This window comes from Thermomonospora cellulosilytica (genome assembly GCF_014138835.1).
Lineage (GTDB): Bacteria > Actinomycetota > Actinomycetes > Streptosporangiales > Streptosporangiaceae > Thermomonospora > Thermomonospora amylolytica.
This window is the reverse complement of the sequence record NZ_JACJII010000001.1, coordinates 1,521,411-1,634,489: the sequence shown is the minus strand read 5'-3', so window position 1 is coordinate 1,634,489 and position 113,079 is coordinate 1,521,411. Positions and strand designations below refer to the sequence as shown.

Here is a 113,079-nt window from a genome sequence, read left to right as displayed (position 1 = left end):
CGCCTGCCGGTAGGCCTCGTAGCTCTGCTCGTCCGGCAGCCGGGCGGCCAGCCGCTCGACGTTCTCGCCCACCTCCTGGTTCCGCCGCCAGCACAGCCCGACGACCCCCACGCCCGGGGTCGGCCGGATGCTCCGGGTGGCCGGGGCCGAGCCGAGCCGGTAGGTGGCGACCCGGATGAGCTCGCCCCGCACCGGGTGCTGCAGGGTGCGCTTCCTGCGCCACACGTGCAGCGCCGGGTCGCTGATGGGCACGCCGGCCGCCGCCGCGAGCGAGACGAGCTGGCCGAAGGCGGTCAGAATCTGCCGCCGCATCGCCACCCGCCGGCCCAGCGTCGCCCGCTGCGCGTAGGTCTCCAGCGGCGACAGCGCGCCGAACACCCCCGCCACGACGATCAGACCGATGACCAGCGCCGCCGTTCCGTTTCCGGAAGAGCTCCACAGCGACTCGGAGGGGAATTCGTACTGTTTGCTCGCCAGTACGACGGTGGCCAGCAGGATCACACTCCGGTCGATGCCGCGCGCCACGTTCGAACGCATCGCCTGCACTCCAATCCGGGTCTTACGGGCAGGCGGAGGGCGTGTTTCAATGTAGCCGACATCACTCCCGAGGACAGCATAGAGCCACCGAATCATGACGTTACGGTCAGCCACAAGCCGCCGAAATGTCATCCCTAACGAAGATTGGCCGATGCCCATGTCCGGACCGGCGGGCGCCTTTTGCGTCGGCGCGGACTTCTGCCAGGAACTGGCCGGCGCGACCGACACCGACTTCAGCCGCACCTACCGGGGGAGCCCGCCGAGCAGGATCATCTGCCGTGGTGACGGACTCTCCCTGCTGGCGGACATGTCGCCGCTCACGGTGGGACACCTGCTGGTGGTCTCCGACGATCATTACCTCAGTTTCGGCGAGGTGATCGCCGATCATGGCCGGCGGGTCACGGACGTCCTCGACCTGATCATCGAGCAGTATCTCGGGACGTTCGGCGAACCGCTCATGATGGAACACGGCTCGTCACCGGTGATGGACGGATCGGCATGCATAACACATGCGCATATTCACCTGCTCCCGCTGCGGCTGGACGATGTGCACCGGGCCATGACCAGGGACGGTCTGGCCGCCACCGAACTGTCCGGCATGATCGATCTGCGCGCTCTCGGGGAACGGCGGCTGCCGTATTTCCTCTGCGCTGACAGGCACCGGCACCGGGTGTATGGTGTGGCGCACCGGATGCGCCGCCAGTACCTGCGTTCCATCGCCGGAGAACTGCTCGGCATCCCTGATCCGGAATGGGATTACGCCGTGGTGATCCGTAAAGAGCTGCTGGAAGTGACCCTGGCCAAAACCGCCGGATGGCGCATCGCCCGGCGTTGAGCCACCGTTCCCCCGCAGAGAGGCGAACCCGAGATGTCCACGAACGGACCGGTCTCCGACGAACCGACCCGGCTGGCCGCCATCGTCACGCCCATGTTCGCCGGCCAGTCCGGCGCGTCCTACCGCCTCTCCGACGGGGCGACCGCACAGCTGCTGGCCGGCGCCGACGCACAGGACGACTGCGCCGTGTTCCGCCTGGACGGCTCCCAGGAGCTGGTGCTGGGATCCGACTACGTGCGGGGCGCCAAGTTCGGCCTCTACGAGCTCGGCTACCTCGACGACTACGACGTCGGCTACTACCTGGCCATGGCCAACTTCAGCGACGTGGCCGCGATGGGCGCCCAGCCGATCGCCCTGCTGTCGGTCATCCGGTATCCGAAGGCGATGCCCGACGAGGACTTCGCCCAGGTCCTGCGGGGCATCAACGACGCCTGCGATCAGGTCGGCGCCCCCAACGTCGGCGGCGACATCGGCACCGCCGAGCGCCTGATCCTGTCGGCGTCGGCGGTGGGGGTGGTGGAGGCCGGACGGTCACTACGGCGTGACGGCGCCCGCCCCGGTGATCGGCTGTGCATCACCGGGCCGACCGGGATCGCCGCCGCCGCCCAGCGTTATTTCGGCAGGTTGGACACCGCCGGCACCCGGATGGACGAGACCGACGAACAGATCCTGCTGAACGCCTGGAAGCGCCCCCGGGCACGGGTCGCCGAAGGCCGCCTGCTGAGCACCGGCGGGGTGGTGACGAGCTGCCAGGACTCCTCCGACGGGCTCAAGGCGGGCATCGAGACCATCGCGTCCCGCAGCGGCGTGGGCTTCGTGGTCGAGGAGGAGGCACTGCCGGTGGTGGACGCGGTGGCGCAGGTCGCCAAGCTCGCCGACATCGATCTCATCCCGCTGCTGCTCGGCGACTCGGTGGACTTCCAGCTCGTCTTCACCGTTCCCGCCGAGCACGTCCCGGCGCTGCGCGAGTCCTTCGATGAGGCCGGGCTGGACTTCCACGACATAGGAGTCGCCACCGAGGCCCCCGACCTGCTGCTGCGCACCGGCGACGGCACCACGCGGGAGCTTCCGGGCGCCGCCTGGCGGCACGCCACCTGAGCCCGCCGCCGGTCCGCACCACCAGAGACCGGGTGCGGGCCCGGCATCCGGTGGCCCGGCCCGTTCCCGGTGCGCCGCCCGGCCCCCGCGTTGCCGCTGCCGCCACCATGGAGGCGACGGCGTACGACCACCCGGAGGCCGGGCCGTGTCGTCCCGCTCAGCGGGGGCGGTCCAGCGCGCCTTCCTTGATCTGCCGGGCCAGCATCCCGAACGCCGCCCGCCGCACGGTCAGCCGCCCGCCCTCCGGGTCCTTGGAGTCCCGGATCCCCACACCATCAGGGAATCCGGCCAGCTCAACACACGCCTCGTCATTCGCGCTGCCGCTGCGGGAACTCTTGCGCCAACGGATCGTCATGAGTACTCCTCCATGAGCTGTTCGATCAGGATCCGGGACATGTCCTCGGATGACGCCTTTGCACCGATCAACTCAAAATCTACGGCCATCTCCCTGACCTCTGCCGGGTCCTGGACCAGGCGCCCGCCCCGGAACGCTCCGATGTAGGCGACATCCCTGTTGTCCAGGCTCATCACCTGAAACGGGCCGTTGAGACCGAAGTGCTCTCCAGTGGACCGGGGAATGACTCGGACCATCACGTTCGACCCCTCGGACAGCTCCAAGAGCTGTTGGAGCTGGGCCCTCATCACCTTCGGCCCGCCGACCGGACGGTCCAGCACGTCCTGGTCGAGCAGAACCACCAGCACCGGTGGCTCCTTGCGGCCGAAGAGAGCGGCCTGCCGAGCCGTGCGCATGGCCAAGGCCCGCTCCAGGTTCCTGTTGTCCCGAGCTGTGGACAGGAGCGCCCTGGCGTACTCCTCCGTCTGGAACGGAACAGGGATGACCTGCCCCTGGTACATCCGGATGACCCTGGCCTGCGCCTCGAACTCGGTGTACTGACGGAACCAGTCCGGGTCGTGTGCGGTACGCGCGAAGTAGAGCAGCAGTTCGAAGAGGCGCGGGGTGCCGTACTTCTGGTCGAGCGCCCTGGCCTGGTCCTCGTGCAGCTTGAGCCGCCCGGCCTCGATGTTGCAAACAGTGGAGCGGGCGGCATTGATGATCTTTCCGCACTGGGCCAGCGAAAGCCCGTGCTTCTCCCGTTCGAACCGCAGGGCGTAGGCCAGAAAGTGCCAGAGGGATGTCTTGGGGTCCAGAGGGTCCCTGACTCGCATCATCGCGCCTCCGATGTTTCCGCTTTTCACGTATACATCACAGGCTAGATCCAGCGAGTCAGGATCACTGTGGAAATGCAAAAACATAAGGGAGTCTCCCATGAGTCTCACCCCCGACCACCTGGCGATCGACCTGCTCGCCTCCCCCGCCGCCGCCGGCCTGGCCCGCACCCTGCTGGAACCCCGGCTGAACAAATGGGGCGCATCGCACATTCTGGACGACGCCTTTCTGGTGTCCTCAGAATTGATCAACAATGCCGTCAACGAGACCCCCGGAGCGCAGATCAGGTTCCGCCTCGGCCGCGACGCCCCGTACGTCAGCATCGCCGTCTGGGATTCCAGCCCCCGCACCCCCCAGGTCCGCCCGCTCCAGAACGTCACTCTGGAAACCCTCGACCTGTCCCCCGAGTCCTGGGACGACAACGGCGGCTGGGGCCTTGCCCTCGTCATCAGCCTGTCGGCCGAATGCGGCTGCACCCGGGACCCCAGGGGCGGCAAGTGGGTCTGGGCCCGCCTCAAGTTCTGACCGGACGCCCCGCGCCCCGGCCCCCGCCTCGCCGTTCAGTTCACCGCCGGGCGCCGCTCGGCGGCGGGCACCTCGTACAGCAGATGCCACGGCTCGTACGGCCGCCGCCGGCAGGTGATCGCCAGCCGCACCGGCCCGGCCTGCTCCCGCCGCCAGCTCTCCGGGCTCTGCGTCAGCCCCGGCGGCTCGGTCCGCACCAGCGAGAACGACATCCAGTTGCGCCCGTCCACAAGCGACACCTCATGCGGCCTGGACGACCGCTCGTCCACCACGTGAACGCTGTCGCCGGTGTTGAACCGCCACGGCCCCCACACGTGATCACTGCCCGGATGCTCCCGCCCCACCTCATCGCAGATCCGGACGGTCACCTCGTCGAGCCCGTCCAGGCCGGGCGGCCCCACCAGTTCGACCAGCAGCCTCCCGTGCCGATCGACGCCGTTCAGCCCCTCCTGCACCGTGCACCGGAACTTCGGCACCAACTCCGAATGCCGCCGCTCCCGCTCGATCCGCGTCATCGCGGCAGCCGTCCGCCACGCCCCGGACGCGGCCAGCGCAGAGAATGCCCCCACCGCCACATTCAGCACATCCGGCACGCCCATGCCGCCGCACCGTAGCAACCCGTACCGGCCGAGTCAGCCGAATCCGGCAACGCCCACCGGCACCCCGGCCGCCCGCCTCCACAGCCGGGCCGCACCTCACCCGGCCCGACCGCCCTCCGCCGACCAGCCCTCCGCCTCGGCCCGCCGCAACCGCTCCGAGAACACGGCATGCGCCTGCCGATACTCGGCCTCCCGATCCGCCTTGTAGAACGGCGGCACATACCCTTCTGGCGGCGGCACGCTCCCCGGGTCCTCCAGGTGGTCTTGCAGGCGCTTGTAGTCCTCCTTCGTCTGGCGTGAGCCGTAGGAGTTCCAGTTCTCCGCGATCTTGGCTCCCGTGGCGTCGAACCACATCGCGGACTCGTATCCGAACAACTGCGGGTAGCGAGATCGGTAGATCGTGACGAGCTGATCGGCCGAGAGCCCGAGCCACACGGCCACGAGCGCATCGATCTCCACCAGCGCGGCCCGGCGTTCACGCTCCGTCCGCAGCGGCGTGGCGCCGTCCCAGGCCGGGCCGACCGCCCCCAGCGCGGGCATGCCGGGCCAGGACACCGCCCACTGCTCCCGCCGCCAGTCGTGACCGTAAAGCTCCTCCCACAGATCCGCGTACGCACTGGTCAGGCAGTTGAGCCGCAACGTGCGCAGCAGAAGCGGGACTTCCAGCGGATGCCCGGACTCAGGCGCGGGCATGGACTTGGTGTTCGTGGTCTGAAGGTCAGTCGTCCCAGTGATCCGGAGCAGGTAATCCACCGGCAGAGCCGCCCAAAAGCCCGCCACCAGCGCGGTACCACGGTTGTCGGGAAGCGCCAGCGAGTGCACAGAGTGAACATGTGCGGGTCCCGGAGGATAGATCGCAGGAAACAGACTCCGGTCGGTGTCATCGGGAATCATCCGACGCCAGAACACCCGATAGAACTCAGTGTACGGGCGACTCGCCTCACGAGCTAGCAGTACATGAACTTGATCATCAGGTACCTCGTGCACCGGGATTCCAAGCTCAACCGCGAGATCATCGCGTGCACGCTCGACCGCCGACGATGACAGCAGAGCATCAAGCCTCCGATAGTCAACCCAGAGGTCCTGCTCCTCACGATATGCCCTCCAGTCGGTATCCCTCGCGTACTCAGACCTGGGGAGGGCGTCCTCGGCCAACTGCATGAGATCTTGAGGGCGTCCCTTCGTTCCCGTGTCCGGAGGCTGCTTGAAAAACGGTGTCGCCACTCCGATCTGAGGGCCTTTGAGGATGACCTCCGACCAACTCTCAGGGTCACTGAGACGCCAGCGGATCAAACCTTCCTTCTTGGCATTCGCCTCATCGTAGCCACGGCTTATCCGTGGATCGAAGTCACTGAGGCGATGACGGATCGAGCCGAGGACTTCGATCGCCTCTTGCTCTGTGTTGCTGATCGGATAGAGAAGCTTGGCCTCATCCGGTGCCACATCCTCGCCGGTCAGCCTACGCCACTCACCGAGCACCTCTTCGTCGACCATAATGACTCGCGCCGCATGAGGGCGTTCATCCCAGTGTCCCTTGTACTTCACGCCGGGCGGATCTCCTGACCCGTCATGCGACAGGGACCTCATAATCACTGATGGATCGAAAAGCCAACTGAGATGCGCGAATCGCACCTTTTGCGGAACACTGTAGACATGCAGCCCAAAATGTGAGCTCCGATTGACCGGCGGCGGGAAGAAGCGATTTCCCGAGTTGACGAAGTCTCCATGGACGCGCAGGCGCCTGTAGGCGGCGGCCCGCAGACGACGTTCTTTGTCCCCGACGAAGTGGGTGTCCGGATGGAGCAGGCCCGCAGTTCCATGCGTCCCGAGCGCAGCCCACACGCGAACCATGAAAGCACGGTAAAGGTCCGGCTGGGTTCCTTCCAGCAGAGGATAGACGACTGGAGAGACAAGAAGCTTCGAGACCGCACTGTGGACGGTGAGCTGTTCCAGCACGAACCGACGGCTCGGCGCATGTCCAAGCAACCGAGCCCTGCGATCGTTCCATACGGAGACGGATGGCTTTTCTGCGAGCACGAACCAGGGATCCAGTTCCGCGAGGATCGGGGCCTCCTCCCAGCGGGGCCGGACCCACGGTGGGTTGCCGACCTGGAGGTCGAAGCCGCCGCGCTGGAAGACATGCGCGAAGTCCAGTTCCCAGTGGAAGAAGCCCTGCCTTTCGGCGATGTCCTTGACCGTGGCCAGCCAGGGGAAGCGCTCCTCCAGACGGAACTCGTTGTCCATGCCCATCCAGGCGGCCAACTCGTTCTCGTGCCTGCTCAGGTCCTCCAGCGAGTCGAACTCGGGGAACAGCGAGTCCTCGGGGATGTCGGCGACGCCCAGCAGCGCCTCGGCGAAGTCGAGCCAGTCGCCGAACTCCATGAGCGGGATCACCGGACGGCGTTCCACCCGCCGGGGCTTCGGCCGTCGCCGGGGACGGGACCTCGGTGCGGGGATCTGCTCCTGGACCGGCTCGTCACCGAGGAGCGACAACGTCTCCCACGACTGCGGGAGGCCGGCCGGGTCCGGTTCGGGGGCCTCCGGCTCCTCCTCCTCGACCTGCGGAAGGTCGTACAGGCTGCCCGAGAACTTGTCGCGGAGCCGCTGGTGGATCTCGTCGTCGCCGGTCAGCAGATCGACCTTGTCCAGCGGCCAGAACCACAGGGCGCACCAGGCGTCCATCAGCGTCTTCAACCGCCAGTAGGGGGTGCCCGGCGACGTCAGGTCGGCCTTGATCTCGTCGCGTTCCTTGGCCTCGCGGGGCTGCGGCAGGTCCTCCGCGCCCCACACGTCGATACGGCGGCTGATCTCCCGTTCCGACAACTCCAGCCGCTTGACCACCAGGTCCCACAGGTACTCGGCACGACGGGCCAGACCCTGCAGGCGCTGGACCTGACTGGCCTTCTCGTCCTTGGCCTTCTTGTCGCGCGGAGCCACGAGGATCTTCTTGCGCCAGTCGGCGAGGGCCTTGGCCTGGTCGGGGGCGAGGTTCCTGGCCTCCTTCTCACCGGCGACCGCGCCCCAGCCCGCGGCGGGCAGCAGGAAGTGGTGGACGTGCCCCTCGGGGATGTCGCCGTCGCGGAACGGGTGGTCGTCGGGAGCCGAGTCCAGCCACACCTTCTTCCTGAGCCTGTCCGGGGCGTACAGGCGGCGGCCCGCTCCGATCAACGAGTTGCCCCGGCGCAGGTGCAGGCCGAACCACGGGGCCTGGAGGCCGGGGTACATGACGTTCAGCCACAGCGACACCTCCGCCAGCTCCACGGCGGTCTCGTTCAGGTCGACGCCGTAGGAGTTGTGCAGCGCGATGTACGCCTTGACCTTCTGCAGTTCGTCGGCGTACCGCTCCGGCTCCAGCCGCACACCCAGCTCACGCTGACGACGCTTGAGATACTCGGCGGCGACCTGGTTGATGGCCTCGTTGAGGAACGCGCCCGATCCCAGGGCGGGCTCGCAGATCGTCCAGCGCAGGATCTCGTTCGCCGGAGTGGTCGTGCCGTTCTGGTCCAGGCGTTCCCGCAGCGCCAACTGCACCGTGACCTGGGTCAGGGACTCGGGGGTGTAGTACGACGCACTCGTCTGGCGGTCGCGGCCGGCGAGGCGGTAGACGAACGCGCCGGGCTGGTAGACGACCCGCTCGTCGGTCTTCATCCCGTTCTCGTCCTCACGGCGGACGAACACCGAGTCGTCGTAGTCGTCCACCTTCGACTCCGGGATCATCCAGGAGCCGTCCTTCGGGTCGCCGTTCTTGGCGACCTCGTACAGCTTCTCGTCGGCGATGAAGCCCGTGTACGACATCAGCCCCTCGTACACGGCGCCGAGCTGGTTGATGCCGAGCTGCGCGTAGGAGATGAAGCCGCCGCGTTCCTTGCGCTTGCCCTTGGCGAGCATGAGCAGGCGCAGCACCCGGTACAGGGCCTCGTTGCGCAGACGGGTGTCGATGCGGGGCGAGGCCGGGTCGTCGGAGTCCAGCACGATCTCGCCGATCAGCGACGTGCGGGACGGGTCGAACAGGTCCGCCTTGAGGGGTTCGAAGCGCAGGCCCTCGCCCTCCGACTCGCCCGCCGCCACGCCCTCGCGCGGGTTGTGGCCCTCGTTGACCATGCGGAACAGCAGGTCCAGCGACTCGTACAGGTGGAAGCCGCGGCGGGACTCCTCCGACACCAGGTCGCGGACGATCAGATCCCCGATGCGGGCCATGCTGTAGCCCTTGACGTACGCCTCGTCGTCGGCGGGCAGGATCTTCAGCTCCGGGCGGGCCTCGGCGTACAGCAGGAACAGGATCCGGTACAGGTAGCGCAGCGACTGGCGGCCCAGCTCGCGGGCCAGGGCGGCGGGTTCGTCCACCTGGCTCGGGCGGAAGCCCTGCTCGCGGATGCGGTCCAGGACCTCGTTGGCGATGATCTCGACGGACTCGCGCAAGCCGTCGCGCAGGTCCTTGGACACCCCCACCGCGTGCTGGCGGGAGCCGGACAGCAGCTCGGCCAGCCGTTCGGTGCCGCCCTCCTCCGGCGGCAGCAGCGAGTCCGCCCCGAACAGGGCCGCGATGGTGTCCAGCTCGCCGGGCACGGCGTTGCTCCGGCCCAGTGCCACGTCCAGGCTGACCGCCAGATACCGGCCCTCGCCCCAGGCCGCCCGGTCGGCGAGAATGATCACGCCGCCGGCCAGGATCAGCACGTAGCGGGGCGGGTCGTCGCCGCCCAGCAGCCAGGTGGCGAGCCTGTCGCCGGTCTCGATGCGGTCCCGGCCATCCAGCTCGACCGACTCCAGCAGCCGGCCCGCCTGTTCGGGGTCGAGGGCGGCGTCCACGTCGGGTGCCCAGCCGCACTCGACGGCGACGACCATGGGGCGATCGTGCGGCTCGGCGTACGCGACGGGGACCTCGTACGGACGGCCGGCGCGTTCGACCGTCAGGGTGCGGGGCTCGGCGGCGTACCCCAGAGCGCGCAGCACGTCACCGTGCAGTTCGTGCAGGGCCTTGCGCCACTGCTCGGCGTCCTTGGGCTGCTCGCCCGCGCGGACGGCCTCCAACCGGTCGGCGAAGTAGGCGCGGTCCTTGAAGTACGGCCTGCGGAGGGCGCGCAGGCCGCTTCGGGGGGTGGCCCTGCCCTCCTTCTCCTGTTCGGTCCAGCGGGCGAACAGACCGTCCTTGCTGCGCTTGAGTTCCCGGGGCAGCACCTCGGCCAGGTAGTGCGCCGAGAAGTAGTCACCGCGGTTGACCAGAGAGTCGTAGCTCACGCGTCCCCCTCGAGCACGGCCAGGATCCGCAGTAGCGGCTCCCCGGTGGTCTCCAGACTCTGCAGCAGGCGTTCCTGCTCGGCGACCGTGTCGCCGACCTCCCTGCGTCTGCGCTGAGCGTGCCGGTCGTCCCCGAGGCCGTCGAGCGTCTGCTGCTCCCATCGCCGCACCCGGTCACGGTGCTCGCGAAGCGGGGCGGTGACCCGTTCGGCGTACTCGTCGCGCCGCCGGTCCAGATGGGCGCGGGCGGCGTTCACCGCCGGGACGATCAGCTCCCGCAGTCCGTCGACGTCGGGCCGGCGGAGGGTGTTGATCATGTCCGGACCGACCCTCGTCTCCGCCAGCACCTCGGTCATGTCGCGGATCTGCGGGTTGCCGGGCAGGCCGGTGACGGCCATCCACTCCACCACGGTCGGCTGGCCGAGGGCGTTGGAGTAGATGCCCTGGATCAGGAACGTCGGGTCCATCGGCCGGGCGACGGTGATCACCGGAGCCTGCTGCCGGACCAACTGGATCTGTACCTTGTCGACCAGCCACTCCACCATCGGATGCAGGTCCGACAGGTAGGCGATGTCGGGCCACATGGTCTTGGTCCGACGGGCCTCGTCCAGCTTCCGCCGGGCCAGATCACGGTCGAAGGTGACCTTCATCCGTTCGGTGATCCGGTGCCGGCGCAGGTAGGAGGCGGGCAGCGCGGACAGCCGGTGCACCAGGTCGGGCGGCGGCTCGAACGCCAGCATCGCCCCGTCGTCGTCGATCCGCAGGTCCGGTGCGACGGTGCGCAGCGCCTCCCGGACGAACGCCTCGGTGTCGCGGAACAGCGTGGGCACCCTGGCGCGCGGCGGATCCTCGATCACCTGCTCGTTCGCCACCGTCTCGAACAGGGCGGCGAGGGGGTTGGCCGGCGGGGTCTCGTCCAGGGACTGCTCGACGGTCTTGCCGTCCAGCAGGGCCTGGATCAGCCGGTCCTCCTCCTTCTTGGCGTTGAACTCGCCGGTCACGGGCTCGGCGGTGCCCAGGTTGCGGTGCGCCTCCTCCTCCCGCTTGAGCAGTTTCTCGGCGACCGTGGTGTCGTCCTTGGCGCCCTCGACCGCCGAGGTGAGGATCAGCGCGCGGAACTGGGGCGGATGCTCCTGCCCGTACCGGTCGATCCGGCCGTTGCGCTGCTCGATCCGGATCAGGCTCCACGGCAGGTCGTAGTGGATCAGGTGGTGGCACTGGCGGTGCAGGTTGACGCCCTCGGAGGCGACGTCCCCGGTGAACAGCAGCCGGACCTTGCTGTCGGACAGGGAGAACTCCTCCACGATCTCCTGCTGCCGTTGGTCGGAGCAGCCGCCGTGCATCAGCCGCACCTGGTCGGCGGTCAGGCCCAGCTCGCCGGGAACGGTCTCGGCCAGCCACTCCAGGGTGGGGATGCTCTCGGAGAACACCACGGCCCGGGTCGCGCGGCCCCTGCCGACGCCGATCTGCCTGAGCTGGTCGATGAGGGTGCGGCGCTTGGTGGACTCGTCGTCGCCGATGTCCTCGGCGAGCTTGCGCAGGGTCACCAGGGCGTCGATCTCCCGCGGGTCGGTGGCGTTGTCCAGCCGCCTGCCGGCGGTGGAGGCGAGCGCCTTGTGGGAGGACAGGAACGCCTTGAGCAGGGTGTAGGGGAACAGGTGACGGTCCCTGCCGCCCGCCGGGGAGTTGTCGGGATCGGCCAGCCAGACCTCGGTGAGCTCCTGGAAGATCCGCTCCTCCTTGGCGTTCGCGGCGCAGCGGATCGGGACGGACGGGCCGCGGTCCGGCCAGCGCCCGCCGATCTGGTCGCGGACCTCCCGGCTGTTCTTGGTGCGGCGGATGTACAGATGCCTGATCTGCTCGGCGGAGTAGTCCTTCGGGTTCGCGATGGCGGCCGGGTCGAGCAGGCTGATGAGCTGGGCGAACGACTCGGCGTTGCCGTTGTGGGGGGTGGCCGAGGCCAGCAGCAGCGCGTCGGTGCGCGGGGCGAGGGTCCGGGCGAGCCGGTTGCGGAGGCTGCCCTCGTTGATGAGGTTGTGGGACTCGTCGATGACCACCGCGTCCCAGTGCATGTTCTCCAGGTGCTGGCCGTACTTGCCCTGGTTCTTGAGGGTGTCGACGGAGATGATGATCCGCTTGTAGTACAGGAACGGGTTGCGGCCGGCAGGAATGTCGCGCTGGATCCGTTCGATGCCCACCGAGTCCAGACGCACCAGCGGGATCGCGAACCGGGTCCACAGCTCGTGCTGGAACTGCTCGAGCACCTGCTGGGGGGTGACGACGCAGATCCGCTCGCCCCGGCCCCGGCGGATCAGCTCGGCCAGGATCAGCCCGATCTCCAGCGTCTTGCCCAGCCCCACCACATCGGCCAGCAGGATCCGAGGACGCAGGCCGCGCAGCGCCAGCTCCGCCGGGCGCTGCTGGTAGGTGAGCGGGTCGAGCAGGAACCGGTCGGCCAGGGCCAGGCCGTGTTCGGTCCGCGGCAGCGGGGTGCGGCGCAGAACCGACTCCAGGAACAGCCGGCTCTTGGCGAACGCCGGGGTGGTGTCGGCGACCAGCTCGGTGTCCTCGGGACGGAGCTGCTTCACCGTGTCGATCCCGGTGAAGAACACCGCGTCCTCGTCCCGGACGAAGTCCGAGACGCCCACCGCCTTGATCATGTACCCGTCGCGTTCGGTGGGCGTGCAGGTGCGCACCATCCACTCGGCGTCACGGACCTCGATCCGCGCACCGGGCGCGAACGGCGTGGTCGTCACTGGGCGGGCTCCTCGCTGTCGATCGGGGACGTACCGGCTAGAGCCGGGCGGCGCGCTGGTAGGCGGTGCACAGCCGCAGGGCCAGATCCTGCACCGTCCGGCCGGGCGGCCGGGCGTCGCGGCGGCGCACCCGGGCCGGTCTGGGGAGCTCGACGTCCACGGGCGGGTCGGTGGGCAACTCGACATAGGTCTGGGTGGCCAAGTGGACGCGGGCATCGTGCGGAGTCAGCCCATCGGTGCGCAGGACCCTGCGGAATTCCTCGGCCGCCTCCGGCAGGGTCGGGCGGGCCCGGGGGTCGTGCTCCACCATCGCGCGGATCACCGGCTCCAGCGTGGCCGGTACCCCGCGCAGGTCGGGGGCCGTGTTCGGGTCGGTGATGGCGAAGATCAGGGCGGGCAGTTGCGGGCGCTCGTACGGGAAGTGGTGAGCCAGTGCGAAGATCAGCGTCGCGCCGAGGGCGTAGACGTCGGCGGCGGGCGTCAGGTCCCTGGGGTCGCTGATCTGCTCCGGCGCGGCCGTCATGGGAGTGCCGATGAACTGGCCGGTCCGGGTCAGCTCGTGGCCGGCCTCCACCAGCGCGGCCAGGCCGAAGTCGATCACCTTGGGACCGTCGGCACCGAGCAGCACGTTGGCCGGCTTGAGGTCGCGGTGCAGCAGCCCGGCGGCGTGGATCGCCCGCAGCGCCTCGGCCAGCAGGTCGCCCAGCGCGGCCCCCAGATGCGCCGGGAGTGGCCCATGCCCGTTGACGTACTCCCGCAGCGTCAACCCGCGCACGTATTCCATCGCCAGCCACGGCTCCGGCTCGCCCGGGTCGGCGGCGGCCACCAGCGCGGCCACCCGCGGGCCCTGCACCATGTGCATGGCGGCGATCTCCCGGTCGAACCGCTCCCGTAGTTCGCCGTCCGCGGCGTTGCCCTGTCCGCTGATGACCTTCACGGCGACCGGCTGCCCCTCGGGGGTCACCCCGAAGTAGACCACGCCCATGCCGCCCTCGCCGAGCCTGCCGTGCAGCGCGATGCCGCCCACCGAACGCGGATCCGACGGCTTGAGGGGTTCCATGGCCACCTGCCCTGTCCCGACGGAGCTCACCGCACTGCCCGAACCGAGCAGCCAGGATAGGCCCAACCCCGGCCCCATCACCCCGATCATCACGGAACCGACCACTTCCGGCCGCCCAGCGAACACACTCTCGGCGCCCGTCAATCTCGCACACTGGACAGCTATGGTCAACAGCGTTAACACAAGCTATTCTCCGGTCCACCCACGAGCCGTCCCCCTGCCTCCTCCCACCCCCCGGGAAGGATGTGAATTGTCCGCACTCACCTGGGCTCTGACCATTCCGCAGCCCGCCGCATGGGCCATCGCCAATGGGCATCAGGACGTCTACAGCCGCACCGCCGACACCGACCACCGCGGCTGGATCGCGCTCTGCGCCGGGGTGGACATCAGCCCCGATCTGCTGGCCCAGGCCGTGAACCTGACCGGCTGGACCGCCGAGGAGATCGTCGACGCCTGCCCGGAACGCAACGCGATCGTCGCCGTCGCCCGCCTGACCGAGGTCTGCGACCGTTACACCGCCTGCGACTGCGGTCCCTGGGTCGACCGGCGGCTCCTGCACTGGCGGCTGGCCGACGTCACTCCGCTGCCCGAGCCGATCCCGGCGCCCCGCATGCTCGGGCTCTGGCAGATGTCGTACGAGCTGTCCGAACGGGTGCAGGACGGCTGGACCCGCGCCCGGGGAACCGCCACGGCGGCCCGTCCGGACGAAGAAGAGCCCAAGGACTCACGGACACTTCGGGACGAACTGCTGCCGCTCCCGGACGCGGCGGCCGGTTACCGGCGGGTCCTGCTGTTGGGGACCACCGGAGCGGGCAAGACCACGGTCGTCCGGCAGCTCCTGGGCACCGACCCCCGCAGCGAACGGTTCCCGTCGACCTCCACGGCCAAGACCACCGTCGCCGACACCGAGGTGGTACTGACAGGCGAGCAGGAGTTCCGCGCCGCCGTCACGTTCGCCGACCGCGAGGAGATCGCTGTGCATCTCCGCGACAACGTGTGGGAGGCGGCCAAGGCCGTCTACGAGGCGCGGCCGGACGACGTGGTGTACGACAAGCTGCTGGACCACGTCAGCCAGCGGTACCGGTTCAGCTACCTGCTCGGCCGCCCGGCGCTGTCCGCCCCAGAGCGGGTCGACGACCTCGACGACGATCTGGACCTCCTCGACGATGAACCCGCCGAGGAGACCCCGGCGAACGGCACCAGCGATCCGCGGACGGCCGACATGCTGCACGAGGCGGTCAAGGCCATCCGCCACCTGGTCAACTTCGAAATGATCAGCCTGCAGGGCGAGATCACCACGGACGGCGACGACCGGTCCCGCGAGGAGATCGTCGAGGACGAGCTGGAGAACCGGATCCGGCGTTCCCCCGTCTCCGGTCGCATCGTCGCCGCCATGCTGGCCGAGATCGAGGCGCGGTTCGAACGGCTGCCCACCGGGCGGCTGCACCGCGACGCCGACGGCTGGCCGGTGAGCTGGAGCTGGTCGTGCCCCGACCGGGCCGAGTTCCTGCACACGGTCAACCAATTCTCCAGCAACCACACCGAGCGCTTCGGAACCCTGCTGACCCCGCTGGTCAACGGCATCCGGGTGGCCGGCCCGTTCCGCCCGCGGTGGGCCGAGAGCACCCCGCGACTGGTGCTCATCGACGGCGAAGGCATGGGTCACATCCACGACTCGGCCACCGAGGTCTCCACCCGGCTGCGCAAACGGCTCGACGAGGTCGACGCGATCGTGCTGGTCGACAACGCGCAGCAGCCGATGCAGGCCGCCCCCGTCGCAGTGATGCGCACCGCCGCCACCACCGGCAACGGCGACAAGCTGTTCTTCCTGTTCACCCACTTCGACCTGGTGCACGGCGACAACCTGCGCACCGCCAAGGACCGCGCGCGGCATGTGCTGAACTCGGCGGAGAACGTGCTGAACGCCATCCGCCAGGACCTCGGCATCGCCGAACGGGTGCTGCGGAACCGGCTGGACACCGCGCGCTACTTCGTCGGCGGGATCGACAAACGGCTCGACCCTGCCGGAGACGGGCCATCCCGGCAGGCCGTCCAGCAGTTCGACAAGCTGGTCCGGGCACTCATGGCGGACGCGGTCGAAGTGGAGGTCGGTCCGGCACGGCCGGTCTACAAAAGGGAACGGGTGACCGAGGCCGCCGTCGAGGCGGCCAGGTCATTCCACCGCCAGTGGCGGGGCGTCCTCGGCCTGTCCTATGAACCCGGAGTGCCCAAGCGGCACTGGGCCTCCATCAAGGCGCTCACCCGGCGGCTGGCGGAGGGCATGGACGAATACCAGGACCTGCGCCCCGCCGCCAGCCTGCGTACCTGTCTGGAGAACGCGCTCTACCGGATGATCCAGGACCCGGCGCGGTGGACCGGTGCCGAACCCGACGCCAAAGAACAGCAGGTCGTCTTCGGCACCGTCTCCCGGGCGGTGACCACCCGCCTGATCACGACGATCGACCGACTGATCACCGAGGAACCGCGGCCGGACTGGCAGCAGGCCTACGAACAGCACGGCAAGGGCTCCACGTTCCGCCGGGCCCGCATCCTCGACGAGGACGTCTACACGCCGGCGGTGCCGTATCCGGGGGCCGGGGACCCCTACGACAACGCGTTCACCCGTGCGATCCACGCGGCCTTCGCGGAGGCCGCGGCCGAACACGATTTCCTTCTTGACTGATCATGGAATCCCGGCAGAAAGAAAGTATCTCGTTCCTCGACGGCGCCGAACTCGGCCGCTGGGGCGCCGACCCGGTACTCCGCCCGGACGGCGGCGAGGAGGCGTTCCGCCGCTGGGTGGAGGCCGTCGTCGCCGCCGCCCCGGCGAGCGTCCTGTCCACCGTCCGCTCCGACCGTCCCGCGCCAGGCTGGGCCAAGGTGATGTTCCTGGACGCCTCCCCCACCCACGAGACCTACCTGGATCCCGTCTACCGCCGCACCCTTGCCCCGCCGCCCCCCGCCGCCACCGTGCCGGCCGCTCCCGTGGCCACAGCCGGCACGACGCGTCCCACGACCCCGCGGCTCCCTCAGCCCAGCGGCTTCCAGAGCGCCCGAGACCAGGTCCCGCATCGCCTCCCGCGTTCGGCCGATCAGCAGGGCGTCCCGGACAAGACCGGGCACTCCGCACGACCAGCCGAGGCGCAGAACATGGCACCGGCCGGGGACGGCGAGGCACGGGCCGCGCCGGAGGACGCGGCGACCGGTTGGTACAAGATCGAACGGCCGGGACCGTTGCCCAGGGAGGCGATGTTCAGCGGACTGCTGGGGCGGGTCGTGCGGGAGATCCACCCTTACACCGAGGGCGACCCGGTGGGCGTCCTGGCGACCCTGCTCTCCGCGTTCTCCGCCGCCGTGGGACACCGGCCACATGTCAGCATCGGCTCGTCGCGGCACCCGCTGCTGATCTGGACGATGCTGATCGGGCGGACGTCCCTGGGGCGCAAGGGCACCGCCACCAGCGCGGCGATGGACATCGTGGAGCGGATCTCGGTGGACTTCACCGAACGGCACCTGCTGTACGGATCGCCGTCCTCGGGCGCAGGGCTGGTCGGCAAACTGGAGGCCATGGCCCGCGAGGCCGGCTGGTACGACGACGAGCCGGACGCCGACTCCGAACCAGAACTGCTGCCCGGCTTCCCTGCGTTGATGATCGAGGAGGAGTGGGCCAAGGTGATGCGGCGTTCCCGCATCGACGACGCCCTCGGGCAGAACCTCCGCACCGCCTGGCAGGGCAACACCCTGTCGGTCATCGTGAAACGGAAGTCCGACTGCGCCACCGTCAAGGACTCCCACCTGGCGATCGTCGGGCACATCACGCCCGACGAGTTCCGCGCCAACCTGTCGGCGGCGGACGTGGCGGGCGGGACGTTCAACCGCTTTCTGCCGGTCTTCGTCCAGCGATGCCAGTCGCTGCCGCTGGCCGACGAGATGCCCGAACGACTCGCGGACGGACTGGCGGAAGAGCTGCGGGCGGCGGTGGCCCGAGCGCGGAGATGCGGACGGATCGGGCTGGACGACGAGGCCCGCGAGTACTGGCGGGACGAGCTGTACGACCGGCTGACCGCGCTGTCCACCGGCTCGGAGCTGATCGAGGCGTTCGCCGGCCGCGCCCTGCCCTACACCCGGCGGCTGGCGGCCCTGTACGCCCTGGCGGACGGGCGTTCCACGATCTCGGCCCTCGATCTGCGGAGTGCCGAGTCGTTCATCCGGTACGTGATCGCCTCCGTGGAGCACATCATGGCCGCCGGCACGTTCTCGCCGCCCCGCAAGGCCCGTCCCTCCGCCGCCGACCCGCACATCACCCACAAGATCCTGGAAGCGCTCATCGCCGCCCACCCTTCTGCCCTGTCCCGTTCCGATCTACTCGCCAAGATCAAGAACATCGGCTCAACGGCCGACCTGGAGAACTCCCTGGCCGCCCTGGGCGACGACCTCCAAACGACCGTCTCCCGCCTACGAGGCGGGCGGCCGTCGCGCCTCTATCGCCTCACCGACGCCGCGGCCGCCCGCCTGCATCGCCACTGACGTTCGGAAGCGGGCCGGGGTGTCAGCGGGTGGCGGTGAAGGCGTCGAGGGTGCTGAGGCGGTGGCGGGTCGCCTGGGTGAAGGTGGTGGCCAGGGCGTCGTTCAGGTGGGTGAGCTTGTCCTCGGGGAGGCGGAGGCTGCGGGCCAGGCGGGTTGCTCCGGCGCCGCCGTGCCAGGCGATGAGGAGGGTGCCGCCGGGGCGGAGGACGCGGTGCAGTTCGCGGAGGCCGGCGTTCAGGTCGGGCCAGATGGCGACGTTGTTGACCGAGACGACGACGTCGGCGCTCTGGTCGGGCAGGCCGGTGTCCGCCGCGGTGCCGGTCCTCAGGTCGACCCGGCCGGCGGCGACGGCGGCGCGGTTGAGTTTCGCGGCGGCGGCGCGCATCTCCCCGGAGGGGTCCACGCCCAGGATGCGGGCCGCCCGGGTGCGTTCGGCCAGCAGCCTGACCAGGGCGCCGGGGCCGTAGCCGACCTCCAGGACGTCCTGGCCCGGCCTGATGTCGAGCAGCCCGAGAACCTCCTGCTGGTCCCGCCGGTTGGTGCGCCGCATGATCACGCCGGCGAGCCGGCCGAGCAGCCCCTCCGGCCGCGCGAACGGCGACGACACCGGCTGGTCGAAAGCCCACGAACGTTCCTGTGTGTCCATGTCTGCAGAGTGCATCGGCCGGAGACGGGTCAGGTGCCGTGGGAGTTGAGGAAGGCGAGCAGGTCCTCGCACAACTGCCGCTTGTGGGTGTCGGCGAGGCCGTGCGGGGCGCCGGAATAGGTCTTCAGCTCGGCGTCCGGAACCAGTTCGGCCGAGGCCCTGCCGCCGACCTCGTACGGGACGATCTGGTCGTCGTCGCCGTGGACGATCAGGGTGGGGACGTCGAAACGGGGCAGGTCCTGCCGGAAGTCGGTGGCCGAGAACGCGGCGATCGAGTCGTAGGCGTTCTTGTGCCCGGACTGCATGCCCTGGAGCCAGAAGAAGTCGCGCGTGCCCTGGGACACCTCGGCGCCCGGCCGGTTGTTGCCGAAGAACGGGCCGTCGGCCAGGTCGCGGTAGAGCTGGGCCCGGTCGGCGATGGAGTCGTTCCTTAACCCGTCGAACACCTCGATCGGGACGCCGCCGGGGTTGTCGTCGGTCTTGAGCATGAACGGCGGGACGGCGCTGACCAGGCCGGCCTGCGCGACGCGGCCGGTGCCGTGGCGGGCGATGTAGCGGGCGACCTCGCCGCCGCCCGTGGAGAACCCGATCAGGGCGGCCTCCGACAGGCCGAGGGCGTCGATGACGGCGGCCAGGTCGTCGGCGTAGTGGTCCATGTCGTTGCCGTCCCAGACCTGGGCGGAACGCCCGTGGCCGCGCCGGTCGTGCGCGACGCACCGGTAGCCGTTGCCGGCCAGGAAGAGCATCTGCGCCTCCCAGCTGTCGGAGTTGAGCGGCCATCCGTGGCTGAGGACGACGGGACGTCCGGCTCCCCAGTCCTTGTAGAAGATCTCGGTGCCGTCGGGCGCGGTGACGTAGGGCATGGTCTGAGTCCTTTCGCTTCGGTCCCCGCCCCCTGCCCTGACCTGCCGGGACGAACCCTCGGACGACCCGTCCCCGGACGACCGCGCCCGGCTGGGAGGCGTTCACCGCCCGGCGTCTGGGGGCCGGTGCACGCCGACGTTCCGCGCGGACGCCCGTCAGGTGACGTCGAAGCCGCCGTTGTCGGCGGCCAGTGCGCTGAACTCGGCCAGGTCCCGGACGTTGCCGACGAGGCCGTCGGAGACCTCGTCCACGAACGACAGGTAGTCCGAGACCATCAGCTCGCCGTGCGGGCCGCCGAGCAGGCGGGCGATCGCGCGGCACTCCTCGGGGGTGACGTGCCAGCCGTCGTTGGACTCGAACTTGTGCATCTGGACCGGGCAGTCCGGGCCCGCCTGGTGCACGGCGAGGCGCAGGACCTCGCGGACGTCGATCATTTCGTGGCCTGGGATGTCGAACGCCCTCCCGGCGCCCGCGCAGCTGAACGAGTAGCCCATGGGGCGATCGTCGTGGGGGCGGGGGCCCGGCGGCCAGGGATCCGGGTCCCGGATGGGGCCGGGACCCGGAGGTGATTTGCCCCCGTCTGGGGTGATGTTGTATCCGTCCCCGGTTGTGATCGTTCGTGCCGTACGTGCGCTCATCGACGCCTACGACAGGTCTGCGGGCATGTCCCGGGGCACCGCCTGGGACGATCCCGCCCTCGCCGCCGTGCTGCGCGCCCCCGCCCGGGAACGGCTCCGGCGGGGCCTGGCGCTGCTGGCCGAGTCCAAGGGGCTCCCCGAGCTGCGCGCCCTGCGCGTGAACAGGCTCGCAAAAGCGCTCACGGGCCGGCTCGGCGAGCTCGCCGCCCTCTCCTCCGGGCAGGACCCCGACGCGATGCTGCTGCTGGGAGCGACCCGGATCCAGTACGCCTGGGAGATCCGCGGCGGCGCCTACGCCCAGGACGTGAAGCGGCAACGCTTCGAACGCTTCTGGGCCGAACTCCAGCACGCCGAGGCCCCCTTGCGGCGGGCCGCCGAACTCCTCCCCGCCGACCCGGTGCCCTGGAACGAGCTCCAGTGGTACGCCATGGGCGTCCAGGCGGGCCGGGACGAGCTCGACCGCCTGTGGAACGAGCTCCTGTGGCGCTGGCCCGCCCTCTACTCCGGCCACTTCACCCGCGTTCAGGCCATCTCCGCCAAGTGGTACGGCTCCGACGAGGAGGCCGCCGCGTTCGCCGAGGAACTGGTCGACCGCGCCAAGCCCGGCGACCCGGTGGCGGCCGTCGCCACCACGGCCCACTTCGAGATCGCCGCCCGCAGGACCGACAACGTGGTCGAACGCGAGGCCGCCCTCCGCGCCCACTTCGGCGACCCCTCGGTGGCCCGCCTCATCACCCGCGCCGCCGACCTGTGGCTCCAGTCCCCCGTCCCCCACCCCCGGACCCCGGAGGCCCACCACCTGTTCGGCGCCGCCTTCCACTTCGCCGGCGACGAGGAACGCGCCCGCCACCACCTGAGCCGGACCGACAACCGAATGCCCGACCGCCTCCCCTGGGGCGTCACCGCCCTCGCCCCGGCCCGCTACTACGCCAAAACCCGCACCGCCCTGGGCGTGTGACCCGGCGACCGCGTCCGCCGCGGCATGAGGCCCGATCACCCCTTTGCTGAGGCCCGGCGGCCGGGGATCGCGGTTCCGGGTCCGCCGGGACGGTTCGGGCGGGGCCGAAACGAGAGCGGGTCAGGATCGGGGCATGGCGAAGATGTCCTGGGTCGTTCTGGAGGATCCGGCGTTCGGCGTGCCGCAGTGCCCGCCGGGACGTTCCGGTGTGGCGTGGTTGCGGGGGAGCGTCGCGCGGTTCAGCGAGGGGGCGGTGCACGCGCGGCGGCGCGCCTGCCCGGGGCGGGACCTCGCCCACCGGCTCGCCGCGGCGGCGGTGCGGCGATGACCTCCACCGCACCGGGGCGGGCGACGGGTTTCGCGGCGCTGCACCGGGCCGGGGATCCGCTGGTGCTGCCGAACGCGTGGGACGCGGCGTCCGCGGCGGCCCTGCTGGCGGCGGGGTTCCCGGCGATCGGGACCACGAGCCTGGGGGTGGCCGCGGGCGGGGGGCTGCCGGACGCGGCCCGTTCGGCCGCCGGCCCGACCCGGTCGCTGGCCCGTCTGCTGCGGCGGCTGCCCTGCCCGGTCACGGTCGACATCGAGGACGGCTTCAGCGACGACCCCGACGCCGTCGCCGCGTACACCGCCTCCCTGGAGGTCGACGGCGTCAACATCGAGGACTGCACGCGGGGACGGCTGATCTCCCCCCGGGCGCACGCGGCCAAGATCACCGCGATCAAGTCACGATGCCCGGAGGTGTTCGTGAACGCCCGCGTCGACACGTTCTGGACGGGACGGAACGCGACCGTCCCCGAGACCGTCGAGCGTGCGCTGCGCTACGTCGCGGCGGGGGCCGACGGGGTGTTCGTGCCCGGCCGCCTCACCTCGGCGCAGATCCGCGAGATCACCTCGGCGGTGCCCGTTCCCGTGAACGTGCTGGCCTCCCCCGACCACACCGTGCCGGAACTGGCCCGGCTGGGCGTCCGCCGCGTCAGCTGCGGGTCGCTGCTGTTCCGCGCCGCGCTGGACCGCGCCGTGGAGGTCGCCTCGGCCGTCCGCGACGGCGCCCCCGCCCCGCCCGCGACCTCCTACGGCGACGTGCAGGACCTCGCCTCACCCTTCCTCGAGTGAGTCTTCGAGTGAGGCGAGGGTCTCCTCCCCCTCGTCGGTGAGCCGCAGCGCCCGGCTGCGCCGTCCGTCGGCGACCCACCCGCGTTCCCGGAACACCGTCAGCAGATGCGCCCCCAGCCGCCCGGCCAGATGCGGCCTGCGTTCGGTCCAGTCCAGGCAGCCCCGCACCAGCGGGCGGCGCGGCGACCCCTCGACGTCCCGCAGCCCGAACCGCTCCACGACCGCCCGCCCGGCCCGCCCGTCCAACCGCAGCCCGGCCGTGGCCCCGGCCCGCAGCGTTCCCTGAACCACCTCGGCGCGCACCAGCAGCCGCGTCACCCGCAGCCCGAGCGCCCCGGCCATGTGGTCGTAGCAGCTCCGCCCGGCCCGCAGCTCGGCCGCCGCCCGATGCCCCCGCAGCGAGGTCACCGGGATCTCCGGCGCGACGACCCGCAGCGCCTCCAGCGCGTACGCGACATCGGCGCCCGCCAGCCGGTAGTACCGATGCCGCCCGCTCCGTTCCACGGTGACGAACCCGTGCGCAACCAGCGTCTTCAGATGCTCACTGGCCGTCGACGCCGACACCCCCGCCAGCCGCGCCAGCTCCCCGGCGGGCAGCGCGGCGCCCCCCACCAGCCCGGCGAGCATCCGCGCCCGCGCGGGCTCGGCGATGAGCCGTGCCGGCACCGAGATGTCCACGTCAACGCCCATGCCCCACACCGTAGCCCCGGCACGCTTCGGCCCACCCCGAACAATGCCCCACACCAACGCCCGGTCCCGATCCCGCCGCCGCCTCCACCGCACCCGAACGCTCCGACAGCGCGTGGAGGCAGTACCTCATCCCGCCCGCACCGCCCCATCGCTCACCCACGCCACCGGCTCCTCCTCGCCGTCCGGTCAGCCCATTCGTCGTTCCAGCCGGTCACCGCACGCAGCGGCCCTGCACGCCTACGGGTGGGTGCAGGGCCGCTGCGGGTCGGCGGGTCAGGGGCCGTTCTCGGTCTCCAGTTCGTTCGGAACGGCGAGGGCGCCGATCTGCTGTTCGGTCAGCGCGCCCTCGTAGACCCAGATGTCGTCGATGGCGTCGGGCCAGAAGGCGCTGCCCGAGGGGCCTCCGAACGAGTCACGGCCGACCTGGAGGCCACCGGTGGCGGTGAAGGCCTGAATGCCGTCCGTCCATGAACGGTTGAGGGACGTGTCCTCCAGCGCCCCGTCGACGTACAGGCTCAGCCGGTCCCTTCGGGCGTCGAAGACCACCGCCAAGTGGTGCCACTGCCAGTCGAAGAAGTTGGAGTGGCGAATCGTCTTCACCGGGGCGTCGGGACGGTCGGCGGTGCGCATCTGCACCTGCCAGAAGCCGGACCACTCCGGATCGTTCGGGTCGGGGACGTACTGGACGGTGAGAACGTCGGCGTTGGCGCCCGGCAGGGAGAACACCGTGGCCGGGGACTGCGGCCGGCTGGTGGTACGCGCCCATCCGGTGATGGTGAAGCTGCGGCCGGTGTTCACCGGTGGGGCGTCCATGGCGGCGTAGGCGGTGGCGCCGTTCAGCAGCAGGCCCGCCGGGGAGACGGTCGCGAAGCCGGCGTTCGGGTCGATGGCGGCTCCGCCGTGAAGGTTCAGGGCAGGAGCACCGGACGGCTCGCCCGTGCCGTCGGTGTTGAGCTTCCAGCGGGCCCTGACCATGGGGTCCTCGGCGTTGAGCTCTGCGATCTCCTCGAGGGCCAGGACGCGGTCGTAGACCCGGACGTCGTCCACGTCGCCGGTGAAGTGGCCGCCGCGTGCGCCGGACCACTTGGCTCGGCCGATGACCAGGGGGCCGAGGGCTCGCCAGGCGTTCTGGTGGGCGACCTCACCGGTCAGTTCGCCGTTCACGTACAGGGAGAGCCTGCCCGTCGTGGCGTCGTGAACGGCCGCCAGGTGGGCCCACTCGCCGACCTGCGGCCGGACCGGCGCCGGATCCGAGACGCTCACCTCCACCTGGGCGGCGGCGTCGCTGTCGGAGCCGGTCATCCCGAACGTCCACCGGGAGCCGGTGTCGCTGGGACGCCGCCCCAGGTAGAAGCCCGAGTTGCGGTCGCCGTCCACGCTGAGGACGGCTTCCGGGCGAGTGGTGTCGGTGGCCGGCTTCACCCAGGCGGTGACGGCGAAGCTCCTCGAAGTGTCGATGACCGGGCCGTTCGCGGTCGCCTGCCCGGAACGGCCGTCCAGGCTCAGCGCCGTTCCGTCCCGTCCGGGGACGCCGAGCGTCGCTCCGCCGGAGAGCGCGGCGGTGACGGGCACGACCGGGCTGTGCACGCGGCCCGCACCCGGCTGCTCGTCCAGGGTCCAGTGAGCGGACGGCCCTGCCGGCGGGTCACCTGCCGCGAGATCCCGAACGTCCGCGTCCAACAGCGCCCGCGGGTAGACGCGCACGTCGTCGATACCTCCCGGCCAGGCGTTGCCGTACGTGCCGTTGGTCTTGCCGCGCCCGATCTGGAAGGCACCGGTCGCCTGCCAGATGGTGACCTGGTCCGTAGTCGCCGCCGGGGTCCCGTTCACATAAAGGCGCAGACGACGCGCCGTACGGTCGTGGACGCCGGTCAGCAGTGACCACTCGTTCAGGGCGAGCGGGGTGCCGCCGATCGCGCCGCGCCAGGTGCCGCCGGTCTCGGTGTCGGCGGCCAGCAGGCCGAACGCGGGCCTGCCTTCGGCGTCGGTGCCCAGCCGGAACGCGCTCTGGTGGACCCCGTCCTGGGCCAGCACGTCGTACGTTCCGGCGCGGGTGGGCCTCACCCAGGCCGAGACGGTGAAGCTCTGGTCGGTGCGCACCACCGGCAGGGGGCTTTCCGCGTGGCCGCCCGCCAGGGTCAGGGCGGAGCCGATCCGGCCGGCCTGTCCGAGCGTGGCCTCTCCCCGGACCTGAGCCGGAGCGCCCCGGCCGGCACCCGCCACCGAGGCGCTGCCCGCGTTCTCGTTCAGGGCGAATCGTGCCGCGGGGTCGGCGCCGGCCCTGACCCGGAACTGATACGTGACCGGCGTCCCGTTCCATCCTTCGGCGGTGAACGCCTGGACCGTGAGCATGTTGGGGCCCGACCGCATCGGCGTCAGCCGGACGTCACGGGGCTCCCCGTTGGTCGTGGGAACGCTGGTGACCCGCCTGCCGTTCAGCCAGAGCTCGTACCGCACGGCGACCCCGGCGCTGTCGGAGATCCGGAACGTTCCCACGTCGCCGACGCCGTCATGCCACGTGTCGTCCGCCGGATAGTCCGCGGAATACACCACCGGCACCGGACGGGTGTCCGCCGCCGCGGAATCCACTCCCGCCAGCCCGACCACCAGCACGGACGCCGTGAAAGGCGCCCCGAATCGAAGCAGCCGCACGCCCACCCTCCGCAGCCACGCGCAACCCCGGAGAACGCATCGGCATGCGGTCCCTGAGGTCACGTCCACCGAAACCGGGGTGATCATCACCCGCCCGGTGAAGATCGTCAAGCGAAAATCCCGCCCGGCCGGAAGCGGTCAGTGGAATTGCAGGCCGGGGAAGTCGCCGGAGGTGCGCCACTTCGCCATGTGCTTGAAGAAGGCGACCGGGCCGGCGGGGTGGCCGACGTTGAGGCGGGCCCAGGGGGCGGGGTCCTGGCCCTCGTTGTTGTAGTAGCCGGGGGTGCAGTCGGTGGGGCGCTGGAAGAGGCGGGTGCCGGAGGTGAGGTTGTGCGGGATGTTGGAGATGAGATTGGCGCTCTGGGCGGCCTGGACGATGAACATGTTCGGGAAACCGTGGACGTGGATCCCGTGCAGGGTGCGCATGCCCTGGGACCAGTATTCGGAGAGCCTGACGCCGTCGCGGCCGGTGATGTCGTAGCCGGCGCGGCGGGTGTACTCGGTGCCCACCTCGAAGCCCGAGGCGTAGATGATGCAGTCCAGTTCGTATTCGTATTCGCGACCGGCCGCGACGACGCCCTTCTCGGTGATGCGCTCCACGCCCTTGCCGTCGGTGTCCACCAGGTGAGTGCCGGGGAAGTTGAAGGACTGCAGGTATTCGTCGTGGAAGCAGGGGCGTTTGCAGCTCTGCCGGTACCAGGCCTTGAAGGTTCTGCGCGGTCTGCGGGTCCTGCACGACGGCGTCGACGCGGGCGCGGATCTCCTCCGTCTTCTCGAAGTCGGCGTCCTCAGCGCCGCCCTGGCGTCCTCGCGCTGACCCGGCCCGGCCGTCTCAGGGAACGTCCCCGTCGATCGCCCGGTCGAGGAGCGCGGCGATCCGTTCGGGGTCGGGGTCCTGCTTGATCAGCGCGCTCATCCGCTGGGCCTGTTCGGTGGTCGGCATGTGCCCCACGAGCAGGAACGGGAGCAGCAGGCGGCGGGCCAGGAGCTCGGCCGGCGAGGTGACGTGGGGGCGGCGGACGACGGAGACGTTCACCCGGACGGCGTGCTCGTTGCCGGGCGGGACGCCGGGCCGGTCGGTCTCGATCGCCGCGTAGCGGAAGCCGTGCGCCCGGTCGCACGCCGCACAGCCGGCCGGGCCGCGGCCGAGGCGGTCGCCGCAGTCCGGGCAGGTCAGCCGGTCCATGGCGGCGTCCACGACCCGCCAGTCGTGCCGGTCGGGCTCGTCCACCACCATCTCCGCCACCAGGACCTCCTCGTCGCCCCGGCCGGAGTCGCCCCAGCCGGAGTCGTCCCAGCCGGAGAGGAACCGCCGCCACTCGCCCTCGACGATCCGGTCCACCAGCTCGCGGCACCGCCCGCACGAGGGCGCTCCGCCGTACTCGTATCCGTCGCACTCGACGCACCGCCGCAACGGCGCTCCCACCGCAGGCCGATCCACGCCCCCACCCAACCCCCGCGGAACGTTCCGGACAAATGGATTTGCGGTCGGGAGGCCGGGTCGCCACCCTGACGCGGTGACCGTCTCCCCCAGCGCCGACGCCGGCCCGAACCGCCGGATCGTCGCCGTCCTCGCGATCACCTGCGGGGTGGCCGTGAGCAACATCTACTTCGTCCAGGCCATCAGCCCGCTCATCGCCGCCGATCTGAAGGTGGCGGAGGACTCGGCCGCGGCGGCGGTGACCGCGGCGCAGTTCGGGTACGCGGCGGGGAACTTCCTGCTGGTGCCGCTGGGGGACCGGATCCCACACCGCACGCTGATCGTGGCGCTGCTCGGGCTGACCGGGCTGGGGCTGGCGGCGGCCGCCGCCGCTCCCGGGCTGCCGATGCTGATCGCGGCGAGCGCCGCGGTCGGGATCACCACGGTGGTGGCGCAGGTCATCGCCCCGATGGCGGCCGGGCTGGTGACCGAGGAACGGCGCGGCGCGGTGATGGGCGTGCTGCTGAGCGGGTCGATCGGCGGGATCCTGCTGTCCCGCGCGTTCGGCGGGGTGCTTGGCGAGTGGCTGGGCTGGCGGGCCCCGTACGCGGTGGCGGCGGCGCTGGCGTTCCTGCTCGCGGCGGTGCTGGCGGTCGTGCTGCCGGTGACCGTTCCGGCGACGCGGGAACGCTACCCGGCGCTGCTGGCCGAGCCGCTGCGGCTGCTGCGCGCCGAGCCGGAGCTGCGCCGGTCGTGCTTCTACCAGGCGACCGTGTTCGGCGGGTTCCAGGCCGTGTGGACCGGGCTGGCGTTGCTGCTGACCGGCCCCGGCTACGACCTCTCAGCGCCCGCCGTCGGGGTGATCGCCCTGGTCAGCGCGGTCACCATGGTGTGCATGCCGTGGGCGGGGCGGCAGGTGGACCGCCGGGGCTCCGATCCGGTCAACCTGGCCGCCATCGCGGGGACCCTCACCTCGGCGGCCGTGCTGGCGGCGGGCGGGCTCGGCGGGGCGGCGGGCCTGGCGGCGCTGACGGCGGGCGTCCTGCTGCTGGACGTGGCGATGCAGTCGGGGATGATCGCCAACCAGGCGCGGATCTTCACGCTGCGCCCCGACAGCCGCAGCCGCCTCAACACCGCCTACATGACCTGCGCGTTCCTCGGCGGCAGCGTGGGCTCGTGGCTCGGCACCCGGGCGTACGCCCGGGTCGGCTGGGCGGGGGTGTGCGGGCTGGTGGCGGTGCTCGCGGGGCTCGCCCTGCTCCGCCACCTGCCGCACGCCCGCCGGGCGGGACGCTAGGACTCCTCGGCCAGGTCGGCGTGGCGGGTGCGGAGCTCGCGCTTGAGGATCTTGCCGCTGGGGTTCTTGGGCAGCGAGTCGGCGATGACGACGTACTTGGGCCGCTTGAAGCCCGCCAGGCGCTCGCGGGTGTGGGCGTGGACGTCGTCCTCGGTCAACGTGACACCGGGCTTGGGGACGACCACGGCGGTCACCGCCTCGATCCAGTGCGGGTGGCTGATGCCGAACACGGCGACCTCGGCGACCCCCTCCAGCTCGTAGATGGCCTCCTCGACCTCTCGGCTGGCGACGTTCTCACCGCCGGTCTTGATCATGTCCTTCTTGCGGTCCACCACGGTGAGGTAGCCGTCGGCGTCCATCACGCCCAGGTCGCCGGAGTGGAACCAGCCGTCCCGGAACGCCTCCGCCGTCTTGTCCTCGTCGTTGTAGTAGCCGAGGGCGGCGTGCGGGCTGCGGTGCACGATCTCGCCGATCTGACCGGCCGGCACCGGGTTGCCGTCATCATCGACCAGCATCGTCTCCACGTTGATCGCCGCGCGTCCGGCGCTGCCCGCCTTGGCGAGCTGCTCGTCGGGACGCAGGATCGTGGCCAGCGGGGACATCTCGGTCTGGCCGTAGAAGTTCCACAGCCGGACGTCGGGCAGCCGCCGCTGGAGTTCGCGCAGCACCTCGACCGGCATCGGGGACGCGCCGTAGTAGCCCTTGCGCAGGCTGGACAGGTCGGTGCCGTCGAACGCGGGGTGCCGCAGCAGCGAGATCCACACGGTCGGCGGGCAGAACAGCTTGGTGACCCGCTCCCGTTCGATGGTGGCCAGCAGCGCCGCCGGGTCGGGGGCGGGCAGGATGACGCTGGTGGCGCCCAGGTAGACGTCCACGGAGAAGAAGCAGTCAAGCTGGGCGCAGTGGTACATCGGCAGCGCGTGCACCTCGATGTCGTCGCCGCTCATCCCGCCGTCGACGACGCAGGACACGTACTGCGAGATCAGCGAACGGCTGGACAGCATCACGCCCTTGGGCCGGGACTCGGTGCCCGAGGTGTACATCAGCCGCAGCGGGTCGTCGTCGCCGACGTGCACGTCCGGGGCCTCCGCCGGCCCCTCCCGCCACCAGGGGTCCACGTCCTCCCAGCCCGGAGCGGGCGCGGCGCCCGACAGCCCGATCCAGCCGCGCACGCCCCCGGAAATCCCCGCCGCCGCCAGGGCCTTGTCGGCGGTCGGGGCCAGCGCGTCCTCGGCGACGATGCCGCTCGCCCCCGAGTGCCGCAGGATGTAGGCGATCTCGTCGGCGTTCAGCATGAAGTTGACCGGGACGAGCACCACGCCGAGCCGGGCGGTCGCGAACGCCAGCACCGCGAACTGCCAGCAGTTGTGCGACAGCAGCGCCAGCCGGTCGCCCTTGGCCAGCCCGCGGTCGGCCAGCGCGTGCGCGGCCCGGTTCACCGCCCGGTCGAACTCGGCGTACGTGACCCGCAGATCCCCGAAGACCACCGCGAGCTTTCCGGGGTCGCGGCGGGCGGTGCGGTGCAGCAGGTCGCCCAGCGAGTGCCGCCGGGCGCGGGCGACCATGGACGAGGTCTCGGGCGAGTACACGATCGGCGTCCTTCCGGGCACGGTTCTTGGAACGATCAAATACCCGCGCACGACCCGGCCGCAATACCCGTCAGCGGGCCGCCAGGAGGGCGGCGGCCCGCTCGCGGACGACATGGCGCTGGAGCTTGCCGGTGGCGGTGGTGGGGAGCTTGTCGACGACCAGCACCTCGCGGGGCCGTTTGAACGAGGCCAGCCCCGCCCGGCAGAACTCGATCAGCTCCGCCGGGTTCACCACGGCCCCGTCCACCGGGACGACGCAGGCCACCGGCTTGTCGAGGCCGTCACCGTCCGGGACGCCGACGACGGCGGCCATCGCGACCGACGGGTGCTCCAGCAGGCGGGCCTCGACCTCGGCGGGCGAGACCCAGATGCCGCCGGCCTTGAGCATGTCGCCGGTACGGCCCAGGCAGGTGTAGTAGCCGTCGGCGTCCCGGACGTAGGTGTCGCCGGTCCGCAGCCACTCGCCCTGGAAGACCTGCCGGGTGGCCGCGGTCCGCGCCCAGTAGCCGGTGGCGATGGACTCGCCCTTGACCAGCAGCGAACCGGGGGTGCCGGGGGCGACGTCCCGCCCGTTCTCGTCCACCAGGCGCAGCTCGTAGCCGGGAACGGGGGTGCCGGTGGTGCCCGGGCGGACCTGACCGGGCCGGTTGGACAGGAAGATGTGCAGGGCCTCGGTGGAGCCGATCCCGTCCAGCAGCTCGACCCCGTACCGGTCGGTGAAACGGTGGTACAGGTCCGTGGGCAGCGGCTCGCCCGCCGACACCGCCAGGCGCACGGAGGCGAACGCCGCACGCGGCACGTCGGCGTTCAGCAGCGCCGCGTAGAACGTGGGAACGGCGAAGAACAGCGTCGGCCGGTACTCGACCAGCCGCTCGGCCACACCGTCCGGGGTGGGCCGGGCCGGGTCCAGGATCGTCGTCGCCCCGGCCGCCAAGGGGAAGAACAGCGAGTTCCCGATGCCGTAGGCGAAGAACAGCTTGGCGACCGAGTAGCACCGGTCCTCGGCGGTGATCCGCAGGACGTTCCGGGCGTAGGTCTCCACCACGTGGCGGATGTTGGCGTGCCGGTGCATGGCGCCCTTGGGCCTGCCGGTCGTCCCGGACGTGTAGAGCCACAGCGCGCAGGAGTCCTCGGAGGTGACGCAGGGGTCGACCAGTTCCCCGCCTCGCCGGCGGCCGTCCTCGACGAGTTCGTCGAACGGCCGCAACCGCACCCCGGCCGGGACGGGGAACCGGGCGTCGCCCTCGACGGCCACCCAGGTCATTCCCGGGGCCTGCGCCACGGCCGCCTCGGCGGCCACCGTGAACGGCCCGCCGACCAGCAGGACGCGGGCGCGGGAGTCGGCCAGCAGGGCGGCCAGCTCGGGCCCGGTGAGCATGGTGGACACCGGGACGGGGACGGCTCCGAGCCGCATCGCGGCCAGGATCGATGCGGCCATCGACGGCCCGTCCGGCATGAAGAGCACCACACGTTCCTCGGACCGCAGCCCCCAGGTCTGCAGACCGGCGGCGACGTGTCCGACCAGCTCGTCCAGCTCGGCGTAGGTGAGGTCGCCGGCGGGTCCGGTGACGGCGGTGCGGGCGGCGGTGTCGGGGTGGCGGGCTGCGTGCAGCAGCAGGTCGCAGGCGTTGAACGGCGTCATCATGCGGGCTTCCCTTCGCCGGTGGCGCCATGTTCCACAGAAAGTCCGCGACCGTCAATAGTTCTGTGGAATGGCCGGATGGGATACTTGCCGGGACATGCCGGGAGAGGTGACGGAGGGCCGAAGATGAGCGATCCGCGGGCACGCGGCGACGCGGGCACGGGCGGGTTCGGGCCGTGGCCGGGGTTCGACACGACCCTGGGGATGAACTACACCGAGCTGACGGCCGACCGGGTCACGGCGACCTGCAAGATCACCCCCGAGCTGCAGCAGCCGTACGGGATCGTGCACGGCGGGGTCTACTGCGCGCTGGTGGAGAGCACCGCGAGCACGGGCGCGGCGTTGTGGTTCGGCGACCGGGGCAACGTGGTGGGGGTGTCCAACCACACCAACTTCCTGCGGGCCAAGCGGGAGGGCGTGCTCACGGCGACCGCCACCCCGGTCCACCGGGGCCGCACCCAGCAGCTCTGGCAGGTGGTCATCACCGACGAGGACGGCCGCGACATCGCCCGCGGCGAGGTGCGGCTGGCCAATCTGGCGTCGGCGGACGGGCTGGGCCGCGAGGACAAGTAACACGACACTAAATTAGTGTTGCGACACAAGAGTGTAGAGTGTCGCTCATGGACGGAGTGGTGATCGGCGCCGGGACCATGGGTCTCGGCATCGCGTACGTGCTGGCGGCCGCCGGTGACGCCGTGACCGTGGTGGAGCCCGACGACCGCCGGGCCCGGGCCGCCCGGACCCGGATCGCGGAGGTCGCGCAGGGCGCGGTGAGGCGCGGCAGGCTCGGCCCCGAGGACGCCGGCGCGCTGGTGGGCCGGATCGTCTTCAGGTCCTCGCTGGACCAGGTGGAGGCGACGAACCCCGCGCTGGTCGTCGAGGCCGTTCCCGAACGCCTGGAGCTGAAGCGGACCGTCCTGCGGGCGGCCGAGGCCCTCGAGCCCCGGATGCTCGCGACCAACACCAGCGGCCTGTCCATCGACGCCATCGCCGAGGGCCTGACCGATCCCGCGAGCTTCATCGGCCTGCACTTCTTCAACCCGGTGTGGGCGATGCCGCTGGTGGAGATCGTGCGCGGCTCGGCCACGGACGAGCCGACCCTGCGGTCCGCCCGGGAGCTGGTGGCCCGCATCGGCAAGGAGTCCATCGTCGTCAAGGACACCCCCGGCTTCGCCACCAGCCGCCTGGGCGTCGCCCTCGGCCTGGAGGCCATGCGGATGCTGGAGGAGGGCGTGGGCGAGGCCGCCGACATCGACCGCGCGATGGAGCTGGGCTACCGGCACCCGATGGGACCGCTGCGGCTCACCGACCTGGTGGGCCTGGACGTCCGCCTCGACATCGCCCGGCATCTCGCCGAGACCTACGGCCCGCGCTTCGCCCCACCGCGCATCCTGGAGGAGAAGGTCGCCAGGGGCGAGCTGGGCAAGAAGTCCGGCCGCGGCTTCTACGACTGGAGCGAGTAGATGGGTTACCGGACGCTCGACGTCCAGGAGGGCGAAGGCCGCGTCACCGTCCGGCTCGATCGCCCCGAGCAGCGCAACGCCATCGACCTCGACATGGTGCGCGACCTGCACGCCGTGTGCGAGGACCTGGAGCGGAACCCGCGCGTCATGATCCTGACCGGCGGCACGGACGGGGTGTTCGCGGCGGGCGCCGACATCAGGCAGCTCCTGGAGCGGCGCACGGACGACGCCCTGGCGGGCATCAACCTCAGGATCTTCCAGCGCATCCGCGAGCTGCCGATGCCCACGGTCGCGGCGATCGACGGCCACGCCCTGGGCGGCGGCGCCGAGCTCGCCTACGCCTGCGACCTGCGCATCGCCACCGACCGGGCGGTGTTCGGCCAGCCCGAGGCGGCCCTGGGGATCATTGCGGGCGCCGGCGCCACCTGGCGGCTGCCGAGGCTGGTCGGCGAGAGCCTGGCCAAGGAGATGCTGCTGACCGGCCGCCGCCTGAACGCCGCGGAGGCCCACCGCTTCGGCCTGGTCACCGCCGTCGTCCCGCCGGAGGAGCTGCCGGCCCGGGCGAACGCGCTGGTCGACAGGATGCTCCGGAACGGCCCCCTGGCCCTGCGCCTGTCCAAGCTGGCGGTCGACGCCCCCGAGGGCGCCCATCCCGCCCTGGAGCTGGTCGCCCAGGCGGTCCTGTTCGAGAGCGAGGACAAGCGCGAACGCATGACCGCGTTCCTCGACGGGCGCCGCCGCTGACGCCCCGCCCGGTTCAGCCCTCGGCGAGTTCCCGCCAGCGCCGCTCGGCGCCTTCCTTCCAGGCGGCGTGCTTGTCCTCGAAGAGGCGGCGGGCCCGGCGGCCCGTCCAGCCGGGCGGCAGCAGGGCGTCCGGGAGCATCGGGTCCAGCAGCGGGAAGCGGCGCCACTCGTGCACCAGCCACACCTGGGCCTGCAGCATCGGGTCGCCGGGCAGGGGCTTCATCCCGGAGAACCGGTCGAGGAACGTCTCGTAGCGCTCGGCGACCTCGTCGAGGTTCCAGGCGCGGGCCACCAGCTCGGCCTCCGAGCCGATGGCCGCGAAGGGGCCGACGAAGGAGAAGGCCGTGGAGCCGATGCCCAGGTCGGTCATGATCTGCTTGACCTCGGACTCCCGGTCGGGATGGGGGCTGACCCACATCCCGGCGGTGGGGTTGCCGAAGCCGGCCCAGGCCAGGCGGGTGTGCAGCTGGTGGCGCAGGCGGCGCTGGGATTCGGGGACGGAGGCCATGACCACCAGCCAGCGGCCGTCCCAGGAGCCGCCGCCGACGCCGAACGAGTAGATGCGTTCGGCGCCCTCGGTGAGCATGCGGCGGCCGGGCGGGGTCAGCTCCCAGCGGACGCGGCGGCCCTCGCGGCGGGAGACGATCCAGCCGTCGGCGGCGGTGCGGGTGATGGCCTGGCGGGAGGACTTCTCCTCCACGCCCAGGCCCGCCAGGACGTGGAGGAAGGTGGAGGTCCACACCGGCTCGCCGGCCGGGAGCACGAACTCGCCGAGGACGGTGAGCAGCAGCGAGCGGGCGCTGGCGGCGCTGATGCTGCCGCGCCGGGACAGCACCGGCCCGGCGTCCCTGGTCCCCATCCGGCCTCCGATCGCACTGTCGGTGAACCCCGCGCGGCCCCGCCGCCTCCGTGATCGGCGGGCCCGGGGCCGCCCGGCGCAAAGTTCAGTTCGAGTATGGCAGTCGTGACGACATCTTTTTGTCGGATGTCGGTCCGGTCACAGCTGGACGGACTTGATCTCGCAGAACTCCTCGAACCCGGGTTCGCCCAGCTCGCGGCCCACGCCCGAGCGCTTGTAGCCGCCGAACGGGGCCAGCGGGTTCCACGCTCCGCCGTTGACGTCGACCTGGCCGGTGCGCAGCCGGCGGGCGATGCGCAGCGCCCGGTCGCGGTCGGCGGACCAGACCGCGCCGTGCAGGCCGTAGTCGCTGTCGTTGGCGATCCGCACCGCCTCGTCCTCGCCGTCGTACGGCAGCACCGACAGTACCGGGCCGAAGATCTCCTCACGGGCGATGCGCATTTCCGGGCGGACGTCGGCGAAGATCGTGGGCCGCACGTAGTAGCCGGAGTCCAGGGGCGCCTCGGGGCCGCCGTGGACGAGGCGGGCGCCTTCGGCGATGCCGATCCTGATGTACTCGACGACGGTGTCGCGCTGACGGGCCGAGGCCAGCGGGCCGAGGCGGGTCGACTCCTCCAGCGGGTGCCCGACGGTCAGGCGCCGGGCGGCGCGGACGGCGATGTCCAGCGCCTCCTCCTGCATCGGGCGGGGCACCAGCATCCGGGTCCAGGCCGAGCAGGTCTGACCGGAGTTGAGGAACGCGTTGTTGACTCCGGTCCGCACCGCGCGCTCCAGGTCGGCGTCCTCGAGGATGACGTTGGCCGACTTGCCGCCCAGCTCCAGTGACACCTTCTTGACGGTGCGGGCGGCCAGCCCGGCGACCCGCGTCCCGGCCCGCGTCGAGCCGGTGAAGGACACCATGTCGATGTCCGGGTGGGCGGCGATGGCCTCGCCGACGACCGGGCCGGAGCCGGTCACCAGGTTGAGCACCCCGGCGGGCACCCCGGCCTCGTGGGCGGCCTCCATCAGCATGAACACGCTCAGCGGGGCGTCGTCGGCGGGCTTGAGCACGACGGTGCAGCCCGCCGCCAGCGCCGCCCCGACCTTGGCGACGACCTGGTGCAGCGGGTAGTTCCACGGGGTGATGGCGCCGACGACCCCGGCGGGTTCGCGGACGACCAGCGAGTTGCCGACCCGCCGTTCGCAGGCGTATCCGGCGGCCATCTCGGCGTAGGAGGCCAGCACCGACAGCGGCGCCCCGACCTGCACGCGGCGGGCCATCTTCAGCGGGGTGCCGACCTCCAGCGCGATGGTGGCGGCCAGTTCCTCGGCGCGCGCCGTCAGCGCCCGGTGCAGCGCGGTGAGCACGGCGCCGCGTTCGCCGGGCGGGGTGGCCGCCCAGCCGTCGAACGCCCCGCGTGCGGCCCGCACCGCCGCGTCCACGTCCGCCGGGCCTCCCTGCGGGATACGTCCGATCGTCGTCGCGTCGGCCGCACCGAGCACGTCGACGAACGCCGGAGCCGCCGGGGCGACCCACTTCCCGTCGATGTAGAGGGCGTCGTACTGCCTCATCGTCTGCCTCCCGAGCACTCGAACATGCTACAGAGTCTTGACGTAGCGGAATAAAGATGTCAAAGATTGGCCCACCAGGCAGACCCGACCAAGGGAGGCACCGACTCATGTCCCTCACCGCAGCGGCGGAGGCACCCACCGGGCAGGACGCGGTGCCCGTGGTGTCGTTCGACGCGCATCCCGGCTCCTACCGGCACCTGCGGCTGGAGATCGACGGCGAGATCGCCCGCATCGTGCTCCGGGTCGACGAGAACGGCGGGCTGGTGCCCGGCTACGAGCTGAAGCTGAACTCCTACGACCTCGGCGTGGACATCGAGCTGTACGACGCGGTGCAGCGGCTGCGGTTCGAGCACCCCGAGGTGCGCGCCGTGGTGATCACCGGCGGGCTGGAGAAGGTGTTCTGCGCCGGCGCCAACATCCGGATGCTGGCCGCCTCCGGCCACCCGTGGAAGGTCAACTTCTGCAAGTTCACCAACGAGACCCGCAACGGCATCGAGGACGCCACCGCCAACTCCGGCCAGACCTACATCGCCGCGGTCAACGGCACGGCCGCGGGCGGCGGCTACGAGCTGGCGCTGGCCTGCGAGCACATCATCCTCATCGACGACGGCTCGTCGGCGGTGTCGCTGCCGGAGGTGCCGCTGCTGGCGGTGCTGCCCGGCACCGGCGGGCTGACCCGGGTGGTCGACAAGCGCGGCGTCCGCAAGGACCTGGCGGACGTGTTCGCCACCAAGAGCGAGGGCGTGCGCGGCGCGACCGCCGTGGAGTGGAAGCTGGTGGACGAGGCCGTGCCGCGCAGCCGGTTCGCCGAGACGGTGCAGCGGCGGGCGCAGGAGTTCGCCGCCCGTTCCCACCGGCCGCGCGGCGCCAAGGGCATCACGCTCACCCCGCTGGAGCGGACCGTCACCGCCGACACCATCGCGTACCGGCACGTCACCGCCGAGCTGGACCGCGAGCTGGGGGTCGTCACCATCACCCTGCGCGGCCCGCAGGAGGACGCCCCGCAGACCGTCGAGGGCGTCCACGACCTCGGCGCCGACTTCTGGCCGCTGGCGCTGACCCGCGAGCTGGACGACCTGATCCTGCGGCTGCGCACCAACGAGCTGGAGCTGGGCACGTGGGTGTTCAAGGCCCGCGGCGACATCGGCCGGGTGCTGGCCTACGACGACCTGCTGGCCGTGCACGCCGACGACTGGCTGGTCAACGAGATCCGCCACTACCTCAAGCGGACCCTCAAGCGCCTCGACGTCACCAGCCGCAGCCTGATCGCCCTCATCGAGCCGGGCTCCTGCTTCGCCGGGCCGCTGCTGGAGGTCGTCCTGGCCTGCGACCGCTCCTACATGCTGGAGGGCGCGTTCGAGGAGGACCCCGACGCCGAGCCCGCCCGCATCGTGCCGACCGGCGCGAACTTCGGTCCCTACCCGATGGGCAACGGGCTGACCCGGCTGCAGTCCCGCTTCTACGGCGAGCCCGGGCAGGTGGAGCGGCTGCGCGAGCTGACCGGCCGTCCCCTCCAGGCGGCCGAGGCCGCCGAGCTGGGCCTGGTGACGTTCGCGTTCGACGACATCGACTGGGCGGACGAGGTCCGCATCGCGCTGGAGGAGCGCTCCTCCCTCAGCCCCGACGCCCTGACCGGCATGGAGGCCAGTCACCGCTTCGTCGGCCCGGAGACCGTGGAGACCAAGATCTTCGGCCGGCTCTCGGCCTGGCAGAACTGGATCTTCGTCCGTCCCAACGCCTCCGGTCCCGAGGGCGCGCTGCGCAAGTACGGCACCGGACGCAAGGCCACCTACGACCGGAAGCGAGTCTGACCGTGACCAGCAGCATCGACTACACCGAGCGGATCCCCAACAACGTCGACCTGTCCAGCGACCGGCGGCTGCAGCGGGCGCTGGAGTCCTGGCAGCCCAAGTTCCTGCAGTGGTGGAGCGAGATGGGCCCGGCCCTGCCCACCCAGGACGTCTACCTGCGCACCGCCGTCTCGGTCGGCCGTGAGGGCTGGGCGCACTTCGACCACGTGGCGCTGCCGGAGTACCGGTGGGGCATCTTCCTGTCCGAACGCGACCCCGACCGGCGCATCGCGTTCGGCGAGCACAAGGGCGAGCCGGTGTGGCAGCAGGTCCCCGGCGAGTACCGGGCCGACCTGCAGCGCCTCATCGTCATCCAGGGCGACACCGAGCCCGCCTCCGTCGAGCAGCAGCGGCACCTGGGGATGACCGCGCCCAGCCTGTACGACCTGCGCAACCTCTTCCAGGTGAACGTGGAGGAGGGCCGGCACCTGTGGGCGATGGTCTACCTGCTGCACGCCTACTTCGGGCGGACCGGCCGGGAGGAGGCCGAGGCGCTGCTGCACCGCAACTCCGGCAGCGACGACTCCCCCCGCATCCTCGGCGCGTTCAACGAGGAGACCCCCGACTGGCTGTCGTTCTACATGTTCACCTACTTCACCGACCGGGACGGCAAGTACCAGCTCGGCACGCTGAAGGAGAGCGCGTTCGACCCGCTGTCGCGGACCTGCCAGTTCATGCTCAAGGAAGAGGCCCACCACATGTTCGTGGGCACCACCGGCGTGGACCGGGTGGTCGAGCGGACCGCGCAGATCATGCGCGAGCACGACACCGCCGACGTGCGGGCGTTCGGCGGGATCCCGCTGGAGATCGTCCAGAAGTACATCAACTTCCACTACAGCGTCTCGCTCGACCTGTTCGGCAGCGAGACCTCCACCAACGTGGCCAACTACTTCACCGCCGGGCTCAAGGGGCGCTGGCAGGAGGAGCGCCGCAAGGACGACCACGTGCTGGCCGAGGCCGTCGCCACCGTCACCCAGGTCGAGGACGGCCGGATCGTGGAGGCCGAGACGCCCGCGCTGGTCGCCCTCAACAACGACCTGCGGGGCGAGTACATCGCCGACTGCCAGAACGGCGTGACCCGCTGGAACCGGATCCTGGAGGACGCCGGCATCGACCACCGGCTGCGGCTGCCGCACGTGGGCTTCCACCGCGAGGTCGGGGCGTTCGCCGGGCACCATGTCACCCCGGACGGCAGGGTCGTCACCGCGCAGGAGTGGGACGCCCGCAAGGGCGACTGGCTGCCCACCGACGACGATCGCGCCTACGTCGCCTCGCTGATGCAGCCGGTTTACGAGCCGGGCAAGATCGCCGCCTGGGTCGCCCCGCCCAAGCAGGGCATCAACGGCCGTCCCTTCGACTACGAGTACGTCCACCTGGCCTGAGGCGGGAGACCCCGATGCCCGAACCCTTCAACGCCGCCTCCTACCTGGTCGACAGACGGCTCGACCTCGGCCACGGCGACCGCGTCGCGGTCGCCGGGCCGGGCGGCGCCCTCACCTACGCGCAGCTCGCCGAGCAGGTCCGGCGGGTCGCCGCCGGGCTGCGCGCCGCCGGGCTGCGCCCCGAGGAGCGGATCGTGCTGTTCGCCGCCGACGGGCCGGAGCTGCTGATCGCCTTCCTGGCCGGGATGCGGATCGGGGCCGTGCCCGTGCCGGTGTCCACCATGTACAACGGTGCCGAGCTGGGCCGGCTGCTGGCCGACTCACGGGCGCGGATGCTGCTGGTCACCCCGCAGTTCGCGGCCGCCGCGCAGGAGGCGCTGGCGGTCTCGGAGGTCCGGGACGTGGTGCTGGCGGGCGACGCCCCGGTCGAGGTGCCCGCCGGGGTGCGGGCCTGGGCGTGGGACAAGCTCCTGGCCGCGGGGGACGACGAGTCGGTGTACGGGACGTGGGACGAGTCGCCCGCGTTCTGGCTCTACACCTCCGGCACCACCGGGACGCCGAAGGCGGCGATGCACCGGCACGGCAGCGTCCGGCACGTCGCCGAGTGCTACGCCGCGCAGGTCCTCGGCGTCACGGCGGAGGACCGGTGCTTCTCGGTGGCCAGGCTGTTCTTCGCCTACGGGCTCGGGAACGCGGCGCTGTTCCCCCTGTCGGCGGGGGCGGCGACGATCCTGGACCCGGCCCGCCCGACGCCCGCCGGGGTGACGGAACGGCTGACGGCGGACCGGCCGACGCTGTTCTTCGCCGTCCCGACGTTCTACGCGGCGCTGCTGGACGCCGACGTGCCGCGCGAGGCGTTCGCCTCGGTGCGGCTGGCGGTGTCGGCCGGGGAGCCCCTTCCGCCGGAGCTGTACCGCCGCTTCACCGAGCGGTACGGGGTCGAACTGCTGGACGGGATCGGGTCGACGGAGGCCCTGCACATCTTCCTGTCCAACCGGCCCGGGGAGGTACGGCCGGGGACCTCCGGACGCCCGGTGCCGGGCTACGAGGTGAAGGTGGTGGACGAGACCGGCGCGGAGGTCCCGCCCGGGGAGCCCGGCGACCTGCTGATCCGGGGGCCGTCGCTGACCACCGGGTACTGGTGCCGCACCGAGGTCACCCGCCGGGCCTTCCAGGGCGAGTGGATGCGGACCGGCGACAAGTACGTGCGGTCCGAGGACGGCTACTACGCCTGCCTCGGGCGCAGCGACGACATGATCAAGGCGGGCGGCATCTGGGTGTCGCCGGCCGAGGTCGAGCAGTGCCTGGTCGAGCACCCGTCCGTCGCCGAGGTCGCGGTGGTCGCGGTGCCGGACGGCCACGGCCTGGACAAGCCGGTCGCCTGCGTCGTCCCCGCCTCCGGCGCCACGGTCGACGCCGGGGAACTGATCGCCCACTGCCGCGAACGCCTGGCGGCCTTCAAGCGGCCCCGGCAGGTCGTCGTCGTGGACGAGCTGCCCAAGACCGCCACCGGCAAGCTCCGCCGCTTCGCCATCCGGGAGCTGGCCAGGGAACTCGTCGCAGAGAAGGGAACGCCCGCATGACCGAGGTCGACCTGCTGATCGTGGGGGCCGGGCCGGTGGGCCTGTTCGGGGCCTACTACGCGGGCTTCCGGGAGATGTCGGTGGCGGTGATGGACTCGCTGCCCGAGCCGGGCGGCCAGGTCACCGCGATGTATCCGGAGAAGCCGATCTACGACATCGCCGGGTTCCCGTCCGTGAAGGGCCGGGACCTGGTGGCGGGGCTGGTGCGGCAGGCGGGCCGGTTCGACCCGGTGTACCTGCTCGGGCACCGCGCCCAGACCCTCGAACAGGACGGGGACCGTTTCCGGGTGACGAGCCGGGAGGGGGCCTCGGTGGAGTGCCGGGCCGTCCTGGTGACCGGCGGGATCGGGACGTTCACCCCCCGGCCGCTGCCCGCCGGGGGCGAGTACGAGGGCCGGGGCCTGGCGTACTTCGTGCCGCGCCCCGAGGAGTACGCCGACACCGACGTGGTGATCGTCGGGGGCGGGGACAGCGCGTTCGACTGGGCGCTGGCCCTGCATCCCATCGTCCGTTCGGTGACGCTGGTGCACCGGCGGGAGACGTTCCGCGCCCACGCCCACACCGTCCGGCAGGTGCGGGACGCGGGCGTGGAGATCCTCACCTGCTGCCAGGTGGCCGCGCTGCGCGGGGAGCCGAACGTGGAGTCCGTCGAGGTCGTGCACACGCCCACCGGGGAGCGGCGGGAGCTGAAGGCGCAGCGGGTGATCGCCGCGCTGGGCTTCACCGCCAACCTGGGGCCGCTGAACGACTGGGGCCTGGACGTCCGCGACCGCCGGCACATCCCCGTGGACACCACCATGAGCACCGCCCGGCGCGGGGTCTTCGCGGCCGGCGACATCACCGACTACCCCGGCAAGGTCCGGCTGATCGCCGTGGGCTTCGGGGAGGCCGCCACCGCCGTCAACAACGCGGCGGTGCTCATCGACCCGCGGGCCGCGCTGTTCCCCGGCCACTCCACCGACGCGCTGTAGAAGGAACCGTCATGCCGTACGTCATCGCCGAACCCTGCATCGACGAGATGGACATGTCCTGCGTGGACGAATGCCCCGTCGACTGCATCTACCAGGGCGAGCGCAAGCTCTACATCAACCCGAAGGAGTGCATCGACTGCGGCGCCTGCGAGCCGGCCTGCCCCGTGGAGGCCATCGCGCAGGACCGCCGCGTCCGCCCCGAGTACGAGCCGTACATCGCCGACAACGCCCGTTTCTTCAACGAGCCGCTGCCGGGCAGGTCCGAGAGCCTGGGCAACCCCGGGGGCGCGTCCGTTGTCGGGAGGATCGGCGTGGACACCGAACTGGTCGCCGCCCACCCCGTCGGCTGAGAGGAGGCGGCATGCTGGACGGGCACCTGCTGATCGACGCGCATGTGCACGCGGCCCGGCTGCCCACGCTGCGTCCGGCGTGGCGGGCGTGGGCCGAGGAGTTCGGGCACTCCCATCCGTGGCCCGACCTGTACGACGCGGACGGCACGCTGGTGCCCGAACGGGTCGACGCCTGCTTCGAGGCCGAGGGCGTGGACGCGGCCCTGCTGCTGTGCGAGTACAGCCCCAAGGCCACCGGGATGCAGCCGATCGAGGACGTGCTGCCGCTGGTCGAGCACAACCCGCGGCGGTTCCGCCCGGTCGCCAACGTCAACCCGCACCTGCACCACCCGATCGACGCGGAGCTGAACCGGCAGATCGAGCTGGGCGCGGTGGCGTTGAAGCTGCACCCGGTGCACGGGGGGTTCAGCCCGTCCGACCCGGCGCTGTATCCGGCGTACTTCGTGTGCCGTGAGGCGGGCATCCCGGTGATCGTGCACTGCGGGACCAGTTCGTTCCCCGGGGCCTGCAACAAGTACGCCGACCCCGTCCTGCTGGACGACGTGCTGCGGGACTTCCCCGGCCTGAACATCGTGCTGGCGCACGGCGGCCGGGGCTGGTGGTACGACGCGGCGGCGTTCCTGGCCCTGTCCCGCGACAACGTGTGGATCGAGCTGTCGGGCCTGCCGCCGCGCAGGCTGCCGGAGTACTACGCGAGGTACGACCTGGCCAGGCTGGCCCGCAAGTTCATCTTCGGCACCGACTGGCCGGGCGTTCCGGGCGTCGCCCGCAACGCCCGCGCCATCGCCGACCTGGGACTGGACGAGGAGACCGTCGCGCTCGTGCACGGCGGCAACGCCCTCCGGGTGTATCCCGCGCTGCGCGACCTGGAGCGCTAGGTCCGTGCGCCCCGGGCAGGCGCTCTTCCGCATGTGAAGGAGAACCGCATGGCCGTCTACGCACTCGGCGACCGGGTGCCCGTCATCCACGAGACCGCCTACGTGCACCCCGACGCGGTGGTGATCGGCGCGGTGACGCTGGGCCCGGAGTCGTCCATATGGCCCAACGCCGTGCTGCGCGGCGACTACGGCCGCATCGAGGTCGGCGCCCGCACGTCCGTCCAGGACGGCGCGGTGCTGCACACGACCGAGCAGTGGCCCACGCTGATCGGCGCCGACTGCGTCGTCGGGCACAACGTCCACGCCGAGGGCTGCACGGTCGAGGACCGCTGCCTGATCGGCTCCGGTTCCGTCGTCCTCAACCGCGCCCGGATCGGCACCGGCTCCATCGTCGGCGCATGCGCCCTGGTCCCCGAGGATCTGGAGGTCCCGCCGGGCTCCATGGCGCTGGGCGTCCCCGCCCGCATCCGGCCGACGGGCGAGCGGGCACGTCACGAGGACTGGCTGGACGACGCGGTGCGGCTCTACGTGCGCAACGCCCGCGACTACCGCGAGAACCTGCGCCGCCTCGGCTGAGACCGGCGGGCGCCCAAGGCTCCGTGCGATGTGGGACGCACGGGGCCTTCAGCTTCACGCAGCCCCGATCGTTTGTCAACAGACATTTGCAATGACGATCAGTAAATGTCGAATGTCTGGACGTCTCACATCCAGACGGCAGTGTCACTGCACGTGAACAGCCGATCCACCCAGGACAGATCTAAGACAAACTATTGACGTGACTGCTATTACATGTAGATTCTGGGCCCAGTTCCGCCGACCGGACGGTCGGCGTTCCACCCCCAGAGGAGGCGCCATGGGTGTTCTCTCCGCCGTTCTCCGTTCCCTCCGCCGCACCGCGACGATCAGCGGGCTGGCCGCCGGCGCCCTCGCGCTGTCCGGCTGCGCCGGCTCCAGCCTCGGCCAGACCGGATCGGGGGGTCCCGGCGACGAGGTCAGGCTCGGTCTGCTGGTGCCGCTGTCGGGCGTGTACGCCCCGCTCGGCGAGGACATGCGCGACGGCTTCCAGCTCTACCTCGACCAGCACGGCGGCAAGCTCGGCGGCCGGACCGTGCGGGTCACCACCGTCGACGAGGGCGAGACCCCGCAGACCGGCGTCCCCGCCGCGCAGAAGCTCGTCACCCAGGACCGGGTCACCGCCGTCGTCGGGGTGGTCAACTCGGCCACCGCGCTGGGCCTGCGCGACTTCTTCCACGAGTCGAAGGTTCCGCTGCTGGTCGCCAACGCCGGCGCCGACGCCATCACCGGCGACCGCCGCTCCCCGTACGTGTGGCGGACCAGCTTCGCCAACGGCAAGGTCGGCGCCGCCCTCGGCCCGGCCGTGGCCGAGGAGGTCGACGGCGGCGTCTACCTGATCACCGCCGACTACGCCGCGGGGCGGGAGATGGTCGGCGGGTTCCGCAGGGCGTTCGAGGCGGCCGGCGGCAAGGTAGCCGGGGAGAAGTACACGCCGTTCGGCAAGACCCAGGACTACCAGCCGTACCTGTCGGCGATCCGCAGCTCCGGCGCCGAGGCGGTCTACAGCTTCTACGCGGGGGCCGAGGCGGTGAACTTCGTCAAGCAGTACCGGCAGTTCGGGCTGGCCGACGAGATCCCGCTGTACGGAACCGGATTCCTCACCGAGGGCGGGGTCCTCGACGCGCAGGGCGCGGCCGCGGTCGGCGTGAAGACCTCCCTGCACTACTCCACCGAGCTCGACACCCCGCGCAACAAGGAGTTCGTCGACGCCTACCGCGCCGAGTACAAGGAGCTCCCCACCGTCTACTCCGTGCAGGCCTACGACGCCGCCGCCGCGCTCGACAAGGCGATCGCCAGGGCGGGCGGCACCGGCGGCGAGGACATCGCCAAGGCGCTCGGCGGCATCGGCGCCATCGACAGCCCGCGCGGGCCGTGGAGCTTCGACGCCGACCACGACGCCCGGCAGAAGTACTACCTGCGGGAGGTCCGGGCCGGTGACGGCTCCTTCGTCAACGCGGTCGTCCGTGAGCTGGGCTGACGCATGGACACGTACCTGGTGACCGTTCTCAACGGGCTGGCGATGGGGTCGCTGCTGTTCGCCGTCGCGCTGGGCCTGTCGCTGGTGTTCGGCATGATGGACGTCCTCAACCTCGCGCACGGCGCGATCTACCTGGTCGGCGCGTACGTCGCGGTCGCGCTGCCCGGGGACGGCGCGAGCCCGGCGATGTTCGTTGCGGCGGTGCTGGGCGCGGCCGTGGCGGGCGCGGTGCTCGGCGGGGCGCTGGCGGGGATGACCCGGGCCACACCGCACCACCTCGACCAGGCGCTGCTGACGCTCGGTGTGGCGCTGGTCGTCGCGGAGTCGCTGACGGTGGTGTTCGGCAGCGACGTGCACTCGCCGGCGGCGCCCGCCCCGCTCGACGGCGGGGTGCGGATCCTCGGCGAGACCTATCCGGTGTACCGGCTGCTGGTCATCGCGTTCGGCGCGGTCCTCGCGGTCGCCGTCTACCACCTGGTCGAACGCAGCCGGCTCGGCGCGGTGATCCGGGCCACGGTCGCCGACCGGGCCATGGTGTCGGCGCTCGGCGTCAACACCGGCCGGGTGCTGGTCGGGGTGTTCGCGGCGGGGGCGGCGCTGGCGGCGGCCGGCGGGGTGCTGGCCGGGCCGATCCTGGGCGCGCAGCCCGGCCTGGACGAGAAGGTGCTGCTGCTGGCGCTGGTCGTGGTCGTCGTCGGCGGGCTCGGGTCGGTGCGCGGCGCGCTGCTCGGCGCGGTGCTGATCGGGCAGGTGCAGGCGCTGGGGGTCGCCCTGCTGCCGGAGTACGCCTCGTTCCTGTTGTTCGCGGCCATGGCGGTGGTGCTGCTGGTGCGGCCCGCCGGGCTGCTCCCCACTCCCACGGCGGTGCGCGCATGAGGACCATGGAAACGACGGCGCCCGCACCGGCGGGCGTGACGGGCGGGCGCCGCCCGGTCCGGCGCGGCGCGGTGGTCGCGGTGGCGGTGGCGGCCCTGCTGGTGGCCGCGCCACTGGTGCTCGGCGCCTACCCGGTGTCGATGATGACGCGGATGCTGGCGTTCGCGGTGCTGGTGCTCAGCGTCGACCTGCTGACCGGCGTCACCGGGATGCCGACGCTGGGGCAGGCCGCCTACTTCGGGGTGGGCGCGTACACGGCCGCGCTGGTCGGCGTCCACCTCACCTCGGACGGGGCGGTGCAGGTCGCCGCGGCCCTGCTGGCGGGGCTGGCGTCCGCCGCCGTCACCGGGTGGATCGCGGTGCGGGCGCACGGGATCGTGTTCCTGATGCTCACGCTGGCGATCGGCGAGTCGGTGCACCAGCTCGCCGACACCTGGCCGCTGGTGGGCGGCGGCAACGGGCTGGCCGGGATGCCGCCGGTCAGCGTGTTCGGCGCCGCGCTCCCGGCGGCCGGGTTCGTCTACTGGTGGGTGCTGGCGGTGGCCGCGGCGGCGTTCGCGGCCGTGGTGCTGGTGGTGCGGTCCCCGTACGGGCGGACGCTGCGCGGCATCCGCGACAACGAGGCCCGGATGCGGGCACTGGGCTACCGGCCCGGGCCGGCCAAGTTCGGGGTCTTCTGCCTGGCGGGGGCGGTCGCGGCCGTGGGCGGCGCGCTGTGGGCGGCGCAGGCCCGCTTCGTGTCCCCCGGTGACCTGGGCTTCGAGGTCGCCGCGCTGGCGCTGCTCAGCGTCGTGATCGGCGGCTCGGGCAGCCTGTGGGGGCCCTGCCTGGGCGCGGCGCTCGTGCTGCTCGTCCGCGACAACCTGTCCGCCTACGTCGGCGGGCACGGCGCGCTGGTGCTGGGACTGGTGTTCGTCGCGGTCGTGTTCCTGATGCCCCGGGGGCTGGCCGGCCTGGCCCGGCCCCGCCGCAAGGAGGTGCGGTCATGACGCCGGTGCTGGAGTTGCGGGGCCTCACCCGTTCGTACGGCTCGCTGACCGCCGTCGATCACGTGGACCTGACCGTCGCGAAGGGCGAGCGGCACGCGCTCATCGGCCCGAACGGCGCGGGCAAGTCGACGCTGTTCGCCACCGTCGCCGGAACGTTGCGGGCGACCTCGGGGCGGGTGCTGCTGAACGGGCGGGACGTGACGGCGCTGCCGGAGTCCGAGCGGGCCCGGCGCGGCCTGCTGCGCACCTACCAGCACTCCAGCCTGTTCCTGGGCTGCACGGTGCTGGACAACGTGGCGCTGGCCGTGCAGCGGGTGCAGCGGGTCGCGCACCGGTTCGACCGGCCGGCGCGCGGGTTCCGGCGGACGCAGACGCGGGCGCTGGAGCACCTGGAGTCGGTCGGGCTGGCCGGACGCGCCCACGACATGGCGTCCGCCCTGTCGCACGGGGAGCGGCGGCAACTCGAGGTGGCGATGGTGCTCGCCGCCGAACCGGCCGTGGTCATGTTCGACGAGCCCACCGCGGGGATGTCGGCCGCCGAGACGGAACGGTTCGTGACCCTGCTGGAGGGACTGCCCCGCACCCTGACCGTTGTCATCGTCGAGCACGACCTGGACGTGGTGTTCCGGCTGGCCGACCGCGTCACCGTGCTGCATCTGGGCGCCGTGCTGGCCTCCGGGCCGCCCGCGGCGATCCGCTCCGACGAGGCGGTGCGGGCGGCCTACCTGGGCGCCGCCCGCACCGAGGACCTGTTCACCGGAGGTGCCCGATGACCGATCTGCTCACCGTCTCCGGCCTGCACGCCGGGTACGCGGGCGGCACCGTGCTCGACGGCCTGGACCTCACCGTCCCCGCCGGGTCGGTGGTGGCGCTGCTGGGCCGCAACGGCGCCGGCAAGACCACGTTCGTCCACACGGTGATGGGGATGCTGCGGCCCTACTCCGGCAGCGTCCGCCTCGCCGGACGGGAACTGGCCGGGGCCCCGGCGCACGCCGTCGCCCGCAGCGGCGTGGCCATCGTGCCGCAGGGCCGCCGGGTGTTCGCGCCGCTGACCGTCGAGGAGAACCTGCGGATCGCCGCGCCCCGCCGCGACGGTCCCTGGACGGTGGAGCGCGTCTACGAACTGATGCCCCGGCTGGCCGAGCGCCGCGCCAACCGGGGCGACCAGTTGTCCGGTGGCGAGCAGCAGATGCTCGCCATCGGCCGGGCGCTGCTGCGCGGCCCCCGCCTGCTGCTGCTCGACGAGCCGTCCGACGGGCTGGCGCCCGCCGTGGTGGACCAGGTCGCCGAGGTGCTGGAGCGCCTGCGCGACGACGGCATCTCCGCCGTCCTGGTCGAGCAGGACCTGCACCTGGCGTTCCGCCTGGCCGACGAGGTCGTGGTGATGAGCAAGGGCCGGATCGTGCACCGCGGTCCCACCGCCGAGTTCCGCTCCGACCGCCGCCGCGCCCATGCCCTCCTCGGCGTGGCGTGAAAGGAGCCCGACGAGACGCATCTCGCCCGTTTGTCACCTTTTACACCTTCTCACTTCGGCATTTCCCCGCCGTGAGAGGTCGTGACTAGGCTGGCGGGCAACCGAGCGGGGGGACAGGGCGTGCACGAGAGGCTTGAGCCGATCTTCGAGCAGGTGGTCCGGCGGAACGCCGGGGAACTGGAGTTCCACCAGGCGGTCCGGGAGGTGTTCGAGAGCGTCGGGCCGGCCATCGCCAAGCATCCCGAGCTCACCGAGGCCAAGATCATGGAGCGGCTCTGCGAGCCGGAGCGGCAGATCATCTTCCGGGTGCCGTGGCAGGACGACCGCGGGGAGGTGCACGTCGAACGCGGGTTCCGGGTGGAGTTCAACAGCGCGCTCGGGCCGTACAAGGGCGGGCTGCGCTTCCACTCCTCGGTGAACCTGGGGATCGTCAAGTTCCTGGGCTTCGAGCAGGTCTTCAAGAACAGCCTCACCGGGCTGCCGATCGGCGGCGGCAAGGGCGGCTCGGACTTCGACCCCAAGGGGCGGTCGGACGCCGAGATCATGCGGTTCTGCCAGTCGTTCATGACGGAGCTGTACCGCTATCTGGGCGAGCACACCGACGTGCCGGCCGGTGACATCGGGGTGGGCGGCCGGGAGGTCGGCTACCTGTTCGGCCAGTACAAGCGGATCACCAACCGGTACGAGTCGGGGGTGCTGACCGGCAAGCCGCTGCTGCACGGCGGGGCGCAGGTGCGCCGGGAGGCCACCGGGTACGGGTGCGTGTTCTTCGTGGACGAGATGCTGCGGGCGCGCGGCACCTCCTTCGACGGCAGGCGGGTGGTGGTGTCGGGGTCCGGCAACGTCGCCGTCCACGCGATCGAGAAGGCCGCCCAGCTCGGCGGGACCGTGGTGGCCTGCTCGGACTCCACCGGCTACGTGGTCGACGAGAAGGGCCTCGACCTGGAGCTGCTCAAGGAGGTCAAGGAGGTCCGGCGGCAGCGCATCTCCGAGTACGCCCGGCTGCGGGCCGGCAGCGGGGCGGTGTTCGTGCCCGGCCGCAGCGTGTGGGAGGTGCCGTGCGAGGTGGCGCTGCCCTCCGCCACGCAGAACGAGATCACCGGGGCGGACGCGGCGCGGATGGTCGAGGGCGGCTGCATCGCGGTCGGCGAGGGCGCCAACATGCCGACGATGCCGGAGGCGGTGCGGATCTTCCGGGAGGCGGGGGTGGCGTTCGGGCCCGGCAAGGCCGCCAACGCGGGCGGGGTGGCGACCAGCGCGCTGGAGATGCAGCAGAACGCCAGCCGCGACTCCTGGTCGTTCGAGTACTCCGAGGAACGGCTCCACCAGATCATGAAGGACATCCACACCCGCTGCATGACCACCGCCGACGCCTACGGGATGCCCGGGGACTACGTGGCCGGGGCCAACATCGACGGGTTCACGCGGGTGGCCGAGGCGATGCTCGCCATGGGGCTGATCTGACCGGTTAATTCCGTTGCGGCATATCGGACGGCGCTTCTAGCCTGGCCGGGCATCGGCGTGTAGCTCAGCCAGTCAGAGCACCGGGCTCGGGACCCGGAGGGCGCGGGGGCGGAACCCGCCACGTCGGCGGCACGGCAGCGTGTAGCTCAGTCAGTCAGAGCGCCGGGCTCTCAACCCGGAGGGCGCGGGGGCGGATCCCGCCACGCTGGCATGAGCGACGACGCACAGCTCCAGGTGGGTCCGGGCTACGCCCGGACGCAGGTGGCCAAGGCCCTCGTCACCGCCGCCTCCCACGAGGACGCGGACACCCGGCGGCGGGCGGAGGAACGGATCGACCGCTGGCTCCAGGTGCTCTCCGGGATGGCGGACGGGACCCTGTCCATCGGGTCGCGGACCCCGGTCGAGGGGCTGCCCGCCTGGGTGACGCCCGAGGTGGTCCGGGGCGGGTTCGCCACCGGGAACGCCGCCGCGGGCGGTCCGCTGGAGCCGTACGAGGAGGAGGCCGCCCGCCGCGCGGGGGTGCCCGCGGAACGGCGTGCGCTGTTCGGGCACTACCTGACCGACGAGGGCCTGGCCGAGCTGGGCGAGCTGCTGGACAGTGGCCGGTACCAGGTCACCGTTCCCGAAGAGGCGGCGCTGCTGACGGTGGCGTGGCTGCTGCGGGCGGGCGACCGGGCGGCGGCGCTGGACGTGCTGGAGGAGATCGGGCCGTTCGCCGACCGGCTGCGCTTCCTGCCCCGGCCCACCAAGACGCCGCCCCGGGACGCGACCCTGGCGCACCGGTGGACGGTCGGCGAGATCAGCGGGCGGCTGGCGGCCAAGCGGACGCCCGCGCCGATCGCCGCGCAGCGCGAGGCGCTGACGGTGTGGAACCCGTTCGCCGACGAACTGCTGGCGCACTGGCTGGAGACGGTCCGGGACGGACGGGTCGGGGCGGTCGAGCCGGAGGGCTGGCGCGAGCGCGGCGAGAAGCTGATCCGGCGCTACCGGAGGCTGGCCGAGGAGCACCCCCACTGCGGCAAGCACCGCAATCCCAAGGAGAACCTCGCGATCCTGCGGACGGCGCTGGAGGCGGTGCTGGAGGACCGCGAGCCGCCCCGCCTGCTGCGGCACGCCGTGGACTCGATGGTCGCCAAGCGCGGCGCACCCGGCTCCCCCGGGCATGCCGCGCTGCGCGAGGAGCAGGCGGCCCAGGCGGCCCGGCCCACCCATCACGCGCTGGCGCAGATCGTGCTGGCCCGCCTGTCGGCGATCCCCGGGGACGAACCCCTGCCGGCGGTCGAGCCGTTCATCGCCCCGGTCACCGACGACGAGGAACGCCGCACCCGCGTGCCCGCCGGATCACAGCTGCCCGACTCGATGCGGCGCATCGTCGCGGACGCGCTGGAGGCCCCCATCGACGTCCTGGTCGAACGGGGCGTCGTCCCCTCGGCCGAGGTGCTGGCGGAGCTGACCCCCCAGCTCGTGGCGGGCACGACCGCGCTGGCCTACCGGGACGAGGCGCTGCGGACCCTGATGGCGGCGACCTACCGTGCGTTCCGCAACCGCCGGTCGCTGCTGCTGCTCAACCTGGAGCACCAGGTGCGGATCGGTGAGCTGCCCTGGGTCGAGGCCGTCGCCCGCCACCGCCGCCGCGACGGGACGACCCGGGAGAGCGCCCGCACCGTGCTCAGGCAGCTGGGCGAGCTGGCGCTGCAGGGCTTCCCGGGCACCATCCTGCCGAACCCGCTGATCGGCGAGCTGGCGGCGCTGGCCCGGCAGGCGGGCGTGGACGTCCCGCTGACCGAGGAGCTGGCGGCCGACATCTTCATGGGCACGTTCACCGCCAAGTTCGCCGAGGCGGCCCGGCTCGCCGCCGACCTGCTGGAGGGCACCCTCTACGAGCGGTACTACGGCATCGACTACGCGGCGGTCCGGGAACTCGGCGACGGCCCGCTCCGCCGCAAGCACGGCAAGCGGGTCTCGGCGGGCTTCGACCGGCTGTGCCACAGCCGTGCGGGCGTCCCCGCGCAGCGGTGGGGTCCGGTGGCACAGAACGGCATGGTCATCGAGCAGGCCCAGATCCTGACCACCCACAACCTGGCCGCGCTGGCCGGGCCGATCGGCGCGGACCCCGCCCCGGGCTGGGACGACCTGGCGCGCCGGGCGTTCACGACCGCCTGCCGGCTGGTGGGCCGCGTCCACCGCAACCCGCGTCCGCTGCCGGCCATCAAGGACGCCGCGTACGCGTGGCGGCAGGCGCTGTTCTTCCTGTCGCTGTGCGGCCTGAAGGAGCAGATCGCCGTGACCGCCTGGATCCAGGACGAGCTGGACCGGCAGCCCGGACACGTGGTGGCGCGCCTCGACCCGGTGGTCGCCGGGCTCCGCCACGTCCTGACCGGCGGCAGCCTCGACGACGGCACCGCGCCGCACGCCCGTCGCTTCACCGGCTGGCAGGCGGGCGGCCACTGGATGCGGCAGGTCGGCTAGCGGACGGCGAAGGGCCGGTGGGCGAGCCCCGCCCACCGGCCCCGGGAATTCACGCCTACGACCTCTTCGCGACCGCCTCGGTGGGTTCCGCCGGAGCCTTCGCGGCGGGCTCCGCGGCCGGCTCGTCGCCCTTGGGACGAGAGGCCAGCAGGTCGCGGGCGGTGCCCCAGATGCCCTTGCGGAACAGCATGACGATCAGCACGAAGATGACGCCGGTGACGATGCCGGTCTCCTCGAACCCGGCGGTGGCCAGGTAGTCGTTCAGCGTGACGATCAGGGCCGCGCCGAGCACCGCGCCCCACAGGGTGCCGATGCCGCCGAGGATGACCATCATCACCGCCTGCCCGGAGGTGGTCCAGTACACGTCGTGCAGCGAGGCGAAGCCGTGGCTGATGGCGAACACCCCGCCGCCCAGCCCGGCCAGCGCCGCCGACAGCACGAACGCCAGCAGCCGGTACCGGTCCACCGGGTAGCCCAGCGCCCGCGCCCGCGACGGGTTGTCGCGGATCGACACCAGCACCTGCCCGAACGGGCTGCGCACGATCCGCCAGGCCGCCCACAACCCGAACAGCACGAACGGCAGGCCCGCGTAGTAGAAGAAGAACGGGTCCGACAGGTCCATCCCGAAGAACTCCCGGGGCACCCCCTGCAGCCCGTTCTCCCCGCCGGTCACGTCCCGCCACTGGTTGACGATGAAGTAGATCATCTGGGCGAACGCCAGCGTCACCATGGCGAAGTAGATGCCGGACAGCCGCACCGCCAGGTAGCCGATCGGCACCGCCAGCACCGCCGCCGCCAGCGCCCCGCCGACGATCGCCACCGGGAACGGCAGCCCGGTGTGCAGCGCGATCAGCCCGGTCGTGTACGCCGAGGTCCCCCAGAACGCCGCGTGCCCGAACGACAGCAGCCCGCCGTACCCCAGCAGCAGGTCCACCGCCACCGCGAACAGCGCCCACGCCATGATGTCCATCGCCACCGGCGGATAGATCAGCCACGGCAGCGCCAGCGCGACGACCAGCCCGATCCCCAGCGCGACCGGCCGCCGGGCCAGCAGACGGATGATCATACGAGGCCCTCCTGCCGTCCGAACAGGCCCGCCGGGCGCCACAGCAGCACGGCCGCCATCAGGATGAACACCAGCGTCTGCGACAGCGCCGGGACGTACAGGTTGCCCAGCGCCGAGACCACCCCGATCAGGAACCCGGCCGCCACCGAGCCGAACACCGAGCCCAGCCCGCCGATCACCACGACCGCGAACACCACGATGATCAGGTCGCCGCCCATCAGCGGGTTGATCGCCCGCATCGGCGCGGCCAGCACCCCGGCCAGCCCCGCCAGCGCGATCCCGAACCCGAACACCGGGGTCACCCAGCGCGAGACGTCGATGCCCAGCGCCCGGGTCAGCTCGGGCTTCTCGGTGGACGCCCGGACGATCATGCCGATCTTGGTGCGGGTCAGCGCCAGCCACACCGCGCCGCACACCACCGCCGACAGCGCCAGCACGAACACCTGGTAGGCCGGGTAGTCGAACAGCCCCAGGTTCAGCGTGCCGTTCAGCAGCTCCGGCCGGGCGTACTGCTGGGACTGCACCCCGTACTGCCGCCTGACCAGGTCCTGCAGGATCAGCGCCAGCCCGAACGTCAGCAGGAACCCGTACAGCGGGTCCAGCCCCGACAGCCGCCGGATCAGCAGCCGTTCCAGCACCACCCCGGCCAGCCCGAGCAGCACCGGCACGATCACCAGCGCCGCCCAGAAGCCGATCCCGAACGAGTCCAGCAGGATGAACGCGCCGAACGCGCCGAGCATGTAGAACGCGCCGTGGGCGAAGTTCACCACGCCCAGCATCCCGAAGATGACCGCCAGGCCCAGGGCGAGCAGGGCGTAGAACGCCCCGCCCACCAGGCCGTTGAAAGCCTGCTCGATCATCAGAGCCTGCAGCTTCCGCTGACGGGCTGGAACGCCTGGTTCGCCGGGATGGTCTTCAGGATCTTCTCGTAGTCCCAGGGCTCCTTGACCTCGGCGGCCGGCTTGACCTCGGCCAGCTCCACGTCGTGCAGCAGCAGGTGGTCGGCCGCGCGGATCTCGGCGTTGTCGGCGAACACGTCGTTGAACTTGTGGCCCTCCAGTTCCGCCACCACCGCGTCGGAGGCGTCGGTGCCGGCCCGCTGCACGGCCTCCAGGTACTGCATGGCGGCCGAGTAGTTGGCGGCGTGCGCGAACGACGGGCGCTTGCCGGTCTTGGCCATGAACTTGTCGGCCCACGCCCGGTTCTGCGGGTTGGCGTTCCAGTACCAGGGGTCGGTGAACTTGGTGCCGGCCAGCGCGTCGGGGCCGAGCGAGTGGATGTCGGTGATGAACATCAGCCCGACCGCCAGGTCGATGCCCTTGTCCTGGAGCTTGTACTCGTTGTACTGCTTCACCAGGTTGACCAGGTCACCGCCGGCCTGCATGGTGCCGAGGACCTGCGGCTTGGGGCTGAGGTTGGGGGCCTTGAGCAGGAACGTGGAGAAGTTGTCGTTCGGGAACGGCGTGGGGTCGCTGCGCACCACGGTCCCGCCGGCCTTCTGGATGGCGGCGGTGAAGCTGCGGTTCATGTCCTGCCCGAACGCGTAGTCCGGGTAGACGATGTACCAGTTCTTGGCCCCGTCCGCGGTGACCGTGCTGCCGGTGCCGTTGGCCAGCATGTAGGTGTTGTAGCCGTAGTGGAAGGTGTACTTGTTGCACTGCCTGCCTTCCAGCTCGGTGGTCGCCGCGCCGATGTCCATGAAGATCTTCTTCTTGGCCTTGGCCTGGTTGGCGACCGCCAGCGCGGCGGCCGAGGACGGCACGTCCAGGATCACGTCGGCGCGCCGCCGGTCGTAGAGCTCCTGGGCCTTGGAGTTGGCCAGGTCCGGCTTGTTCTGGTGGTCGGCCGAGATCACCTCGATCTTGTCGGCCACCGCCTTGTCGCCGTACTTGGCCTTGTAGTCGGCGACCGCCATCTCGACCGCGGTGACGCTGTTCTTGCCGGACAGGTCGGCGTAGATCGCGGTCTGGTCGTTGAGCACGGCCAGCGTGACGCCGCCGTCGCTGATCTCCCCCCCGCCCCCGCCGGGACCGCCGCCGCAGCCGGCCAGGAGGGCGCCGGCGGTGGCGACGGCGATGGTCAGACCCTTTGCCTTCATCTTCTTCTCCTACCGGGGTCAGATTCCGAGGTGTTCGAGGAGTTCGTTCTGGCGGGCGCGGACCTCGGCGTTGTCGAGCGACTCGACGACGCGGCCCTCGGCCAGCAGGTAGTGGCGGTCGGCGACGGAGGTGGCGAAGTGCACGTTCTGCTCGACCAGCAGGACGGTGACGCCGCGGGCCTTGACCCGGCGCATGATGTCGCCGATCTGCTGGACGATCACGGGCGCCAGCCCTTCGGTGGGCTCGTCGCACAGCAGCAGCCGGGAGCCGGTGCGCAGCACCCGCGCCATGGCGAGCATCTGCTGCTCACCGCCCGACAGCCGGGTGCCGGGGGACTTCCGGCGCTCCTTGAGCCGGGGGAACGCCGCGTAGATCTCCTCCATCGACCAGGGCTCGGGGCCGGTGGCGGGCGGCAGCAGCAGGTTCTCCTCGACCGAGAGGGTGGCGTAGATGCCGCGGTCGTCGGGCACCCAGCCGATGCCGAGCCTGGCCCTCCGGTGCGGGGGCAGGGCGGTCAGGTCGGTGCCGTGCAGCGACATCGCGCCGGTGGCGCGGGCGTGCAGGCCCATGACGCAGCGCAGCAGGGTGGTCTTGCCGGCCCCGTTGCGGCCGACGAGGGTGACGATCTCGCCCTCGGCGACCTGGAGCGACACCTCCCGCAGCACCTGGGCCTCGCCGTACCAGGCGGACAGGTTCTCAACGGTGAGCATCGGCGTCTCCCAGGTAGGCGCTGATCACGCGCGGGTCGTGGCGGATCTCCGCGTACGGGCCCTCGACCAGCACCCGCCCGGACTGCAGGACGGTGACCCGGTCGGCGAGGCTGGAGACCACGGACATGTTGTGCTCGACCATCACCACGGTCCGGCCCTCGCGGACCCGGCGGACCAGCTCCACGGTGCGGTCCACGTCCTCAGTGCCCATCCCGGCGGTGGGCTCGTCGAGCAGCAGGACCTTGGGGTCCAGGGACAGCGCGAGCGCCAGTTCCAGCGCCCGCTTGCGGCCGTAGGCGAGGGTCCCGGCGGGCCGGTCGGCGAACTCCAGCAGCCCGACCTGGTCGAGCAGCTCGTCGGCCCGGTCGGAGAACCTCGCCAGCGCCTTGTCCGACCGCCAGAACCGCCAGCCGAGCCCGGTCGGCCCGGCCAGCGCCAGCTCCAGGTGCCGCCGCACGGTCTGCTCCGGGAACAGGCTGGTGATCTGGAACGACCTGGCCAGCCCGGCGCGCGCGACCTGCTCGGGACGCCGCCCGGTCAGGTCCCGGCCGCCCAGCGCGATCGTGCCCTCGGTGGCCGGCAGGAAGCCGGTGAGCAGGTTGAACAGCGTGGTCTTGCCGGCGCCGTTCGGGCCGACCAGGGCGTGCACGCTGCCCTCGGCGACGTCCAGGTCGACGCCGTCGACGGCGCGGAAGCCGCGGAACTCCTTGGCCAGACCCCGCGCCGTCAGGATGGCACCGGTCATGGTCCTGGACCTCCTCAGGGTGGACGACGCGGGCCGCAATCCGGTGATCCGGCCCACATCGGTCGTTGTGACGCGGGACACTATGGCAACCCCGAACGGTGCTCACCATGTCGTGTCACCCCACAAACCCGGCGGAAGCTGTGTGGATGTTCGACATCACATCGGCGACGCCGGGGTTATGGCCGCCGGGCACATGGGGTCGCCGCCATCGACGGCCCGGCCTCCCACCACCGGGACGGCTCATGACGAGACGACGGGCCCCGACCCTGCGGCGTTCCGGGTCCGCCGGCCGCCGCGCCGCCGATTACCCGGCCGGAGTCCCCGACCGTGGCGCACCGGGCACGCCGTGGCGGCGGGGCACATGCGCGCCGAGGCGAATGTGTGCCGGTGTGACGTGGTGCGGGCCACAGCGGCTGCCCAGGATGACGGCATCCACCCCCTGGAGGAGGCGTGATGCCGATCATCCGACCCCTGCTCGCGACCGCGCTGGTCGCGAGCGCGGTGGCCGTCCCGGCCCGTTCCGCGGCGGCCGACTCCTGTCCCCAGGTGACCGTTCCGGGTGCCGAGCACCAGGTCATCGCCTGCCTGGACGACCTGACCACCGCCGGGACCGTCGCCTCCGGCCACACCGTGCCGGCCGACTACGCCGGGCTGCACCCGGCCGGGGCGCGCAACCCGAGCGGCGTGCCGGGGATGCAGATCGACGGCTACTTCCCGGACGACTCCACGTTCAACACCCACCACGGTTGGAACCACGACAGCCAGTTCGTGATCCGGCTGCCCGAGCGGTGGAACGGCGGCCTGGTGGTGGCGGGCACGCCGGGCAACCGGCGGCAGTACGCCAACGACTTCACCATCTCCGACCGTGCGCTGGCCAAGGGGTACGCGTACGCGGCGATCGACAAGGGCAACAGCGGGCTGGAGTTCTACAAGGACGGCGACCGGCCCGGCGACGCCATCGCCGAGTGGAACTTCCGGCTGACCCAGCTCACCAAGGCCGCCCGGCAGGTCGTCAAGGCCCGCTACGGCAGGACGCCGAGCCGGACCTACGCGGCGGGCGTCTCCAACGGCGGCTACCTGGTGCGCTGGCAGTTGGAGAAGCACCCCGAGCTCTACACCGGCGGCATCGACTGGGAGGGCACCCTGTGGTCGGACAGGGGACCCAACCTGCTGAAGTTCCTGCCGACCGTGCTGAGCGGGTCGCCGGAGAAGGTGTATCCGGCCGCGTCGTCGTTCCTGTGGCCCTACCACAGGCAGGTGTACTGGGACCTGACGCAGCGGATCTACCGCGAGGAGATCGACCCGGCCTATGACGGGGACCTGCAGGCGGGGATCCCGTACTGCGCGCCGGGCACCCCGTCCTGCGACGCCGACTACGACTACGACTCCCGGCCGCACGAGGTCCGCAAGGCGGTGCGGAAGATCTCCCTCACCGGCGAGATCGGCCGCCCGATGATCACGATCCACGGGACGCTCGACGCCCTGCTGCCGATCGACGCCGACTCCGACCACTACGCCGCGATGATCCGGCGGCAGGGCCGTTCGGCGCTGCACCGCTACTACCGGATCGAGGACGGCAACCACACCGACGGCCTGTACGACGCGTTCCCCGACCGCCTGCGCCCGCTGCTGCCCTGCTACCACAACGCGTTCGACGCCCTGGAGGCGTGGACCACGCGGGGCGTGCGCCCGCCCGCATCGGCGACCCTGCCCCGACCGGACGGCGACGTGGTCACCACCTGCCCGCTGACGGGAGGCCGATGATGAGACTGCGCCTGTCCGCGCTGACCGCGGCGATCGCGACCGCCGTCACCGGAGTGCTCGCCACCGCGGCCCTGGCGGCGGTGCCGCCGCCGACCGCCGGTGACCTGCGCTCGTACAACATCGGCGCGACGTACGTGTCCGGGGTGTCGTCCGGCGGCTACATGGCCAACCAGTTGCACGTCGCCTACTCGGGGGTGTTCCAGGGCGCGGGCATCTTCTCGGCCGGGCCGTACCGGTGCGCGCAGGGCGACCTGGCGACGGCGCTGAACGCCTGCATGCAGACGTACATGCCGCGCAAGACGCCCGCGCAACTGGTCTCCGAGACCCGTTCGCTGGCGAGCAGCGGGGCGGTGGATCCGGTGGCGAACCTGTCGGGCGACCCGGTGTACCTGTACCACGGGTCGAACGACCAGACGGTGGTGCGCGCGGTCAACGACGACCTGGCCGCCTACTACCAGAGCCTCGGGGCGCGGGTCTCGTACCGGAAGACCACCTCGGGCCACGCGTGGGTCTCCCCCATCGGCCCCGTGAGCTGCACCAGCACGGCCTCGCCGTTCATCAACAACTGTGGGGACGACCCGCCCGGCCAGATGCTGGCGCACCTGTTCGGCGCCCCCGTGAACGCGCCCGCGTCACAGTTGAACGGCACGCTGATCCAGTTCGACCAGAACGACTACGCGGTGGGCGGTGACGCGTCGGCCATCAGCATGGGCGACGAGGGGTTCGCCTACGTTCCGGACGACTGCGCCAACGGGGCGCAGTGCCGTCTGATGGTGGCGCTGCACGGCTGCAAGCAGGGCTACCGGTACCAGTCGTTCGGCGACAAGTTCATGCGGTACGCGTACCTGAACGAGTACGCCGACACCAACGACATGATCGTGCTGTACCCGCAGGCGATCCCCACCACCGATCTGACAAACCCGAACGGCTGCTGGAACTGGTGGGCCTACCAGGGCGACACCCGGTACGCGCAGCACGGCGGCACCCAGATCGAGACCATCCTCAACATGGTGGAGGCCCTCACCGGCTCCGCCCCGCCCCCGTCCCCGACGCCCACCCCTACCTTGGAGTGCGTGACCGCCAGCAACTACGCGCACACCACGGCGGGCCGCGCGTACGCCCTGTACGGCAACACCTACGCCAACGGCTCCAACGAATACCTCGGGCTGTGGAACATCTACACGACCAGCAGCATCAGACAGACCAGCCCAGGCCACTGGGTGAAGTGCTGACACCACCTGCGACAACGGCCCGGGGGCGCGTCCCCCGGGCCGTTCCTCATTCCAGGCGCAGGCGGTGCAGGCGCAGGGCGAGCTGGAGTTCGAGGGCCCGTTCGGGCTCCTGCCAGCCGGGGCCGAGGAGGCGGCCGACGCGTTCCAGGCGCTGGGTGACGGTGTTGGTGTGGATGTGCAGGCGGGCGGCGGTCTTGCTGAGCGCGCCGCCGCAGCCGAAGTAGGCGTCGAGGGTGGCGACCAGTTCGGTGCCGCGTTTGGCGTCGTAGTCCAGGACGGGGCCGAGGGCCGACTCGACGAAGCCGGTGACGTCGTTGTCGTGGCCGATCAGCAGGCCGACGAAGCCGAGTTCCCTGGCCCCGGCCCCGGTGCCGCGCCGGCCCAGCGCCAGCAGGGCGTCGGCGCAGCGCTTGGCCTCCTCGTAGCAGGCGGTCAGGGGCTCCAGGGCGGTGACGGGCCCGGCGGCCCCCGCCGTGGCGGGCGCGCCGAGGGACTGGCCCAGCTCGCGGGCGACGCCGCGGGCGGTCTCGCCGGGGTCCTCACCCGGCAGCAGCAGGATGATCTCGGCCCCCTGCACCTGGAAGAGGCCGTGGTGGGCGGTGGCGTGGGAGGCCGCCCAGAACGCGGCGCGGCGGCGGCCGGTCTCGTCGTCGGCGTCGTGCCGGACCACCACCAGCACGTGCCGGTCGCCGGGCTCCACCCCGACGCGCCTGGCGCGGTCGGCCATCGTCTGCCGGTCGATCATCCGGCCGTCCAGCAGGTCGCGCAGCAGGTCGCCGCGCACCCGGCCCTCGGCCTCGGCGACGCTGCGCTGGATCAGCCGCAGCAGGGCGATCACGATGGCGGCGCGTTCCAGGATCCGCTGGTCGATGTCGGACAGCGTGTCGGACGGCTCGCCGGCGCAGCGCAGCACCAGCGTGCACAGGGTCTCCGCGCCGGCGGTGGCGGTCGCGACCCGCAGCGCGCCCCGGGAGACGGTACGGCCGGTGGTGCGGGAGGCGGCGGCCAGGTCGGCGGCGATCGCCAGGTCGGCCGGGTCGGGCTCGCCGCCGACCGACGCCAGCACGGCGTCGCCCTCCAGCACGAACACCGTGCCGCCCAGCACGTCCACGACCACCCGGCAGATGTCGGCCACGCCCGCGCCGCGCACCACCAGGTCGGCCATCCGGTCGTGGGCCTGCGCGGCGCGTTCCACCGCGTCGCCGCGCGCCCGGATCACCTCGTTGGCGGCGCTCAGCTCCTCCAGGGCGGCGCGGGTCTCGGCCAGCAGCCGGGCGTTGTCGATCGCCACCGCCGCGTAGGCGGCCAGCGAGCTGAGCAGCGCCACCTCCTCCTTGGCGAACGGGTGGTCGGTGCGGTGCGCGGCGAACAGCACCCCGATCGACCGGGAGCCCAGCCGCATCGGCACCCCGAGGATGGAGACCAGTCCCTCCTCGGCGACCGCGGTGTCGATCTCGGTGGTGTGCCGGAACTGGTCGTCCGACAGGTAGGACCCCGAGGTGTAGGGCATGCCGGTCTGCGCGACCAGCCCGCCGAGCCCGGCCCCCAGCGGCAGCCGCAGCGCCCGGAACGCCGCCGACACCGACCCGTCGGTGACCCGCATGTAGGTGTCGCCGCGCTCGTCGTCGTTCAGGGTCATGTACGACACGTCGGCGTGCAGCAGCCGCCGCGCCCGCCGCACGATCGCCTCCAGCACCGCGTCCAGGTCCCGCAGCCCGGCCAGGTCGCTCGCGGTCTCGAACAATGCCGCCAGCTCGGCCTCGCGGCGGGCCCGGCGTTCCAGGGTGGCCCGGATCTGCAGCGCGATCCGCTTGCCGTGCTCGAGCCTCTCCAGGGTCTCCGGGCTCGCCCCGGCCGCCCGCGCCTCCAGGACGGGAGCCTCGAACTCGACCGCCGGAGCCTCGCGGGCCAGCAACTCCAGGAAGAACTCGAGACTCATACGGGACAGAATCAACCCGCCGTCCATCCGCCGTCGATGGTCAGATGCGAACCCGTGATCATCGCGGCCTGCGGGGCGCACAGATAGGCGACCAGTTCGGCGACCTCCTCGGGCTCGATGAGCCGCTTGACCGCGGCCCGGCCCAGCATCACCCGCTCGACCACCTCGCCGGGCTCGATGCCGTGCGCGGCGGCCTGGTCGGCGATCTGCCCCTCCACCAGGGGGGTGCGCACGTACGCGGGGTTGATGCAGTTGGAGGTGACGCCGTGCGGGGCGCCCTCCAGCGCGATGACCTTGGACAGCCCCTCCAGGGCGTGTTTGGCGGCCACATAGGCGGACTTGTAGGCCGAGGCGCGCAGCCCGTGCACGCTGGACACGTTGATCACCCGCCCCCAGCCCTCCCGGTACATGTGCGGCAGGGCGGCGGCGACGATCCGGAACGGCGTCTCCACCATGACCCGCAGGATCCGGCCGAACGTCTCGGGCGGGAACTCCTCGATCGGCGCCACGTGCTGGAAGCCGGCGTTGTTCACCACGACGTCGGCGGTGGCGGCGGCCGCCAGCACCGGGTCCAGCGCGTCGAGGTCGGCCAGGTCGGCGACCACCGCGCGCCCGCCCAGCTCGGCGGCGACCTTCCCGGCGGCCTCGGCGTTGATGTCGGCGATCACCACCTCCGCGCCCGCGGAGGCCAGCCGCCGGGCGCAGGCACGGCCGATGCCGCTGGCGCCCCCGGTGACCAGGGCGCGGCGGCCGGACAGGTCCGGGATCGCAACAGGGTCGGTCATGGCCACAGAAGCTACGGAGTGGAGTCCCCCGCCACCATGGCGGTGCGCCCCATGCTTTCCCGGAACCTTGTGGGCTCCCCCCACATGCCCGATGGGCCGGATGCCCGGACCGGCGGCGCGGTGTGCCGCGGCCGCCGGTCCGGGCATCCGTTCCCCGGTGCCCGCCGGGGTCCGTCTCGAGCGGGCTCCGGGTGGGGGACGTCAGCGGACGTCCAGGTCGACGCAGGCGTAGAAGGCGTTGGGGGTGTCGGCGATGTTCCAGACCGCCAGCACCTTCTGGCGGCCGCTCACGCTGCCGAGGTAGACCGAGTGGGACACGCTGGACGGCGGCTGCCGGTCTCCGCCGTCGAACACCGCGATCCGCCGGTCGCCGATGTAGTACTCGTAGTCCCTGGTGCGGTGCGGGGCGGTGAACGTCCAGGTGAACGTCACCGTCCGGCCGACGACGGTGGCCCGCCAGCCCTTGGAGTCGTCGTCGAGTTCGGCGAACCGCGCGTTTCCGCCGCTGCAACTGCGCAGCCCCTTGGGACCTTCGACGCTCTGCGGCTCCCATTTGATCTGTCCGCACGGGACGATTCCCTGCGCGCACTGCGCCTGCCGGCTCGGCGGAGACAGGACGTAGCCGTGGGCATTGGCCGCGGTGGCCGGGAGGATCACGGTGACGAGCGGGGCGATTCCCACGCCCGCCGCAATGGCGGCGAGCCTGCGTCTTGATTTCTTCATGCGGGGGTTCCTTGTTCTCCAGGGTGGTCGGATTCCGTCGGGGCCACCGGCTGTGCGGGTGGCAGACCGGGGCGTGGACGAGCCCCGGCGATCGCGGCGCGGCGAACGGGCCGCGGCTCCTCACCTGCGGCGGGCCGCGCACGCTGGGGAGACGGAGGGGCGCGTGGCATCGGAACCTCCATCTAATAGGAAACTTTCCTATTAGATAACCGTACGATAACCGCCCGTCCACCACCCGGCAAGATCTGTTGTTGACGCGGTCGGCGCGACGCGATATAACCACCGCTGGTCGGCGGCCAAACCAGCTCACCGGCCCGGAAAATCGTCAATCATTGACCATTGATCCGCCGCCAAGTCGGCAATAGCTGACTTGAGGCGAAGTGATCTCTCCGGTCAATGCCGCCTGCCGCCAAGGCGCGCACGCAGGGCCGTTCTCCCGATCTCCATCCGCGCGAATGCGGAGAATCCCGTCGTCAGCAGGGGTCCTCGGCGTTGAGGAGGTTGGCGGTGCTGAACCAGACGTCGTGGGCGCCGGTCATGTCGAGGACGGCGGGGGCGTCGGAACGGCCCTCGTACAGGACGGGGCACTCGCCCTCCGGAAGCGACGGGGCGCAGGGGATCGGGGTGCTCGGCATGTCGCGGATGGTGAGCAGGACGCCGGCCTCGAGCTGCTCCGGGGACACCCAGGACGGGACGGAGCCGAGGGTGAGGATGTGCTGGAAGTCGGGGTCCTGCGCGATGTAGTGCGACAGGTGCGCCTGGCCGCCCGCGCCGAACAGCAGGTACGTCATGTGGTGCGGGCGCGGCAGGTCGGCGTTGAAGTGGCGGAAGTGGACCACGTTCTCGACGGTCACCGGGATGCCGGTGGCGAACGGATCGCCGACGGGCTCGCCCCGCTCGCCGTCGTTGTCGCGGAACAGGTCCGCCCGGAACTCCGTCCGCCGGCCGCTCTTGAGCTGCGGCAGGCTGAACGGGTCGTCGCCGGAGTTGATCAGGTTGAACGCGAGCTTGGGATCGGCCCGGCGGCCCGCCCGGTACTCCTCCATCACCTCCCCGGGCAGCGACGCCCGCAGCACCACCTGGTACATGTGGCGCTCCATGGTGAACATCGGCATGTGGCACAGGAACAGCGCCTCGGTGCCGATCATGAAGAAGCCGTGCTGTCCCGGCCTGTTGGCGATCGGGTCCGTCCCGGCGGGGGCGGCGGAGGGCTGCAGGTCCTCATGCGCCCAGGACTTCTCGCCGGTTCCCGGTGCGGTCATCGTTCTCACCCGCCCAACGGGGTGCGCGTTGCACTGATGGATTCGAACTTTTCCCACAGATCACTCAACTGGGGATGATTTCCTTTGTAATGCCGGGGGCGCGGCCACGTCGCCCACCGACACGCCAACTTCGTTGCACGACCGGCTAGATCGGCTCCAGCTGCAGGCGGGAGAGCTCGCGGCGGGAGGACACGCCCAGCTTGGGATACGCCTTGTAGAGGTGGTACTCCACCGTCCGGGGCGACAGGAAGAGCTGGGCGGCGATCTCGCGGCTGCTGATGCCCTCGGCGGCGAGCCGGACCACCTGGCGTTCCTGCGGGGTGAGACGGGCCAGCAGGTCCGGGGCGGCGGCGCGGGCGGGCACGACGGCGTCCCCGGCGGCGCGCAGCTCGGCGCGGGCGCGCTCGGCCCACGGCCCGGCCCGCAGGGACTCGAAGGTCTCCAGCGCCGGGCGGAGCACGTCGCGGGCGTCGGAACGGCGGCGCGCCCGGCGCAGCCACTCCCCGTACAGCAACTGGGTGCGGGCGCGTTCGAACGGGCGGCCCGTGTCCCGGTGCGCGCGGACGGCCTCGGCGTACGGCTCCTCGGCGTCCTCCAGCAGGCCGCGGCAGCGCAGCAGCAGGGCGCGGGACCACGCCCCGCCCCCGGCGTCGGCCCACGCCCGCAGGCGCCGCATCGGCTCCCGGGCGTCCTCGGGCCGGCCGGCGCGGACCGCCGCCTCGACATGGTCGGCGGCCGACACGATCCCGCCCGCCGTGTGCCGCCGCGGGCCGCCCGCGATGCCGGCCAGACGCCGCAGCGCGTCCGGATACCGGCCCGCGCCCAGGTCCAGCAGGGCGAGGGCGTCGTCCACCGGGTCCGCGGGGGCCAGGGCGCGCAGGCGTTCCCCGTCGCCCTCGATCGCGGCGACGCGGGCCGTGACCGCGGCGAGCCGGTCGGCGCGGTGCGGCATGCCGAGGGTGCGGGCCAGCTCGGCCGCCTCGGCGACGGTCGCCTCGGCCTCCCGGTGCAGCCCGGCGTCGACCTGCGCCCGCGCCAGCGCCTCCAGCAGGTCGGGCAGCGCCCCGACCTGCCCGTCCCGGCGGCAGCGGGCCACGGCGGCGGTCGCCAGCTCCAGCGCCGCCGCGTCGTCCCCGATGACCAGCCCCAGGTGAACGGCCTGGGTCAGGTCCGCGGCGGAGGCGGACGGCAGCGCCCGGCGGGCCTCGGCGACCAGCTCGCGCAGCGGCGGCAGCCCGGCGGCGTGGTCCCCGGCGGCCAGCCGCGCCATGCCCGCCACCACCCGGTCGTCCCGCCCGATCGCCCGCAGCTCCTCGTCGGCGGCCCGTACCGTGTCGAGGTCGGCGCCCGCCCACGCGTACAGCGCCCCGGTGCGGAGCATGGCCTGCGCCTCGGCGGGCGGGGCGTGCCGGGCGTGCCGCACCAGCAGGCGGGCGGCGGCGCGGGCGTCACCGCGTTCGTACTCCACGGCCGCCCGCACCCGTGCCGGCGAGGTCGCCTCGGCCGGGTCGTCGACCAGCCGTTCGGCCTGGTCGGCCAGCTCCCCGGCCTCCTCGACGCGCCCGGCCCGCAACGCGGCGGAGGCGGCGGCGCCGAGGCGGCGGGCGCGCGCGGCGGGCTCGGGGGTGAGGTCGGCGGCCTGGCGGAACAGGGCGGCGCCGGGGCCGTGGCCGCCGCGGGCCAGCGCCCGTTCGGCCGCCCGCTGCAGCTCGGCGGCCACCTCCTCGTCCGGGCCGAGCGCGGCGGACGCCAGGTGCCGGGCGCGGCAGCCGGGCTCGTCGGCGGTGTCGGCGAGCACCCGGTGCACCTCGACCCGCCGGGTGGTCACCGCGTCCTGGTAGGCGGCGGCGCGGATCAGCGGATGCCGGAAGCCGATCGAGTCGCCGGTGACCTCCACCAGCCCGGCCCGCTCGGCCTCCTCCAGGTCGTCCAGGCCCACCCCGAACCGCCGCGCGGCGCCCAGCAGCGAGGGCATGTAGCCGCGTCCCTCGGCCGAGGCGATCAGCAGCATCAGCCGGGTCCGCTCGGGCAGCGCGGCGATCTGCGCGCGGAACCCGGCCAGCACCCGGTCGGCCACCGGCAGCGGGACGGGCCCGTTCGGGATCCGGCGCACCGCGGCGAACTCGACCAGCGCCAGCGGGTTGCCCGCCGACTCGGCGATCACCCGTTCCCGCAGCGTGGGCGGCAGCCCCTGGACGGCGGGCAGCCGCCGGGCGTCGTCGGGCGCGAGCCGGGCCAGCGCCAGTTCCGGCAGCCCGGCGGTGCGCAGCGCCCCCTCCCGCGCGGCGAAGATCATCGCCACGCCCTCGGCGGTCACCCGGCGGGCGGCGAACAGCAGCGCCTCGACCGTGCTGGAGTCCACCCACTGGGCGTCGTCCACCAGGCACAGCACCGGGCCGTCACCGGCCAGGTCGGCCAGCAGGGTCAGCACCGCCAGGCCGATGGTGAAGCGGTCGGCCGCCCCGGTCGCCGAGCCCAGCGCGGTCCGCAGCGCGGCGGCCTGCGCGTCGGGCAGGCGGTCCACGCGGTCCTGCACCGGCCACAGCAACTGGTGCAGCCCGGCGAACGCCAGGTCGACCTCCGCCTCGAAGCCCACGGCGCGCAGCACCCGCATGCCCTCCGCGTGCGCGGCGGCGTACTCCAGCAGGCTCGACTTGCCGATGCCCGCCTCGCCGCACAGCACCAGGGCTCCGCCGCGGCCCGCGCGCACGCCCGCCAGCAGCCGGTCGATCTCGGCCTGCTCGGTGTCCCGCCCGTAGAGCACGCCTCCCAAGTTACGTGCCCGACTACCGAAACATTACGGATTCGCCCCGTAGGCGGCCGTTCGTAGCGTCGTGACCAGTCGCAACGACCTTGTGGAGGATCCGTGAACGAGCTGTTCGAGCCGGTGACCGTGGGCGGGATCGAGCTGCCCAACCGGCTTTTCATGGCCCCGATGACCCGCAGCCGCGCCACCCCCGGCGGGCTGGTGACCGAGCTGACCGCCGAGTACTACGCGCAGCGGGCCGCCGCCGGGCTGATCATCACCGAGGGCGTCCAGCCGAGCGTGATCGGCCAGGGCTACATCGACACCCCGGGGCTGCACTCGGCCGAGCAGGTGGCGGCCTGGCGCAAGGTGACCGACGCGGTGCACGCCGCCGGTGCCCGGATCTTCGCGCAGCTCATGCACTCGGGCCGGATCGGGCACCCGGTGCTGTACCCGGACGGGGCGCTGCCGGTGGCCCCGTCGCCGATCCCGTCCGGGGTCCAGCTGTTCACCCCGGACGGGATGCTGGACCACCCGACGCCCCGCGAGATGACCCCGGCGGACATCGCCCGGACGGTGCGGGACTTCGCCGACGCGGCGCGGAACGCGGTCGACGCCGGGTTCGACGGGGTCGAACTGCACGGCGCGAACGGCTACCTGATCCACCAGTTCCTCGCCGACGGCAGCAACCGCCGCACCGACGCCTACGGCGGCTCCGTCGAGAACCGGATCCGTTTCGCGGTGGAGGTCTCCCGCGCGGTCGCCGAGGCGATCGGCCCCGGGCGGGTCGGCATCCGGGTGTCCCCGGGCAACGAGATCAACGGCATCACCGAGAGTGACACCACCGACCTCTACGTCGCGCTGGCACGGGCGCTGGCCCCGCTCGGCCTGGCGTACGTCCACGTCATGGAGACCGGCGACCGGGAGACCACCCGCCGCCTCCGCCGGGAGTGGCCGGGGACCCTGGTCGTCGCCCCGCACCCCACCCCGGACACCGAGGTCGGCACCCCCGAGCTGGGGGTCGAGGCCCTGCGCGAGGGGGTCGCCGACGCCGTCGCCCTGGGCCGCTACTGGCTGGCCAACCCGGACCTGGTCGCCCGCGTCAAGGCCGGCGGCCCGTACAACGAGGCCGACCCGGCGACGTTCTTCGGCGGCGATCACCGTGGGTACACGGACTATCCGACGCTGTGACCCTGTCGGCGGGGGTGCCGCGCTTCCGTGGCACCCTTGCTCCTCATGGGAGTGTCGATCTACTACACCGCCACCCGCGGCACCGCACTCACCGACGAGGAACGCGACCGCGTTCAGGACATCGTCACCGAGTCGAACGAGGCCCTCTTCGCCGGCCTGAACACCAAACTCGCCGGCTGGAAGGCCAAGAACCTCGTCCCCGCCCACATGGCCGACGCCTGGGAGTTCTGCGAGGGCCTGCACCTGTACAAGCCCGACGAGAACGACCCCCGGGTCGTCCTCGCCGGCTCCAGCAAGGTCTCCCACAGCGAATGCGGCATGGAACCCATGTACGCCCAGCTGGACCACTACATGCGCGTCGCCCTTCCCCGCCTGCGCCGGGCCCTCCCGGACGCCGAATGGCGCGTCCACGTGGACGACATCGACCTGGAATGGGACGAGGAGGACGGCCAATACACCTATCCCGACGCCCCCTGAGCCGAGGTCGGGCGGGTGGGGAGGTCGTAGGCGCGCAGGGCGTTCTGTGAGGTGAACATCCGGGCCAGGCGGGCGGCGTCCCGGTCGGTCCAGATGCCGGCGGCGACGCCGTCGTTCAGGATCCCCGCGATGGCCCTGCGGAAGAAGAACGCGTCCAGGTAGTAGTGCTCGGGCAGGTCCAGCACCGGCGCGCACCGGCGGCGGACGGTGAAGCCGATGGCGGGGTCGAACAGCGTCCCCGACCGGGCCCCGAATACCAGACCTTTCCGGGAACCGGAAGGGATCGGCGCGCGGACCGGTGATTGCCCGGATGCCCCGCCGAGGCGTTGCCCCGACGCTCGGCGCTATGGACGCAATCACCGTTCCCCTCCGGGGCGCCGGACCCCGCGGGCTCCGCCCGATCCGTCCGGTCACGTTGCCGGCCGCGCTGGCGGCGCTCCTGGCGACGTTCCTGGCGAGCTGGCTGGCCGCCGTGCCCGCCGCGCAGGCCGCCGTCGGCTTCCACGAGGTCACCGGCTTCGGCACCAACCCGGGCAACCTGCGGATGTTCGCGTACGTGCCGCAGAACGCCCAGTCCGGGGCGCCGGTCGTGGTGCTGTTCCACGGCTGCGGCGGGCAGGCCCAGAACCTGGACGTCGGCACCGGCTGGCGCAAGTACGCCGACACCTGGGGCTTCACCCTGGTCATGCCGGAGCAGAAGGACGAGAACGTCGGCTCCGGCGGCATCGTCCCGCACAAGTGCTTCAGCGCCTGGAACCCCGAGGACCGCACCCGCGCCGGCAACGGCGAGGCCAGGTCGGTCGTCCAGATGGTCGACCACATGAAGCGGACCTACCAGGCCGACGCGTCCCGCGTGTTCGTCACCGGCTACTCCGGCGGCGGCGCGGCGACCAACGTGATGCTGGCCGCCTACCCGGACGTGTTCAAGGCGGGCGCGGTGTTCTTCGGCATGGCGTACGGGTGCGCCGACACCGAGGACGACTACTTCCGCACCGGCCTGTTCGGCCCCTGCTCCGGGCCGCTGAACCGCAACACCCCGCAGCAGTGGGGCGACGAGGTCCGCGGCGCCTACCCCGGTTACACCGGCCCGCGGCCCAAGGTGCAGATCTGGCACGGCGGCAGCGACCGGCTGATCAGCCCGCGTTCGCTGGACTACCAGCGCGACCAGTGGACCAACGTGTTCGGTTTCAGCCGCACGCCCACGTCCACCTCGCGGCCCGACCTCGGCGTCACCAAGAGCGTCTACGGCGACGGCCGGGTGGAGACCTGGCTGCTGGACGACATGGGCCACGAGGCCCCGGTCGACCCGGGCACCGGCATCCAGAACTGCGGCAGCCTATCCTCCGGCCACGACCAGCTCTGCGGCCCGTACTACGCGGCCCGCTTCTTCGGTCTGGGCTGACGACCGCGGCCGGGCCGCATGGAGGGGGAACGCGGTCCGGCCGCCCGGTTGAGCGTTGACCACCGCATTCGACCTCGGCGTTCCCTCATCCATGACCTGCTCCCCTCGGCGAGGTCTTCGTCGGCCTCCACGGCTCGGTCCACGAGCCGATCCCAGGCCAGGAGGAGAAGAAGGAACGCGACCAGCGTGCAGCAGACGCCTGCCATGAAGCCGTGGCAGAGGCCCACGCGAAGGCCGAGGTCGAAGGCGTCTGAGAGGTCCTGCATCGGGGAACGTCCATCTCTCTTCGTGGGGAATCTCAAGCGGTGATCCCGGCCGTCCGGGGCTCTCATGCCCCTTGGCCGGCTTTCCGCCGCCAAGGGCGCTCAGGTGCGGAGCGCCGCACAGACCCACTTGCCGGGACCGGGCCTCAGCGGCTCGACCCACACGTCCCGGGCCAGAGCCCGGACGATGAACAGGCCCCGGCCCGTGGTGGCCAGGTCTGCGGGGTCCGGTTCCAGCGCGTCGTCTGCGGACGGCACCGCCGGCCGCGCCGGGGCGTGGTCCAGGACCGCCAGGACCAGGCCCCGCGGACGCTCGCCGAGGAACAGCGTCACCGTGTCCAGCGTCCTGTGCGGCTGCTGAACGGCGTTGGTCACCAGCTCGGACGCGATCAACTCGGCGTTCTCCACCGCGACCCGGCCCAGGCCGAGCCTGCGAGCCCGTTCCCGCACGTAGGTGCGGGCCAGTCCCGGGCTGGTCTGCCACGCGGGCAGGTCCACCCGCAGCGGCGTTCTCTCTCCCACCGTGGTCACCCTGACCCCTCTCACCGACTTCTGTGGTTCGGGTCACAGAATGGCCCGGTCACACTACGCTGTCACGCGTACACAAAACATTCGCAACGTGGTGCAACAAGGAGACCGCACGTGCGGAGCAAGCCGTCCCCGGAACCCAGATCCTCCCTGTGGGCGCTCATCGCCTTCTATCTGCGGGCCTTCCGCGAACAGCACGGACAGTCCACCCGTAGGCTGGGCGAGCTGACGGGGGATTCCGCGGCGACTGTTTCACGGCTGGAGACAGGCAAGGCCCGGCTGGACGAGACCCGCGCCAAGACCTACGACCGGGTGTGGGACACCCGAGGGCTGTTCCAGAACCTGGTGTGGTACGCCAGCATCGGGCACGACCCCCAGTGGTGGAGCCAGTACGTCGAACTGGAGCAGCGGGCGGGGGTGATCAAGATGTTCGAGGCCAGTCTGATCCCCGGCCTGCTCCAGACGGAGGACTACGCCCGTGCGGTGATCGAAGCCGGCGGCCCGCTGGACGCAGGCAAGGCCCTTCAGCAGCGGATGGAACGTCAGGCGATGCTTGACCGGCCGCACCCTCCGTTCCTCTCGGTACTGCTGAGTCAGGCCGCGCTCGAGTGGCCCATCGGATCACCTGAGATCATGCGGGAGCAGCTCGCCCGACTCCTGGAGCTGAGTGAGCGGTCCCACGTGGTGATCCGGGTCATCCCTCGCACCTGGGACGTGGGAGCCTATCCAGGTGTGGACGGAAGCTTCAGGCTCATGATCGGCGATGACTTCGGTGAGGTGGCCTACACCGAGTCCCCCGGCAAGGGCAGGCTGGTGTCGGCTCCCTCCGAGGTGCAGACGTACGTCATCCGCTACGACCGGATCAGCGCGAAGGCGCTGCCCGAAGCCCCGTCACGGGAGCTGATCAAGAAAGTGTTGGAGTCCTTCGAATGAACGAGACCCACCCCACCGACTGGCGTAAGAGCAGCCACAGCGATTCCGGCACCGGCGCTCAGTGCGTCGAAGCCGGCCGCCTGCCCGGCGCCGTGGCCCTCCGGGACACCAAGAACCGGGAGGCGGGTTACCTCACCCTCACCCCCGCCGCCTTCCGGTCCCTGCTGGAGCAGGCCCGCCGGGCCTGACGGCAGAGCACCGGAGCCCCCGCCGGCGGCGGGGGCTCCGGTCGTCTCCGGCCTCCTCACCCGGGTCCGCCTCGCGGTGCTCGGCGGAGCGGACGGCCGGGTGCAGGGGCGGGGCGCTCACATGACGTCGTCGAGGCCGTCCAGCCAGATCCGTTGGCCCTCGGGGGTCACGGTCAGGCCATGACCGATCTTCGTCGCGCCCCGGCCATCGGTACGGCGCTGGGCGCGCAGCATCATGAAGTCGACCTCTCCGTAGAAACGGCCCGTGGCCGTGCCGTCCTCGTGGACGGTCAGGCGGGTCAGTTCGCCGGAGTGCGGGGAGTGCATCCAGGGAAGAACGATCACGCCGCCCGGTCGGGTCTGCTCGACCCAGGCGTAGGGGACTTCGCGCACTCCGCACGTGACATGAACGCGATCGTAGGGAGCCCTCTCGGGAAAACCCTCCGCGCCATCCCCGACCACGACCCGTGGCCGGTACCCGACGGCCTTGAGCCGTTCGACGGCCCGCATCCCCAGTGCCGGGTCCACCTCGACTGTCGTCACGTTCTCGGCTCCGACTCGGTGGGACAGCAGGGCCGCCGTCCAGCCGGTGCCCGTGCCGATCTCAAGCACCCGGTCGCCGCGCTCCGGGCTCAGCAGGGACAACCCGGCGAGCACCATACTCGGCGCCGACAGCGAGCACGTGTACTCCCCGTCGCCGGAACCGATGTCGGTCGCCCCGTCGTCAAGCTGGGTGACAATGGCCATGTCCGTGTAAGCGGCCCTCACCCACTGTTCGGGGTCGCGACTACGGTCGATGAGATATCCGGGCCGACCGTCCGGCGTGCACCATGCGCGCTCCGGGACGAACAGGTGGCGGGGCACCTCGTACAGCGGCGCCCGCCATGGCCCGAGGTCGCCGAGCCGTTCCAGCTCGGCGACCATGTCACCGATCAGCTTCACTTTCCCTTGTCCTTGTCGCCCTTCTCGTGCTTCCCGCCACCGGGCGGGTTCGGCTTCTCCGCCGGGGGGATCGGCCTGTCCCACTTGCCTTCCTGGCTCGGCTTGTCGTGCTTGCCCATATGTTTCCCCTTCGCGTTGAACCCGCTCGACGGCGAACGTCGTACCAGGTTCCCCGAGCAGCGCCTGCCGCGACATTAAGACAGCGCGTCCGCGCACTCCAGGGTCATGCACGTGCTCGCATCATTCGGCATCCCGGAACGTGTCGGCGACCGCTTGCAGGATCACCCGAGCTTCATCGGCCCAGACAGCGTGAGAACTGAAAAAACCGAAGAGGGAACGGTAGTGACCGATGTCTTTGGGGTCGCGAAGCACCAGCCTGCCGGTGAAGAGTTCGACAGTGACGAGACGGTCGTCGTAGACGGTGAACGTGTGGTAGGCCCCATCAGGCACCTGACGCGAGAGAGGCAGCACGCCGAGCCGGACACTCGGCAGGCGGGAGACGGATACCAGGTGATCCAGCTGCACCGCCATCACGGACGGAGCACAGAGCCGCCAACGGATCGCCGACTCCGTGAGCAGGAACTCAAATCGCTTCGTCCCATCATGCAGAATCGCTTGCCGGCCGAGCTTCATCGCAACGGCCTTGGAAACATCCGCGGTCGCCGGATCGATCGGCGGACTCATCGCCGTTCGCATGTACTGGGGCGTCTGGAGGAGTCCGGTGATCAGCGCCGGAAGAAAGTAGCGGGCGTGCGCCGTGTTCTCCTCGAGAGCGGTCAACTCGCGTTGGCGGTGATGCAACCCGCGGCGAACGGAGGAGCGAAGATCCTGGTATTCGGTGTTCGCGACGCGAGCAAGCGCGGTAAGCGCCTCTCGCGTGTCACGATCGACGCCGAGCGCGGTGAGGATGCCCACAACGTCAACAACACTGGGCAACAGCCGGCCGTTTTCAATCCGGCTGATCTTGCTTTGACTCATGCCACAGCGCCGGGCCAGCCGCTCACCGGACAGCCCTGATGCCTTTCGCAGGTCACGAAGCGCCGCCGCGAGTTGCCGGCGGTCCTGCCCCGCCCGCTGCGGATCGAGTTTCACGCTCGGCAGGTCGCCTCGTACTCCCGAAACGGCACGGAAAGCTCCAGCGCCAGGTGCTTCCAGGCGACATACGGCGCGACATCGACGTCTTCCAACAGTTCCCGGCCAAGCTGGCGGCCTTGGGCGTCGTAGTCCATCCGCACGACGGCGGCTTCGTCGAACAGCCAGAAGTCCTGATCGGGCAGCCCCGGGTCGGGACGGTCCGTGACATCAAGGATGCGAACGTCCTCACCGGCGTCCACGGTGTGGCGGTAAACGGCGAACTCGTAGCGCAAGTAGTCACTCAGCGGTCTGGTGACGATGTGCACCCGGCCGATCCACCGACCAGACTCACGGAAGCGGCGCACACGCGTCAGCCAGGGGTCATCCGGCGGAATGAACAGTTCACCGGTTGCGTGGAACGCGTTGTATTCGTCGCGCTCGCCGGCGACGTCATAGGAAGGCAGGGTTTCCAGGCGGAACGCATCGCGCCGGTAGGAGTCGAAGAAGTTTCGCCAGCCGTCACCATCCAAGCGCATGGAACGCCTCCCGCAGGACGTCCAGGGGAATCTCGACCAGGGCTTCGCCTTCGGGTGTGGGCTTGCCCAGGGCATAGCCCTGCACTGCAATGGTGTCGCGATTGGTGGTGAAGACGGTGGGGCAGTCGTCGCGACCGCAGTCGCCACCCGCGATCTGGGTCAGTTCGACATCGCTCATGCCCTCCCCTTCCAGACCGTGCACGAACGCGACTTGGACGCTACGAGGCGCCGCAAGCGCAGTCAACGGTCATGCACGTGTCCGCATAGACCGGCCTGGGGGGACGCTTCATCTTCGGTCTGGGCTGACAGGCCGCGGCCTGGCCGCAGGGAGGGGGAACGCGGCCGGCAGGACCCCGGTCCGCAGGTAGGCGTTCACGACCACCGCCGGGTGCCGGCCGTGCTGAAGTGTCTGGGCGTTCCGCCCGGAGCCGGCGAACCCGGGACGGGATGATCGGTTCGTTCTAGGCTTGTGCCGTGACCCAGGAACCCCCCGACATCGACACCTCGGTGTCCCATGTGGCCCGCATCTGGAACTACTGGCTGGGCGGCAAGGACAACTACGAGGTCGACCGGCAGGTCGGCGACCAGATCCTGCAGATGCTCCCGGACGTGGCCCGGCTGGCCCGGGCGTCCCGGATGTTCCTGAACCGGGCGGTGTGGCACCTGGCCGCCGAGGCCGGCGTCCGCCAGTTCCTGGACGTCGGCACCGGGCTGCCGACCGTCGACAACACCCACCAGGTGGCGCAGCGGGCCGCCCCCGAGTCCCGGATCGTGTACGTCGACCACGACCCGCTGGTGCTGGCGCACGCCCGCGCCCTGCTGACCAGCACTCCCGAGGGCAGGACCGACTACATCAACGCCGACCTGCGCGAGCCGGACAAGATCCTGGCGGGGGCCCGCCGGACGCTGGACTTCGACCGGCCGATCGCGCTGATGCTGATGGGCGTGATGGAGTTCATCACCGACGACGACGAGGCGTACTCGATCGTCCGGCGGCTGCTGGAGGAGCTGCCCTCCGGCAGCTACCTGGCCATGTACGACGGCACCAACGTCGTCCACCGGGAGGCCTCGGACCAGATCGTCGAGGTGTGGAACTCCTCCGGCAACGCCCCGCTGGTGCTGCGCAGCCCCGAGCAGATCGCCCGGTTCTTCGACGGCCTGGAGATCATCGAGCCGGGCGTGGTGTCGGTGACCCGCTGGCGGCCGGAGATCCCGCCGGGCGGCGAGCCGGAGGAGGTCGACGCCTTCGGCGCCGTCGGCCGCAAGCCCTAGCCGGATCCCGGCCCTGCCGCGTCCCCGGACGTGCGCCGGGCGTCCGCGTGCGTCCGGGGGACGACGGGTATCGGCCTGGGCATGACGCACACCACCGTTCCCGAGCCGGGGCCTCCGGACGAGACCGCCGTGTCGGCGGCCGGCAAGCTGAGCGAGGCGCTGGAGACCGTCGAGCGGGCCCGGGGCCACCTGTACTCGTTCCACCAGCTCATCGGGGGCGCGGACTTCGCCGCCGAGGAGGCCGCCGAACTGCTGGCCCAGGCCGGGCACAAGGCGCTGGCCGACGAGGTGATGACCGAGATCGTGGGCCGCAACGTGCTGCCCGGCCGCTGGACCTACCAGGTGGTGGACGACTTCGACGCGACCTACTACGAGCCGTTCCGCGACCTGGAGCGCCGGGTGCGGGACCGGCTGACCGGCGGCCGCAAGCACGTGTACGAGGCCCGGCTCAAGGAGATGCGCCGCACCCACGGCCGTCCCGGCCACGAGGCCACTCCCGAGGACGGGTGAGCCATGGCGCGTACGAGACGGCAGGCCGCGGTGGCGGCGTCGGGGACGTGGACCGATCCGGACGACGGGGTGCGGGTGCCGGCGGGCGAGGTGCACGCCTGGCTGCCGGGCACCAACCAGACGCTGTGCGGGCTCGCGCTCAGCAAAACCCGGCTGCTGCGCTTCCCGCACATCGCCTGGCCGGAGGTGCAGCCCGAGTCGGGCGGCTCGGCCGATCAGGTGCGGCGGGTCTGTCCCCGATGCGCCGCGGCGATGGGCCGCCGGGGCGGCGGCAAGCCCTGGACGCGCACCGACCCCCGGCCGTGAACACGCGGTAGGGGACGAGATCACGGGCCGGGCGCCGGGACCCTGAGGTCCCGGCGCCCGGCCGTTTTGTGAACGGATTGCCAAACCGGCGTCACAAGGCGTGTGCGGTCCGCATACCTTCCGTGCGGCGCCGTGAGTCACAGTCGACGCGATCGCTTTCCCGTGCTGACGGCCCGTTCCGTGCCATGAGGGCCGCAGCGTCCCCCCCTCGTGGAGTGTCGATGAGACTGAGCAGACTGCTGACCACGGCGCTGGCCGGGGCCGTGCTCGCGGGCACCGGCCTGGTGGCGCCGCCGACCGTCTCCGCCGCACCGGCCGCCGCGTCGGCGCCGCTGGCCTGCCTGGCGAGCGACGCCGACATCTACACCGCGCCGGACCGGATCACCGGGAACCCCGGCGACCTGCTGAGCTGCCGCCGCACCGAGCTGCCGCAGATCCCCGGGAACGTCCCGATGAAGGCATGGAAGATCAAGTACGTCTCCACCGACGTCAAGGGGAACAAGATCGCCGTGAGCGGGTTCGTGGCGATCCCCGACGCCCGGTGGACCGGCGGCGGCTCCCGCCCGACCGTCGCGTTCACCCCCGGCACCCTGGGGTCGGGCGGCCAGTGCGCGCTGTCCAAGCAGATGGCCGGCGAGCAGGTCGACTCCTACGAGGCCGGCAACCTGCGCAGGTTCCTGGAGGCCGGGTTCGCGGTCGCCGCCTCCGACGGGGTCGGCTACATGACCGGGCAGGTGCACACCTACACGGTGGGCCTGAACGCCGGGCACGCGCTCCTGGACGCGGTCCGCGCCTCCCGGCAGATCCCCGGCGGGTCGCTGACCGCAGACGGCAAGGTCGGGATCGCCGGCTACTCCGAAGGCGGGTTCAACACGCTGTGGGCGGCGCAGCTCGCCTCCTCCTACGCGCCCGAGCTGAACGTGGTGGGCGCGGCGGCCGGCGGGGTGCCCGGCGACCTGAAGCTGGTGGCCGAGCGGCTGAACGGCAGCGCGTTCGCCGGGTTCCTGGCCGACGCGGTGGTCGGGCTGAGCGCCGCCCACCCGGAGATGCCCTTCGACGAGCTGCTGAACGACCGGGGCCGGCAGGCCGTCGAGGACGTCAGGAGCAACTGCCTGTTCGGGACGCTGGGGGCGTTCGCGTTCCAGCGGCTGGAGAACTTCTCCACCGACCGGCTGAGCCTGGAGCAGATCTACGCGCTGCGCGGCTCCACCGGCCGCACCTGGGGCGAGGTCATCGACGACCAGAAGGTCGGCGTGGGGATCGGCCCGGCCTCCTCGGCCGCCCGCTACAAGATCGGCTTCCCGGTCTACCAGTACCGGGGCGCGCTGGAGGAGATCATCCCGCACGAGGCCGAGGACGGGGTCTTCGACCGGTACTGCGCGGCGGGCATCACCACCGAGTGGCGCACCTACGCCGGCGAGCACCTGACCACCGACTGGCTGGCGTCCGGGGACGTGACCAGGTTCCTCGGCGACCGGTTCGCGGGCAGGCCGCCGGTGAACGACTGCTGATTTCCTGACCGCGACGGCCCGGGCGGTGTCATTCCTCCGCCGTCCGGGCCGTTCGCCGTGCCCGCCCTGGTCAGGGGTCAGACTTCCTGGGCGACGCCCCTGCGCCAGTAGCCGGAGAAGTAGATGTCGCGGCGGTCGACGCCGCGTTCGTTCACCAGGTGGCGGCGGATCTGCTTGACGGTGCCGGACTCTCCGGCGACCCACGCGTAGGGGCGTCCGGCGGGGAACACGGTCTCCTTGACGGCGGTGACCAGGGACTCCCCGGCGTCGCGGCGCACCCAGGTCAGCCGTACGCCGCCGGGCAGGTCGAACGGCTGCCGCTCGGCCTCGGAGGCGACCTCCACGAGGACCCGGGCGGTCGTCGTGGGCGGCAGCGACTCCAGGATGGCGCCGATGGCGGGCAGGGCGGTCTCGTCCCCGGCCAGCAGCACCCAGTCGGCGTGGGCGGGCGGGGCGTACTCGGCGCGCGGCCCCCACAGCCCCACCTGGTCGCCGGGGCCGGCGTTCTCGGCCCAGCGGGAGCCGGGGCCGGTGTCGCCGTGCAGGACGAAGTCGATGTCGACCTCTCCGGCCTCGGGGCGGTGCCGCCGGATGGTGTAGGTCCGGAACACCGCGCGGACCGGCTCGACCTGCCAGCGCTCCCACCAGTCGTCGCCGGTGGGGTAGATCGGGCGCTCCTCGCCCGGCAGCGGGAAGAACACCTTGACCCGGTGGTCCAGCCCCGCGCCGGGGAAGTCCTCCAGCCCGCCCAGGGTGACGCGCGCCATGTGCGGGGTCACCCGGTCGACCCGGGTGACCCGGGCGGAGTAGTGCCCGTACGCCATCAGCCCGCCTCGGCCTCGGCGAGGCTGCGGGGGCGCAGGTCGGTCCAGTGGGTGCGGACGTACTCCAGGCACTCCTCGCGCCCGGCGGGACCGAACGCGGTGGACCATCCCGCGGGCACGGCCGCGAAGACCGGCCACAGCGAGTGCTGCCCCTCGGAGTTGACCAGCACGAGATAATCGGCGTCGGGGTTCTCGAACGGGTTGCTGCTCATCTGCCGTGCCTCCTGTCGCGGGCCCTGTGGGCGGTCTGTCGATGGGCCGCCCCCGGGGCGGTTCGCGGCGTCCGCCCCGGGGACGTGGGACTCAGCTCGCCTTGGCGGCGGCCTGAGCGATCTTCGGGACGACGTTGTCCACCACGTACGGGGCGGCCAGCGCCGTCGGGGTGCGCAGCGGCCAGAACGACTTGAGGTCCAGCGCCACGTAGGAGCCGCGCTTGACCACGTCCAGGCCGGAGAAGATCCGGTCGCCCTCGAACTTCTTCTGCGTGGCGGCGTCGTCGTTGTAGTGCGCGATCAGCACGTCCACGTCCAGCACGCCGAGCTTCTCGTTGCTGAGCTCGGCGGCGAAGCCCTCGCCGGGGAGCGCCTTGATCTCGTCGGGCAGCACCATCCCGAACTGGTTCAGCAGCTTGACGCTGATGTCGTCGGGGGACTTCATCACGCCGAGGTTGCCGGACGGGAAGGCCGCGGCGAACGCGAAGCCCTTGCCGGACAGCTCGGGGTGCGCGCCCTTGACCGAGTTGATCTTCGCCTCGACGTCGGCGACCAGCTTGCCGCCCTCGGCCTCCTTGCCGACCGCCTTGGCGACCTGCTGGGTGATCTGCTGCCAGGTGTCCTCGGCGGGCCCGGTCTGGTACGCGGTGGTCGGCGCGAGCTGGGAGAGCTTGGAGTAGTACTTGTCGATGTAGAAGTCGCCGGCCGCCAGGATCAGGTCCGGCTTGAGCGCGGCGATCTCCTCCAGCTTGAAGCCGGAGTCGCCGGCCTTGAGCAGCTTGGGCTTGGCACCCGACAGCTTCGGCGCGTTCCACGGCGTCAGTCCGTCGGGCTGGATGCCGGTCAGCTCGACCATGCCGACCGGCTGCACGCCGAGCGCCAGCAGCGCGTCCTGGTCGACCTCGCCGAGCGCGACGATCCGCTTCGGCTCGGACTTGATCGTGGTGGTGCCGAGCTTGTGGGTGATCGTGACCGGGAACGCCCCCGACCCGGCCGAGCCCGCCGCGGGCTCCTCAGTGTCACCACCGCACGCCGCCACCAGGCCGAGGCCCAGCACCAGCGCGCTCGTCGCGGCCAGCCGCCGCATCAACGTACGCATGGGGGATGCGTGTCCTTCCTGTGCTGTCAGCGCCGCACCAATATCATTAGGTAAGGCTTGCCTAACTTAGCAAGCCCTCACCCCTCCACGGAACCCGCCCACCTGCATCAGTTGCGCAACACTCGCCGGGAACGCCCGCCGCCGCCCTTTGTCGTACCGGGGCGGCATGATGTGACCGTCCCGGCGGTCCCCGGTCAGGAGCGCGCATGCCCCGTACGAGCCGTCAGCGCCCGGTCGATCTGGTCGCGCTGTTCCCCGAGTTGGCCCGGTACCAGCGGACGGCGACCCGCCTGCACCCGCGCCGCGGCAACCCCGGCGTCCACGACAGCTCGGTGGGCGGCCCCCTGCTGTGGCCCGCCGACGAGCCGTGGCCGGTCTGCGCCGGGCCGCATCACGTCACGGACGCTCTGCCCGTACGTACTGCGGAGGTACGAGCCGACCGGCAGGGGCTCATGAAGGACCAGCCATGGGACGCCCTCTACCTGGACGTCAAGAAGACGAATCGGGAGATCCTGCAGGCCGGGCCGCTGCCGCTGATGGCGGTGGCCCAGATCTACAAGCGTGACGTGCCCGGACTGCCCGTCCCCGACGGCAAGGACGTGTTGCAGGTGCTCTGGTGCCCGCTGCGGGGCCACCAGGGCCATCCTGACGACTGGCTGAACATGCCCGCCCTGCACCTGGTATGGTGCCGCGCCGCCGATGTCGGCGAGGTGCTGACCGAGCAGCCCGAGCCACCGTTCCTCGCCTATGAGAGTTACCTGCCGGAGTCGTGCGTGCTGCACCCGGAGGAGGTCACCGAGTTCGAGTACGCGGACCTGCTGCCGGAGCCGCTGCGGACGGCCGTGGACGAGTGGGACGAGGAGAACGGCCGCCCGTACCAGGAGTGGTCCATCGCCGACGGGTGGAAGGTCGGCGGATACGCCTCCTGGCACCTGACCGATCCGTACCCCATGATCTGTGACTGCGGCAGCGACATGCGCCTGCTGCTGACCATCGCCAGCAAGGAGTGGCAGGGCCGTGACGGCCTCTGGCGACCCGTCGAGGACGCGGACGCAGACGCGGACCACCGGGACGCCTGCACACCCACCAAGGTCACCATCGGCCGCGGGTACAGCCTGTGGATCTTCCGGTGCCCCGAGTCGTTCGACCACCGGCACCGGATCAGCGTGCAGTAAGCCCGGCCCGAATTCCTCGGGGCGAACAGCGCCACGCGGTGCGACGATCTCATTACCAGGGTGCCGTTCGGTGGTGGAGGGAGGTGGTATGGGGCTTGGCGGCTGGAAGGGCGCGTCGAGGTTCGGGGCCTGCTGCATCCGGGCATCGTCCCGCTCCTGACCGAGGGGCTGTCGCCACGCCGTCCTGATGTCCGGTAAACGAGGCTGTCCTAACCTTCCGTCATGGGCTCGCCGCAGGATCCCCCGACTGCCGAGGAAAGACCCGCCGGGCGGCTGCTGAATTCGCTGGCGTGGGCGCTGGCCGTTCCCACTCTGGTGCTGCTGGGCGGCGCCCTGGCGCAGTATCCGTTCGCCCTCGTCTTCTACGGGGGCATCATTCTCAGCCTGGGAACGTGGGCGGTCGCGGCCTCGGTCATGGGCGGTTTCTGGGGGCGGACGTGGCCGACCCTCCTGATGTCGCTGAGCCTGCTGGCGTTGCTGCTGTTCGGCGGCCCCGCCTACGCCGAGCTCTACATGAAACGCCTGGGCGAGCCGGCTCCCGCCGTCGTGGTCCAGAATCACGATCGCTCCCAGGAGGGCGAGCGCCTGCCCGACGGCGACGGCGACCTGCTGTGCACCGTGGTCGAGCTGACCGGCGAACCCACCGTGCACAAGGTGTCCCAACGGGAGAACTGCTGGGGCCAGTTCAAGGCGGGACAGCGCATCACCATCCTCAAGGACCCGATCGGCCTCCTCGAGCCCCGGCTGCCGGACGGCCCCGGCCAGTCCGACCACTTCGGCCTCACCGTGGGCGTCACCGCGTTCACCTACCTGCTGACCTTCGCCACCGTCCTGTACGCCGGCCGGCGCCGCCGCTGACGCGAGACGGCATAGGAGGCCACGAGGCAGACGACGGGCTCTGCCTATCAAACAAGTAGGAATAGTTGACTTTTGTGCCGTTCACGTGCTCTGATACCGGCATGCGCGTTCGGCTCGCCCTCACCCGGCAGCGGCACGTGGACTACCTCCGCGTGACCGCCGCGAGCTGTCCCTTCTGAACGGCCGGCCGGCCGGATCTCGCGTCCCGGTGCCGCCCCGAGCGGGCGCCCGGATCCACCCCCGTCATCTGAGGGCGCACGCCGTCCCCTCTTGCTAGGAGCACCTTCGTCATGCCCGACAAACGCCTTGCCGCCGCGATCGCCCTGGTCCTCGCCGCCACCGGCTGCGCGGGCGCCGCGGGCGGCGGTACGGCCGGTCCGCTCCGGATCGGCTACTTCCAGGGCGCGGTCGCCGGTCCGGAATCCGTCGTCGCCGCCAACGAGGAACTGGCCTCCAAGGTCCCCGCCCGGATCGAGCTGCGGCCGATCGACAGCGGGGTCGCCGGGATGGCCCAGCTCCGCGCCGGGGCGTTCCCGGTGGTCTCGGGCGTCGGCAACCCGCCGTTCGTGGGCGCCTTCACCAACGGCACGGACGTGCGGGTGGTCTTCGCCGAGAGCCTGGACCAGTCCGGCCTGGCCGTGAACGACGAGATCGAGTCGCCGTCCGACCTGAGGAAGATCGGCGTGCTGGTGGGCTCCACGCTGGACTTCCAGCTCCGCGGCTGGCTCAAGGAGCAGGGCCTGACCGGCAAGGTGCAGATCGCCAGCTTCGCCAGCGAGGCTGCCGAGGCCGCCGCCTGGAAGGCCGGGAAGATCGACGCGGTGTTCATCAGCCAGGCGTTCCTGCTGGAGCTCAGGCGGCACGGGGCGAGGGTCCTGGTCGGCTCCGCGGAGATCGCCGAGAAGGGGTATGCCGCCGTCAACCTGCTCGCCGTCTCCAGCGCCTACATCAGGCAGAACCCGCAGGCCGTGCAGGCGCTCGTCTGCCAGATCTCCAGGGCGCAGACCCTGGTCAAGGGACCGCAGGGCGAGCGGTACATCAGGCCCGCCGCCCGCTTCCTCGGCGTCAGGCCCGAGGACGCGGTGGAGGCCACCAGGAACTACCCGTACATCCCGGCCGCCGAGGAGACCTCCTGGCTCAAGGGGCCGGACGGCAGGGCTGCCTCCGGAAGGCTCGTGCAGAACTTCCGGCTGACCGCCGAGTTCCTGGTGAGCCAGGGCCGCGCCAAGACCGTTCCGGGCACCGAGCAGATCGCCGCGCATGTGGACCCGACGTTCTGGGACAAGGCCCAGGCGGGGGGCTGCAAGTGAGCGCCGTCGCCGAGGAGCGGGTGGGCGCCCAGCAGTCGGCCGGGGTCCGGCTGCGGGACGTGCGCAAGACGTTCCGCAACCGGCGGCGTCCCGTCCGCACCGCGCTGGACGGGGTGAGCCTGGACGTGGCGCCGGGCGAGTTCCTGTGCCTGCTGGGGCCGTCCGGGTGCGGCAAGTCCACGCTGCTGAACATCCTGGCGGGCTTCGTCCCGGCCGACTCCGGGCAGGTGCTGGTCGACGGGCGGCCGGTGACCGGGCCCGGCCCCGACCGGGGCGTGCTGTTCCAGACGCCGATGCTCTTCCCCTGGCTGACCACCTGGCAGAACGTGCTGTACGGCCCCAAGGCCCGCGGCGCGCTCACCCGGCAGGTGCGCGAGGAGGCCGAACGGCTGCTGGAGACGGTGGGCCTCGCCGACGCCCGCGACGCCTACCCGCACGAGCTGTCCGGCGGGATGCGGCACCGCGCCGCGTTCGCCCGCGTGCTGATCAACCGGCCCGGCCTGCTGCTGATGGACGAGCCGTTCGGGGCGCTGGACGCGATCACCCGGGCGAACATGCAGCGCTTCCTGCTGGAGCTGTGGCAGGGGCGGCGGATGACGATCGTCTTCGTCACCCACGACGTGGAGGAGGCGACCCTGCTGGGCGACCGGGTGTGCGTGCTGTCCGGGCCGCCCGGCGCGACCGAGGCCGTGCTCGACATCGGCCTGCGGCGGCCCCGGACCTACGAGGACACCGAGACGCTGGAGTTCGTCACCGCCAAGCGCCGCATCCGGGAGGTGCTGGAGCGATGACGGTCACCGAGGCGCCCGAGGCCGTCGTCACGGCGGGGCCGGCGCGGCGGCGCCGCTCGCGGCGCCGGGCGCGGATGGGCGCGCTGGCCCTGACGCTGACCGCGGCGGTCTGGCAGATCGCCGCGATGGTCATCGGCGACACCGTCACGCTGCCGACCGTGCCGGAGACCGCGCGCACGTTCGTGACGTACCTGACCAAGCCGTATCCGGAGGTCCAGGGCAAGACGCTGGTCGAGGACGCGCTGATCAGCACCGGCCGCATCCTGGCCGGGTTCGTCCTCGGCACGCTGGCGGGCCTGCTGCTGGGCGCGGCGATGGCCGGGGTGCGGGCGATCCGCGAGCTGGCCGACCCGATCATCGAGGTGGTCCGGCCGCTGCCGCCGATCGCGTTCATCCCGCTGCTGGTGGTGTGGCTGGGGATCGGCGAGCCCGCCAAGATCGCGCTGATCTTCTTCGGGGTGCTGCCGGTCGTGACCATCGCGACGCTCGGCGCGCTGGACGCGGTGCCCGCCGAACTGCTGCACGCCAGCCGCAGCCTGGGCGCCTCCCCGGCGTACACGATGCTGCACGTGCGGCTGCGGGCCGCGGTGCCGGGCGTCATCACCGGGCTGCGCATCGCCATGGGCGGCGCCTGGACCAGCATCATCGCCGCCGAGATGATCGCCGCCACCGGAGGCGTCGGCCATCTGATCCTGCAGGCCGGCAACTACCTGCAGACCCCCCTGATCTTCTGCGGCATCGCCGAGATCGCCGTGCTCGGCCTCGCCTTCGACGGCCTGCTGCGGCTGCTGCTGCGGCTGGCCGACCCGACGGTGCGCCGCTGAAATCCCCGCAGTCCGTTCCAAGGAGGAGAACCATGCCCGAGTTCCGTCGGATCGGCGGCCGGATCGGCGCCGAGATCAAGGGCGTCGACCCCAACGAGCTGCCGCTGGAGGAGGTCAACGAGGCGCTGCTGGAGCACAAGGCGCTGGTCTTCCGCGGCGCCGGCCTCGACGAGGAGGGCCAGCTCCGTTTCGCCCGCCGGTTCGGCGAGCTGACCAGGGCGCACCCGACCGTTCCCCCGGTGGAGGGGCAGCCCGACATCCTGCCGGTGAACGGCGAGGAGGGCATCCGCTCGAACGTCTGGCACACCGACGTCACGTTCGTGCGCACCCCGCCGAAGCTGAGCACGCTGCGCGCCCTGGTCGTCCCGCCGTACGGCGGTAACACCCTGATCGCCGACTCCGCCGCCGCGTACCGGGACCTGCCCGAGCCGCTGCGGGAGTTCGCCGACCGGCTGTGGGCGGTGCACACCAACGACTACGACTACGCGCTGCCCCGCACCAACACCGACAGGGCGATCGAGTACCGCCGCACGTTCACCTCCCGCCGCTACCGGACCGCCCACCCGGTGGTCCGCGTGCACCCGGAGTCGGGTGAGCGGGGCCTGTTCATCGGCGGTTTCGCCCAGAAGATCGTCGGCCTGTCGGGCTCGGAGTCCCGCGACATCCTGCGCATCCTGCAGGCGTACGTGACCCGGCCGGAGAACATCCTGCGCGTGGTGTGGAACCCGGGCGACCTGGTCCTGTTCGACAACCGCATCACCCAGCACTACGCCCCCGACGACTACGGCGACCTCCCCCGGCTCCTCCACCGCGTCACGGTCGCCGGGGACGTCCCCGTCGGCGTGACCGGCGAGACCAGCTACATCGTCGAGGGCGACGACGCCGCCCACTACACCCCCGCCCAGGCGGCCTGAGAATCCGCCGTCCAGGACGTCCGCCCCCGGCCGCGGCTCCCGGGGGCGGACCCGGGACAGCCGGCGGATCGCCTTCACCCGGCTCCGCCCCGTACCCGACGCGCCGTGTCACCTCCGCCACCGACGCGTCCGGCTCCCGCAGCAGGCCGGCGGCCATGGACGGCCGCCACCAGGTGAGCCAGGCCGGCGGCGGGCGGGATCACGGTGAATGGCGTCGAGCGGGACGCTGACGGCGGGGGCGGCGGTCCCGGTCTTTCCCCCGGCTCCGGGATCACGACCGGCCCCGCCCGTTCACCTTGAGAGCGGCGACAATGGCGTCCGCCACGCTCTCCGGATCGTCCACCGGCCCGATCGCGTCACCGGTCCGGGCCCATGTGTACCGCCAGTCGCCCCCGACGTAATCCGCGCCGACCTCGACCGAATGGCTCGGCATCTCGGAATTGATCGCGTGCAGCACCGGTATCCCCTGCCGGGTCACGATCCCGCACGCCACTCCCGGCCTGGACCGAACGGCCTCGTCGAGCGCCCTGACGAAGATCCGCCGATCACTGGTCAGGACCGGCTCCTCCCCTTTGCCCGCCGCATGCCTTCCTTTGTCGAAACTCATGACACAGGACGTTAAGGGCGACGGAAAGACGCGTCACTGGCACTTTCCGCGACCGTTTCGGCGGAGTGTCACAGAAGGACGTTCGAGTCAGTACTCAAGGCGGATGAAATCGGCCATTTCTCGCATCTCGGGTGTGAGGGTCCGGCGCCTCGCCACGATGTCGCCCATGACGTCCCGGGCCATGCGCTGGTTGACGATCCATTCCGGGGCCTTGCGGCGGATGTCCTGCAGCACCTCGAAGGCGTCCCCGTAGCGGCGGAGCCGGACGTGGGCCTTGGCGACGTCCAGGCGATGGCGGTTGCGGCTTGCGGAGTTGGGGCGCTGCGTGGGCATATGGGCGACCCGCTCGGCTATCGCGAGAACCCGGTCCGGCCGATCCTCGACCATGGCGTTCTCGGCTCGCATCATGGCCACCCTGAGCGCCCCGAACGTGGTCTCGTAGTCAGCCGGGGACGCATACTCACGGCCTATGGCGGCGCTCGCCGCAGCGGCCAGCCGTAGTGCGTCCTCCGCCTCGCCCGGCTGGTTGTTGCGCACGGCCGCCGCCGAGATCCCCAGGAGCAGAAGGCCCCAGGCGTGCAACTCCGCGAGAGTCGCCCGGGACAGGCGCGGCTCCATTTCGTCGGCCCACTGGGCGGCCAGTTCCACACACTCGCCCATCATTCCGCGCCGCACCAGCAGCCAGCAGCGCGCGTTGATCACCGCCGCCGCGTCGAGCCGATCGGGCGCGATGTCGACGGCCCGCGCGAATGCCGTCTCAGCCGCGCCGTACTGCCGGGTCTGCACCATCAGCCTCCCGGCCAGGCGATATGCCCGAGATTGCAACGCCCGCCCCTCCGAGCCCAGAGCATCGGCGTCACGCAGCAGGGCGGGAATGGCCTCCCCCACCTCGGCATATCTGGTCTGCGGGTAGAGAAGCGTGACCTCATGCAACGCGCGCTCCACCCCCGACACGGTCGGTTCTTCGTCGGGCTCGGGCATGGGACGGCCCATGATCGCGTCACGGACCGCCGTCCACTGATCACCCGTCCCCGGCTCCTCCGGCTCCGGCCCGGTGATCAATTCGGCCGTGGTCACCCTGAGCGCGATGGCCAGTTTGCGCAGGGTCTCCACCCGGGTGTCCTCACGGTCACCCTGTTCCAGCTTGCGCACCAGAGAAAGAGAGACTCCAGCAAGCTGAGCAAGCTCACGCTGTGTCAGGCCACGACGCTTACGTGTTGACTGTAGGCGTTCACCAAGTCCGGGCGTGCTCATGCGACCAGCGTAAGCGGCCGCACGCCTTTCCGTAATTGCATCCGCCGTTTTCCGCGGTCGGTCGCCGAGGGCGGCCAGGCAGCGCCATTCTGCGAGAGCTGCCCTATGACCTGCGCAGATGGCGTTCCCCAGCGCAGGGCCAGAACTCATCCCGTGGAGGGCCTGCAACAGCAGAACGGCGTTCCGCAGATCGAAGGCGGCGGAGCCTTCACCTCACCCTGCCGGGTCACGGCCGGTCCGGAGACGGGATGCGCTCGCGGATTTAGGATCGGGCGGATGAAGGTTCCGCGTGGTCTGCCGTTCCTTGCCGGAATGCTGGTCGCCAACAGCGCTCCCCATCTCGCCACGGCGGTCACCGGGCGGCGGCACATGACGCCGCTGGCGGGGCGCGGGTCCGGTCCCGTGGTGAACGGCGTGTGGGCCGGTCTCAACCTGGCCGGGGGTCTGCTGTTGCTGCGCAGGGCGCGCCGCCACGGCGGAGCGCGCTGGGACGAGGACCTGGTGGCCTTCGAGGCCGGCTACCTCGCGTTCGCGCTGTGGATGGCCGGTTCGGAGCGCCTGTTCCCGATGAACTGGGACCGGGACGCCCAGGGCTCCTGACGAAGTGACCGGCGGGTCCCTGTAGGACCACTGGGCGGGTGGCCTCCCGGTGCGCGGCCAGGAACTCCCGCGTCCACTCGTCGAGCCGCCTGGCGCGCAGCGCGACCCCGGCGGCGGCCGTGCCCCTCACCCCGGTCCTGCGGAAGTCGTACCGGATGCGGCGCACCACCCGGTCGGCCTGCCGGTCGCCCAGGACGGGGCGGGGCGACCGGCTGTCGAGCGCCCTGCCGTACAGCGTGGCGAGCATCGTCTCCGGAGCGCCGGTGAGATCGACCCGTTCCTGCTCCATCCCTCACCTCCCGTCCCGGCATGCCCGTACCCGGCGCGGCGCACGGTGCCCGTCTACCGGCCGGCTGTGGCCAGGGCTCGGGTGGAGGCGTCGAGGAGGTCGCTGAGAGAGGCGCGGGCCTGCTGCAGTTCGTTGATGCGGGTGTCCAGGTCGGCCAGCTGGGTTCGGAGGTGGTCCAGGACGCAGGCGTCGAGTTCGGGGCCCTCCCCGATGAAGCAGGGCATGAGCTCGCGGATCACCTTCGTGGGCAGGCCGGCGGCCAGGAGCGTGCGGATCCGGGCGACCGTGGCGGGGGCGTCGGCGGAGTACTGGCGGTGGCCGCCCTCCGTACGGTGCGAGCTCAAAAGCCCCTGCTCCTCGTAGTAGCGCAGCAGCCTGACGTTCACGCCCGTCGCACGCGCCAGCTCGCCGATCTTCATGTGGCCCACCTCATATGGAACCGGCTTGAACCTCACATCGTGTGAGATTTTAGCGTAGGGCCATGACGACGACACGGCAGCCCATTTCCCTCTACGGTTTCCTGCGCCCCAGGCCCGAACGCGCCGACGAGGTCAGGCGGATCCTGACCGACCTCGTGGAGCCCTCCCGGAAGGAGGAAGGGAACCTGGAGTACCACCTCCACGAGCACGAGGACGGCCGGTTCTTCCTGTACGAGGTCTGGCGTTCCCAGGAGGACCTGGACCGGCACAACCAATATCCGCCGCTGCGGGCCTTCCTGGACAATCTGTCGGACTATCTCGAAGGCCCTCCCGAGGCTTACGTCAACACCATGGTGAGCCCCTATCCGGCACGTCACGACGAGTAGGCGACGTGCACGGTGGAGGCCGCTTCCGCTGTGGGAAGCGGCCTCCTGGAGATTCCGGACCGGTGCTGCCGTACGACCGAAACGACGGCCGTTGCGGCATCGCCCCGTCCGTGGGGTTCTAGTGTCGTGAGTCAATAATTCATTGTCACCCGTTAGGCTAGGGCGATGCCGAGCCCGAAGCTTGCTCCCGTGGTGTTGTCCGATGAGGAACGGTCGGTGCTGACCGGGTGGGCGCGTCGCCGGAAGACCTCGCAGGCGTTGGCGTTGCGGTCGCGGATCGTGCTGGCCTGTGCGGAGGGCGGCACGATCGGTGAGGTCGCACGGCAGGTCGGGGTCTCGCGGAACACGGTGTCGAAGTGGCGTTCACGGTTTGTGGCCGACCGGCTGGAGGGCCTGTCGGACGAGCCGCGTCCGGGCCGGCCGCGCTCGATCACCGATGAGCGGGTCGAGCAGGTCATCGCCAAGACGCTGGAGGAGACGCCCGGGCGCGACACCCACTGGTCGACCCGGTCGATGGCGTCGGCGACCGGGATGTCGCAGTCGGCCATTTCCCGGATCTGGCGGGCTTTCGGGCTCAAGCCGCATGCGATCGAGACCTGGAAGCTGTCGGCCGATCCGCAGTTCATCGACAAGGTCCGCGACGTCGTGGGCCTGTACCTGAATCCGCCCGAGAACGCCCTGGTCCTGGCCGTCGACGAGAAGAGCCAGATCCAGGCGATCGACCGCACCGCCCCCATCCTGCCGATCATGCCCACCACGCCGGCCAGGATGACGCACGACTACGTCCGGCACGGCACCACCAGCCTGTTCGCCGCCCTGGACATCGCCGGCGGTTCGGTCATCGCCCAGCATTACCGCAGGCACCGCCATCAGGAGTTCCTGCGCTTTTTGAAGCTGATCGACGCCGCGGTCCCCAAGGAGCTGGACCTGCACCTGGTGCTGGACAACTACGCCACCCACAAGACCCCCAAGGTGAAGGAATGGCTCTTGCGCCACCCGCGGTTCCACCTGCACTTCACCCCCACCGGCAGTTCATGGCTGAACCTGGTGGAACGCTGGTTCGCCGAACTGACCAACCGCAAACTCCGCCGCTCCGCCCACCGCAGCGTCACCGAACTCGAAGCCGACGTCCGCCGGTGGATCAACGAGTGGAACACCGACCCCAAGCCGTTCGTGTGGACCAAGACCGCCGACGAGATCCTCGACACCCTCGGCGCCTACTGCCAACGAATTAACGACTCACGACACTAGGCGGGGGTGGTCAGCCACTCGTCGTAGTGGGCCTGCTGGGCCTCGACGGTGGCGATCCGGTCGGCGGGGGCCTGGTCGAGGATCCAGGCGGTCTCGGTGGCAGGACGGCCGGGGGTGAGGAACGAGACCAGGTGGCCGTTGAAGGGGCTGGGAGGCTGGCAGCGGTAGGTGTCGCGGCGGGCGGCGTTGATGCACAGCCGCAGACCCAGGGGGTCGGTCCGGCGGCGGAGGTTCTGGATCGCGGCGAACAGGTCCTCGCCCTGGGCGGTGATCCGTTCGCCGGAGCCCATCTGCAGCTCGACGGACCACGGTGAGTCGGAGGTGACGACGAGCATCTTCTCGTCCTGGCCGCCATCGGGGAGCACGACGTTCACGACGATGGGGAGCCGGTCGGTGCTGCCGGTCCAGGTGGCGCCGGGCTCGGGCGGGCTCTCGTACTTCGCGGGGCACCAGGTGCAGCCCCAGCGCGCGCTCTCTACCACGCACCCGCCGAGGACGATCTCACCGGCGTCCAGAGCCCGCTTCAGTTCCTCGCTCCTGACCGGGAAGCCGTACATGAGCGGCGCCACCCGGCAGCCGCAACGCGGGCACAGCGGATGTCCGTCCTCCCCTGGCGTCTCGATCCTCCGGCTGCTCATTCGCGCTCCTCTCGTCCGCCTTCGTCCTGACTGATGGCGGAACGGGAGGCAGGGTTCGGGCCTAGGGAAAAGTGGTCAGCCACTCGGTGTAGTGGGCCTCCTGTTCCTGGACCGTGGCGATCTGCCCCACGGGGGCCTGGGCGAAGAGCCAGGCGGTCCTGGTCGGGGGGTGGCCGGGGGTCAGGAACGCGACCAGATGGCCGGTCAGGGGATCGTCGGGCGAGCAGCGGTAGGTGTCGCGGCGGGCGGCGTTCATGCACAGGCGCAGGCCCAGGGGGTCGGTCCGGCGGCGGATGTCCTGGAGGGCGGTGAACAGGTCGGGGGCCTCGGCCGACCAGACGTGGCCGTCGCGCAGGCGGAGTTCGAGGGACCAGGGATCGTCGGAGGTGATGACGAGGAGTTCGTCGGTGGGGGCGCCGCCGGGCGGGGCGACCACCGCGTTCAGGACGGAGCGGGTGCCGCCGGTCCAGGTGGCGCCGGGTTCGGGAGGCGTCACATAGCGGGCGTTGCACCAGGTGCAGCTCCAGCGGGCGTCGCCGATGACGCAGCCGCCCAGGACCAGTTCGCCGGCCTCGGCCCTGCGGACGAGATCCAGGCCAGGGCGGCCGTATCTGAGGGGCGCGACCCGGCAGCCGCAGCGCGGGCACAGCGGATGCCCGTCCTCCCCTGGCGTCTCGATCCTCTGCCTGACCAACGCGCGCGCTCCCGTCGACGGGTCCCGACCCTGCCGACGAACGGGATACGCGCCTGGTTCGCCCCGAGCAGGACGTTCGGCGATCTCTGGGAGGAACGACATCCACCGGCCGTCTCGACGGTGCGGCGGAACAGGACCGCCGGGCTCGGCCGCAGCCCGTTCCCCGGCCCCACCGGAGAACGCCGACCGCCCCACATGATCCGCCGGGCTCGGCCGCGCCCCGGGGCCCGGCGGAAGCCTGCTGCCACGGCCTCGCCCTTTCGCCCCGGGAGCCTGCCTGGTGCCGCCACGGCGAGGACCCGCGGCTTCAGCCCGGCAGGATCGCCTCGGCGAAGGCCCGGACCCGGCCTGCGGGGCCGTCGATGCCGAGGGACTGGACGGCGGCGTACGCGCCCTCCATCACCAGGAAGAGCCGGTCGGCCAGCTCGGCGGGATCGTCGACCGGGCGGGTCCGGGCCAGCTCCTCGGCGAGTTCGCCGAAGCGCTCGCGGACCCACCTCTTCAGGGCCACCGACTCCCGGTGACCGGCCACCCCGGCGTCGGGGAACTCGGTCAGCGCCATCAGGAAGGGGCACCCGCGGCAGTGCTCGGGCTGGATCCTCACGACGAGCTCGTCGAACAGCGTCAGGATCCGCTCGCGCGGGTCGCGCCCGTCGTCCCGGGTCGCCGCGGTGAACCACTCCCGGTAGGCCTGACCGGCGCGTTCGACGTACGCGGCGACGAGGTCGTCCTTGGAGGCGAACAGCCGGTAGAGCGTGGTGGGGGCGATCCCGGCCTCGGCGGCGACCTTGTCCACCCCCACGGCCCGGATGCCGTGCCAGTAGAACAGCTCGTGCGCGGTCTGGAGCACGTGCTCCCGTGTCTCCGCCGAGGTACGGCGCCGTGCGGTCCGCGTGCCGGTCATGGCGCCAGCCTAGCAATGTTAGGGAAAGTTCCCTAACCCTCTTGCCCCCCGGCCATCGCCCGGCCTATGTTGCTAGGGAACGTTCCCTAACATTCGAGGAGCACATCATGGGCGCTCTGACCGGCAAGACGGCGCTGGTGACCGGGGCCTCCCGGGGCATCGGGCGGGCCATCGCCGAGCGGCTCGCCGCCGACGGCGCGCTGGTCGCGGTGCACTACGGCAGCAACGACAGGGCGGCGCAGCAGACCGTGGCGGCCATCCGGGAGGCCGGCGGGCAGGCGTTCGCCGTGCGCGCCGAACTGGGCGTGGACGGCGACGTGGACACCCTGTTCGCCGGGCTCGAAGCGGGACTGGACGGACGGCCGCTGGACATCCTGGTGAACAACGCCGCCATCCAGGCCTACGACGCCACCGTCGAGAAGGCCACCCGGGAGGACTTCGACCGGGTGTTCGCGGTCAACGTGCGGGCTCCGCTGTTCGTCATCCAGCGAGCCCTGCCCCTGATGCCCGACGGCGGGCGCATCATCAACATCTCCTCGGGCGTCACCTGGTTCGCCACCCCCGAGGTCGTGTACTCCATGACCAAGGGCGCGATCAACGTCCTCAGCCGCTCCCTGGCGCACACCCTGGGCGCGCGGGGCATCACGGTCAACACCGTGTCCCCGGGGATCACCGAGACGGACATGAACGCCTGGCTGAACGAGGGCGAGTCCGCACGGCGGGTCGCCGACATGACCGCGCTCGGCCGCCACGGGCAGCCCGCCGACATCGCCGACGCCGTGGCGTTCTTCGCCTCCGCGGACGGCCGCTGGGTCACCGGCCAGACCCTCGAGGTCAACGGCGGCCTGTTTCTCGGCCCCACCGGGGAACGCTGACCGCCGCCGCACGGTGACACCACGGACAGACCCGCCGGGCTCGGCCGCGCCCCGAGCCCGGCGGATCCCCCTTCCGGGGGCCTGGAGTTCCCCCTCCTGGACGAGCGGGTCAGGACAGGGCGGCGAGCACCCCGGAGACCGTGGGAGAGGTCATCAGGGTGGCGATCTTGATGTTCTCGCAGCCCGGCTCCTGGCGGAGGCGGCGGACGAGCTTCATCGCCAGCAGCGAGTGGCCGCCCAGGTCGAAGAAGTCGTCGTCCGGTCCCACCGTCTCGACGCCGAGCACGTCGGCGAAGATCCGGCAGAACACCGCCTCGCGGTCGTCGTCGCGGCGCGCGGCGGCGGCCGTCTCCGGGCCGGTGACGCTGCGGGCGGTCAGCGCCGAGGGCAGCGCGCCGACCGGGGCCGCGGGGTCGGCGGCCGCCCTGCCCATCAGGTCGAGCAGGGACTGGGCCATGGTCTCGGCCGTCGAGTCGTCGAACAGGTCGGCCGAGTAGTCCAGGATCAGCCGCAGCCCGCCGTCCGGGGTCTCCCGGAAGATGAAGTCCAAGTCGAACTTCGCCGCCCCCGGCCCGAACAGCGCCTCCCGCTGCTCCAGGCCCGGGAAGCGCACGTCGCCCGCGCCCTGGTTCTCGTACCCGACCATGACCTGGAACAGCGGGTTCCGGCCGGGCACCCGCCGCGGGCGCAGCGCCTCCACCAGGGCCTCGAACGGCAGGTCCTGGTTGGCCAGCCCCGCCAGGTCGGCCTCCCGGATCCGCGCCACCAGGTCGGCGAACGACGAGTCGCCGGACACGTCGGCGCGCAGCACCAGCGTGTTGACGAAGAACCCGACCAGCGACCCGGCCGCCTCGTCGGTGCGGCCCGCCACCGGGCTGCCCAGCGGGATGTCCTCGCCCGCGCCCATCCGGTGCAGCAGCGCGGCGACGGCGGCCTGGCAGACCATGAACATGCTGGCCCCGCCCGAACGCGCCACCTTCCGCAACGCCTCCACCAGGGACGGCGGCAGGTCGCGGGTCACGGTCCCGCCGCGCTGCCCCACCGTGGCCGGACGCGGCCGGTCCACCGGGAGCGGGATCTCCTCCGGGATGCCCGACAAAGCCTGCGCCCAGTAGGCGAGCTGCCGCGCGTGCAGGCTGCCCGGGTCGAGCGGGTCGCCCAGCAGTTCCCGCTGCCACAGGGTGTAGTCGGCGTACTGGACGGCCGGCGGCTCCCACTGCGGAGCCCGCCCCTCCAGCCGCGCCGCGTACGCCCGCGCCACGTCCTGGGCGAACGGCCCGAACGACCACTCGTCGAACGCGATGTGGTGGAACACCGCCATCAGCAGGTGCTCGCGTTCCCCGGTCTCGAACACCGCCACCCGCAGCGGGATGTCGCGCGCCAGGTCGAACGGCCGGGCGATGAACTCCTCCGGCGTGCAGGTCGCGACCTCCAGCGCCGGGCGGGCCTGCTCGGGCGGCAGGATCCGCTGGTACGGGGTGCCGTCGTGCTCGGCGAACACCGTCCGCAGGGTCTCGTGCCGGGCGGTCACGTCCCAGATCGCCTGTTCCAGCGCCGCCCTGTCCAGGTCGCCGCGCAGGTGCACGGCCAGCGGCAGGTGGTAGGCCTGCCGGGGCCCGGCGTCCTCGCGCAGGAGCTGGTCCAGCAGCCACAGCCGCCGCTGCGCGAACGACAGCGGCACCCGCTCCGGCCGCTGCCGGGGCGTGAGCGGAGGCCGTTCCTCGGCGGCGGCCCGGCCGTGCACGCGGGCGGCCAGCTCGGCGACGGTCGGGGCCTCGAACAGGTCGCGGATCGCCAGCTCGCAGCGCAGCACCGACCGGGCCCGGCCGACCAGCCGGGTCGCCAGCAGCGAGTGCCCGCCCAGCTCGAAGAAGTTGTCGTCGATGCCGACCTCGGACGCCTCCAGCACCTCGGCGAACAGCGAGCACAGCAGCCGTTCCACCGGGGTCCGGGGCGCCCGGCCGGTGCCGCGCGGCCCGCCCCCGGAGGCGGCGTCCGGCGAGGGCAGCGCCCGCCGGTCCAGCTTGCCGTTCACCGTCAGCGGCAGGGCGTCCAGCGTCATGATCACGCTCGGCACCATGTAGCCGGGCAGCTTGGCCTTGAGCCCCTCCCGGACCCGGGCCGCCAGCGCCCCGTGGTCGCGCGCCGCCGCCGGGTTGTTGGCGTACGTCCTCCCGGGCACGGCGGGCAGGTGGGCCGCTCCCCCGCCGAACACCGCGTCATAGCACCCCACCTGCTCGGACGGCGTGAGCACCACGGACGGGTCCAGCTCGTACAGCACCTCGGGCTCGACGCCCTCGGGCGGCGCCTCCAGCAGGGCACGCGCCGCGTCGGGCGACTCGCCGTTCTCCAGCGCCCGCAGCGCCGCGACCTCACCGGACAGCCGCGGGTCGGGAATCCCCCGGACGCGGAACCGCCCGGGCAGCCGCGACACCAGATCCTCCGCCCCGGCCCATTCCACGACCGGGGTCTCCGGCTCCGCGTCGACGGCGGTCTTGTGGAAGGTCACGTCGTAGCGGTGGCGGGTCAGCTCGTTGTGGTGGACGCCGCGCTTGGTGCGGATCTCCAGACGTCCCGGGACGTCCAGCGAGGCGAAGAACGCCGGGTCGAGGAGGAGTTCCTTCTCCATGCGGACGGCGCGGTCCACCGAGGCCAGGTCGCCGCCGCCGCGGCCGAGCTGGATCGCGGCGTGGAAGGCGCGGGCCGACCGCAGGTCGCGGACGTCGCCGACGAAGAGGCGACCGCCGGGGACCAGCAGGCCCAGGGCCTTGCGGATCACGTCGGCCAGGTAGTCGGCGCTGGGGAAGTACTGCACCACCGAGTTGATCACGATGGTGTCGAAGAAGCCCTCCGGCAGCCCGGAGAAGTCGTGCGCAGGCTGGCACCGCAGCGTGACCGGCCAGGCCGGGTCCACGTCGCTGCGCAGCTTGGCGATGACGGGGGCGGCGAAGTCGGTGGCCCAGTAGCTCTCCGCGTCCGGGGCGATGCGGGACAGCAGCAGGCCCGTGCCGCAGCCGATCTCCAGGACCCGGCGCGGCTCGAGGGCCCGGATGCGGGCGACGGTGGTCTCCCGCCACTCCCGCATGTGCTCCAGCGGGATCGGCGCGCCGTCGTAGCTGCTGGCCCAGCCGGCGAACTCCTCGACGTGAACGGCCGTGCCGACCTCGGTGTACTCGTCGTCGTAGATCTGCTGCCACTCGCCGATCTGCTCGTCCTCGGCGCCCGGCCGCGCCACCCCGTCCGGGACGACGTAGCCGACCAGCCGCTTGACGCCCGGGACGTCGGTGTCGGCGGCCACCACCGCGGCCTGCCCGACGCCGGGCTCGGCCGCCAGCGCCGCCTCGACCTCCTCCAGCTCGACCCGGTAGCCGCGGATCTTGACCTGGTCGTCGGTACGGCCGAGGAAGTCGATGTTGCCGTCCGCGCGCACCCGCACCAGGTCGCCCGTCCGGTACATCCGCCCGCCGTCCGGGGAGAACGGGTCGGCGACGAAGCGTTCCGCCGTCAGGTCCGGCCGCCCCAGGTAGCCGCGCGCCAGCCCGGCCCCCGCGATGTAGAGCTCGCCCGGCGTCCCCGGCGGGACGGGCCGCAGCCAGGCGTCCAGCACGTAGCCGCGGGTGTTCCAGATCGGCTTGCCCACGGTGGGGGTGTCGCTGTCCTCGGTGCCGCCGCCGAGGGTGTTGATGGTGTACTCGGTCGGCCCGTACAGGTTGTAGCCGAGCACCCCGTCGGCCTGCGCCAGCCGGTCCCACACCGCCACCGGGACGGCCTCGCCGCCCAGCAGCACCAGCGGCGGCCGGTGCTCCCCGTCCAGCAGCCCCTCCTCCAGCAGGTGCTGCGCGTAGGTGGGCGTCACGTTGATCACGTCGATCCTGTGGGCCTGCAGGTAGGCGGTCAGCGCCTCGGCGTCACGCCGCAGGTCCTCGTCGCAGACGTGCACCTCGTGGCCCTCGATGAGCCACAGCAGCTCCTCCCACGACATGTCGAACGAGAACGACACCGTGTGCGCGATCTTCAGCCGCCGCCCGGCCGAGGCCACCACCGGGTCGAAGATGTTGGCCCGGTGGTTGTACTGCATGTTCGTCAGCCCCCGGTACGGGGTGATGACGCCCTTGGGCCGTCCGGTGGAGCCCGAGGTGTAGATCACGTACGCCGGGTGCTCCAGCCGTCCCGGCGTCCCGCGCTCGAAGCCCGGCAGTTCCTCGTCGGTCAGGTCGCCGCCCGGCAGTTCGGCCAGCCGCGCCGTCACCTGCGGGTCGTCCAGGGCGATGAGCGAGGCGTCGTACGTCAGCCGTTCGGCGATGTCGCGGTGCGAGACCAGCACGGACGGGGCGGCGTCGGACAGCATGTAGTCCAGCCGGTCCACCGGATAGTCCAGCTCCAGCGGCAGGTACGCCGCGCCCGTGCGCAGCACCGCGAACAGCGCGATCACCATCTGCGCCGACCGGGGCAGCGCCAGCGCCACGACCTTCTCCGGTCCCGCCCCGTGCGCCTTCAGCAGCCGGGCCAGCCGGTTGATCTCGGCGTTCAGCTCGGCGTAGGTCAGCCGCACGTCCGGCTGGGAGACCAGCGCGATCTCGTCGGGGATCTGCCGCGCCTGGTCGGCCAGCAGCTCCGCGATGGTCAGGTCGGGCACCTCGTGCTCGGCCTCGGCCCAGTCGGCGCGCAGCCGTTCGTGCTCGTCGGGCAGCAGCGGGTCGAGCCGGTGGCAGGGAGTGTCCGGGGCGGTGGCGATGGTCTCCAGGATCCGCACGTACCGGTCGGTGAGCCGCTGCGTGTCGGCCTCGGTGAACGCGTCGCCCCGGTACATCACCCGCAGCCGGGTGCCGGGCTCGGCGACCATCGTGATCGGGTAGTGGGTGGCGTCGCGGACCTCACGGCCGAGCACCCGCACGTTCCCGTCCGGCCCGAAGGCCCGGTCGACCGGCATCCCGGGGAAGTTCTGGAAGACGAACAGGGTGTCGAACATCGTGCCGAGCCCGGTCGCCTGCTGGATGTCGGTGAGCGCCAGGTGCTGGTGGTCGAACAGCTCCGACTGGGCGCTCTGCACCCGCTCCAGCACCGCCGCCAGCGGGTCGCCCGGCCCGGCCTGCACCCGCACCGGAACGGTGTTGAACAGCAGGCCGACGATGGACTCCACCCCGTCCACGTCGGGGTGCCGCCCCGACACCGACACGCCGAACGCCACGTCGTCGCGGCCGGTCACCGCCATCAGCAGCAGCCCCCACGCCGCCTGGTAGACGGTGCCGAGGGTGACGCCGTGCTCGCGGGAGAACGCCTCCAGCCGTTCCACCAGCCCGTCCGGCAGCTCCCGGTGGATCTCGCCGGCGGTGGCCAGGTCGGCGGGGCGGTCCAGCAGTTCGGGCTTGAGCAGCGCGGGGCTGTCGAAGCCCGCCAGCGCCCGCCGCCAGGCCGCCAGCGACTCGGCCCTGTCACGGCCGTTCACCCAGTCCAGGTAGGCGCGGAACGGGGTGACCGGGCGGGCGCGCTCGGCGTCGGCGTCGGTGTAGAACTCCAGCAGCGAGGTGACCAGCAGCCCGCCGGACCAGCCGTCCAGCAGGATCAGCTCGGAGGTCAGCACCAGCCGGTAGTCGTCCTCGCCGACCCTGGCCAGCCCGAACCGGATCAGCGGGGGCTCGTCGGGCACGAACGGCCGCGCCCGCTGGCCCTCGATGAAGCCCTCCAGCTCGTCGGCCCCGGTCACCTCGGCGTACGTCCACGGCACGGTGAAGTCCTCGGGGATGTACTGCACGGTCCGCGCCCCGTCGGTGCGGAACCCGGCGCGCAGGTTGGGGAACTTCTCCAGCACGTTCCGCGCCGCCGACGCCATCCGCTCGGGGTCCACCGGGCCTTCGAGCGTGACGACGGCCTGCTGCACGTAGATGTCGCGGCCCTCGCCCGCCATCATCAGGTGGAACAGCAGCCCCTCCTGAAGCGGCGACAGCGGCAGCTCCCCGCCGTCCCCGGCGACGGTCGCCTCGGCCGCCGGACCCGCGACGGTCGCCGCGCGGGCGATCTCCGCGATGGTGCGCAGCCGGAACACGTCACGGACGCCGAACGTCAGCCCGGCACGGCGGGCACGGGCGACGAGGAGGGCGGCGCCGATGCTGTCGCCGCCGACGCGGAAGAAGTCGTCGTCCGCCCCGATGTCGTCGCGCTCCACGATGGCCCCGACCAGCGCGGCCAGGGTCCGCTCGGCCTCGGTCCGCGGGGCGCGGCCACGGGCGGCGGGACGGCCGGGCTCGGGCAGGGCGCGGCGGTCGACCTTGCCGTTCGGGTTGAGCGGCAGCGCGTCCAGCACCACCAGCTCGGACGGGACGAGGTAGTCCGGCAGCAGTTCCCGCAGCCTCGCCTGCAGGGCCTCCGGGTCGGCCTCGCCCACGACGTAGCCGACCAGCCGCGGCCCGGGGTGCGCGGCGACGGCGGCCCGCTCGACCCCCGGCTGGGCGGCCAGCACCGCCTCGATCTCGCCCGGCTCGATCCGGAAGCCGCGGATCTTGATCTGGTCGTCGGCCCGGCCCAGGAACTCCAGGCCCCCGTCCCGGAGCCGCCGCACCCGGTCGCCGGTCCGGTAGAGCCGGGAGCCGGGCGGCCCGAACGGGTTGGCGACGAACCGTTCGGCGGTCCGGGCCGGGTCGCCGAGATAGCCGCGCGCCAGCCCGTCCCCCGCCAGGTACAGCTCGCCGACCGCGACCTCGCGCAGCGCGGAGTCCAGCACGTAGGCGGTGGTGTTGGCGATCGGGTACAGCGGTCCGGCCCCTTCGGCGACCAGGCTGTCGCCCGCCGCCTCCGAGCATCCGTACAGGTTCACCAGCCGGGCCGGGACGCGCTCGGCCAGCCCGGCGGGCAGCGCCTCGCCACTGCTGATCCAGGTGGTCACCGACCCCAGGTCCCCGGCCTCCAGCAGCGCCGCCAGCAGGCTCGGCACCACGGTCACGGTGCCGACCCGCCGCCGGTCGATCAGCTCGGCCAGCGCCACCGCGTCCGTCGCGGTGTCGTCGTCGGCGACCACGACCGTGTCCCCGGCCAGCAGCCCGCCGAGCAGTTCGGTGGTGCCGTCGATGAACGCCGGGGAGCTCTTGGCCACCCGCACGCCGGGCTCGGTCAGGTCCAGCCCCCACGCCAGCCGGTTGGCCAGCGCCCGCTGCGTCCCCACGACCGCCTTGGGCGTCCCGGTGGACCCGGACGTGAAGATCACGTACGCCGGGTGCTCGGGCCGCGGCTCGACCGCCCCGCGCGGCGGCGCGTCCACCGGCGGCTCGTCCCGGCCCAGCACCAGCAGCGGCTCGGCCGCCTCGAGCATGTGGTCGATCCGCGCCTGCGGATAGGTCACGTCGATCGGCAGGTACGCCGCACCCGACTTGACGACGGCCAGCAGCGCCACCACGAAGTCCACCGACCGCGGCATCGCGATGGCCACGATCTGCTCGGGCCCTGCCCCAGCGGCGGCAAGGCGGTCCGCCAGAGCCTCGGCCCGCGCGTCCAGCTCCGCATAGGTCAGCGTGACCTCGCCACCGGCCCCCAGCCCAGAGACGGCGGAACGCGCGGCACCATTCGAGCCACCGTACGGATCGGCATCGGCAGAGGCACCCGCCGGACGGCCGAAGCGGTCCGCCGGCTCGTGACCGGCGGCGGTGCTCGTTCCGGTCAGGGCCGGGCCGATCACGGCGGGGGCGTTGGGGGTGCGGGCGACCTGCGCGGCGAACAGCTCGGCCACCGTACGGCCGCCGAAGTCGCGGGCGGTGTCCGGATGAACGGGCGCGGGGAGCAGCGCCGACAGGGGGCGGTCCGGGTTCTCGGCGGCCCGGGTGAGCAGGTCGGCGAGGCGGTCGAGGAGGGCGGTGACGGTCTCGGGGTCGTAGAGGTCCTCGGCGTAGGCGGCGAAGCCCTGGATCTCGGTGTCGCCCTCGGCGAAGTAGACGTCCAGGTCGAACTTCACGCCGCCGGTCTCGGGGAGGAACGGCTCGGCCGCCACCCCGGGCAGGGACAGCCGCACGTCGTCCAGCCGCTGGTGGACGATCATGACCTGGAACAGCGGGCTGCGGGCCAGCGACCGTTCCGGTGCGAGACGTTCCACGACCTGCTCGAACGGCACGTCGGCGTGGGCGAACGCGGCCAGGTCGGTGCGGCGGACCCGCTCCAGCAGCTCGGCGAACGTCGGGTCGCCGGACAGGTCGGTGCGCAGCACCAGCAGGTTGACGAACAGGCCGACCAGGTCGGACAGGTCCTCGTCGGGACGACCCGCGATCGGCGTGCCCAGCGCCACGTCGTCACCGGCGCCGGCCTGCTGCAGGACGGCGGCCGTCGCCGCGTGCAGCACCATGAACACGCTGGTCCCGGTGCGCTGCGCCAGCTCGCGCGCCCCCTCCAGCGGCAGCCGGAACGGCACCAGCCCGCCCCGGTGGGTGGCCTCGGCGGGACGCGGCCGGTCCGGCGGGAGGGTGGTCTCCTCCGGCAGCCCGGCCAGCGCCTCCTCCCAGTGGCCGAGCTGGTCGCGGTGGTCCTGCTCGGCGTGCCAGACCGTGTAGTCGGCGTACTGGACCGGCAGCGGCTCCCAGTCCGGCGCCCGCCCCTCGACCCGCGCCTGGTAGGCGCGGGACAGGTCGGCCAGCATCGGGGTGAACGACCACTCGTCGGCGGCGGCGTGGTGCTGGAGCAGCACCAGCGTCCAGTCCTCGTCGCCCCTGCGCAGCAGCGTCGCCCGGATCGGCAGGTCGCGGCCCAGGTCGAAGACGTACCGTGCGGCGTCCGCCTCGGCCCGCGCCACCTCGTCGGCGGCCAGCCCCCGCACGTCCACGATGTCGAACGCGACCTCGCCCGGCGGCACGATCCGCTGCACCGGCAGCCCGTCCGGCCCGTCCACCAGCAGCGTCCGCAGCGCCTCGTGCCGGGCGACCACGTCGGCGAACGCCGCCCGCAGCGCGCCCGTGTCCACCGGCCCGCGCAGCCGCAGCCCCAGCGGCAGCGCGTACGAGGCGGACGGCCCGCGCAGCCGCTCCTCCAGCCACAGGCCGCGCTGGGCGGCCGACGCGGGGACGACCTCGGGCCGGGTCACCTCGCGCACCCGGCGGCGGGCGCCCTCGACCAGCCGCGGCGCCAGCGTCGCCACGGTCGGCGCCTCGAACACGTCCGCGATCGTCAGCTCCGCGCCCAGCACCGCCCGGATCCGCCCGGCCAGCCGGGTCGCCAGCAGCGAGTGCCCGCCGAGGGCGAAGAAGTCGTCGTCGACGCCGACCTCGTCCAGCCCCAGCGCCTCGGCGAACAGCTCGCACAGCGCCGCCTCCCGGGCGTCGCGCGGAGCCCGGCCCGACACCTCCACCTCGGGGGCGGGCAGCGCGGCCCGGTCGAGCTTGCCGTTGACGGTGCGGGGCAGCGCGTCCAGGGTGACCAGGGCGCTCGGCACCATGTACTCGGGCAGCAGCCGCGCCGCCGCCTCCCGTACCGCGGCCTCGTCCATCCCGTCCGGGCCGGGCACCAGGTAGCCGACCAGCCGCCGGTCGCCCGGCCGGTCCTCGCGGACCACCACGGCGGCCTGCGCGACCCCCGGCTGGGCGGCCAGCACGGCCTGGATCTCGGCGGGCTCGATGCGGAAGCCGCGGATCTTGACCTGGTCGTCGGTGCGGCCCAGGTACTCCAGCGTTCCGTCGCGGGTCCAGCGGGCCAGGTCGCCGGTCCGGTACATGCGGGTGCCGGGCGGCCCGAACGGGTCGGCGACGAAGCGTTCGGCGGTCAGGTCGGGCCGGCCGACGTAGCCGCGGGCGAGCTGCACGCCCGCGAGGTAGAGCTCACCGGGCACGCCGGGCGGCACGGGACGCAGCGCGGCGTCGAGCACGTAGGCGCGGGTGTTCCAGAACGGACGGCCGATCCCGGAGGCGGGCAGCTCGGCGGAGGTCGCCCAGATCGTCGCCTCGGTCGGCCCGTACACGTTGACGGCCTGCGCGGTGACCTCGGCGAGCGTGTCCGCCAGCGCGGCGGGCAGCGCCTCGCCGCCGACCAGCACCCGCAGTCCTCGCAGCGCCTCGGGGTCGAGCGAGCCGATCAGCGACGGGGTGCCCTGCACGATCGTCGCGCCGTCCAGCAGCCGGGCCAGGGCGGCGGGGTCGCGGACGTCCCGCCGGGACGCCAGCACCACGGTCGCCCCGCTGATCAGCGGCACGTACAGCTCCAGCGCCGCGATGTCGAACGCGATCGTGGTCACCGCCACCAGCCGGTCGGCGGCCGTCAGCGCCAGCTCCTCGCGCTGCATGAGCAGGAAGTTCGTCAGCGCCCGGTGCGGGATCGCGACGCCCTTGGGCCGCCCGGTGGAGCCGGAGGTGTAGATCACGTACGCCAGGTCGTCGCCGGTCACCGGCTGGGACAGCCCCGGCGCGGGCATCTCCTCGCCCAGCACCAGCACGTCGGCGTCCGCGGGCAGCACGTGCCGGGTCTCCGGGGTGACGATCACGCACAGCGGCCCGGCGTCCTCCAGCATGTAGGCGATCCGGTCGGCCGGGTGCTCGATGTCCAGCGGCAGGTAGGCGGCCCCGGACTTGAGCACCGCCAGCACCGACACCACCAGGTCGGGCGTGCGCGGCAGCGCCAGCGCGACGACCCGGCCCGGCCCCGCGCCGCGCGCCCGCAGCAGCGCCGCCAGCCCCGAGGCCCGCCGGTCCAGCTCCTCGTAGGTGAGGGAGCCGGTCCCGCTCTCGACCGCGACCGCGTCCGGCGTCCGCGCCACCTGCTGCTCGAACAGCTCGACCACCGTGGTCTGCGGCACGTCCCGCTCGGTGGCGTTCCAGGAGGCGATGCGGTCCAGCTCGGCCGCGTCCATCAGGTCGAGGTCGGTGATGCGGCGGTCGGGCTCGGTGACCGCGTGGCGGAGCAGGTTCTCCAGATGGCCGAGCAGCGCGTCGATCCGGTCGTCTTCGAACAGCTCCCGCCGGAACGTGGCCTCGACCACCATCCCCTGCGGGCGGACGAACGCCTCCAGCGACAGGTCGAAGTGGGTGGTCCCGTTGTGGATGTGCGTCCAGCTCGAGGTGACGCCCGGCAGGTCCAGGTCGCCGATCTCCTGCGCCAGGAACAGCAGCATCGTGTCGAAGAACGGCGACCGGCCGCGCTGCCGGGCGGGCCGCAGCTCCTCGATGAGCTTGTCGTAGGGCATCGCCTGGTGCGCGAAGCCCTCGGTGCAGGTCTCCCGCACCCGGTGCAGCGCCTCGCGGAACGTCGGCGTCCCCGACAGGTCGGTGCGCATCACCAGGGTGTTGCCGAAGTTGCCGACGAGCCGCTGGATCTCGGCGTGCTCGCGGTTCATGACGGCCGAGCCGATGGGGATGTCGGTGGCCCCGGTGTAGCGGTGCAGCAGAACGGCGTAGGCCGCCATCATCACCATGTACGGGGTGGCGTTCTCGCGGGCCGCCAGCTCCTTCATGCCCTCGGTGACGGCGTCGTCGAACCGCCGCGCCCGGCGTCCGCCGCGTTCCGACACGGTCGCGCCCCGGGGGTGGTCGGCGGGCAGGTCCAGCGGCGCGGGGGGCGGGTCGAGCCGCTTGCGCCAGTAGGCCAGGTCCTCCTCGGGCAGGGGCCGCCGCTGCTCCCAGGCCGCGTAGTCGGCGTACTGGATCGCCGGCGCCGGCAGCCCGTCCGGCTCGCCGGTGAGCGCCGCCCGGTACAGCGCCGACAGGTCCTTGGACAGCGAACCCCAGGTCATGCCGTCCCAGGCGATGTGGTGCACGACCAGCACGAGCCCGTACTCACGGTCGGCGAAGCGCAGCAGCTCGAGCCGGATCGACCGCTCGTTGCGCAGGTCGAACGGCCGCGCCGCGACCTTCGCCGCCCACGCCTCGGCCTCCTCCGGCGGGCAGTCCTGAACGGGTAGGTCGAGCGAGTCGTCGTCGTGCACGATCTGGACGGGCTCACCCGCGGCTTCCGCCGCCGCGTCGTCGTGCGCCTGGCCGCCCGCATCGACCGACGTCCGGCGCTCGGCGTCCGGGGCGTCGGCGTAGGTGGTGCGCAGGACGGCATGGCGGCGGATCAGGCCGCGCAGGGCGGTGCGGAGGGCGTCGACGTCCAGATCGCCCGTCATCCGGATGAGCAGGCAGACGTTGTAGGCCGGGCTCTCCGGAAAGGACGTGTGGTGCAGCCACATGCTGCGCTGTGCGTAGGAAAGAGGTGCCGGTCCGCCGGATTCCCGGGGCGTGATCCGGGAGGTGTCCTGGCCGAGGCCGCGCTGGGCCATCAGCCGCCGCATCAGTTCCCGTCGCCGTGCCGCCGTCTGCTCCTGCACGCTCAACTCTTTCGGTCCTGGCCCGCTGCGGGCGCCTGATCGGACAACGCCTGGTTAGGTTAGCCTTGCCTACGAAAATGACACAAGGTTAGCCTTACCTAAGTTGATCGGAGCCGTCCGATCCGGCAGAGGATGGGTTGAGGTCGTGTCCTTCGGTGTGCGCACGGATGAGATCCGCACGGAACTGGTGGTCGAGGTCGCATCCGACCCCCTGCAGGCGATCGCCAGGCTGGCGGGGTCGGGCCTGTTCGCCGGCCATGTCGTCTACGAACGGCCCGGAACCTGGACGTTCGCGGGCGGCGTGCTCGGCGAGGTGATCCTGGAGCCCGGCACGGTCCGCACCCGCTGGGCCGACGGCGCCGAGACCGCGCGCCCCTGGACCGGACGGCCCGCCGCCGCGCTGCGGGACGCGTTCGCCGAGGCCCCCTGGCCCGCGTGGAACGCCTACGGCTGGGTGGCGTTCGAGTTCTCCTGCCCGCAGGCCGCGGCGCCCGGGCAGCGGCTGGCGCACCTGGTCGTCCCGCGCGCCGAGGTCCGCATCGAGGCCGGCCACGCCGTGGTGACCGGCGTGGACTCGGTGGAGGTCGAGCAGGTCGGCAAGCTCCTGGCGGACACCACCCCCTACCCCGTGCCCGCCCCGGCCCCGGTGGACGTGCGGGTCGCCGACGACTACCGGGAACGGGTCGCCAAGGCCCTGGAGGAGATCGGCGCGGGCCTCTACCAGAAGGTCATCGTGTCCCGGCGGCTGCCGATCGGCTTCCCCGTCGACGTGCTGGGAACGTTCCTGAACGGCCGCGCCGCCAACACCCCGGCCCGCTCGTTCCTGCTGGACCTGGACGGCTTCCAGGCCACCGGGTTCAGCCCCGAGGTGGTCGCCCAGGTCTGCGCCGACGGCAGGGTGATGACCCAGCCGCTCGCCGGGACCCGCGCGTTCGGGCTCGGCGCGGACGCCGACACCGCCCGGCGGCGCGAACTGGAGAGCGACCCCAAGGAGATCTTCGAGCACGCCGTGTCGGTGCGCACCTCCCAGGAGGAGCTGTACGGGGTCTGCGACCCCGACACCGTGCAGGTCACCGGCTTCATGACCATCAAGGAGCGCGGCAGCGTCCAGCACCTGGGCTCCAGCGTCCACGGCCGCCTCGCGCCGGGCCGCTCGCCGTGGGACGCGTTCGAGGCGCTGTTCCCCGCCGTCACCGCCTCCGGCATCCCCAAGCCCGAGGCCGTCGACGCCATCACCCGCCTCGACGAGCCCCGCGGCCTGTACTCGGGCGCCGTCCTGACCCTCTCCCACGACGGGTCGCTGGACGCCGCCCTGGTGCTGCGCGCCCTCTACAGCTCCGGCGGCCGGGCCTGGCTGCGCGCGGGCGCGGGCATCGTCACCGGCTCCACCCCCGACCGCGAGTACGAGGAGACCTGCGAGAAGCTCTCCAGCGTCGCCCCGTACGTGGTCCGTTCGCGCTGACGGGTCACGCCCGCTCCAGCGCCTCGGCGAGCAGTCCGCCGAGCGCGCGCCGGGACTCCTCGAGCCGTTCGATCGTCTCGCCCACCCGGTGCAGCTCCCGGCGCAACTGGTCGATCAGGCCCGGGCACCCCGAGGGCACCGGCCTCCCGCCGTCATCGCGGACGCAGTCCAGCACCCGGGCGATGGCGGCGGTGGGCAGGCCCGCCGACAGCAGCCGGCGGATGTGCCGGACCCTGGCCACGTCCGCCGGGTCGTACAGGCGGTACCCGTTGGGCAGCCGCCGGGGTGCATGTGGCGATGGTGACCGTGGACGGTCCCGTCGCGCCGGGCACCGACTTCGATCCGGACCTCATCGCCGCGCACTACTGGCGGCTGCACGTCCAGCCGCCCGACCGGTGGGAACGGGAGATCGTGCGCACCGGGCGTTAGGCGTCGAGGCGGGGACGGGCCGGGCGGCAGAACTGGCGCTTGTTCCCGTCGTCGCGGACGACGACGCCGAGGCGGGCCAGCTCGCCGCGGAGCTGGGCGATCTCCTCCTTGTCGCCGTCGCGCAGGGCGCGTTCCCTGGCCTGCAGCAACTCGTTGGCACCTTCCGGCAGACCGGGGAGGCCGGGGACCCAGCGGCGGTACTCGTTGCGGTGCGGGTCGCCGTCGGGCAGCCAGGGGTAGCCGTGGGCCTGGAGCGCGGCGGCGAGCCGTTCGGCGCCGGGCAGGTCCGCGCCCTCACGGCGGGAGTAGACGGCGAGCTCCTCGGCCCCGTGCCCGAGGAACACCAGCCGCCCGTCGTCCACGAACACCCCGCTGATCGCCTGGCGTTCCAGGGTCCGGGCCTTGCCGTCCCGGGTGCAGACCACCTCGTCATCCGACACGTCCACCGTGACGTACTCGCTCTCGGCCAGCAGCGCGACCACCCCGCCCGCCAGCACGCCGAGCACCGCGAACCCGACCAGCCCGACCGGCTCGGACAGCGCGTCGAGCAGCTTGAACAGCGGCCGCATCGGCTTCCACCGCAGCTCCTCCAGCCAGTCGGCCAGCGCCCACAGCACCCCGCCGCACACCGCTCCGGCCACCGGGAACCCGCCCCACACCAGCAGCCGTACGCCCTTCCCCGGCCCGACCCGGGTCCCGTCTGCGGCGAACTTCTCAGCACCCATGCCGCCACCCTGACCGGTGCACGGGCCGCACCACAGCGGCCGACCGGCCCTCACGCCGCGACCTAAGTAGCCACCCCCATCGACCGCCGTCCATACTCCTGCCATGGAGGGCGCAGCGCCGCTCGCGGGCCTGGACGACGTCGGCTGGGACCGCCTGCTGGACTGCCGCGGCGACACGGGCAAGGTGCCCGAGCTGCTGCGGACGCTGTGGCGGTCCGGGGCCGGGGTCCTGCGCGAGCTCGAGGATCGCCTGGTCCCGTGGCACGACCTGAACGACTGCCGCGCCGTGCGGGACGCGACTCCGGCGGCCGTTCCGTTCCTGGTCAGGTTGGCACAGGACCGGCGGACCGCGGCGCGCGACGGTGTGCTGCACCTGCTGGTGCTCATCGCGGAGACCGCCGACCGGGGTCCGGTCGACACCTGCTTCGGGGTCTGGCCCGACCGGTGGCTCCGGGCGTGCGCCAGGGCGCTGGCCCGGACCGGTGTGGCGGGGTGGTGCGACCTGCTGGATGAGGACCCGGAGCGGCGGCGCGCCGTGCTCCGGATCCTGGCGGCCGCCGCCCGGGCCGACGAGCGGGTGCCGGGGCTCGTCTGGGAGTCCGTGCTGAACGCCGAGGACGGCGAGCGCCTCCGCGAGCGGGTGGTCTGCCTGGCGTACGCGACCGCCGAGGACCCCTGGGGCGAGTCCTGGGCCGATCCGCTGCGGGACTGGCTCGAACGGCCGGCCGCGCGGGAGACGGCGACCGTGATGCGGATCGCCTTGGAGCATCTGCCGTGGTGGGTCGATGCGGATACGCTCGATGCCCTCGGCGATCTCGTGTATGAGGGAATCGAACGCTGTTGACGTGCGGAAATGATCATCCCGGTGGTGCGGGTGCCGCGTGCACGGGGCGGGAGCCGGCGGTGGGCCGGAGCGCTGCGCGCCGCCCAGTACGGACGCCGCCCGGCTGTGGTTCCCCCACGTCATGAGCGGCCGGGCCCCGTGGCTAGGGTGCCGGGCATGAGCCTCCCACCCCTGTGGCGCATCGAGATCGACGGCCGTCCCGCCGAGGCCGAGGACCTGGCGCACACCGCCCTGGTCAACCATGGCCACTTCACGTCGATGCAGGTCAGGGGCGGCTCCGTACGAGGTCTGGCGCTGCACCTGGAGCGTCTGGACACGGCCAACCGCGAACTGTTCGGCGTCCCCGTGGACCGCGACCGGGTCCGCGCCCATCTCCGCCACGCGCTGGACGGCATCCCCGACGCGACGGTCCGCGCCCAGGTCTTCATGGCGGGCGACCGTCCCAGGATCCTGGTGGCGGTGCGCCCGCCGCAGCCGGCTCCCGAGGCTCCGCAGAGGCTGCGTTCCGTGACGTACGGGCGGCCGTTCGCCCACATCAAGCACACCGGAACGTTCGCCCAGCTCCATCACAAGGCCGAGGCTGAGCGCGCGGGCTTCGACGACGCCCTGTTCGTCGACTCCGCCGGCATGGTCTCCGAGACCACCATCGCCAACATCGCCCTCCACGTCGGCGACACCGTCGTCTGGCCCGACGCCCCCGTGCTGGAGGGCATCACCATGCAACTGCTGAACCGGGCCCTGGCCGCCAACGGCACCCCCGCCGAACGCAGGCGGATCCACCTCACCGACCTGGCCTCCGGCGACACCGTCTTCCTGACCAACTCCACCGGCATAACCCCGGTGGCCCGCGTCAACGGAACGCCCATCCCCGCCCGCCCCGACATCCTCAAGGAAATGAGAACCCTCTACGAGTCCACCCCCTGGGACCCCATCTGACCCGCCCCGGCGTTCGGCCAAGTCCTGGACGCCGGTCTCGGCGTCTATTCGGAGTCAGACCGGGGTGGCGTGGGTGCGCAAAGCGGGCTCACTGCCCGGCCTGGGGCCGGTGCACCGCACGGCGGGGTTTGTACCAGGTCTCGCCCACGGGCTCGGCTGCCATGTTCCAGCTCCACGAGACGGTGGGGGTGATCCGCAGGTAGAGGCCGGGGCCGACCATTCCCGTGCGTTCCACCGGCCCCTCGGCCTCCCCGTACACGCGGATCGCCCTGGCGATGAACGGCTCGAACGACACCATGTCGTCGATCACCAGCGCGACCTTGCGGTTCCCCGCCAGCACGTTGCGGAACTTGCGGGTCCGCAGCACCGCCTCCCCGACGCCGCCCACCCACAGGCACGTCCCGTCGAACTCGAACGCCACCGGCACCACGTCCGGCTGCCCGCCGTCCCCGAGCGTGGCCAGCCGCGCGAGCGACTGCGACCGCAGGTAGGCGATCTCTTCCGCGTTGAACGACATGAAGGGGTCCTCTCCTCGACATGGCGACGGCTCACCCTTCATACGAACGCCGCCCGCCCGGATCGACACCGGCGGCACGGCGCCTCCGAACGCGTGACCGCGCACCTACGAGTACCGCGGCCATCGGAACCTGGTGACGCGGGACCACTCCCCCTCGCCGCGACAGCGGCGGGCGAACACGCCATCGGTGCCCGTCCGCGCCGGGGTCACGGACGCGTCCGCCCGGCTCGCCTCGGGGATCGTCGACCGGCCCGGCCAGCGCCCCTGAGCGACCCGCACCATGACCGACGAGGAACGCTCGCCGGTCTCGGGGCCGGCGGCGGTCGAGGAGATCATCTCCCCGACCGCCGCCGGTGCGCGTTCACCGGCGCCGGCGATGTCCACGTCGCACCCCGGCATGAGTCCGCCGCGGCGGACTCGGTGCCTGGTGGCCGACGACGCGGTCGCCTGAAGACCGGTCCCGCTACGACGAGGCCCGCCATGGACCCTCTCCGCTCGGCACCTCGGCGCAGGGACATCTGTCAGGTGAGGCGGGCGGCGAGTTCCTTCTTGGAGATCTTGCCGACCGGGGTGCGGGGGAACGAGTCGACGACCTCGATGCGGTCGGGCCACTTGTAGTCGGCCACGCCGCGGTCGCGGAGGAACTCCTTGAGCTCGCGGAGCGTGGGGGGCTCGCCGCGGACGACGAGGAACGCGCAGGTGCGTTCGCCCATGACCGGGTCGGGCATGCCGACGACCGCCGCGTCGTGGACGGACAGGTGGGCGAGCAGGTGGCCCTCCAGCTCCTCGGCGGCGATCTTCTCGCCGCCCCGGTTGATCTGGTCCTTGGCGCGGCCCTCGACCACCAGGTGGCCGGACGGCAGCCGCCGGACCAGGTCGCCCGTCCGGTAGAAGCCGTCGGGGGTGAACGAGCGGGCGTTGTGCTCGGGCGCCCGGTAGTAGCCGCGCAGCGTGTAGGGGCCCCGGGT

The 113,079-nt window shown here is 71.9% G+C and carries 101 protein-coding genes and 2 tRNA genes (2 of these 103 running past the window's edge); 54 read left to right on the top strand and 49 right to left on the bottom strand.

Annotation, left to right across the window (positions count from 1 at the left end):
• Window positions 1-537, bottom strand: the 5' portion of a protein-coding gene (locus tag HNR21_RS07915) for a hypothetical protein (protein ID WP_182704661.1). The gene continues 225 nt to the left of window position 1, outside the view; 537 of the gene's 762 nt are visible here — the first part of the coding sequence; its start codon is at window positions 535-537; the stop codon falls past the left edge of the window.
• Window positions 538-688: 151 nt separating this feature from the next.
• Here HNR21_RS07915 and HNR21_RS07910 point away from each other — a divergent pair, with 151 nt between their 5' ends.
• Window positions 689-1,372 carry an HIT family protein gene (locus HNR21_RS07910; RefSeq protein WP_182704660.1) on the top strand — a complete coding sequence of 228 codons (684 nt, stop codon included), beginning with the start codon at window positions 689-691 and terminating at the stop codon, window positions 1,370-1,372.
• A 33-nt stretch (window positions 1,373-1,405) separates the two neighbouring features.
• Window positions 1,406-2,470: a thiamine-phosphate kinase gene (thiL, locus tag HNR21_RS07905; protein WP_182704659.1), complete on the top strand. Its 1,065-nt coding sequence runs from the start codon at window positions 1,406-1,408 to the stop codon at window positions 2,468-2,470.
• Between the two features lie 157 nt (window positions 2,471-2,627).
• Here the strand turns inward: thiL and HNR21_RS07900 are convergent, their stop codons facing one another.
• Both HNR21_RS07900 and HNR21_RS07895 read right to left on the bottom strand, forming a co-directional pair.
• Entirely contained in the window at window positions 2,628-2,825 is a 198-nt protein-coding gene (locus tag HNR21_RS07900; protein ID WP_182704658.1) for a DUF397 domain-containing protein, read from the bottom strand.
• Complete coding sequence (locus HNR21_RS07895; RefSeq protein WP_182704657.1) at window positions 2,822-3,739, bottom strand: helix-turn-helix domain-containing protein; 918 nt, start codon at window positions 3,737-3,739, stop codon at window positions 2,822-2,824. The genes HNR21_RS07900 and HNR21_RS07895 overlap by 4 nt, the downstream gene beginning before the upstream one ends.
• Here HNR21_RS07895 and HNR21_RS07890 point away from each other — a divergent pair.
• The gene (locus HNR21_RS07890; RefSeq protein ID WP_182704656.1) at window positions 3,738-4,163 is read left to right on the top strand and encodes an ATP-binding protein; all 426 of its coding nucleotides are present in this window, start codon (window positions 3,738-3,740) and stop codon (window positions 4,161-4,163) included. The two genes, HNR21_RS07895 and HNR21_RS07890, sit on opposite strands and share 2 nt — an antisense overlap.
• Window positions 4,164-4,198: 35 nt before the next feature.
• Here HNR21_RS07890 and HNR21_RS07885 read toward each other — a convergent pair whose 3' ends face one another.
• The 4 genes from HNR21_RS07885 to HNR21_RS07870 all read right to left on the bottom strand — a co-directional run bounded on the left by HNR21_RS07885 (window position 4,199) and on the right by HNR21_RS07870 (window position 13,813).
• Entirely contained in the window at window positions 4,199-4,762 is a 564-nt protein-coding gene (locus HNR21_RS07885) for a hypothetical protein (protein ID WP_182704655.1), read from the bottom strand.
• Window positions 4,763-4,858: 96 nt separating this feature from the next.
• Window positions 4,859-9,997 carry an Eco57I restriction-modification methylase domain-containing protein gene (locus tag HNR21_RS07880; RefSeq protein ID WP_182704654.1) on the bottom strand — a complete coding sequence of 1,713 codons (5,139 nt, stop codon included), beginning with the start codon at window positions 9,995-9,997 and terminating at the stop codon, window positions 4,859-4,861.
• The gene (locus HNR21_RS07875) at window positions 9,994-12,753 is read right to left on the bottom strand and encodes a DEAD/DEAH box helicase (RefSeq protein ID WP_312880906.1); all 2,760 of its coding nucleotides are present in this window, start codon (window positions 12,751-12,753) and stop codon (window positions 9,994-9,996) included. The genes HNR21_RS07880 and HNR21_RS07875 overlap by 4 nt, the downstream gene beginning before the upstream one ends.
• A 37-nt stretch (window positions 12,754-12,790) precedes the next feature.
• Window positions 12,791-13,813: a serine/threonine-protein kinase gene (locus HNR21_RS07870; protein WP_182704653.1), complete on the bottom strand. Its 1,023-nt coding sequence runs from the start codon at window positions 13,811-13,813 to the stop codon at window positions 12,791-12,793.
• A gap of 250 nt (window positions 13,814-14,063) precedes the next feature.
• On the opposite strand from HNR21_RS07870, the gene HNR21_RS07865 reads away from it, so the two are divergent.
• Complete coding sequence (locus tag HNR21_RS07865; protein ID WP_182704652.1) at window positions 14,064-16,496, top strand: hypothetical protein; 2,433 nt, start codon at window positions 14,064-14,066, stop codon at window positions 16,494-16,496.
• Window positions 16,497-16,498: 2 nt separating this feature from the next.
• Entirely contained in the window at window positions 16,499-18,340 is a 1,842-nt protein-coding gene (locus HNR21_RS07860) for a DUF3987 domain-containing protein (protein WP_182704651.1), read from the top strand.
• Between the two features lie 22 nt (window positions 18,341-18,362).
• Here HNR21_RS07860 and HNR21_RS07855 read toward each other — a convergent pair whose 3' ends face one another.
• From HNR21_RS07855 to HNR21_RS07845, 3 genes are all read right to left on the bottom strand, one after another.
• Complete coding sequence (locus tag HNR21_RS07855) at window positions 18,363-18,986, bottom strand: class I SAM-dependent methyltransferase (RefSeq protein WP_182704650.1); 624 nt, start codon at window positions 18,984-18,986, stop codon at window positions 18,363-18,365.
• Window positions 18,987-19,015: 29 nt separating this feature from the next.
• Window positions 19,016-19,849, bottom strand: a complete 834-nt coding sequence (locus HNR21_RS07850) for an alpha/beta fold hydrolase (protein ID WP_182704649.1) — start codon at window positions 19,847-19,849, stop codon at window positions 19,016-19,018.
• Between the two features lie 156 nt (window positions 19,850-20,005).
• Window positions 20,006-20,344, bottom strand: coding sequence for a hypothetical protein (locus tag HNR21_RS07845; protein WP_182704648.1), 339 nt, complete (start codon window positions 20,342-20,344; stop codon window positions 20,006-20,008).
• Between the two features lie 115 nt (window positions 20,345-20,459).
• Between HNR21_RS07845 and HNR21_RS07840 the strand changes: the two genes are divergently transcribed.
• The 3 genes from HNR21_RS07840 to HNR21_RS07830 all read left to right on the top strand — a co-directional run bounded on the left by HNR21_RS07840 (window position 20,460) and on the right by HNR21_RS07830 (window position 22,559).
• Window positions 20,460-21,446, top strand: coding sequence for a hypothetical protein (locus tag HNR21_RS07840; RefSeq protein ID WP_182704647.1), 987 nt, complete (start codon window positions 20,460-20,462; stop codon window positions 21,444-21,446).
• 133 nt (window positions 21,447-21,579) lie between these two features.
• Window positions 21,580-21,774 (top strand): hypothetical protein, encoded by a 195-nt coding sequence (locus HNR21_RS07835; protein WP_182704646.1) that lies wholly within the window; start codon window positions 21,580-21,582, stop codon window positions 21,772-21,774.
• Window positions 21,771-22,559, top strand: coding sequence for an isocitrate lyase/PEP mutase family protein (locus tag HNR21_RS07830; protein WP_182704645.1), 789 nt, complete (start codon window positions 21,771-21,773; stop codon window positions 22,557-22,559). The genes HNR21_RS07835 and HNR21_RS07830 overlap by 4 nt, the downstream gene beginning before the upstream one ends.
• Here HNR21_RS07830 and HNR21_RS07825 read toward each other — a convergent pair.
• The 4 genes from HNR21_RS07825 to HNR21_RS07810 all read right to left on the bottom strand — a co-directional run bounded on the left by HNR21_RS07825 (window position 22,542) and on the right by HNR21_RS07810 (window position 27,342).
• A complete protein-coding gene (locus HNR21_RS07825) occupies window positions 22,542-23,249 on the bottom strand; it encodes an ArsR/SmtB family transcription factor (protein ID WP_182704644.1) in 708 nt (235 codons plus the stop codon). The genes HNR21_RS07830 and HNR21_RS07825 overlap by 18 nt on opposite strands.
• 273 nt (window positions 23,250-23,522) lie before the next feature.
• The gene (locus tag HNR21_RS07820; protein ID WP_182704643.1) at window positions 23,523-25,901 is read right to left on the bottom strand and encodes a LamG domain-containing protein; all 2,379 of its coding nucleotides are present in this window, start codon (window positions 25,899-25,901) and stop codon (window positions 23,523-23,525) included.
• Window positions 25,902-26,039: 138 nt separating this feature from the next.
• Window positions 26,040-26,522, bottom strand: coding sequence for a hypothetical protein (locus HNR21_RS07815; RefSeq protein WP_220500070.1), 483 nt, complete (start codon window positions 26,520-26,522; stop codon window positions 26,040-26,042).
• Between the two features lie 211 nt (window positions 26,523-26,733).
• Window positions 26,734-27,342: a hypothetical protein gene (locus HNR21_RS07810; protein ID WP_182704642.1), complete on the bottom strand. Its 609-nt coding sequence runs from the start codon at window positions 27,340-27,342 to the stop codon at window positions 26,734-26,736.
• A 76-nt stretch (window positions 27,343-27,418) separates the two neighbouring features.
• On the opposite strand from HNR21_RS07810, the gene HNR21_RS07805 reads away from it, so the two are divergent.
• The gene (locus tag HNR21_RS07805; protein ID WP_312880905.1) at window positions 27,419-28,618 is read left to right on the top strand and encodes an MFS transporter; all 1,200 of its coding nucleotides are present in this window, start codon (window positions 27,419-27,421) and stop codon (window positions 28,616-28,618) included.
• Here the strand turns inward: HNR21_RS07805 and HNR21_RS07800 are convergent.
• Window positions 28,615-30,207, bottom strand: a complete 1,593-nt coding sequence (locus HNR21_RS07800) for an acyl-CoA synthetase (RefSeq protein ID WP_312880904.1) — start codon at window positions 30,205-30,207, stop codon at window positions 28,615-28,617. The genes HNR21_RS07805 and HNR21_RS07800 overlap by 4 nt on opposite strands.
• Before the next feature lie 70 nt (window positions 30,208-30,277).
• Entirely contained in the window at window positions 30,278-31,852 is a 1,575-nt protein-coding gene (locus HNR21_RS07795; protein ID WP_182704641.1) for a benzoate-CoA ligase family protein, read from the bottom strand.
• 123 nt (window positions 31,853-31,975) lie between these two features.
• Between HNR21_RS07795 and HNR21_RS07790 the strand changes: the two genes are divergently transcribed.
• Genes HNR21_RS07790 through HNR21_RS07780 form a run of 3 tightly spaced genes read left to right on the top strand, consistent with a single transcriptional unit; the run spans window position 31,976 to window position 34,056 of the window.
• Entirely contained in the window at window positions 31,976-32,422 is a 447-nt protein-coding gene (locus tag HNR21_RS07790; protein WP_182704640.1) for a PaaI family thioesterase, read from the top strand.
• 47 nt (window positions 32,423-32,469) lie between these two features.
• On the top strand, window positions 32,470-33,312 hold the full coding sequence (locus tag HNR21_RS07785; RefSeq protein ID WP_182704639.1) for a 3-hydroxyacyl-CoA dehydrogenase family protein: 843 nt from the start codon (window positions 32,470-32,472) through the stop codon (window positions 33,310-33,312).
• Window positions 33,313-34,056: an enoyl-CoA hydratase/isomerase family protein gene (locus tag HNR21_RS07780; RefSeq protein WP_182704638.1), complete on the top strand. Its 744-nt coding sequence runs from the start codon at window positions 33,313-33,315 to the stop codon at window positions 34,054-34,056. It begins immediately after the preceding gene.
• Between the two features lie 13 nt (window positions 34,057-34,069).
• Here the strand turns inward: HNR21_RS07780 and HNR21_RS07775 are convergent, their stop codons facing one another.
• Both HNR21_RS07775 and HNR21_RS07770 read right to left on the bottom strand, forming a co-directional pair.
• A complete protein-coding gene (locus HNR21_RS07775) occupies window positions 34,070-34,915 on the bottom strand; it encodes a PaaX family transcriptional regulator (RefSeq protein WP_182704637.1) in 846 nt (281 codons plus the stop codon).
• A gap of 138 nt (window positions 34,916-35,053) precedes the next feature.
• Window positions 35,054-36,466: an aldehyde dehydrogenase family protein gene (locus HNR21_RS07770; RefSeq protein ID WP_182704636.1), complete on the bottom strand. Its 1,413-nt coding sequence runs from the start codon at window positions 36,464-36,466 to the stop codon at window positions 35,054-35,056.
• A 107-nt stretch (window positions 36,467-36,573) separates the two neighbouring features.
• On the opposite strand from HNR21_RS07770, the gene boxC reads away from it, so the two are divergent.
• The 16 genes from boxC to HNR21_RS07690 all read left to right on the top strand — a co-directional run bounded on the left by boxC (window position 36,574) and on the right by HNR21_RS07690 (window position 52,805).
• Window positions 36,574-38,277, top strand: a complete 1,704-nt coding sequence (gene boxC, locus HNR21_RS07765; RefSeq protein WP_182704635.1) for a 2,3-epoxybenzoyl-CoA dihydrolase — start codon at window positions 36,574-36,576, stop codon at window positions 38,275-38,277.
• A gap of 2 nt (window positions 38,278-38,279) precedes the next feature.
• Complete coding sequence (boxB, locus tag HNR21_RS07760; protein ID WP_182704634.1) at window positions 38,280-39,698, top strand: benzoyl-CoA 2,3-epoxidase subunit BoxB; 1,419 nt, start codon at window positions 38,280-38,282, stop codon at window positions 39,696-39,698.
• A gap of 14 nt (window positions 39,699-39,712) precedes the next feature.
• Window positions 39,713-41,281 (top strand): benzoate-CoA ligase family protein, encoded by a 1,569-nt coding sequence (locus HNR21_RS07755; protein ID WP_182704633.1) that lies wholly within the window; start codon window positions 39,713-39,715, stop codon window positions 41,279-41,281.
• Window positions 41,278-42,252 carry an NAD(P)/FAD-dependent oxidoreductase gene (locus HNR21_RS07750; protein WP_182704632.1) on the top strand — a complete coding sequence of 325 codons (975 nt, stop codon included), beginning with the start codon at window positions 41,278-41,280 and terminating at the stop codon, window positions 42,250-42,252. Before HNR21_RS07755 ends, HNR21_RS07750 begins: the two co-directional genes overlap by 4 nt.
• Window positions 42,253-42,263: 11 nt before the next feature.
• Window positions 42,264-42,602 (top strand): ferredoxin, encoded by a 339-nt coding sequence (fdxA, locus tag HNR21_RS07745; protein ID WP_182704631.1) that lies wholly within the window; start codon window positions 42,264-42,266, stop codon window positions 42,600-42,602.
• 11 nt (window positions 42,603-42,613) lie between these two features.
• Window positions 42,614-43,480 (top strand): amidohydrolase family protein, encoded by an 867-nt coding sequence (locus HNR21_RS07740; protein WP_182704630.1) that lies wholly within the window; start codon window positions 42,614-42,616, stop codon window positions 43,478-43,480.
• 48 nt (window positions 43,481-43,528) lie between these two features.
• Entirely contained in the window at window positions 43,529-44,056 is a 528-nt protein-coding gene (locus HNR21_RS07735) for a gamma carbonic anhydrase family protein (protein ID WP_182704629.1), read from the top strand.
• Between the two features lie 277 nt (window positions 44,057-44,333).
• Window positions 44,334-45,533, top strand: a complete 1,200-nt coding sequence (locus HNR21_RS07730) for an ABC transporter substrate-binding protein (protein WP_182704628.1) — start codon at window positions 44,334-44,336, stop codon at window positions 45,531-45,533.
• 3 nt (window positions 45,534-45,536) lie between these two features.
• Window positions 45,537-46,409: a branched-chain amino acid ABC transporter permease gene (locus HNR21_RS07725; RefSeq protein WP_182704627.1), complete on the top strand. Its 873-nt coding sequence runs from the start codon at window positions 45,537-45,539 to the stop codon at window positions 46,407-46,409.
• Window positions 46,406-47,398 carry a branched-chain amino acid ABC transporter permease gene (locus HNR21_RS07720; RefSeq protein ID WP_182704626.1) on the top strand — a complete coding sequence of 331 codons (993 nt, stop codon included), beginning with the start codon at window positions 46,406-46,408 and terminating at the stop codon, window positions 47,396-47,398. Before HNR21_RS07725 ends, HNR21_RS07720 begins: the two co-directional genes overlap by 4 nt.
• Window positions 47,395-48,171, top strand: a complete 777-nt coding sequence (locus HNR21_RS07715) for an ABC transporter ATP-binding protein (RefSeq protein ID WP_182704625.1) — start codon at window positions 47,395-47,397, stop codon at window positions 48,169-48,171. The genes HNR21_RS07720 and HNR21_RS07715 overlap by 4 nt, the downstream gene beginning before the upstream one ends.
• Window positions 48,168-48,872: an ABC transporter ATP-binding protein gene (locus HNR21_RS07710; protein ID WP_220500069.1), complete on the top strand. Its 705-nt coding sequence runs from the start codon at window positions 48,168-48,170 to the stop codon at window positions 48,870-48,872. Before HNR21_RS07715 ends, HNR21_RS07710 begins: the two co-directional genes overlap by 4 nt.
• Window positions 48,873-48,992: 120 nt before the next feature.
• Window positions 48,993-50,336, top strand: coding sequence for an NADP-specific glutamate dehydrogenase (gene gdhA / locus HNR21_RS07705; RefSeq protein WP_119726711.1), 1,344 nt, complete (start codon window positions 48,993-48,995; stop codon window positions 50,334-50,336).
• 53 nt (window positions 50,337-50,389) lie between these two features.
• Window positions 50,390-50,463: transfer RNA gene (locus tag HNR21_RS07700), tRNA-Pro, on the top strand.
• Between the two features lie 8 nt (window positions 50,464-50,471).
• Window positions 50,472-50,545 (top strand) — tRNA-Glu (locus HNR21_RS07695).
• 1 nt (window position 50,546) lies between these two features.
• Window positions 50,547-52,805, top strand: a complete 2,259-nt coding sequence (locus HNR21_RS07690) for a hypothetical protein (RefSeq protein ID WP_182704624.1) — start codon at window positions 50,547-50,549, stop codon at window positions 52,803-52,805.
• Window positions 52,806-52,860: 55 nt separating this feature from the next.
• Here the strand turns inward: HNR21_RS07690 and HNR21_RS07685 are convergent, their stop codons facing one another.
• Genes HNR21_RS07685 through HNR21_RS07665 form a run of 5 tightly spaced genes read right to left on the bottom strand, consistent with a single transcriptional unit; the run spans window position 52,861 to window position 57,425 of the window.
• On the bottom strand, window positions 52,861-53,871 hold the full coding sequence (locus HNR21_RS07685; protein ID WP_182704623.1) for a branched-chain amino acid ABC transporter permease: 1,011 nt from the start codon (window positions 53,869-53,871) through the stop codon (window positions 52,861-52,863).
• Complete coding sequence (locus tag HNR21_RS07680; RefSeq protein ID WP_182704622.1) at window positions 53,868-54,731, bottom strand: branched-chain amino acid ABC transporter permease; 864 nt, start codon at window positions 54,729-54,731, stop codon at window positions 53,868-53,870. The genes HNR21_RS07685 and HNR21_RS07680 overlap by 4 nt, the downstream gene beginning before the upstream one ends.
• Window positions 54,731-55,969 carry an ABC transporter substrate-binding protein gene (locus tag HNR21_RS07675; protein ID WP_182704621.1) on the bottom strand — a complete coding sequence of 413 codons (1,239 nt, stop codon included), beginning with the start codon at window positions 55,967-55,969 and terminating at the stop codon, window positions 54,731-54,733. Before HNR21_RS07675 ends, HNR21_RS07680 begins: the two co-directional genes overlap by 1 nt.
• Before the next feature lie 18 nt (window positions 55,970-55,987).
• Window positions 55,988-56,680: an ABC transporter ATP-binding protein gene (locus HNR21_RS07670; protein WP_182704620.1), complete on the bottom strand. Its 693-nt coding sequence runs from the start codon at window positions 56,678-56,680 to the stop codon at window positions 55,988-55,990.
• Window positions 56,667-57,425 (bottom strand): ABC transporter ATP-binding protein, encoded by a 759-nt coding sequence (locus HNR21_RS07665; protein WP_182704619.1) that lies wholly within the window; start codon window positions 57,423-57,425, stop codon window positions 56,667-56,669. Before HNR21_RS07665 ends, HNR21_RS07670 begins: the two co-directional genes overlap by 14 nt.
• A gap of 453 nt (window positions 57,426-57,878) precedes the next feature.
• Between HNR21_RS07665 and HNR21_RS07660 the strand changes: the two genes are divergently transcribed.
• Window positions 57,879-59,189: a tannase/feruloyl esterase family alpha/beta hydrolase gene (locus HNR21_RS07660; RefSeq protein WP_182704618.1), complete on the top strand. Its 1,311-nt coding sequence runs from the start codon at window positions 57,879-57,881 to the stop codon at window positions 59,187-59,189.
• Window positions 59,186-60,421 carry an extracellular catalytic domain type 2 short-chain-length polyhydroxyalkanoate depolymerase gene (locus HNR21_RS07655; protein WP_182704617.1) on the top strand — a complete coding sequence of 412 codons (1,236 nt, stop codon included), beginning with the start codon at window positions 59,186-59,188 and terminating at the stop codon, window positions 60,419-60,421. Before HNR21_RS07660 ends, HNR21_RS07655 begins: the two co-directional genes overlap by 4 nt.
• A gap of 46 nt (window positions 60,422-60,467) precedes the next feature.
• Here HNR21_RS07655 and HNR21_RS07650 read toward each other — a convergent pair whose 3' ends face one another.
• The 5 genes from HNR21_RS07650 to HNR21_RS07630 all read right to left on the bottom strand — a co-directional run bounded on the left by HNR21_RS07650 (window position 60,468) and on the right by HNR21_RS07630 (window position 67,894).
• A complete protein-coding gene (locus HNR21_RS07650; RefSeq protein WP_119726702.1) occupies window positions 60,468-62,360 on the bottom strand; it encodes a helix-turn-helix domain-containing protein in 1,893 nt (630 codons plus the stop codon).
• An 11-nt stretch (window positions 62,361-62,371) separates the two neighbouring features.
• On the bottom strand, window positions 62,372-63,145 hold the full coding sequence (locus HNR21_RS07645) for a 3-hydroxybutyrate dehydrogenase (protein WP_182704615.1): 774 nt from the start codon (window positions 63,143-63,145) through the stop codon (window positions 62,372-62,374).
• A gap of 201 nt (window positions 63,146-63,346) precedes the next feature.
• Window positions 63,347-63,868 (bottom strand): lytic polysaccharide monooxygenase auxiliary activity family 9 protein, encoded by a 522-nt coding sequence (locus tag HNR21_RS07640; protein WP_119726699.1) that lies wholly within the window; start codon window positions 63,866-63,868, stop codon window positions 63,347-63,349.
• A 473-nt stretch (window positions 63,869-64,341) separates the two neighbouring features.
• The gene (locus HNR21_RS07635; RefSeq protein WP_182704614.1) at window positions 64,342-65,130 is read right to left on the bottom strand and encodes a hypothetical protein; all 789 of its coding nucleotides are present in this window, start codon (window positions 65,128-65,130) and stop codon (window positions 64,342-64,344) included.
• A gap of 145 nt (window positions 65,131-65,275) precedes the next feature.
• Window positions 65,276-67,894: an ATP-binding protein gene (locus HNR21_RS07630; RefSeq protein ID WP_182704613.1), complete on the bottom strand. Its 2,619-nt coding sequence runs from the start codon at window positions 67,892-67,894 to the stop codon at window positions 65,276-65,278.
• A gap of 102 nt (window positions 67,895-67,996) precedes the next feature.
• On the opposite strand from HNR21_RS07630, the gene HNR21_RS07625 reads away from it, so the two are divergent.
• Together HNR21_RS07625 and HNR21_RS07620 are read left to right on the top strand one after the other, a co-directional pair.
• A complete protein-coding gene (locus HNR21_RS07625) occupies window positions 67,997-69,067 on the top strand; it encodes an alkene reductase (RefSeq protein ID WP_182704612.1) in 1,071 nt (356 codons plus the stop codon).
• A gap of 45 nt (window positions 69,068-69,112) precedes the next feature.
• Entirely contained in the window at window positions 69,113-69,544 is a 432-nt protein-coding gene (locus HNR21_RS07620; protein ID WP_182704611.1) for a hypothetical protein, read from the top strand.
• Here the strand turns inward: HNR21_RS07620 and HNR21_RS07615 are convergent.
• On the bottom strand, window positions 69,526-69,729 hold the full coding sequence (locus tag HNR21_RS07615; protein ID WP_119726694.1) for a hypothetical protein: 204 nt from the start codon (window positions 69,727-69,729) through the stop codon (window positions 69,526-69,528). The two genes, HNR21_RS07620 and HNR21_RS07615, sit on opposite strands and share 19 nt — an antisense overlap.
• Before the next feature lie 161 nt (window positions 69,730-69,890).
• Between HNR21_RS07615 and HNR21_RS07610 the strand changes: the two genes are divergently transcribed.
• A complete protein-coding gene (locus HNR21_RS07610) occupies window positions 69,891-70,946 on the top strand; it encodes an extracellular catalytic domain type 1 short-chain-length polyhydroxyalkanoate depolymerase (protein WP_182704610.1) in 1,056 nt (351 codons plus the stop codon).
• Between the two features lie 365 nt (window positions 70,947-71,311).
• On the opposite strand, the gene HNR21_RS07605 is transcribed toward HNR21_RS07610, so the two are convergent.
• Complete coding sequence (locus HNR21_RS07605) at window positions 71,312-71,740, bottom strand: ATP-binding protein (RefSeq protein ID WP_182704609.1); 429 nt, start codon at window positions 71,738-71,740, stop codon at window positions 71,312-71,314.
• A 111-nt stretch (window positions 71,741-71,851) separates the two neighbouring features.
• Here HNR21_RS07605 and HNR21_RS35060 point away from each other — a divergent pair, with 111 nt between their 5' ends.
• Both HNR21_RS35060 and HNR21_RS07595 read left to right on the top strand, forming a co-directional pair.
• Window positions 71,852-72,670 (top strand): helix-turn-helix domain-containing protein, encoded by an 819-nt coding sequence (locus HNR21_RS35060; protein WP_182704608.1) that lies wholly within the window; start codon window positions 71,852-71,854, stop codon window positions 72,668-72,670.
• The gene (locus HNR21_RS07595; RefSeq protein ID WP_182704607.1) at window positions 72,667-72,858 is read left to right on the top strand and encodes a DUF397 domain-containing protein; all 192 of its coding nucleotides are present in this window, start codon (window positions 72,667-72,669) and stop codon (window positions 72,856-72,858) included. The genes HNR21_RS35060 and HNR21_RS07595 overlap by 4 nt, the downstream gene beginning before the upstream one ends.
• Before the next feature lie 117 nt (window positions 72,859-72,975).
• Here the strand turns inward: HNR21_RS07595 and HNR21_RS07590 are convergent, their stop codons facing one another.
• From HNR21_RS07590 to HNR21_RS07575, 5 genes are all read right to left on the bottom strand, one after another.
• Window positions 72,976-73,800 carry a methyltransferase domain-containing protein gene (locus HNR21_RS07590; RefSeq protein WP_312880901.1) on the bottom strand — a complete coding sequence of 275 codons (825 nt, stop codon included), beginning with the start codon at window positions 73,798-73,800 and terminating at the stop codon, window positions 72,976-72,978.
• A complete protein-coding gene (locus HNR21_RS35920; RefSeq protein WP_281402030.1) occupies window positions 73,797-73,919 on the bottom strand; it encodes a hypothetical protein in 123 nt (40 codons plus the stop codon). Before HNR21_RS35920 ends, HNR21_RS07590 begins: the two co-directional genes overlap by 4 nt.
• Before the next feature lie 121 nt (window positions 73,920-74,040).
• Window positions 74,041-74,892 (bottom strand): helix-turn-helix domain-containing protein, encoded by an 852-nt coding sequence (locus HNR21_RS07585; RefSeq protein ID WP_182704606.1) that lies wholly within the window; start codon window positions 74,890-74,892, stop codon window positions 74,041-74,043.
• Window positions 74,889-75,410 carry a DUF6879 family protein gene (locus HNR21_RS07580; protein ID WP_182704605.1) on the bottom strand — a complete coding sequence of 174 codons (522 nt, stop codon included), beginning with the start codon at window positions 75,408-75,410 and terminating at the stop codon, window positions 74,889-74,891. Before HNR21_RS07580 ends, HNR21_RS07585 begins: the two co-directional genes overlap by 4 nt.
• Window positions 75,394-75,588: a hypothetical protein gene (locus HNR21_RS07575; protein WP_182704604.1), complete on the bottom strand. Its 195-nt coding sequence runs from the start codon at window positions 75,586-75,588 to the stop codon at window positions 75,394-75,396. Before HNR21_RS07575 ends, HNR21_RS07580 begins: the two co-directional genes overlap by 17 nt.
• Before the next feature lie 296 nt (window positions 75,589-75,884).
• On the opposite strand from HNR21_RS07575, the gene HNR21_RS07570 reads away from it, so the two are divergent.
• The 4 genes from HNR21_RS07570 to HNR21_RS07555 all read left to right on the top strand — a co-directional run bounded on the left by HNR21_RS07570 (window position 75,885) and on the right by HNR21_RS07555 (window position 79,009).
• Window positions 75,885-76,682 (top strand): SAM-dependent methyltransferase, encoded by a 798-nt coding sequence (locus HNR21_RS07570; protein ID WP_119726692.1) that lies wholly within the window; start codon window positions 75,885-75,887, stop codon window positions 76,680-76,682.
• 81 nt (window positions 76,683-76,763) lie between these two features.
• Complete coding sequence (locus tag HNR21_RS07565) at window positions 76,764-77,192, top strand: hypothetical protein (protein ID WP_119726691.1); 429 nt, start codon at window positions 76,764-76,766, stop codon at window positions 77,190-77,192.
• A gap of 3 nt (window positions 77,193-77,195) precedes the next feature.
• Window positions 77,196-77,498, top strand: coding sequence for a hypothetical protein (locus HNR21_RS07560; RefSeq protein ID WP_182704603.1), 303 nt, complete (start codon window positions 77,196-77,198; stop codon window positions 77,496-77,498).
• 221 nt (window positions 77,499-77,719) lie between these two features.
• Window positions 77,720-79,009 carry a lipase family protein gene (locus HNR21_RS07555; protein WP_182704602.1) on the top strand — a complete coding sequence of 430 codons (1,290 nt, stop codon included), beginning with the start codon at window positions 77,720-77,722 and terminating at the stop codon, window positions 79,007-79,009.
• Between the two features lie 77 nt (window positions 79,010-79,086).
• On the opposite strand, the gene HNR21_RS07550 is transcribed toward HNR21_RS07555, so the two are convergent.
• From HNR21_RS07550 to HNR21_RS07540, 3 genes are all read right to left on the bottom strand, one after another.
• On the bottom strand, window positions 79,087-79,833 hold the full coding sequence (locus tag HNR21_RS07550; RefSeq protein ID WP_182704601.1) for a siderophore-interacting protein: 747 nt from the start codon (window positions 79,831-79,833) through the stop codon (window positions 79,087-79,089).
• Window positions 79,833-80,045: an MbtH family protein gene (locus tag HNR21_RS07545; RefSeq protein WP_119726687.1), complete on the bottom strand. Its 213-nt coding sequence runs from the start codon at window positions 80,043-80,045 to the stop codon at window positions 79,833-79,835. Before HNR21_RS07545 ends, HNR21_RS07550 begins: the two co-directional genes overlap by 1 nt.
• 91 nt (window positions 80,046-80,136) lie before the next feature.
• A complete protein-coding gene (locus HNR21_RS07540; protein ID WP_157995694.1) occupies window positions 80,137-81,144 on the bottom strand; it encodes an ABC transporter substrate-binding protein in 1,008 nt (335 codons plus the stop codon).
• A 206-nt stretch (window positions 81,145-81,350) separates the two neighbouring features.
• Between HNR21_RS07540 and HNR21_RS07535 the strand changes: the two genes are divergently transcribed.
• From HNR21_RS07535 to HNR21_RS07510, 6 genes are all read left to right on the top strand, one after another.
• Window positions 81,351-82,319, top strand: coding sequence for a hypothetical protein (locus HNR21_RS07535; RefSeq protein ID WP_119726684.1), 969 nt, complete (start codon window positions 81,351-81,353; stop codon window positions 82,317-82,319).
• 222 nt (window positions 82,320-82,541) lie between these two features.
• Window positions 82,542-83,177 (top strand): hypothetical protein, encoded by a 636-nt coding sequence (locus tag HNR21_RS07530; protein WP_182704600.1) that lies wholly within the window; start codon window positions 82,542-82,544, stop codon window positions 83,175-83,177.
• A gap of 290 nt (window positions 83,178-83,467) precedes the next feature.
• Window positions 83,468-84,487 (top strand): taurine ABC transporter substrate-binding protein, encoded by a 1,020-nt coding sequence (locus HNR21_RS07525; RefSeq protein ID WP_182704599.1) that lies wholly within the window; start codon window positions 83,468-83,470, stop codon window positions 84,485-84,487.
• Window positions 84,484-85,278: an ABC transporter ATP-binding protein gene (locus HNR21_RS07520; RefSeq protein ID WP_233358886.1), complete on the top strand. Its 795-nt coding sequence runs from the start codon at window positions 84,484-84,486 to the stop codon at window positions 85,276-85,278. Before HNR21_RS07525 ends, HNR21_RS07520 begins: the two co-directional genes overlap by 4 nt.
• The gene (locus HNR21_RS07515) at window positions 85,275-86,102 is read left to right on the top strand and encodes an ABC transporter permease (RefSeq protein WP_182704598.1); all 828 of its coding nucleotides are present in this window, start codon (window positions 85,275-85,277) and stop codon (window positions 86,100-86,102) included. Before HNR21_RS07520 ends, HNR21_RS07515 begins: the two co-directional genes overlap by 4 nt.
• A 32-nt stretch (window positions 86,103-86,134) precedes the next feature.
• Window positions 86,135-87,016 carry a TauD/TfdA dioxygenase family protein gene (locus HNR21_RS07510; protein WP_182704597.1) on the top strand — a complete coding sequence of 294 codons (882 nt, stop codon included), beginning with the start codon at window positions 86,135-86,137 and terminating at the stop codon, window positions 87,014-87,016.
• A 271-nt stretch (window positions 87,017-87,287) separates the two neighbouring features.
• Here the strand turns inward: HNR21_RS07510 and HNR21_RS07505 are convergent, their stop codons facing one another.
• Complete coding sequence (locus HNR21_RS07505; RefSeq protein ID WP_182704596.1) at window positions 87,288-87,623, bottom strand: hypothetical protein; 336 nt, start codon at window positions 87,621-87,623, stop codon at window positions 87,288-87,290.
• Between the two features lie 87 nt (window positions 87,624-87,710).
• Window positions 87,711-88,877, bottom strand: a complete 1,167-nt coding sequence (locus HNR21_RS07500) for a helix-turn-helix domain-containing protein (protein WP_182704595.1) — start codon at window positions 88,875-88,877, stop codon at window positions 87,711-87,713.
• A gap of 276 nt (window positions 88,878-89,153) precedes the next feature.
• Here HNR21_RS07500 and HNR21_RS07495 point away from each other — a divergent pair, with 276 nt between their 5' ends.
• The gene (locus tag HNR21_RS07495; protein WP_182704594.1) at window positions 89,154-89,477 is read left to right on the top strand and encodes a hypothetical protein; all 324 of its coding nucleotides are present in this window, start codon (window positions 89,154-89,156) and stop codon (window positions 89,475-89,477) included.
• A gap of 342 nt (window positions 89,478-89,819) precedes the next feature.
• Here HNR21_RS07495 and HNR21_RS07490 read toward each other — a convergent pair whose 3' ends face one another.
• On the bottom strand, window positions 89,820-90,185 hold the full coding sequence (locus HNR21_RS07490; RefSeq protein WP_182704593.1) for a MerR family transcriptional regulator: 366 nt from the start codon (window positions 90,183-90,185) through the stop codon (window positions 89,820-89,822).
• Between the two features lie 62 nt (window positions 90,186-90,247).
• Between HNR21_RS07490 and HNR21_RS07485 the strand changes: the two genes are divergently transcribed.
• Both HNR21_RS07485 and HNR21_RS07480 read left to right on the top strand, forming a co-directional pair.
• The gene (locus HNR21_RS07485) at window positions 90,248-90,571 is read left to right on the top strand and encodes a putative quinol monooxygenase (protein WP_182704592.1); all 324 of its coding nucleotides are present in this window, start codon (window positions 90,248-90,250) and stop codon (window positions 90,569-90,571) included.
• Between the two features lie 165 nt (window positions 90,572-90,736).
• A complete protein-coding gene (locus tag HNR21_RS07480) occupies window positions 90,737-91,822 on the top strand; it encodes an IS630 family transposase (protein WP_182704591.1) in 1,086 nt (361 codons plus the stop codon).
• On the opposite strand, the gene HNR21_RS07475 is transcribed toward HNR21_RS07480, so the two are convergent.
• The 3 genes from HNR21_RS07475 to HNR21_RS07465 all read right to left on the bottom strand — a co-directional run bounded on the left by HNR21_RS07475 (window position 91,819) and on the right by HNR21_RS07465 (window position 94,058).
• A complete protein-coding gene (locus HNR21_RS07475) occupies window positions 91,819-92,460 on the bottom strand; it encodes a hypothetical protein (RefSeq protein WP_182708997.1) in 642 nt (213 codons plus the stop codon). The genes HNR21_RS07480 and HNR21_RS07475 overlap by 4 nt on opposite strands.
• A 61-nt stretch (window positions 92,461-92,521) precedes the next feature.
• Entirely contained in the window at window positions 92,522-93,154 is a 633-nt protein-coding gene (locus HNR21_RS07470; protein WP_182704590.1) for a hypothetical protein, read from the bottom strand.
• Window positions 93,155-93,461: 307 nt separating this feature from the next.
• Entirely contained in the window at window positions 93,462-94,058 is a 597-nt protein-coding gene (locus HNR21_RS07465; protein WP_182704589.1) for a TetR/AcrR family transcriptional regulator, read from the bottom strand.
• 107 nt (window positions 94,059-94,165) lie between these two features.
• On the opposite strand from HNR21_RS07465, the gene HNR21_RS07460 reads away from it, so the two are divergent.
• On the top strand, window positions 94,166-94,933 hold the full coding sequence (locus HNR21_RS07460) for an SDR family NAD(P)-dependent oxidoreductase (RefSeq protein WP_119726673.1): 768 nt from the start codon (window positions 94,166-94,168) through the stop codon (window positions 94,931-94,933).
• 109 nt (window positions 94,934-95,042) lie between these two features.
• On the opposite strand, the gene HNR21_RS07455 is transcribed toward HNR21_RS07460, so the two are convergent.
• Window positions 95,043-107,198: a non-ribosomal peptide synthetase gene (locus HNR21_RS07455; RefSeq protein WP_182704588.1), complete on the bottom strand. Its 12,156-nt coding sequence runs from the start codon at window positions 107,196-107,198 to the stop codon at window positions 95,043-95,045.
• 145 nt (window positions 107,199-107,343) lie between these two features.
• Here HNR21_RS07455 and HNR21_RS07450 point away from each other — a divergent pair, with 145 nt between their 5' ends.
• On the top strand, window positions 107,344-108,660 hold the full coding sequence (locus HNR21_RS07450) for a salicylate synthase (RefSeq protein WP_119726671.1): 1,317 nt from the start codon (window positions 107,344-107,346) through the stop codon (window positions 108,658-108,660).
• Between the two features lie 4 nt (window positions 108,661-108,664).
• On the opposite strand, the gene HNR21_RS07445 is transcribed toward HNR21_RS07450, so the two are convergent.
• Window positions 108,665-108,901: a MerR family transcriptional regulator gene (locus HNR21_RS07445; RefSeq protein WP_312880896.1), complete on the bottom strand. Its 237-nt coding sequence runs from the start codon at window positions 108,899-108,901 to the stop codon at window positions 108,665-108,667.
• A gap of 56 nt (window positions 108,902-108,957) precedes the next feature.
• Here HNR21_RS07445 and HNR21_RS35915 point away from each other — a divergent pair, with 56 nt between their 5' ends.
• Complete coding sequence (locus tag HNR21_RS35915) at window positions 108,958-109,089, top strand: hypothetical protein (protein ID WP_281402029.1); 132 nt, start codon at window positions 108,958-108,960, stop codon at window positions 109,087-109,089.
• On the opposite strand, the gene HNR21_RS07435 is transcribed toward HNR21_RS35915, so the two are convergent.
• A complete protein-coding gene (locus HNR21_RS07435) occupies window positions 109,086-109,814 on the bottom strand; it encodes a YqeB family protein (RefSeq protein ID WP_182704587.1) in 729 nt (242 codons plus the stop codon). The genes HNR21_RS35915 and HNR21_RS07435 overlap by 4 nt on opposite strands.
• Before the next feature lie 103 nt (window positions 109,815-109,917).
• On the opposite strand from HNR21_RS07435, the gene HNR21_RS07430 reads away from it, so the two are divergent.
• Entirely contained in the window at window positions 109,918-110,658 is a 741-nt protein-coding gene (locus HNR21_RS07430; protein WP_182704586.1) for a hypothetical protein, read from the top strand.
• A 156-nt stretch (window positions 110,659-110,814) separates the two neighbouring features.
• The gene (locus tag HNR21_RS07425) at window positions 110,815-111,594 is read left to right on the top strand and encodes an aminotransferase class IV (RefSeq protein ID WP_182704585.1); all 780 of its coding nucleotides are present in this window, start codon (window positions 110,815-110,817) and stop codon (window positions 111,592-111,594) included.
• Window positions 111,595-111,682: 88 nt separating this feature from the next.
• Here the strand turns inward: HNR21_RS07425 and HNR21_RS07420 are convergent, their stop codons facing one another.
• The gene (locus tag HNR21_RS07420) at window positions 111,683-112,111 is read right to left on the bottom strand and encodes a PPOX class F420-dependent oxidoreductase (protein WP_182704584.1); all 429 of its coding nucleotides are present in this window, start codon (window positions 112,109-112,111) and stop codon (window positions 111,683-111,685) included.
• Window positions 112,112-112,391: 280 nt separating this feature from the next.
• Here HNR21_RS07420 and HNR21_RS07415 point away from each other — a divergent pair, with 280 nt between their 5' ends.
• Complete coding sequence (locus HNR21_RS07415; RefSeq protein WP_182704583.1) at window positions 112,392-112,562, top strand: hypothetical protein; 171 nt, start codon at window positions 112,392-112,394, stop codon at window positions 112,560-112,562.
• Window positions 112,563-112,632: 70 nt separating this feature from the next.
• Here the strand turns inward: HNR21_RS07415 and HNR21_RS07410 are convergent, their stop codons facing one another.
• Window positions 112,633-113,079, bottom strand: partial view of a (2,3-dihydroxybenzoyl)adenylate synthase gene (locus tag HNR21_RS07410; protein WP_182704582.1) — the end only. The gene runs 1,119 nt beyond the window's last position; only the last 447 of its 1,566 coding nucleotides appear in the window; its start codon lies off the right edge, out of view; the stop codon is at window positions 112,633-112,635.

Coding starts and splice junctions, on each gene's coding strand:
- HNR21_RS07910 (WP_182704660.1), top strand. CDS start 689: ATGCCCATGTCCGGACCGGCGGGCGCCTTTTGCGTCGGCGCGGACTTC.
- thiL (WP_182704659.1), top strand. CDS start 1,406: ATGTCCACGAACGGACCGGTCTCCGACGAACCGACCCGGCTGGCCGCC.
- HNR21_RS07900 (WP_182704658.1), bottom strand. CDS start 2,825: ATGACGATCCGTTGGCGCAAGAGTTCCCGCAGCGGCAGCGCGAATGAC.
- HNR21_RS07890 (WP_182704656.1), top strand. CDS start 3,738: ATGAGTCTCACCCCCGACCACCTGGCGATCGACCTGCTCGCCTCCCCC.
- HNR21_RS07895 (WP_182704657.1), bottom strand. CDS start 3,739: ATGGGAGACTCCCTTATGTTTTTGCATTTCCACAGTGATCCTGACTCG.
- HNR21_RS07885 (WP_182704655.1), bottom strand. CDS start 4,762: ATGGGCGTGCCGGATGTGCTGAATGTGGCGGTGGGGGCATTCTCTGCG.
- HNR21_RS07870 (WP_182704653.1), bottom strand. CDS start 13,813: ATGGAACCCCTCAAGCCGTCGGATCCGCGTTCGGTGGGCGGCATCGCG.
- HNR21_RS07860 (WP_182704651.1), top strand. CDS start 16,499: ATGGAATCCCGGCAGAAAGAAAGTATCTCGTTCCTCGACGGCGCCGAA.
- HNR21_RS07855 (WP_182704650.1), bottom strand. CDS start 18,986: ATGGACACACAGGAACGTTCGTGGGCTTTCGACCAGCCGGTGTCGTCG.
- HNR21_RS07850 (WP_182704649.1), bottom strand. CDS start 19,849: ATGCCCTACGTCACCGCGCCCGACGGCACCGAGATCTTCTACAAGGAC.
- HNR21_RS07845 (WP_182704648.1), bottom strand. CDS start 20,344: ATGGGCTACTCGTTCAGCTGCGCGGGCGCCGGGAGGGCGTTCGACATC.
- HNR21_RS07835 (WP_182704646.1), top strand. CDS start 21,580: ATGGCGAAGATGTCCTGGGTCGTTCTGGAGGATCCGGCGTTCGGCGTG.
- HNR21_RS07830 (WP_182704645.1), top strand. CDS start 21,771: ATGACCTCCACCGCACCGGGGCGGGCGACGGGTTTCGCGGCGCTGCAC.
- HNR21_RS07825 (WP_182704644.1), bottom strand. CDS start 23,249: ATGGGCGTTGACGTGGACATCTCGGTGCCGGCACGGCTCATCGCCGAG.
- HNR21_RS07795 (WP_182704641.1), bottom strand. CDS start 31,852: ATGATGACGCCGTTCAACGCCTGCGACCTGCTGCTGCACGCAGCCCGC.
- HNR21_RS07790 (WP_182704640.1), top strand. CDS start 31,976: ATGAGCGATCCGCGGGCACGCGGCGACGCGGGCACGGGCGGGTTCGGG.
- HNR21_RS07785 (WP_182704639.1), top strand. CDS start 32,470: ATGGACGGAGTGGTGATCGGCGCCGGGACCATGGGTCTCGGCATCGCG.
- HNR21_RS07780 (WP_182704638.1), top strand. CDS start 33,313: ATGGGTTACCGGACGCTCGACGTCCAGGAGGGCGAAGGCCGCGTCACC.
- HNR21_RS07775 (WP_182704637.1), bottom strand. CDS start 34,915: ATGGGGACCAGGGACGCCGGGCCGGTGCTGTCCCGGCGCGGCAGCATC.
- HNR21_RS07770 (WP_182704636.1), bottom strand. CDS start 36,466: ATGAGGCAGTACGACGCCCTCTACATCGACGGGAAGTGGGTCGCCCCG.
- boxC (WP_182704635.1), top strand. CDS start 36,574: ATGTCCCTCACCGCAGCGGCGGAGGCACCCACCGGGCAGGACGCGGTG.
- HNR21_RS07755 (WP_182704633.1), top strand. CDS start 39,713: ATGCCCGAACCCTTCAACGCCGCCTCCTACCTGGTCGACAGACGGCTC.
- HNR21_RS07750 (WP_182704632.1), top strand. CDS start 41,278: ATGACCGAGGTCGACCTGCTGATCGTGGGGGCCGGGCCGGTGGGCCTG.
- fdxA (WP_182704631.1), top strand. CDS start 42,264: ATGCCGTACGTCATCGCCGAACCCTGCATCGACGAGATGGACATGTCC.
- HNR21_RS07740 (WP_182704630.1), top strand. CDS start 42,614: ATGCTGGACGGGCACCTGCTGATCGACGCGCATGTGCACGCGGCCCGG.
- HNR21_RS07735 (WP_182704629.1), top strand. CDS start 43,529: ATGGCCGTCTACGCACTCGGCGACCGGGTGCCCGTCATCCACGAGACC.
- HNR21_RS07730 (WP_182704628.1), top strand. CDS start 44,334: ATGGGTGTTCTCTCCGCCGTTCTCCGTTCCCTCCGCCGCACCGCGACG.
- HNR21_RS07725 (WP_182704627.1), top strand. CDS start 45,537: ATGGACACGTACCTGGTGACCGTTCTCAACGGGCTGGCGATGGGGTCG.
- HNR21_RS07720 (WP_182704626.1), top strand. CDS start 46,406: ATGAGGACCATGGAAACGACGGCGCCCGCACCGGCGGGCGTGACGGGC.
- HNR21_RS07715 (WP_182704625.1), top strand. CDS start 47,395: ATGACGCCGGTGCTGGAGTTGCGGGGCCTCACCCGTTCGTACGGCTCG.
- HNR21_RS07710 (WP_220500069.1), top strand. CDS start 48,168: ATGACCGATCTGCTCACCGTCTCCGGCCTGCACGCCGGGTACGCGGGC.
- HNR21_RS07690 (WP_182704624.1), top strand. CDS start 50,547: ATGAGCGACGACGCACAGCTCCAGGTGGGTCCGGGCTACGCCCGGACG.
- HNR21_RS07685 (WP_182704623.1), bottom strand. CDS start 53,871: ATGATCATCCGTCTGCTGGCCCGGCGGCCGGTCGCGCTGGGGATCGGG.
- HNR21_RS07680 (WP_182704622.1), bottom strand. CDS start 54,731: ATGATCGAGCAGGCTTTCAACGGCCTGGTGGGCGGGGCGTTCTACGCC.
- HNR21_RS07675 (WP_182704621.1), bottom strand. CDS start 55,969: ATGAAGGCAAAGGGTCTGACCATCGCCGTCGCCACCGCCGGCGCCCTC.
- HNR21_RS07670 (WP_182704620.1), bottom strand. CDS start 56,680: ATGCTCACCGTTGAGAACCTGTCCGCCTGGTACGGCGAGGCCCAGGTG.
- HNR21_RS07665 (WP_182704619.1), bottom strand. CDS start 57,425: ATGACCGGTGCCATCCTGACGGCGCGGGGTCTGGCCAAGGAGTTCCGC.
- HNR21_RS07660 (WP_182704618.1), top strand. CDS start 57,879: ATGCCGATCATCCGACCCCTGCTCGCGACCGCGCTGGTCGCGAGCGCG.
- HNR21_RS07655 (WP_182704617.1), top strand. CDS start 59,186: ATGATGAGACTGCGCCTGTCCGCGCTGACCGCGGCGATCGCGACCGCC.
- HNR21_RS07650 (WP_119726702.1), bottom strand. CDS start 62,360: ATGAGTCTCGAGTTCTTCCTGGAGTTGCTGGCCCGCGAGGCTCCGGCG.
- HNR21_RS07645 (WP_182704615.1), bottom strand. CDS start 63,145: ATGACCGACCCTGTTGCGATCCCGGACCTGTCCGGCCGCCGCGCCCTG.
- HNR21_RS07640 (WP_119726699.1), bottom strand. CDS start 63,868: ATGAAGAAATCAAGACGCAGGCTCGCCGCCATTGCGGCGGGCGTGGGA.
- HNR21_RS07635 (WP_182704614.1), bottom strand. CDS start 65,130: ATGACCGCACCGGGAACCGGCGAGAAGTCCTGGGCGCATGAGGACCTG.
- HNR21_RS07620 (WP_182704611.1), top strand. CDS start 69,113: ATGGGAGTGTCGATCTACTACACCGCCACCCGCGGCACCGCACTCACC.
- HNR21_RS07610 (WP_182704610.1), top strand. CDS start 69,891: ATGGACGCAATCACCGTTCCCCTCCGGGGCGCCGGACCCCGCGGGCTC.
- HNR21_RS07595 (WP_182704607.1), top strand. CDS start 72,667: ATGAACGAGACCCACCCCACCGACTGGCGTAAGAGCAGCCACAGCGAT.
- HNR21_RS35920 (WP_281402030.1), bottom strand. CDS start 73,919: ATGGGCAAGCACGACAAGCCGAGCCAGGAAGGCAAGTGGGACAGGCCG.
- HNR21_RS07580 (WP_182704605.1), bottom strand. CDS start 75,410: ATGCGCTTGGATGGTGACGGCTGGCGAAACTTCTTCGACTCCTACCGG.
- HNR21_RS07575 (WP_182704604.1), bottom strand. CDS start 75,588: ATGAGCGATGTCGAACTGACCCAGATCGCGGGTGGCGACTGCGGTCGC.
- HNR21_RS07565 (WP_119726691.1), top strand. CDS start 76,764: ATGACGCACACCACCGTTCCCGAGCCGGGGCCTCCGGACGAGACCGCC.
- HNR21_RS07560 (WP_182704603.1), top strand. CDS start 77,196: ATGGCGCGTACGAGACGGCAGGCCGCGGTGGCGGCGTCGGGGACGTGG.
- HNR21_RS07555 (WP_182704602.1), top strand. CDS start 77,720: ATGAGACTGAGCAGACTGCTGACCACGGCGCTGGCCGGGGCCGTGCTC.
- HNR21_RS07550 (WP_182704601.1), bottom strand. CDS start 79,833: ATGGCGTACGGGCACTACTCCGCCCGGGTCACCCGGGTCGACCGGGTG.
- HNR21_RS07545 (WP_119726687.1), bottom strand. CDS start 80,045: ATGAGCAGCAACCCGTTCGAGAACCCCGACGCCGATTATCTCGTGCTG.
- HNR21_RS07540 (WP_157995694.1), bottom strand. CDS start 81,144: ATGCGTACGTTGATGCGGCGGCTGGCCGCGACGAGCGCGCTGGTGCTG.
- HNR21_RS07535 (WP_119726684.1), top strand. CDS start 81,351: ATGCCCCGTACGAGCCGTCAGCGCCCGGTCGATCTGGTCGCGCTGTTC.
- HNR21_RS07530 (WP_182704600.1), top strand. CDS start 82,542: ATGGGCTCGCCGCAGGATCCCCCGACTGCCGAGGAAAGACCCGCCGGG.
- HNR21_RS07525 (WP_182704599.1), top strand. CDS start 83,468: ATGCCCGACAAACGCCTTGCCGCCGCGATCGCCCTGGTCCTCGCCGCC.
- HNR21_RS07515 (WP_182704598.1), top strand. CDS start 85,275: ATGACGGTCACCGAGGCGCCCGAGGCCGTCGTCACGGCGGGGCCGGCG.
- HNR21_RS07510 (WP_182704597.1), top strand. CDS start 86,135: ATGCCCGAGTTCCGTCGGATCGGCGGCCGGATCGGCGCCGAGATCAAG.
- HNR21_RS07505 (WP_182704596.1), bottom strand. CDS start 87,623: ATGAGTTTCGACAAAGGAAGGCATGCGGCGGGCAAAGGGGAGGAGCCG.
- HNR21_RS07500 (WP_182704595.1), bottom strand. CDS start 88,877: ATGAGCACGCCCGGACTTGGTGAACGCCTACAGTCAACACGTAAGCGT.
- HNR21_RS07495 (WP_182704594.1), top strand. CDS start 89,154: ATGAAGGTTCCGCGTGGTCTGCCGTTCCTTGCCGGAATGCTGGTCGCC.
- HNR21_RS07490 (WP_182704593.1), bottom strand. CDS start 90,185: ATGAAGATCGGCGAGCTGGCGCGTGCGACGGGCGTGAACGTCAGGCTG.
- HNR21_RS07485 (WP_182704592.1), top strand. CDS start 90,248: ATGACGACGACACGGCAGCCCATTTCCCTCTACGGTTTCCTGCGCCCC.
- HNR21_RS07480 (WP_182704591.1), top strand. CDS start 90,737: ATGCCGAGCCCGAAGCTTGCTCCCGTGGTGTTGTCCGATGAGGAACGG.
- HNR21_RS07475 (WP_182708997.1), bottom strand. CDS start 92,460: ATGAGCAGCCGGAGGATCGAGACGCCAGGGGAGGACGGACATCCGCTG.
- HNR21_RS07465 (WP_182704589.1), bottom strand. CDS start 94,058: ATGACCGGCACGCGGACCGCACGGCGCCGTACCTCGGCGGAGACACGG.
- HNR21_RS07460 (WP_119726673.1), top strand. CDS start 94,166: ATGGGCGCTCTGACCGGCAAGACGGCGCTGGTGACCGGGGCCTCCCGG.
- HNR21_RS35915 (WP_281402029.1), top strand. CDS start 108,958: ATGGTGACCGTGGACGGTCCCGTCGCGCCGGGCACCGACTTCGATCCG.
- HNR21_RS07435 (WP_182704587.1), bottom strand. CDS start 109,814: ATGGGTGCTGAGAAGTTCGCCGCAGACGGGACCCGGGTCGGGCCGGGG.
- HNR21_RS07430 (WP_182704586.1), top strand. CDS start 109,918: ATGGAGGGCGCAGCGCCGCTCGCGGGCCTGGACGACGTCGGCTGGGAC.
- HNR21_RS07425 (WP_182704585.1), top strand. CDS start 110,815: ATGAGCCTCCCACCCCTGTGGCGCATCGAGATCGACGGCCGTCCCGCC.
- HNR21_RS07420 (WP_182704584.1), bottom strand. CDS start 112,111: ATGTCGTTCAACGCGGAAGAGATCGCCTACCTGCGGTCGCAGTCGCTC.
- HNR21_RS07415 (WP_182704583.1), top strand. CDS start 112,392: ATGACCGACGAGGAACGCTCGCCGGTCTCGGGGCCGGCGGCGGTCGAG.